The sequence below is a fragment of the Fluviibacter sp. genome (genome assembly GCF_057744235.1).
The window spans coordinates 1-101,439 of sequence record NZ_JBIJFP010000004.1; the positions used below are offsets into that span (position 1 = coordinate 1).

General features: G+C 56.8%; 100 protein-coding genes and 5 tRNA genes. 69 read left to right on the forward strand and 36 right to left on the reverse strand.

The genetic code is table 11. The annotated features are described in order from the left end of the window. Nucleotides 1–130: 130 nt before the first annotated feature. Both AC3GOJ_RS03735 and lgt read right to left on the reverse strand, forming a co-directional pair. Nucleotides 131–604 (reverse strand): VOC family protein, encoded by a 474-nt coding sequence (locus tag AC3GOJ_RS03735; RefSeq protein ID WP_488236128.1) that lies wholly within the window; start codon nt 602–604, stop codon nt 131–133. Between the two features lie 18 nt (nt 605–622). Next, on the reverse strand, nt 623–1,411 hold the full coding sequence (gene lgt / locus AC3GOJ_RS03740; RefSeq protein WP_488236129.1) for a prolipoprotein diacylglyceryl transferase: 789 nt from the start codon (nt 1,409–1,411) through the stop codon (nt 623–625). 117 nt (nt 1,412–1,528) lie between these two features. Between lgt and ilvD the strand changes: the two genes are divergently transcribed. Beyond that, on the forward strand, nt 1,529–3,385 hold the full coding sequence (gene ilvD / locus AC3GOJ_RS03745; protein ID WP_488236130.1) for a dihydroxy-acid dehydratase: 1,857 nt from the start codon (nt 1,529–1,531) through the stop codon (nt 3,383–3,385). A 96-nt stretch (nt 3,386–3,481) separates the two neighbouring features. Here the strand turns inward: ilvD and AC3GOJ_RS03750 are convergent, their stop codons facing one another. From AC3GOJ_RS03750 to AC3GOJ_RS03795, 10 genes are all read right to left on the reverse strand, one after another. Further along, nucleotides 3,482–3,760, reverse strand: coding sequence for a YMGG-like glycine zipper-containing protein (locus tag AC3GOJ_RS03750; protein WP_488236131.1), 279 nt, complete (start codon nt 3,758–3,760; stop codon nt 3,482–3,484). A 21-nt stretch (nt 3,761–3,781) separates the two neighbouring features. Beyond that, nucleotides 3,782–4,171, reverse strand: a complete 390-nt coding sequence (locus AC3GOJ_RS03755; RefSeq protein ID WP_488236132.1) for a Rap1a/Tai family immunity protein — start codon at nt 4,169–4,171, stop codon at nt 3,782–3,784. A gap of 87 nt (nt 4,172–4,258) precedes the next feature. Then, nucleotides 4,259–6,544: an NADP-dependent malic enzyme gene (locus AC3GOJ_RS03760; protein ID WP_488236133.1), complete on the reverse strand. Its 2,286-nt coding sequence runs from the start codon at nt 6,542–6,544 to the stop codon at nt 4,259–4,261. A 181-nt stretch (nt 6,545–6,725) separates the two neighbouring features. Then, entirely contained in the window at nt 6,726–7,007 is a 282-nt protein-coding gene (locus AC3GOJ_RS03765; protein ID WP_488236134.1) for an HU family DNA-binding protein, read from the reverse strand. Between the two features lie 257 nt (nt 7,008–7,264). Beyond that, entirely contained in the window at nt 7,265–8,110 is an 846-nt protein-coding gene (locus tag AC3GOJ_RS03770) for a TatD family hydrolase (RefSeq protein WP_488236135.1), read from the reverse strand. A gap of 12 nt (nt 8,111–8,122) precedes the next feature. Then, nucleotides 8,123–9,373, reverse strand: coding sequence for a D-amino acid dehydrogenase (locus AC3GOJ_RS03775; RefSeq protein WP_488236136.1), 1,251 nt, complete (start codon nt 9,371–9,373; stop codon nt 8,123–8,125). Further along, nucleotides 9,370–11,571 (reverse strand): RelA/SpoT family protein, encoded by a 2,202-nt coding sequence (locus AC3GOJ_RS03780; RefSeq protein ID WP_488236137.1) that lies wholly within the window; start codon nt 11,569–11,571, stop codon nt 9,370–9,372. The genes AC3GOJ_RS03775 and AC3GOJ_RS03780 overlap by 4 nt, the downstream gene beginning before the upstream one ends. 34 nt (nt 11,572–11,605) lie before the next feature. Next, on the reverse strand, nt 11,606–11,812 hold the full coding sequence (rpoZ, locus tag AC3GOJ_RS03785; protein ID WP_488236138.1) for a DNA-directed RNA polymerase subunit omega: 207 nt from the start codon (nt 11,810–11,812) through the stop codon (nt 11,606–11,608). Between the two features lie 16 nt (nt 11,813–11,828). Next, nucleotides 11,829–12,464: a guanylate kinase gene (gene gmk / locus AC3GOJ_RS03790; RefSeq protein WP_488236139.1), complete on the reverse strand. Its 636-nt coding sequence runs from the start codon at nt 12,462–12,464 to the stop codon at nt 11,829–11,831. A 49-nt stretch (nt 12,465–12,513) separates the two neighbouring features. Continuing rightward, a complete protein-coding gene (locus tag AC3GOJ_RS03795) occupies nt 12,514–13,377 on the reverse strand; it encodes a YicC/YloC family endoribonuclease (protein WP_488236140.1) in 864 nt (287 codons plus the stop codon). Between the two features lie 64 nt (nt 13,378–13,441). Between AC3GOJ_RS03795 and rph the strand changes: the two genes are divergently transcribed. Genes rph through hemW form a run of 3 tightly spaced genes read left to right on the forward strand, consistent with a single transcriptional unit; the run spans nt 13,442 to nt 15,969 of the window. Further along, nucleotides 13,442–14,158 carry a ribonuclease PH gene (gene rph / locus AC3GOJ_RS03800; protein WP_488236141.1) on the forward strand — a complete coding sequence of 239 codons (717 nt, stop codon included), beginning with the start codon at nt 13,442–13,444 and terminating at the stop codon, nt 14,156–14,158. 5 nt (nt 14,159–14,163) lie between these two features. Next, on the forward strand, nt 14,164–14,751 hold the full coding sequence (gene rdgB, locus AC3GOJ_RS03805) for an RdgB/HAM1 family non-canonical purine NTP pyrophosphatase (protein ID WP_488236142.1): 588 nt from the start codon (nt 14,164–14,166) through the stop codon (nt 14,749–14,751). Nucleotides 14,752–14,754: 3 nt separating this feature from the next. Then, entirely contained in the window at nt 14,755–15,969 is a 1,215-nt protein-coding gene (gene hemW, locus AC3GOJ_RS03810; RefSeq protein ID WP_488236143.1) for a radical SAM family heme chaperone HemW, read from the forward strand. A 1-nt stretch (nt 15,970) separates the two neighbouring features. Here the strand turns inward: hemW and trmB are convergent, their stop codons facing one another. The 6 genes from trmB to AC3GOJ_RS03840 all read right to left on the reverse strand — a co-directional run bounded on the left by trmB (nt 15,971) and on the right by AC3GOJ_RS03840 (nt 20,062). Further along, the gene (gene trmB / locus AC3GOJ_RS03815; RefSeq protein WP_488236144.1) at nt 15,971–16,678 is read right to left on the reverse strand and encodes a tRNA (guanosine(46)-N7)-methyltransferase TrmB; all 708 of its coding nucleotides are present in this window, start codon (nt 16,676–16,678) and stop codon (nt 15,971–15,973) included. Further along, on the reverse strand, nt 16,675–17,250 hold the full coding sequence (locus tag AC3GOJ_RS03820) for a hypothetical protein (protein WP_488236145.1): 576 nt from the start codon (nt 17,248–17,250) through the stop codon (nt 16,675–16,677). The genes trmB and AC3GOJ_RS03820 overlap by 4 nt, the downstream gene beginning before the upstream one ends. A gap of 12 nt (nt 17,251–17,262) precedes the next feature. Further along, complete coding sequence (locus AC3GOJ_RS03825; protein ID WP_488236218.1) at nt 17,263–18,048, reverse strand: thiazole synthase; 786 nt, start codon at nt 18,046–18,048, stop codon at nt 17,263–17,265. Nucleotides 18,049–18,068: 20 nt separating this feature from the next. Further along, nucleotides 18,069–18,269 (reverse strand): sulfur carrier protein ThiS, encoded by a 201-nt coding sequence (thiS, locus tag AC3GOJ_RS03830; protein ID WP_488236146.1) that lies wholly within the window; start codon nt 18,267–18,269, stop codon nt 18,069–18,071. Nucleotides 18,270–18,320: 51 nt separating this feature from the next. Beyond that, on the reverse strand, nt 18,321–19,832 hold the full coding sequence (gene scpC / locus AC3GOJ_RS03835) for a succinyl-CoA:acetate CoA-transferase ScpC (protein WP_488236147.1): 1,512 nt from the start codon (nt 19,830–19,832) through the stop codon (nt 18,321–18,323). Between the two features lie 156 nt (nt 19,833–19,988). Next, nucleotides 19,989–20,062 (reverse strand) — tRNA-Gly (locus AC3GOJ_RS03840). Between the two features lie 88 nt (nt 20,063–20,150). Between AC3GOJ_RS03840 and AC3GOJ_RS03845 the strand changes: the two genes are divergently transcribed. After that, nucleotides 20,151–20,750: a hypothetical protein gene (locus tag AC3GOJ_RS03845; protein WP_488236148.1), complete on the forward strand. Its 600-nt coding sequence runs from the start codon at nt 20,151–20,153 to the stop codon at nt 20,748–20,750. Between the two features lie 13 nt (nt 20,751–20,763). Here the strand turns inward: AC3GOJ_RS03845 and AC3GOJ_RS03850 are convergent, their stop codons facing one another. Genes AC3GOJ_RS03850 through AC3GOJ_RS03870 form a run of 5 tightly spaced genes read right to left on the reverse strand, consistent with a single transcriptional unit; the run spans nt 20,764 to nt 24,396 of the window. After that, nucleotides 20,764–22,134 (reverse strand): ATP-binding protein, encoded by a 1,371-nt coding sequence (locus AC3GOJ_RS03850; RefSeq protein ID WP_488236149.1) that lies wholly within the window; start codon nt 22,132–22,134, stop codon nt 20,764–20,766. Beyond that, nucleotides 22,131–22,787, reverse strand: coding sequence for a response regulator transcription factor (locus AC3GOJ_RS03855; RefSeq protein ID WP_488236150.1), 657 nt, complete (start codon nt 22,785–22,787; stop codon nt 22,131–22,133). The genes AC3GOJ_RS03850 and AC3GOJ_RS03855 overlap by 4 nt, the downstream gene beginning before the upstream one ends. Before the next feature lie 37 nt (nt 22,788–22,824). After that, nucleotides 22,825–23,475 (reverse strand): cytochrome b/b6 domain-containing protein, encoded by a 651-nt coding sequence (locus tag AC3GOJ_RS03860; RefSeq protein WP_488236151.1) that lies wholly within the window; start codon nt 23,473–23,475, stop codon nt 22,825–22,827. Between the two features lie 7 nt (nt 23,476–23,482). Continuing rightward, nucleotides 23,483–23,953 carry a hypothetical protein gene (locus AC3GOJ_RS03865; RefSeq protein WP_488236152.1) on the reverse strand — a complete coding sequence of 157 codons (471 nt, stop codon included), beginning with the start codon at nt 23,951–23,953 and terminating at the stop codon, nt 23,483–23,485. Between the two features lie 11 nt (nt 23,954–23,964). Then, complete coding sequence (locus AC3GOJ_RS03870) at nt 23,965–24,396, reverse strand: DUF1924 domain-containing protein (protein ID WP_488236153.1); 432 nt, start codon at nt 24,394–24,396, stop codon at nt 23,965–23,967. A gap of 94 nt (nt 24,397–24,490) precedes the next feature. On the opposite strand from AC3GOJ_RS03870, the gene AC3GOJ_RS03875 reads away from it, so the two are divergent. Continuing rightward, on the forward strand, nt 24,491–25,054 hold the full coding sequence (locus AC3GOJ_RS03875; protein ID WP_488236154.1) for a lipocalin family protein: 564 nt from the start codon (nt 24,491–24,493) through the stop codon (nt 25,052–25,054). Between the two features lie 10 nt (nt 25,055–25,064). Here AC3GOJ_RS03875 and AC3GOJ_RS03880 read toward each other — a convergent pair whose 3' ends face one another. Together AC3GOJ_RS03880 and AC3GOJ_RS03885 are read right to left on the reverse strand one after the other, a co-directional pair. Next, complete coding sequence (locus AC3GOJ_RS03880) at nt 25,065–26,630, reverse strand: cryptochrome/photolyase family protein (protein ID WP_488236155.1); 1,566 nt, start codon at nt 26,628–26,630, stop codon at nt 25,065–25,067. A gap of 19 nt (nt 26,631–26,649) precedes the next feature. Then, entirely contained in the window at nt 26,650–27,210 is a 561-nt protein-coding gene (locus AC3GOJ_RS03885) for a flavin reductase family protein (protein ID WP_488236156.1), read from the reverse strand. Nucleotides 27,211–27,282: 72 nt separating this feature from the next. Here AC3GOJ_RS03885 and mutY point away from each other — a divergent pair, with 72 nt between their 5' ends. Further along, nucleotides 27,283–28,323 carry an A/G-specific adenine glycosylase gene (gene mutY / locus AC3GOJ_RS03890; protein WP_488236157.1) on the forward strand — a complete coding sequence of 347 codons (1,041 nt, stop codon included), beginning with the start codon at nt 27,283–27,285 and terminating at the stop codon, nt 28,321–28,323. A 10-nt stretch (nt 28,324–28,333) separates the two neighbouring features. On the opposite strand, the gene AC3GOJ_RS03895 is transcribed toward mutY, so the two are convergent. The 4 genes from AC3GOJ_RS03895 to rapZ are packed head-to-tail and all read right to left on the reverse strand — an operon-like array spanning nt 28,334 to nt 30,771. Beyond that, nucleotides 28,334–28,960 (reverse strand): flavin prenyltransferase UbiX, encoded by a 627-nt coding sequence (locus tag AC3GOJ_RS03895; protein ID WP_488236219.1) that lies wholly within the window; start codon nt 28,958–28,960, stop codon nt 28,334–28,336. Between the two features lie 44 nt (nt 28,961–29,004). Continuing rightward, nucleotides 29,005–29,544, reverse strand: a complete 540-nt coding sequence (locus tag AC3GOJ_RS03900) for a Gx transporter family protein (RefSeq protein WP_488236158.1) — start codon at nt 29,542–29,544, stop codon at nt 29,005–29,007. Next, entirely contained in the window at nt 29,544–29,948 is a 405-nt protein-coding gene (locus tag AC3GOJ_RS03905) for a NusG domain II-containing protein (protein ID WP_488236159.1), read from the reverse strand. Before AC3GOJ_RS03905 ends, AC3GOJ_RS03900 begins: the two co-directional genes overlap by 1 nt. Further along, nucleotides 29,887–30,771, reverse strand: a complete 885-nt coding sequence (rapZ, locus tag AC3GOJ_RS03910; RefSeq protein WP_488236160.1) for an RNase adapter RapZ — start codon at nt 30,769–30,771, stop codon at nt 29,887–29,889. Before rapZ ends, AC3GOJ_RS03905 begins: the two co-directional genes overlap by 62 nt. 78 nt (nt 30,772–30,849) lie before the next feature. On the opposite strand from rapZ, the gene AC3GOJ_RS03915 reads away from it, so the two are divergent. Beyond that, entirely contained in the window at nt 30,850–32,025 is a 1,176-nt protein-coding gene (locus AC3GOJ_RS03915; RefSeq protein ID WP_488236161.1) for a M20 aminoacylase family protein, read from the forward strand. A gap of 9 nt (nt 32,026–32,034) precedes the next feature. Here AC3GOJ_RS03915 and rfaH read toward each other — a convergent pair whose 3' ends face one another. Continuing rightward, entirely contained in the window at nt 32,035–32,526 is a 492-nt protein-coding gene (gene rfaH / locus AC3GOJ_RS03920; protein ID WP_488236162.1) for a transcription/translation regulatory transformer protein RfaH, read from the reverse strand. Nucleotides 32,527–32,751: 225 nt separating this feature from the next. Here rfaH and metH point away from each other — a divergent pair, with 225 nt between their 5' ends. Further along, nucleotides 32,752–36,471: a methionine synthase gene (metH, locus tag AC3GOJ_RS03925; RefSeq protein ID WP_488236163.1), complete on the forward strand. Its 3,720-nt coding sequence runs from the start codon at nt 32,752–32,754 to the stop codon at nt 36,469–36,471. 37 nt (nt 36,472–36,508) lie between these two features. On the opposite strand, the gene AC3GOJ_RS03930 is transcribed toward metH, so the two are convergent. Next, nucleotides 36,509–36,862, reverse strand: a complete 354-nt coding sequence (locus AC3GOJ_RS03930) for a DUF1840 domain-containing protein (protein WP_488236164.1) — start codon at nt 36,860–36,862, stop codon at nt 36,509–36,511. Between the two features lie 119 nt (nt 36,863–36,981). Here AC3GOJ_RS03930 and can point away from each other — a divergent pair, with 119 nt between their 5' ends. The 13 genes from can to AC3GOJ_RS03995 all read left to right on the forward strand — a co-directional run bounded on the left by can (nt 36,982) and on the right by AC3GOJ_RS03995 (nt 52,887). Beyond that, nucleotides 36,982–37,632: a carbonate dehydratase gene (gene can, locus AC3GOJ_RS03935; protein WP_488236165.1), complete on the forward strand. Its 651-nt coding sequence runs from the start codon at nt 36,982–36,984 to the stop codon at nt 37,630–37,632. A gap of 68 nt (nt 37,633–37,700) precedes the next feature. Further along, the gene (locus AC3GOJ_RS03940; protein ID WP_488236166.1) at nt 37,701–38,627 is read left to right on the forward strand and encodes an ROK family protein; all 927 of its coding nucleotides are present in this window, start codon (nt 37,701–37,703) and stop codon (nt 38,625–38,627) included. Nucleotides 38,628–38,703: 76 nt separating this feature from the next. After that, nucleotides 38,704–39,636, forward strand: coding sequence for a type IV pilus biogenesis protein PilM (pilM, locus tag AC3GOJ_RS03945; protein ID WP_488236167.1), 933 nt, complete (start codon nt 38,704–38,706; stop codon nt 39,634–39,636). After that, entirely contained in the window at nt 39,633–40,211 is a 579-nt protein-coding gene (locus AC3GOJ_RS03950; protein ID WP_488236168.1) for a PilN domain-containing protein, read from the forward strand. The genes pilM and AC3GOJ_RS03950 overlap by 4 nt, the downstream gene beginning before the upstream one ends. Nucleotides 40,212–40,249: 38 nt before the next feature. Next, complete coding sequence (locus tag AC3GOJ_RS03955; protein ID WP_488236169.1) at nt 40,250–40,981, forward strand: type IV pilus inner membrane component PilO; 732 nt, start codon at nt 40,250–40,252, stop codon at nt 40,979–40,981. Next, complete coding sequence (locus AC3GOJ_RS03960) at nt 40,978–41,475, forward strand: pilus assembly protein PilP (RefSeq protein WP_488236170.1); 498 nt, start codon at nt 40,978–40,980, stop codon at nt 41,473–41,475. The genes AC3GOJ_RS03955 and AC3GOJ_RS03960 overlap by 4 nt, the downstream gene beginning before the upstream one ends. A 1-nt stretch (nt 41,476) precedes the next feature. Next, nucleotides 41,477–42,931 carry a type IV pilus secretin PilQ gene (locus AC3GOJ_RS03965; protein WP_488236171.1) on the forward strand — a complete coding sequence of 485 codons (1,455 nt, stop codon included), beginning with the start codon at nt 41,477–41,479 and terminating at the stop codon, nt 42,929–42,931. Between the two features lie 24 nt (nt 42,932–42,955). Beyond that, a complete protein-coding gene (locus AC3GOJ_RS03970) occupies nt 42,956–43,486 on the forward strand; it encodes a shikimate kinase (RefSeq protein ID WP_488236172.1) in 531 nt (176 codons plus the stop codon). A gap of 18 nt (nt 43,487–43,504) precedes the next feature. After that, nucleotides 43,505–44,656, forward strand: a complete 1,152-nt coding sequence (gene aroB / locus AC3GOJ_RS03975) for a 3-dehydroquinate synthase (RefSeq protein ID WP_488236173.1) — start codon at nt 43,505–43,507, stop codon at nt 44,654–44,656. Between the two features lie 273 nt (nt 44,657–44,929). Beyond that, nucleotides 44,930–49,606: a glutamate synthase large subunit gene (gene gltB, locus AC3GOJ_RS03980; protein ID WP_488236174.1), complete on the forward strand. Its 4,677-nt coding sequence runs from the start codon at nt 44,930–44,932 to the stop codon at nt 49,604–49,606. Beyond that, a complete protein-coding gene (locus AC3GOJ_RS03985) occupies nt 49,606–51,072 on the forward strand; it encodes a glutamate synthase subunit beta (protein ID WP_488236175.1) in 1,467 nt (488 codons plus the stop codon). Before gltB ends, AC3GOJ_RS03985 begins: the two co-directional genes overlap by 1 nt. A 118-nt stretch (nt 51,073–51,190) precedes the next feature. Next, nucleotides 51,191–52,558 carry a bifunctional UDP-N-acetylglucosamine diphosphorylase/glucosamine-1-phosphate N-acetyltransferase GlmU gene (gene glmU / locus AC3GOJ_RS03990; protein WP_488236220.1) on the forward strand — a complete coding sequence of 456 codons (1,368 nt, stop codon included), beginning with the start codon at nt 51,191–51,193 and terminating at the stop codon, nt 52,556–52,558. A 14-nt stretch (nt 52,559–52,572) separates the two neighbouring features. Then, complete coding sequence (locus AC3GOJ_RS03995) at nt 52,573–52,887, forward strand: hypothetical protein (protein ID WP_488236176.1); 315 nt, start codon at nt 52,573–52,575, stop codon at nt 52,885–52,887. Here the strand turns inward: AC3GOJ_RS03995 and AC3GOJ_RS04000 are convergent, their stop codons facing one another. From AC3GOJ_RS04000 to AC3GOJ_RS04010, 3 genes are read right to left on the reverse strand one after another with little or no spacing between them, the layout of a single operon-like run. Beyond that, complete coding sequence (locus tag AC3GOJ_RS04000; protein ID WP_488236177.1) at nt 52,888–53,487, reverse strand: PhaM family polyhydroxyalkanoate granule multifunctional regulatory protein; 600 nt, start codon at nt 53,485–53,487, stop codon at nt 52,888–52,890. A 32-nt stretch (nt 53,488–53,519) separates the two neighbouring features. Continuing rightward, nucleotides 53,520–53,840, reverse strand: coding sequence for a hypothetical protein (locus tag AC3GOJ_RS04005; protein ID WP_488236178.1), 321 nt, complete (start codon nt 53,838–53,840; stop codon nt 53,520–53,522). Then, on the reverse strand, nt 53,825–54,469 hold the full coding sequence (locus tag AC3GOJ_RS04010; RefSeq protein ID WP_488236179.1) for a malonic semialdehyde reductase: 645 nt from the start codon (nt 54,467–54,469) through the stop codon (nt 53,825–53,827). Before AC3GOJ_RS04010 ends, AC3GOJ_RS04005 begins: the two co-directional genes overlap by 16 nt. A 160-nt stretch (nt 54,470–54,629) precedes the next feature. On the opposite strand from AC3GOJ_RS04010, the gene AC3GOJ_RS04015 reads away from it, so the two are divergent. The 46 genes from AC3GOJ_RS04015 to rplQ all read left to right on the forward strand — a co-directional run bounded on the left by AC3GOJ_RS04015 (nt 54,630) and on the right by rplQ (nt 87,283). Then, a tRNA-Tyr gene (locus tag AC3GOJ_RS04015) sits at nt 54,630–54,714 on the forward strand. Between the two features lie 45 nt (nt 54,715–54,759). Then, nucleotides 54,760–54,833 (forward strand) — tRNA-Gly (locus tag AC3GOJ_RS04020). 24 nt (nt 54,834–54,857) lie between these two features. Then, a tRNA-Thr gene (locus tag AC3GOJ_RS04025) sits at nt 54,858–54,932 on the forward strand. Nucleotides 54,933–55,002: 70 nt separating this feature from the next. After that, complete coding sequence (gene tuf, locus AC3GOJ_RS04030) at nt 55,003–56,193, forward strand: elongation factor Tu (RefSeq protein WP_488236180.1); 1,191 nt, start codon at nt 55,003–55,005, stop codon at nt 56,191–56,193. Nucleotides 56,194–56,277: 84 nt separating this feature from the next. Continuing rightward, nucleotides 56,278–56,353, forward strand: a tRNA-Trp gene (locus AC3GOJ_RS04035). A 42-nt stretch (nt 56,354–56,395) separates the two neighbouring features. After that, nucleotides 56,396–56,746, forward strand: a complete 351-nt coding sequence (secE, locus tag AC3GOJ_RS04040; protein WP_488236181.1) for a preprotein translocase subunit SecE — start codon at nt 56,396–56,398, stop codon at nt 56,744–56,746. Next, nucleotides 56,746–57,279 (forward strand): transcription termination/antitermination protein NusG, encoded by a 534-nt coding sequence (nusG, locus tag AC3GOJ_RS04045; protein WP_488236182.1) that lies wholly within the window; start codon nt 56,746–56,748, stop codon nt 57,277–57,279. Before secE ends, nusG begins: the two co-directional genes overlap by 1 nt. Nucleotides 57,280–57,400: 121 nt before the next feature. Further along, on the forward strand, nt 57,401–57,832 hold the full coding sequence (gene rplK / locus AC3GOJ_RS04050) for a 50S ribosomal protein L11 (RefSeq protein WP_162048924.1): 432 nt from the start codon (nt 57,401–57,403) through the stop codon (nt 57,830–57,832). Nucleotide 57,833: 1 nt separating this feature from the next. Continuing rightward, nucleotides 57,834–58,529 carry a 50S ribosomal protein L1 gene (gene rplA, locus AC3GOJ_RS04055; RefSeq protein ID WP_488236183.1) on the forward strand — a complete coding sequence of 232 codons (696 nt, stop codon included), beginning with the start codon at nt 57,834–57,836 and terminating at the stop codon, nt 58,527–58,529. Between the two features lie 231 nt (nt 58,530–58,760). Further along, nucleotides 58,761–59,264 carry a 50S ribosomal protein L10 gene (gene rplJ, locus AC3GOJ_RS04060; RefSeq protein ID WP_488236184.1) on the forward strand — a complete coding sequence of 168 codons (504 nt, stop codon included), beginning with the start codon at nt 58,761–58,763 and terminating at the stop codon, nt 59,262–59,264. A gap of 56 nt (nt 59,265–59,320) precedes the next feature. Continuing rightward, a complete protein-coding gene (gene rplL, locus AC3GOJ_RS04065) occupies nt 59,321–59,695 on the forward strand; it encodes a 50S ribosomal protein L7/L12 (RefSeq protein WP_488236185.1) in 375 nt (124 codons plus the stop codon). A gap of 268 nt (nt 59,696–59,963) precedes the next feature. After that, nucleotides 59,964–64,271, forward strand: coding sequence for a DNA-directed RNA polymerase subunit beta (rpoB, locus tag AC3GOJ_RS04070; protein WP_488236186.1), 4,308 nt, complete (start codon nt 59,964–59,966; stop codon nt 64,269–64,271). A gap of 86 nt (nt 64,272–64,357) precedes the next feature. Then, nucleotides 64,358–68,596: a DNA-directed RNA polymerase subunit beta' gene (gene rpoC / locus AC3GOJ_RS04075; RefSeq protein ID WP_488236187.1), complete on the forward strand. Its 4,239-nt coding sequence runs from the start codon at nt 64,358–64,360 to the stop codon at nt 68,594–68,596. 247 nt (nt 68,597–68,843) lie between these two features. Further along, nucleotides 68,844–69,221, forward strand: a complete 378-nt coding sequence (gene rpsL / locus AC3GOJ_RS04080; protein ID WP_162048930.1) for a 30S ribosomal protein S12 — start codon at nt 68,844–68,846, stop codon at nt 69,219–69,221. A 50-nt stretch (nt 69,222–69,271) separates the two neighbouring features. Beyond that, nucleotides 69,272–69,742 carry a 30S ribosomal protein S7 gene (rpsG, locus tag AC3GOJ_RS04085; protein WP_488236188.1) on the forward strand — a complete coding sequence of 157 codons (471 nt, stop codon included), beginning with the start codon at nt 69,272–69,274 and terminating at the stop codon, nt 69,740–69,742. Nucleotides 69,743–69,775: 33 nt separating this feature from the next. After that, nucleotides 69,776–71,872: an elongation factor G gene (gene fusA, locus AC3GOJ_RS04090; RefSeq protein WP_488236189.1), complete on the forward strand. Its 2,097-nt coding sequence runs from the start codon at nt 69,776–69,778 to the stop codon at nt 71,870–71,872. 38 nt (nt 71,873–71,910) lie between these two features. Continuing rightward, a complete protein-coding gene (tuf, locus tag AC3GOJ_RS04095; RefSeq protein WP_488236180.1) occupies nt 71,911–73,101 on the forward strand; it encodes an elongation factor Tu in 1,191 nt (396 codons plus the stop codon). Between the two features lie 133 nt (nt 73,102–73,234). Next, nucleotides 73,235–73,546 (forward strand): 30S ribosomal protein S10, encoded by a 312-nt coding sequence (rpsJ, locus tag AC3GOJ_RS04100; RefSeq protein WP_488236190.1) that lies wholly within the window; start codon nt 73,235–73,237, stop codon nt 73,544–73,546. A 143-nt stretch (nt 73,547–73,689) separates the two neighbouring features. Continuing rightward, the gene (rplC, locus tag AC3GOJ_RS04105; protein WP_488236191.1) at nt 73,690–74,328 is read left to right on the forward strand and encodes a 50S ribosomal protein L3; all 639 of its coding nucleotides are present in this window, start codon (nt 73,690–73,692) and stop codon (nt 74,326–74,328) included. Between the two features lie 9 nt (nt 74,329–74,337). Beyond that, entirely contained in the window at nt 74,338–74,958 is a 621-nt protein-coding gene (gene rplD, locus AC3GOJ_RS04110) for a 50S ribosomal protein L4 (protein ID WP_488236192.1), read from the forward strand. Next, nucleotides 74,955–75,257, forward strand: coding sequence for a 50S ribosomal protein L23 (gene rplW / locus AC3GOJ_RS04115; protein ID WP_162048936.1), 303 nt, complete (start codon nt 74,955–74,957; stop codon nt 75,255–75,257). Before rplD ends, rplW begins: the two co-directional genes overlap by 4 nt. After that, nucleotides 75,257–76,084, forward strand: a complete 828-nt coding sequence (gene rplB / locus AC3GOJ_RS04120; RefSeq protein WP_488236193.1) for a 50S ribosomal protein L2 — start codon at nt 75,257–75,259, stop codon at nt 76,082–76,084. The genes rplW and rplB overlap by 1 nt, the downstream gene beginning before the upstream one ends. Nucleotides 76,085–76,094: 10 nt before the next feature. Beyond that, nucleotides 76,095–76,370 carry a 30S ribosomal protein S19 gene (gene rpsS, locus AC3GOJ_RS04125; RefSeq protein ID WP_488236194.1) on the forward strand — a complete coding sequence of 92 codons (276 nt, stop codon included), beginning with the start codon at nt 76,095–76,097 and terminating at the stop codon, nt 76,368–76,370. Between the two features lie 10 nt (nt 76,371–76,380). After that, complete coding sequence (gene rplV / locus AC3GOJ_RS04130; protein WP_488236195.1) at nt 76,381–76,710, forward strand: 50S ribosomal protein L22; 330 nt, start codon at nt 76,381–76,383, stop codon at nt 76,708–76,710. A 9-nt stretch (nt 76,711–76,719) separates the two neighbouring features. Beyond that, the gene (gene rpsC, locus AC3GOJ_RS04135) at nt 76,720–77,466 is read left to right on the forward strand and encodes a 30S ribosomal protein S3 (RefSeq protein ID WP_488236196.1); all 747 of its coding nucleotides are present in this window, start codon (nt 76,720–76,722) and stop codon (nt 77,464–77,466) included. Then, complete coding sequence (rplP, locus tag AC3GOJ_RS04140; protein WP_488236197.1) at nt 77,466–77,879, forward strand: 50S ribosomal protein L16; 414 nt, start codon at nt 77,466–77,468, stop codon at nt 77,877–77,879. The genes rpsC and rplP overlap by 1 nt, the downstream gene beginning before the upstream one ends. 3 nt (nt 77,880–77,882) lie before the next feature. After that, a complete protein-coding gene (gene rpmC / locus AC3GOJ_RS04145) occupies nt 77,883–78,068 on the forward strand; it encodes a 50S ribosomal protein L29 (RefSeq protein ID WP_488236198.1) in 186 nt (61 codons plus the stop codon). 2 nt (nt 78,069–78,070) lie between these two features. Then, a complete protein-coding gene (gene rpsQ / locus AC3GOJ_RS04150) occupies nt 78,071–78,337 on the forward strand; it encodes a 30S ribosomal protein S17 (protein ID WP_488236199.1) in 267 nt (88 codons plus the stop codon). A 180-nt stretch (nt 78,338–78,517) separates the two neighbouring features. Next, nucleotides 78,518–78,886, forward strand: coding sequence for a 50S ribosomal protein L14 (gene rplN, locus AC3GOJ_RS04155; protein ID WP_488236200.1), 369 nt, complete (start codon nt 78,518–78,520; stop codon nt 78,884–78,886). Nucleotides 78,887–78,898: 12 nt separating this feature from the next. After that, a complete protein-coding gene (gene rplX, locus AC3GOJ_RS04160) occupies nt 78,899–79,216 on the forward strand; it encodes a 50S ribosomal protein L24 (protein WP_488236201.1) in 318 nt (105 codons plus the stop codon). Nucleotides 79,217–79,226: 10 nt separating this feature from the next. After that, nucleotides 79,227–79,766 carry a 50S ribosomal protein L5 gene (rplE, locus tag AC3GOJ_RS04165; RefSeq protein ID WP_488236202.1) on the forward strand — a complete coding sequence of 180 codons (540 nt, stop codon included), beginning with the start codon at nt 79,227–79,229 and terminating at the stop codon, nt 79,764–79,766. 7 nt (nt 79,767–79,773) lie between these two features. After that, the gene (gene rpsN / locus AC3GOJ_RS04170; protein WP_488236203.1) at nt 79,774–80,079 is read left to right on the forward strand and encodes a 30S ribosomal protein S14; all 306 of its coding nucleotides are present in this window, start codon (nt 79,774–79,776) and stop codon (nt 80,077–80,079) included. Between the two features lie 15 nt (nt 80,080–80,094). Continuing rightward, nucleotides 80,095–80,490 carry a 30S ribosomal protein S8 gene (rpsH, locus tag AC3GOJ_RS04175; protein ID WP_488236204.1) on the forward strand — a complete coding sequence of 132 codons (396 nt, stop codon included), beginning with the start codon at nt 80,095–80,097 and terminating at the stop codon, nt 80,488–80,490. Nucleotides 80,491–80,503: 13 nt separating this feature from the next. Next, the gene (rplF, locus tag AC3GOJ_RS04180) at nt 80,504–81,037 is read left to right on the forward strand and encodes a 50S ribosomal protein L6 (RefSeq protein WP_488236205.1); all 534 of its coding nucleotides are present in this window, start codon (nt 80,504–80,506) and stop codon (nt 81,035–81,037) included. Between the two features lie 9 nt (nt 81,038–81,046). Continuing rightward, a complete protein-coding gene (gene rplR, locus AC3GOJ_RS04185) occupies nt 81,047–81,403 on the forward strand; it encodes a 50S ribosomal protein L18 (RefSeq protein WP_488236206.1) in 357 nt (118 codons plus the stop codon). A 23-nt stretch (nt 81,404–81,426) separates the two neighbouring features. Continuing rightward, nucleotides 81,427–81,954: a 30S ribosomal protein S5 gene (rpsE, locus tag AC3GOJ_RS04190; protein ID WP_488236207.1), complete on the forward strand. Its 528-nt coding sequence runs from the start codon at nt 81,427–81,429 to the stop codon at nt 81,952–81,954. Nucleotides 81,955–81,957: 3 nt separating this feature from the next. Next, complete coding sequence (rpmD, locus tag AC3GOJ_RS04195; RefSeq protein ID WP_162048952.1) at nt 81,958–82,143, forward strand: 50S ribosomal protein L30; 186 nt, start codon at nt 81,958–81,960, stop codon at nt 82,141–82,143. A gap of 9 nt (nt 82,144–82,152) precedes the next feature. After that, nucleotides 82,153–82,590 (forward strand): 50S ribosomal protein L15, encoded by a 438-nt coding sequence (gene rplO, locus AC3GOJ_RS04200; protein WP_488236208.1) that lies wholly within the window; start codon nt 82,153–82,155, stop codon nt 82,588–82,590. A 21-nt stretch (nt 82,591–82,611) separates the two neighbouring features. Next, nucleotides 82,612–83,928 carry a preprotein translocase subunit SecY gene (gene secY / locus AC3GOJ_RS04205; RefSeq protein ID WP_488236209.1) on the forward strand — a complete coding sequence of 439 codons (1,317 nt, stop codon included), beginning with the start codon at nt 82,612–82,614 and terminating at the stop codon, nt 83,926–83,928. Between the two features lie 4 nt (nt 83,929–83,932). After that, nucleotides 83,933–84,151 carry a translation initiation factor IF-1 gene (gene infA, locus AC3GOJ_RS04210; protein WP_488236210.1) on the forward strand — a complete coding sequence of 73 codons (219 nt, stop codon included), beginning with the start codon at nt 83,933–83,935 and terminating at the stop codon, nt 84,149–84,151. Between the two features lie 91 nt (nt 84,152–84,242). Beyond that, on the forward strand, nt 84,243–84,356 hold the full coding sequence (gene rpmJ / locus AC3GOJ_RS04215; protein ID WP_488236211.1) for a 50S ribosomal protein L36: 114 nt from the start codon (nt 84,243–84,245) through the stop codon (nt 84,354–84,356). 50 nt (nt 84,357–84,406) lie between these two features. Next, a complete protein-coding gene (rpsM, locus tag AC3GOJ_RS04220; RefSeq protein WP_162048956.1) occupies nt 84,407–84,772 on the forward strand; it encodes a 30S ribosomal protein S13 in 366 nt (121 codons plus the stop codon). A 22-nt stretch (nt 84,773–84,794) separates the two neighbouring features. Continuing rightward, a complete protein-coding gene (rpsK, locus tag AC3GOJ_RS04225; RefSeq protein WP_162048957.1) occupies nt 84,795–85,184 on the forward strand; it encodes a 30S ribosomal protein S11 in 390 nt (129 codons plus the stop codon). A 12-nt stretch (nt 85,185–85,196) separates the two neighbouring features. Continuing rightward, nucleotides 85,197–85,826 carry a 30S ribosomal protein S4 gene (rpsD, locus tag AC3GOJ_RS04230; protein ID WP_488236212.1) on the forward strand — a complete coding sequence of 210 codons (630 nt, stop codon included), beginning with the start codon at nt 85,197–85,199 and terminating at the stop codon, nt 85,824–85,826. Between the two features lie 56 nt (nt 85,827–85,882). Then, entirely contained in the window at nt 85,883–86,857 is a 975-nt protein-coding gene (locus AC3GOJ_RS04235) for a DNA-directed RNA polymerase subunit alpha (protein WP_488236213.1), read from the forward strand. Nucleotides 86,858–86,884: 27 nt separating this feature from the next. Next, entirely contained in the window at nt 86,885–87,283 is a 399-nt protein-coding gene (gene rplQ, locus AC3GOJ_RS04240) for a 50S ribosomal protein L17 (protein ID WP_488236214.1), read from the forward strand. Between the two features lie 73 nt (nt 87,284–87,356). Here the strand turns inward: rplQ and AC3GOJ_RS04245 are convergent, their stop codons facing one another. Together AC3GOJ_RS04245 and AC3GOJ_RS04250 are read right to left on the reverse strand one after the other, a co-directional pair. After that, nucleotides 87,357–88,661 (reverse strand): sensor histidine kinase, encoded by a 1,305-nt coding sequence (locus AC3GOJ_RS04245; RefSeq protein ID WP_488236215.1) that lies wholly within the window; start codon nt 88,659–88,661, stop codon nt 87,357–87,359. Then, a complete protein-coding gene (locus AC3GOJ_RS04250; protein WP_488236216.1) occupies nt 88,658–89,377 on the reverse strand; it encodes a response regulator in 720 nt (239 codons plus the stop codon). Before AC3GOJ_RS04250 ends, AC3GOJ_RS04245 begins: the two co-directional genes overlap by 4 nt. Before the next feature lie 415 nt (nt 89,378–89,792). Here AC3GOJ_RS04250 and AC3GOJ_RS04255 point away from each other — a divergent pair. After that, nucleotides 89,793–101,439, forward strand: an 11,647-nt coding sequence (locus tag AC3GOJ_RS04255; RefSeq protein WP_488236217.1) for a hypothetical protein, incomplete at its 3' end; no start/stop codon positions are given.

Genomic DNA, 101,439 nt, shown 5'->3' on the forward strand with positions numbered 1-101,439 from the left:
CGCCTGCTGCTCAAGAAGCTGCAGCTTCTTTGTACCCAAATCTGGCAGCAGATTCTGGCTCATCTATCTCAGCCAACCCCAGCGCTGCAGCCCGCCTGATGAAAATGATGGGTTGTTCAGCGCGGACCAATTAGCCGGCCAGTTTGGCAAACGCATCAATCACTTCCTGCGGTGCCTGTACCAGCTCGATCAGCACGCCTTCGCCCGCGATCGGAAATTCATCATTGGCCTTAGGGTGCATGAACGTAATGTCGTAACCAGCCGCGCCTTTACGGATGCCGCCCGGCGCAAAACGAACGCCGTTGTTGGTGAGCCATTCCACAGCGACAGGCAGATTATCGACCCACAGACCGATATGATTAAGTGGTGTCGCATGAACAGCGGGTTTCTTTTCCGGATCCAGCGGCTGCATCAGATCGACTTCTACCTTGAACGGGCCCTTGCCCATCGCGGTGATGTCTTCATCCACGTTTTCACGCTCGGATACAAAGTTACCGGTAATCTCAAGGCCGAGCATATCGACCCACAGCGTGCGTAGCTTTTCTTTCGAAGGGCCGCCAATGGCAATTTGCTGTACGCCGAGAATCTTGAATGGACGCGTCATACGGATACTCCTTAACGATTAAACAGGTTGGCGCTGGCTATAGCGATACATTACGATGCCAGCAAGAATCATGGGCAAACTCAACCATTGCCCCATCGATAGGTTGCCAAACAGCAACCCGAGAAAATCATCCGGCTCACGGCCAAATTCCGCGACAAAACGCGCGAGGCCGTAGCCCATCAGGAAAACGGCTGAAACCGCAGCTCGTGGTCGCGGCTTGGCGGCATATAACCAGAGCAGCACAAACAGCAGCAAGCCTTCGCAGGCAAACTGATACAGCTGCGATGGGTGCCGCGGAAAATAATCCGTCCGCGGAAAAATCATCGCCCAGGGCACATCGGTCACACGGCCCACCAGCTCACCGTTAATAAAGTTACCCATACGCCCTGCCGCAAGACCCAGCGGCACCAACGGGGCAATAAAGTCAGTGACTTCAAAAAAACTGCGCCCATGCTTGCGGCCATAAAGCCACATCGCCAGCAACACACCCAGCAAACCGCCATGGAACGACATGCCACCCTGCCAGAGAGCAAAGACTTCCAGCGGATGGCTCAGGTAGTACCCGGCCTTGTAGAACAGCACATAACCCAGCCGCCCGCCCAGAACTACACCCAGTGCGCCATAAAAAAGGAGATCGTCGATGGCCTGATTGGTCCAACCCGCCGCGGGCAGCCGCTTGGCATGCACCCGGCCCAGCACCACAAACAGCACGAAGGCCAGCAGATACATCAAGCCGTACCAATGCACTGACAGCGGGCCGACACTTATAGCAACAGGATCAAACTGCGGGTGAATCAGATAAGACATAGCAACCTGTAAAGTTCACAGCAAAACCCTGCTGTGGCGATAGAATAACGAAATTATAGGCCACGATGAGCCCTCGGCTCAGGCAAAGCCCGTCTGTTTGTTCCTAAAGGATCCGTTATGCCGCAATACCGCTCCCGTACCTCGACCCATGGCCGCAATATGGCTGGTGCCCGCTCGCTATGGCGCGCCACCGGCATGAAAGACGGCGATTTCGGTAAACCGATCATTGCGGTGGTCAATTCATTTACGCAATTCGTGCCGGGCCACGTGCATCTTAAAGATCTGGGCCAACTGGTCGCACGTGAAATTGAAGCGGCGGGCGGCGTTGCCAAAGAGTTCAACACCATTGCGGTTGATGATGGCATTGCCATGGGCCACGGCGGTATGCTGTATTCCCTGCCATCACGCGAACTGATCGCAGACTCGGTGGAATACATGGCCAATGCCCACTGCGCCGATGCGCTGGTCTGCATTTCTAACTGCGACAAGATCACCCCGGGCATGCTGATGGCAGCCCTGCGCCTGAATATCCCGGCGATTTTTGTGTCGGGTGGCCCCATGGAAGCCGGCAAAGTCAAAATTGGTGGCAAGGTGATTTCACTCGATCTGGTCGATGCCATGGTGAAAGCGGCTGATTCGAAATGCTCCGATGAAGAAGTCGAAGCGGTTGAGCGCTCGGCCTGCCCAACCTGCGGTTCATGCTCCGGCATGTTTACCGCAAACTCGATGAACTGCCTGACCGAAGCCCTGGGTCTGTCGTTGCCAGGCAATGGCACCCTGGTCGCTACCCACGCCGATCGCAAGTCGCTATTCCTCGGTGCTGGTCAGCGCATTGTCGAACTCTGCAAGCGCTACTACGAGCAGGATGATGCGTCGGTGTTGCCGCGCAATGTCGCGAACAAGAAGGCCTTTGAAAACGCCATGGCACTCGATGTCGCAATGGGCGGCTCCACCAATACCGTGCTGCACATTCTTGCCGCCGCGCAAGAAGCGGGTGTTGATTTCACCATGCAGGATATCGACCGCATTTCGCGGCATGTGCCCTGCCTGTGCAAAGTCGCTCCCATGACAGACAAATATCATATTGAAGACGTGCATCGTGCCGGCGGCATTCTCGGCCTGCTGGCTGAACTGGATCGCGCTGGTGTGATTCATCGCGACACCCCCACCGTGCACGCACCAACGCTGGGTGCTGCCATGGATCAATACGATGTCACACGCAGCACCGATGAACGTGTGCAAACCCTGTTCCGTGCTTCACCCGGTGGCATACCGACACAAACCGCGTTCTCGCAAGACCGTCGCTACGATGATCTGGACACCGACCGTACCAACGGCTGTATCCGTGATCGTGCCCACGCCTACTCGCAGGATGGCGGCCTGGCCGTGCTCCACGGCAACCTGGCGTTGAATGGTTGTATCGTTAAAACAGCAGGTGTGGATGAATCCATTCTACAGTTCACGGGCAAGGCTCGCGTTTACGAAAGCCAGGAAGATGCCGTTGAAGGCATTCTTTCGGGTGAAGTGGTCGAGAACGATGTAGTCGTGATTCGCTACGAAGGCCCGCAAGGTGGCCCTGGCATGCAGGAAATGCTGTACCCCACCTCCTATCTGAAATCACGCGGCCTAGGCAAAGCCTGTGCGTTGCTGACGGATGGCCGCTTCTCCGGTGGCACATCGGGTCTATCCATAGGCCACGTTTCTCCGGAAGCCGCGGATGGTGGTCTAATTGGTCTGGTGGAAACCGGTGACACGATTGAAATTGATATCCCGAACCGCCGGATTCACCTGGCCGTTAGCGAAGACGATCTGGCAGCACGTACCGCTGCGATGAACGCCCGTGGCGAAAAAGCCTGGAAGCCCGTAGCACGTGAACGTCTGGTTAGTCAGGCACTGAAGGCTTACGCGTTGTTTGCGACGTCCGCTGATCGTGGTGCTGTGCGTGACATCAGCCAGGTTGTACGCAAAAGCTAAGAAAAAACCAGTCGTTAAAAACAACGAAGGGTGCCATGGCACCCTTCGTTGTTTGAGGCTCCCGAATGCGAATTCAGGACACATTTTTGAAGTGTCTTAGTTGCTGCCAGAGGCTTTGCCCGCCTGATAGCCCTTGTTGTACTGTTGCTGCTTCGACTTTTCATAAGAGTCATAAGCGTAGCCACCGATCGCGCCGACGGCAGCACCACCCACGGCACCCCAGATCGGATTACCGCCAGCAATCGCGGTAATACCCGCACCGGCAGCGGCACCAATGGCACCACCCGACAGGGTGCGCTGCTGGGTATCACTCATGCCCGAGCAACCCGTGAGGACGGCGGCAACCACCGGAACAATGATCAACGTTTTTTTCATGGTGTGTACTCCGTATTCAGATTACTTGCCAGCTTTGCTGCTTGCACAGGGAAAGCGCTCGGTCAGGAAGCGCAGTGCCGATTCGGCGGCCGGCATATCCTTGATTTCCGGCTTGTTGCCGGCCCAGGTCACATACTCATCCAGTACTTGCTGACGCTGCGGTGCCGGTTGCGAAACACAGATCTTGTTCTGGGCAAACTTCGGGTGGCGGGTTACTAGATACGTGTCATACACGCCCTGACCAAAGCCATTACAGTAGGCCTGTACCGGTGCGTTGGCTTTGTCTTTGCAAAGGGCGACCATTTCAGCTGTACTGGTGGCCCGATGGGTGGGCTGTTGCGCAGCGGGTGCGGCAGCAAAAGCAGAAGCCGACAGCAATGCCGTGCTGGCAATCAGAATCGTTTTTTTCACGAACATCTCCTTGGGTTATTCTAATCCCCGCGGTTGGCAGGGTACTAAATGACTCTAGTCTCTTTAATCGTTAACGGCAAGCCGGTTTCAGGAACGTTTGGCTTGAAGCGCATCCATCACGGCCATGGCCGTCATGTTGACTACGCGGCGTACCGTCGATGATGAGGTCAGGATGTGCACCGGATGCGCCGCGCCGAGCAGGATTGGCCCGATGGTCACTCCCGAACCACCGATCATTTTGATCAGGTTGTACGAGATGTTGGCAGCATCCAGATTCGGCATAACGAGCACGTTGGCCTCGCCCTTGAGCGCGGAGTCCGGATAGGCGCTTAGGCGGATTTCTTCTGACAGGGCGGAGTCACCATGCATTTCGCCATCGACATCCATTTCGCCGGAAGACAGTGCGGGCAGCAATGCCGCTGCACGGCTCATCTTGAGAGCCGACTCTGACGAGGATGAACCAAAGTTGGAATGCGATAGCAGCGCCACTTTCGGATGAACACCAAAACGTTTCACTTCATCGGCAGCCAGCATGGCAATCTCGGCCACTTGTTCGGCGTTCGGATTCTCGTTCACGTGCGTGTCAGCAATGAACAGTGACCGACCGGGCAGCATCAGATAGTTCATGGCGGCAAAGACGTTAACGCCTGAGCGTTTGCCGATTACCTCGTTGACCACCTGCAGGTGGTCGCTGTACTGACCGAGGACGCCACAGATCATGCCGTCGGCGAAGCCCAGCTTCATCAGCATGGCACCCATCAGTGTGGTATCGCGACGCATGGCGGATTTAGCCACTGCCGGGGTCACACCCCGGCGAGCCATCAGCTTGTGATAAGCCATCCAGCAGTCGCGATAGCGAGGGTCATTTTCCGGATTGACCAGTTCGAAATCCACACCCGGCCTGATGCGCAGACCGGCCCGCTGCAGACGCTTCTCAACAACCGCCGGGCGGCCGATCAGCACCGGTGTGGCCAGCTGCTCTTCGAGAATGATCTGTGTGGCGCGCAGGACACGTTCATCTTCGCCCTCGGCAAAGATAATGCGCTGGCGAGGGCCTTCCTTGCAGGCGACGAATACGGCGCGCATGCCGAGGCCGGTGTGATAAACGAACTCTTTCAGACGTTCGATGTAGGCATTCATGTCGGCGATTGGTCGCCGCGCTACGCCCGAACTGACGGCAGCTTTGGCAACGGCCGGCGCAATCCGTGTAATCAGACGCGGATCGAAGGGTTTCGGAATCAGATATTCCGGGCCAAAGTGCAGGTTGTGGCCGGCGTAGGCCATGGCCACTTCATCGGAGACTTCCACTTCGGCCAGTTCAGCGATGGCGTAGACGCAAGCCAGTTTCATTTCTTCCGTAATCGTGGTCGCGCCAACATCAAGTGCTCCACGGAAAATAAACGGAAAGCAGAGCACGTTATTGACTTGGTTCGGATAATCCGAACGACCGGTCGCGATGATGGCATCCGGCCGCACCTTGCGGGCTTCTTCCGGCATGATTTCAGGCGTGGGGTTGGCCAGCGCGAAGATCAACGGGTTTTCATTCATCGGCGGCAGCCATTCGGCTTTCAGTGCGCCAGCGGCCGACAGGCCGAGGAACACATCCGCACCGACCAGCGCATCTTTCAGTGTGCGTGCCTCGGTCTGCTGAGCATACTTGGCTTTGGTTGGCTCCATGTTTTCTTCACGGCCGACGTAGATCACGCCTTTGGAGTCGCAGACGGTAATGTGTTCTCGCATGACACCGATTTCACACCAAAGATCCAGACAGGCAATCGCGGCTGCACCGGCACCCGACACCACGACGCGGACTTCGGCGATATGTTTCTTAATGACCTTGAGGCCGTTGATCAGTGCCGAAGCGGAAATAATCGCGGTGCCATGCTGATCGTCGTGGAAGACAGGGATCTTCATCCGCTTCTTGAGTTCGCGCTCAATGTAGAAACACTCCGGCGCTTTGATGTCTTCCAGATTGATGCCGCCGAGCGTGGGCTCCAGCGCCGCAATCATCTCGATCAGCTTGTCCGGGTCATTCTCGGCCAGCTCGATGTCGAAGACATCGATGCCTGCGAATTTCTTGAATAGGCAGCCTTTACCCTCCATGACGGGCTTCGAGGCCAGCGGGCCGATATTGCCCAGGCCGAGTACCGCCGTACCGTTGGTGACCACGCCGACCAGATTGCCGCGTGCAGTCAGCGTATCGGCTTCATCGGGATTGTTTTCGATTTCTTCACAGGCGAAGGCAACGCCTGGCGAATAGGCCAGTGCCAGGTCGCGCTGGTTGGTTAACCCTTTGGTCGGGGTGACAGAGATTTTTCCGTGAGTCGGAAAACGGTGGTACTCCAGCGCGGCTTCGCGCAGGTCCTTCTGCATGGCAGACTCCAACTTCACCCGATGGGCTCTCGTCTTTCGGGTGGATTGATCAGACAGTTGCGTTTCGGTCAGAGAAACGCAAACGAAATGATGATTTTCCTCTTTTGCGCCGTGAAAGGCAAAGTGCGGCGCAATAAAAAACGGCTCGCCGAAGCGAGCCGTTCTAGCATGACAGGCGCGATTACTTGCGCTTGTTCACGGCGTCCTTGAATGCCTTGCCAGCCGAGAACTTCACAGTCTTGGCGGCCGGGATCTTGATAGTTTCGCCAGTTTGCGGGTTGCGACCGGTACGGGCAGCGCGCTTGCCGCTCGAGAACGAACCAAAACCAACCAGGCTCACCGAGTCACCCTTGGTCACAGCCTTAACAACGGCGGCAACCGTGGCATCCAGAGCAGCTTGTGCAGCGGCTTTGCTCAGCTTGGCATCTTTAGCAATCACTTCAATCAGTTCAGCTTTATTCATAAGGGTGTCTCCCAATGGTTTGTACAAAATCTTTAGAACCAGCTACACATGAGCTGATCGCGTGAAACCATTATGCCCTGATTTCTGAGGGTTTTTACAAGAGTTTTCATGAATTTTTTCTGGGTAAGCCCGCTGTAAGCCTTGTCAGGTGGCGCTTTCAGCGGGGCGGTGTGTTGGGCCGTGCACCAAAACCGTTTTTGATGATCGCGACGAACACGCAAAAAACCCTGTTTCAACAAGGTATTGGCGAGTTCTCTTCACAAACCGACTAATTGTGTGCGTGCACCATCATGGTCTGTAAAGAAAATGCAACGGACATTTTCAGTTGTTGATTTTGCCAACGCACTCAAAGACTCTTCGCGCAACGACGCAACCGTCTCGGCAATGCGTTGTAATTGTGAAGACTCGTTTCGTTGACCGTGTAACCAGGCGGGTGCCATATCGGGCGCATCGGTTTCCAGTACAAAAGCCGAGGGGGGCAGTGACTGCAACACAGCACGAATCCGTGTTGAGCCTTCGTAAGTGCAACTGCCGCCGAAGCCGAGCAGGAAGCCCATGCGCGTCAGTTGATCCGCTTGTTCCCGGCTGCCATTAAATGCATGCGCGATACCGCCGGGAATTTTTTTGGAGCGCCCCTGGATACGTTTCAAGGACTGGATCACATCTTCCACGGCATGGCGAACGTGCAGGATCACCGGTAACGCATGGGTCGCCGCCAGTGCCAGTTGTGCCTCAAACCAGTATTGTTGTGTTGTAAAATCGGGGGCACCGCGAAAACGGTCGAGCCCGATTTCACCAACGGCGACGGCGTGCGTTGAGCGTAGCTGCGTTTCAAGCTGTGCCAGATCGTCTGGCTGGGCCTGCATGACATAGAGTGGATGTATACCGTAGGCCGGGAGAATGCGCGGCCAATCCGGACGCTGTGCGGAGGTCTCGGCTAAGGTCTGGAGTGCCTTAAAGCCGGTGGCTGTGACCGCAGGATTAATGCAGTGCGTGATACCGGCGTTGCGCGCCCGAATCAAAGCCGCGTCGCGGTCGGCATCAAACTCCGGCGCGTCCCAGTGAACGTGGGTATCAATCCAGGTCAGGGGTGGTTCTGACATGGGGCATCACGATCAATAGCGATAGAGAAACGGAAAATCCGTTTCCGGACGGATGCCGGAAATCATGTCGGCCAACGCTTTGCCGGAACCACAGGCCATCGTCCAGCCCAGCGTGCCATGCCCCGTATTGAGAAAGAGGTTGCCGGGTTGTGCGCGGCCGATAAGCGGCACGTTGGAGGGCGTTGCCGGCCGTAGGCCGGTCCAGTACTCCGGTACGCCAACGGTGCGCAGGTGCGGAAAAATCTGTTGTGTGCGTTCGGCAATAGCGGCACAGCGCACAGCATTGAGCCCCATGTTGTAGCCGTTCATTTCTGCGGTACCAGCAATACGTAAGCGATTGCCCAGGCGAGAGAATACGATCTTGTGGCCGTCATCCGTCAGGCTAACCGATGGTGCAAAATTTTCGCCCTCGGCCAGCGTGAACGTGGCTGAATAGCCTTTGGCTGGATAGATCGGTACCGACAAGCCGAGTGGTGCCAGCAAATGGTTGCTGAAACTGCCGCAGGCCACAACATAAGCATCCGCCTGAAGGCGCTCGCCGTTATACCGTTCAATACTATCAATGTGCGTCGCGTCACCGCGTAAACGAACGATGGGTGTCCCCATCAGAAACTGAACACCTTGAGCCTGGGCCAGCTCAGCGAGGCGTCGTGTAAACAGATGCGCATCACCGGATTCATCCGAGGGGGTGAAGTGCCCACCCACGATGAGGTGGCGGGCATCGTCGAGGGCGGGTTCAATCTGCACACAGGTGGCGGCATCCACGGCGCGCCGATCGAGTCCGTAATCACGCATGAGTTCAGCCGCCATGGCGGCATGCTCATATTCGCGTTCGTCCGTGTAAAAATGCAAAATGCCACGGGTCAGCTGATCATATTGAATCCCGGTCTGGTCACGCAGTTGCTGCAGACAGGCCCGACTGTAGATTGCCAGATTGACGATGGCCCGGATGTTGGCCCGGGTGCGTGGGGCTCGACACTCACCGAGAAAACGGAGACCCCAGCGAAATAGTTCCGGGTCCAGTCGCCAGCGAAACAGCAGTGGGGCATTTTCCCGGCCTATCCAGCGCAAAATTTTTCCGATCGCGCCGGGGTTGGCCCAAGGCTCGGCGTGCGAGACGGAAATCTGTCCACCATTCGCGAAACTGGTTTCCTGGCCGGCACCCGGTTGACGATCAATAACCGTGACTTCGTGCCCGGCCTGCGACAGATACCACGCCGTCGTTGTCCCGACTACGCCGGCACCGATCACGATAATTTTCATGAAGCGCGCTCTTCGCTCTCCCGAACCCGGGCAATGCGTGATACTTCAGGAATGTGTCGGACCCCACGCATGACGCGGGCGAGGTGTTTGCGATCCCGCACCTGCAGGGTAAAGAACAGGGTGGTATACATGCCGCCGGCGTCATCCATGCTGATATGGACGATGTTGGAATCAGCCTCGGCGATCGCGGCAGAAATCTTGGCGAGTACACCACGCTGGTTACGGATTTCGACACGAATTCGTACGTCGAACTGACTGTTGATTTCCGGTGCCCATTCCACATCCACCCATTTCTGGGCGTCCTGCCCGAGATGCCGGCGAATCTTCAGGCAATCATGCGTATGCACAACCAGGCCGCGGTTGGCATCGAGCGAACCCACAATCGGGTCGCCGGGGATTGGTTGGCAACAGGTCGAGAGATGCACTGCGACACCATCCGCGCCGTTGATCATCACGGGTGCGCTCGCCGCCTTAGGGAGTGCCTTGGCTGGATCGAGACCAAGCAATTCGACGACCACATCGCCCGCCGGACGCTGACCTGTGCCAATTTGACTGAGTATGTGGCCTTCGGCCTGAGCGCCCGAGCGATCCAGCACCCGACCCCAGCCGGCAACGGGCACATCTTGCAAGCGCTGACCATAACGGGCCAGTTCGCTTGACAACATGCGCTTACCCAGTGCGGCAGAGGATTCGTGATGTGCAGAACGCAGGAAGTGGCGGATTTTGCTACGGGTGCGACCGGATTTGACGAACTTCAACCAGGCGGGATTCGGGTTCGGAATCACCGCAGTCACAATCTCAATCTGATCGCCATTCTGCAGCTCGGTGCGCAGGGGCGCAAATTCGCGATTGATTCTGGCCGCCACGCAACGGTTGCCAATGTCGGTGTGAACGGCATAGGCAAAATCCACGGCCGTGGCACCACGCGGCAGCGTCAGGATTTTGCCGTTGGGTGTAAAGACGAAAACCTCATCCGGGAAGAGATCCACCTTGGCATGTTCATAGAATTCGGAGGAGTCACCGCTCATTGATTGCATTTCGACCAGGGACTCCAGCCACTTGGTCGTTTTGTGATGCAGATCATCCGAGAACTTGCCAGATTCCTTGTACAGCCAGTGAGAGGCGACGCCTTCCTGGGCCAGGCGATGCATGTTCCGTGTGCGGATCTGGATTTCGATGGGCGTGCCGTAGGGGCCGATTAGCGTGGTGTGCAACGACTGATAGCCATTCACTTTGGGAATGGCCAGATAATCCTTGAATTTTCCCGGCAGCGGTTTGTACAGGGCATGCAGCGCGCCCAGCGCCAGGTAGCAGCTGGCATCATCATCAACGACGACACGAAAACCATAGAGATCCAGCACCTGGGAAAACGACAGATGTTTCTCGATCATCTTGCGGTAGATCGAGTAGAGCGTTTTCTGTCGACCGAACACTTCGGCCCTGACCCCGGCTTGCGCCAATTTATCGGACAGACTGGTCAGAATCCGTTGCACCATCTCCTTGCGATTGCCGCGTACGGATTTAACGGCGCGGACCAGCACTTCGTAGCGGTGCGGATAGATGTTCTGGAAGGCCAGATCCTGCAACTCACGGAACAGGGTATTCAACCCCAGGCGGTTGGCAATCGGGGCGTAAATTTCCAAGGTTTCGCGGGCGATGCGCCGCCGCTTGTCCGGGCGCATTGAGCCCAGCGTCTGCATGTTGTGCAGACGATCTGTCAGCTTGATGAGAATAACGCGGATATCGCGCGCCATGGCCAGCAGCATTTTGCGGAAATTTTCCGCCTGTGCTTCGTGCTGGCTGGCAAATTCCAGGCGGTCCAGCTTGGAAAGGCCTTCGACGAGATCGGCAACCGGTTTGCCGAATCGTTGCGTCAGGTCTTCCTTGGTGGCACCGGTATCTTCAATCGTATCGTGGAGTAATGCCGCCATGATGGCGACGGCATCCATTTTCCATTCGGCCAAGGCACCAGCCACCGCTAGGGGGTGTGTAATGTAAGGTTCGCCGGAGGTGCGATTCTGCCCCCGATGGCACCGTTCACTAAAGACAAAGGCCTCTTCTACCCGTGCCAGATCGGCAGCGGGGAGGTAATCCAGACTATCAATAAAAACCCGGTAAGCCGGGTCATCCGGCCCTAGGGCCGGTGGCAAATCAGGCGGAATGTCGGGGTTCACCGGGGCACGGGCTTCCGTGTTCATGATGTACCCTCAATCTTCCGCCTAAGCCATTAACTCAGGCCTGAGGGCGATTCAGAATCTCGGCACCGACCAAGCCTTCGCCGATTTCGCGCAGCGCGATGACGGTCGGCTTATCCATATCGGGCTCAACGTGCGCCGTAGCACCGTTGGCCAGCTGACGGGCGCGGTAAGTGGCTGCCAGCGTCATTTGGAAGCGGTTGGGGATGCGATTCAGGCAATCTTCGACAGTGATACGTGCCATGGTGTTTTCCGTTCAATTAGCGATGGAGGTAGGAAGCCATCAGGGCTGAATGGCGTTGCGACTGATTGGTCAGTCGCGTCCGGGCCGCAGCAAACACGGCCAGCAATTCAGCCAGCGCTTCTTCCAGATTTTCGTTAATTATAACGTAGGGAAACTCGTTGAGATGCGCCAATTCCTCACGGGCATTGGCAACCCGACGGGCAATGATCTCGGGCGAATCCTGGCCGCGGCCCTGTAATCGGGTTTCCAGCACATCAAATGACGGCGGCACAATAAAGACACCGACCGACGCCGGGTAAACCTTGCGCACTTGTTGAGCACCCTGCCAGTCGATCTCCAAAATCACGTCCCGATCAGCCTGTAACAGGGTCTCAATGCCCTGACGGCTGGTGCCATAAAAGTTACCGTGAACTTCGGCCGATTCCAGAAAGTCGCCTGTCGCCTGCATCTGGCGAAAGGTTTCTACTGACACAAAGTGATAATGCACCCCGTTCTCTTCACCGGGGCGCGGCGTGCGGGTCGTTGTCGAAATCGACAGTGCCAGACGAGGATTTTGCGCCAGCGCCATGCGGGTCAATGTGGTTTTGCCGGCGCCAGAGGGGGCGGCAATCACAAATAGACTGCCGGGGCCAATGGAGGTGTTCTGCGTCATGTGTGCTCTGCCTTTTTTGCCAAGTTACCCATAGGGTGCAAGCGGCGGGTTATTCGATATTCTGCACCTGTTCGCGAATTTGTTCGATCAGCAGCTTCAGCTCCATGGCGATAGCCGAGACTTCGCTGCTTACGGATTTGGAGCCCAGTGTATTGGCTTCACGGTTCAGCTCCTGCATCAGGAAATCCAGTCGCTTGCCGGCTTGACCCGGTGTGGCAACCACGCGATCCACTTCTTCCAGATGGACTTTGAGACGACCTAATTCTTCAGCGACATCCGTGCGTACGGCGTACAGCGTGAGCTCCTGACGGATGCGCTCGTCTTCCGCATTACCCATCACTTCCAGCAGTTTAGCCCGGGCTTTGTCAGCATAGGCCTGCTGAGCAGCAGGAATCAGCGGATCAGCTTTGGCCACCAGCGCGCGCATGGCGGCGGTGCGCTCCTTGATCAGTTCGGCCAGGCGCTGGCCTTCGCGCTGTCGTACGGCTTTCAGATTCGTAATGGCTTCGGCGGCCATGGCCTGGTACTCGGGTAGCAGTGCACTCCAATCTAGCGCCGCCGTGCGCACCACGCCGGGCCAGCGCAGTACATCAGCGGTACTCAGATCGCGGCTGTCCTTGAAGATCGATTGCACTTCCTGAGCCAGTCCTAAAAGTGCCTGCATCCGTTCCGGATCCAATGTTTCCGTCGTGTCGCCAGCCGCCAGCGCCCAACCGGCACGGCACTCGACCTTACCGCGGGCCAGTTGTTTGGCCAGTAACTCACGCAAGGGCATTTCTAGTTCGCGCAGCTCTTCCGGAAAGCGGAAGGCCAGGTCGAGAAAACGGGAGTTGACGCTTTTGATGTCAAAGGTCAAGGTACCACCGGCGATGGGGCGGGTGATAGCGGCAAAGCCGGTCATGCTGGCAATCATGCGGACATCCTGAATTCGGGTAAAAATCGTACAATGCCGACGAGTTTAAACGATAGGAACCCTCATGCGTCCGAGCCAACGTCAATCTGATGAATTACGCCCGCTGTCCCTGACCCGTGGTTACACGGCTCACGCCGAAGGCTCGGTGCTGATTCAGGTGGGACAGACCCGCGTGCTTTGCACGGCCAGCGTGGAAACCAACCTGCCGCCCTGGCTGCGCGGTAAGGGCCAAGGCTGGGTCACGGCCGAATATGGCATGCTGCCGCGCGCGACGCATACACGCTCCGCGCGCGAAGCAGCCAAAGGCAAACAGACCGGACGTACCCAGGAGATCCAACGCCTCATCGGGCGCAGCCTGCGGGCGGTGACAGATCTGGTCGCCCTGGGTGAACGCCAAATCACGCTGGATTGCGATGTGCTGCAAGCGGATGGGGGCACGCGCTGTGCAGCCATTACCGGGGCCTGGGTAGCACTGCATGATGCCTGCGCCAAACTGGTGGCCGAAGGCACGCTGGCAACCAACCCGATTCGCGATCATGTGGCGGCGATTTCGGTGGGAATCTTTGAGGGTCAGCCAGTCCTCGATCTGGACTATGCCGAAGACGCCAACTGCGATACCGACATGAACGTCATCATGACTGGCGGTGGCGGTATCGTCGAGATTCAGGGCACCGCCGAAGGGACCCCGTTCAGTCGTGACGAACTGACGCAGCTGGTGGATCTGGCTGATGCCGGTATTCGCCAACTGATTGCCGCACAAACCCAGGCCGTGAAGGTTTGAACGTCATGAAGCAGCTGGTCCTGGCTTCGAACAATGCCAAAAAGCTCAAAGAGCTCGGTGAGCTGCTCATCCCGCTGGGCATCGAACTGATTCCACAAGGGCAGCTTGACATTCCCGAAGCCGAAGAACCCTTTCCGACCTTTGTCGAAAACGCACTGGCCAAAGCGCGCCACGCCGCCCGTTTGAGTGGGCTACCGGCGCTGGCCGATGATTCGGGGCTTTGTGTCCGTGCGCTGGCGGGCGCGCCCGGTGTCCTGTCGGCACGTTATGCCGGTGAACCCAAGTCAGACGCGCGGAACAATGCTCACTTGCTCACAGCACTGGCAGGCCAAGTGGATCGGGCAGCGCATTTTGTCAGCGTCCTGGTGTTGGTCCGTCACTCAGACGACCCGCAGCCCATCATGGCCGAAGGCAATTGGCATGGCGAAATTCTGACGGAGGCTCGGGGGGCCGATGGGTTTGGTTACGATCCGCTCTTCTGGATTCCCACAGTAGGCAAATCGGCTGCCGAGATGGCTCCTCAGGAAAAAAACGCCTGTTCGCATCGCGGTATCGCCATGCACAAATTGCTGATGCAGTTGCCCGATCTATAAGCCGTGCAAACCATCACATTCGTCCCTAAGCCCGGGTCGCGTGCAGCGGCTGCAGGCGTCTTGAAACCCAACTTTACGCAGGCCGTGCCGTTATCACTCTATGTGCACATCCCCTGGTGTGTCCGTAAGTGCCCCTACTGTGATTTCAATTCGCACGCGGCACCCGAGCATCTGCCGGAAGCCGCGTTGGTTGATGCGTTGCTACAGGATCTGACCGCCGCATTACCCGGTATCTGGGGACGCCGTATCGAGACGGTGTTCTTTGGCGGGGGGACGCCCAGCCTGTTATCGCCGGCCGCCATTGATCGATTGATCACCGGATTTCGCATGCTGCTGCCACTGTCGCCGCAGGCCGAAATCACGCTGGAGGCCAACCCCGGCACGGTTGATGCCGGGCGCTTCGCCGGTTTCAAGGCGGCGGGCGTTAATCGCCTCTCCCTCGGTATTCAGAGCTTCAACGATGCCAGCCTGCAGGCGCTGGGCCGCATTCACGACCAGCAACAGGCCATCGCGGCGATTGAAGCTGCCGCCCGCACCTTCGATACCTTTAACCTTGATCTGATGGTCGGTCTACCGCTGCAAGACACAGCTGCTGCACTGACCGATATCAACCAAGCACTGGCCTTTAACCCGCCACACTTTTCCTGTTATCAGCTGACGCTGGAGCCGCACACCCCCTTTGCAGCGATGCCGCCTACCGGATTGCCCGATGACGATACCTGTGCCGAGATCCAGGATGGGCTGGAAAACCGCCTGGCCGAAGCGGGCTATACGCACTATGAAACTTCGGCCTTTGCCCGCCCGGGTCATCAATGCCGGCATAACCTGAATTACTGGACCTTCGGCGATTATCTGGGCATCGGCCCGGGGGCGCACAGCAAGCTGACGAATCACGAGGGTGCGCGTCGTCAGATGCGCCATAAATCGCCCCGGGCCTATCTGGCCGCTATTGAAAACGGGGATTTTATTCAGACTGACGACCCGATTCTGCCCGCCGATCTGACCGGTGAATTCATGATGAATGCGCTGCGCCTCAACCAGGGCTTCGGCATCGATCTCTATGAACGCTATACCGGATTACCCTGGCTGCTGGTCGGCCGCCAGGTAGATGCCGCTGTCCGCGATGGGTTTCTGGAATGGGTGACGCCGGGTCAGCATCTGCGCCCCACCCTGAAAGGCCGGCGCTTTCTGAACGTGCTGCTCCAGCGTTTTCTCTAACTCATTTCCGCCGGAATACCAGATCCCACACACCGTGGCCTAGCCGCAGGCCGCGTGCCTCAAACTTGGTGAGCGGGCGGTAGGCAGGTCGCTCGGCGTAATCTGTTGCCGTGTTTTCCAGTTGCGGATCGGCGCTCAGCACTTCCAGCATCTGCTCGGCATAGTTTTCCCAGTCGGTCGCACAGTGGATCGACCCGCCAGGTTTAAGGCGGGAGACTAGCGTACGCACAAATTCCGGCTGAATCAGACGTCGTTTGTGGTGGCGTGCTTTGTGCCATGGGTCGGGGAAGAACACCAGAATGCCATCCAGCGAGTCCGGCGCAATCATCTGGTTAACGACATCTACGGCATCGTGCGTCATCAAGCGCAGGTTCGTCAAACCCGCCTGCTCGATGAGTTTCAGCAGATTGCCCACACCGGGGCGATGCACTTCAATACCCAGGTAATCATGTTGCGGATGATTTTTGGCGATTTCCGCCGTTGCACCGCCCATGCCGAAACCAATCTCCAGAAAGCGAGGAGCCTGACGGCCGAAACGTTCGTTCCAATCCTGAATGGCCGGTGTGTAATCGACGCCCCACTGTGGCCAACCCTGGGTGATTGCTGTGCTCTGCGCATCGGTCAGCCGCCCTTCACGACGCACAAAGCTACGTATACGACGCAGATGCGCCGGGAGATCGCTGAGGACCTGTGTGCGTTTTTCATTCATGGTGTCTGTTCCATTGCTGTTTCCGCGTCCGGGGTGGTCACTTTCACCTCTGTGGCGCTCGCCGGTCGGGCCGGCTTGTTTTTAAGCTTCAGATAATTCGGATCGCTCACCTCGGCCAGGGTATCCCGGTAGCGCTGCTGCAGATTCATCTGCGGCAGCACCAGCGTGTCCGCCAGTGTCGGGCATGCCTCATCCAGAGCGGCGGGCGAGAGATCCAGTGATGTCTTCAGATGCATGGCCTGTGCCACACGCGCTTGCTGATTCGGGGTGTCTAGTGCAATCCGGTAATGCACGGCTAACGTTGCCGTCAGTGTCTGCATGGTCGACTGGTTCTCCGTCAGCCATGCTTCATAAGCTGCGGTTGCGGCCGGGAATGCATGGCACGCAGTCCCCAGCATGACCGTGGCGTTAGCGACACCGAAAACCCGTTGGATGCTTACCAGTTCTGGCTGATTAAACACATACGTATGGGGTCGCTGTGGTTCGGTCGTGTCTGCTGCAAAAAGCAACGTGGGCCCACTGCCGAGCAGTAGACCCAGGCTGACTGTGCAACACCGCAGGCGCAGCTTCAAAATGGTTTCGATTTAGTTGCGCCCAATCAGGCCTGTGGTGGGCGAGCTGGGGTCGGCACTATAAAACTTGCGCGGCATACGTCCGGCCATATAGGCGGCTCGGCCGGATTCAACGGCCAGCTTCATGGCGGTTGCCATCAGCACCGGATCCTGGGCGTGAGCGATTGCCGTGTTCATCAGCACACCGGCACAGCCAAGCTCCATGGCAATGGTGGCATCGGAAGCGGTGCCGACGCCGGCATCCACAATGACCGGCACCTTGGCCTGATCAAGGATCAGGCGCAGATTCCAGGGGTTCAGAATACCCATGCCTGAACCAATCAATGAAGCCAGCGGCATGATGGCGACGCAACCGATGTCTTCAAGCATTTTGGCCTGAATCGGGTCGTCCGAGCAGTAAACCATGACTTCGAAACCTTCTTTTACCAGCACTTCAGCGGCCTTGAGGGTTTCCGGCATGTTCGGAAACAGGCTGGTCTGATCGCCCAGCACCTCCAGTTTGCACAACGGGTGTCCATCTAGGAGTTCGCGGGCCAGGCGCAGTGTGCGGATCGCATCATCGGCGGTATAACAACCAGCGGTGTTGGGCAGAATGGTGTAGCGATCCGGTGTGATGACATCCAGCAGATTCGGGGCGCCGGCATCCTGGCCGATGTTGGTGCGCCGGATGGCCACCGTAACGATTTCAGCACCTGAAGCGGCGATTGCCCGGCCGGTCTCGTCGAAATCTTTGTATTTGCCGGTGCCGACCAGCAAGCGGGAACGATAGGTTTTACTGCCAATCGTGACAGTATTCAAAGCATCCTGGTGTTGCACGGTTAACCTCCGCCGACGGCGACAACAATTTCGATCTGATCACCCGGTTGCAGCATCACCGATGTATGCAGGCTACGCGGTACGATTTCGCCGTTGCGCTCAACGGCAACGCGTCGTCCGACGAGCTCAAGCTCGGCCAATAGATCGCTGACCAGCGCTGTATCGGCGCACGCATGTTCTTTACCGTTGACGGTGATTTTCATGCGCCGATTCTAGCATCCGGAACCTCCTCTCGGCAGCTCCCAGCGGCTGGTTTACATGTGACCGGTCTGCAAATAGCGCAGGTGCCAGCTAAAGGCATCTTCGAGCAGGTGCGGCGTTTGCTTGCCCGGTGCGTAATGCACGCCACGGCGGAAGTATTCCTTAAGCGCCGGACGGAAATCCGGATGCGCACAGCGATCAATAATGACCTTGGCCCGTTGCTTGGGCGAGAGTCCGCGTAAATCGGCCAATCCCTGTTCGGTGACAATGACCTGGACATCGTGTTCGGTGTGGTCGGTATGTGACACCATCGGTACGATGGCAGAGATCGCCCCTCCCTTGGCGGTCGACGGTGTCATGAAAATCGACAGGAAGGCGTTGCGGGCAAAATCGCCCGAGCCGCCAATCCCATTCATGATGCCACTGCCCATGATGTGCGTGGAGTTCACGTTGCCGAAAATATCGGCTTCGATCAGACCGTTCATGGCGATCACGCCGAGGCGACGAATCACTTCCGGATGGTTGCTGATTTCCTGCGGACGCAGGATGATGCGGCTCTTGTACTGGGGCAGATCGGCCATCAGCGTTTCCAACGCATCCGGGCTCAAAGAGAAGGCAGTTGCTGAGACCATGTCCAGCTTGCCTTCCTGAATCATCTTAAGCATACCGTCCTGCAGGACCTCGGTGTAAGAGGTTAACCCTTCAAAGCGGCTATTACTCAACTCATCCAGTACGGCATTCGCGATATTGCCGACGCCGGATTGCAGCGGCAGCAGATTCGCTGGCAAGCGGCCTTTTTTGACCTCGTGCTCCAGAAATTCCATGATGTGACCAGCAATGGCGCGTGAGCTGGCATCGGGTGGTGAGAAAGGCGAGTTACGATCCGGGGCATCGGTTTCGACCACCGCCACCACTTTGTTCGGATCACAGCGCAAGTATTGCTCACCAATACGGTCACCCACCTGCACCAGCGGAATCGGTTGGCGGTTGGGAGGCAGCTCGGTACCGTAATAGATGTCGTGCATCCCTTCCAGTTCCGGGCTTTGCCATGAATTCACTTCCAGAATGACCTGATCCGCGAGATCAATCCAGGTTTTGTTATTACCGACGGAGGAAGAAGGAATCAGGCTACCGTCTTCCCGGATGCCGGCCACTTCGATCACCGCAGTATTCAGTTTGCCCAGGAAGCCAAACCAGACCAGCTGTGCGACATGCGACAGATGCATGTCGATATATTCCATTTCGCCAGCATTGATCCGCTTACGCGAGATCGGGTCCGACTGATAGGGTAAACGCAGATCCACCGCATCGACCATGGCCAAGGCCCCATCCAGCTCGGGCGCCGTCGAGGCCCCGGTCCAGAGGCCGACCTTGAAGTCGTCACCCATCAGGTGGGCGTCCATAATCCGTTTGGCCAGCGCGGCAGGCACCTGCTTCGGATAACCTGAACCGGTAAAACCGCTCATCCCGATGTTGGCGTGGTTGGGAATCAGCTTGGCAGCCTCTTCGGCAGACATGATTTTGCTGCGCAGCTGCGCGTTTTTGATACGGCTTGAATCGGGCATTACAGTCTCAGGCTATTGGCATAATTAATGCGATGCAATATCGCATTTTTTCCGAGCAATGTCAGCCTTAATATTTGTTTTTGCTGGTTTATTTTAGTGCAACACTTTCACAATTCGTACATTGTGCTGCACCATGTCATATCGTCGCCTTGATTTTGGAGCGGGCAAAGGGAATCGAACCCTCCTCATAAGCTTGGGAAGCTTAGGTAATGCCACTATACGATGCCCGCTTATTCCAAACGCTTCTATTGTAATCGATATCGGTTATGTCGACGTACCCATGGTCTGACATAAAATGAGGTCTGTTTAAGGGTGCCGATGGATTCAATCAGATCACTGCAGAAGATTGTCAACGCCAGCTTGATGCCCTATCTATTCGGGTTTGTCGGCTGGCTGTTGATGTGGCATCTGCAAACACAAATGCCCGGACTCGATTACGCGCTGGGTGTATCGCTGATATTCCTTCCAGCGGGTATCCGGACATTGGCGGTTCTGATTTTTGGCTTACGCGGTGCAGTTGGGGTATTTGTCGGTGCCGTGTTCTCAACCATTGAGTATCTTGGCCATATACCGACGATGGATCTAGCCAATGTTGTACTTATTGCGGCCATTTCGGCGTTCTCCGCCTATCTGATGATGCAGGTCGTGTGCTGGTGGCGTCAAATCGGTATCGATCTCGAGGAGCTGACCTTCGGAGATGTGATGACAATCGTGTTCAGCCAGGGACTCCTGTCGGCAACGCTGCACCAGCTCGTCTACAGAAATCATGAGATAGATGGCATTTATGCAGATCACAGCTGGGCAGAGAGCTTTCGTCTCTGGGCGGCAATGGCGGTGGGCGATATCATTGGGTCGATGATCCTCATGCTGAGTGCGGTTACACTCGTCAACCTTGTACGACGCACAGTCCGTATGTGAGGCGGTTTGAGGATCAAATGGCAGGTGCCGCAGGTAAATCCAAGCGGACGCAGAGCCCATAGCCACCGGCCCCATCGGTGAGTGTGAGCGTGGCCCGATGCAGTTCGGCGATCCGCAAGGCAATCGATAAGCCCAGGCCCGAACCCGGTGCCTCGCTGCCGGCCAGACGGGTAAATCGCCCCAGAACACGATCACGCTCATGTGCCGGAATGCCCGGCCCCTGATCGGTGACTTGCAGACAGACCTCTTTGCCGTGCTGTCGGATCGTGACGGCTACGACGGTGCCGGCGGGCGAATAACGTACGGCGTTATCCACCAGATTGCGTAAGAGCACGGCCAGTAGCGTGGGGTCGCCCTTGATCCAGGCAGTCGCGCCTTCGTCGAGCATGCACTCGACATTTTTATCCAGTGCTTGCGGCGTGATCTCGGCGATCACATCCACGGCAATTCGCCGCAAGTCGCACACGACAAAGCCTCCCGCCAGGCTGACGCTATCCAGACGGGCCAATGTCAGTAATTGACCCAGCAGGTGCGTGGCCCGGTCACTGGCGCGCATCACGAGTGCCAAGGCATGTTCGCGTTCAGCGATGTCCGTAGCGGCAATGGCTACTTGTGCATGTGTGCGGATCGCGGCGAGCGGTGTCCGGATTTCATGCGCGGCATCGGCAGTAAAGCGGCGTTCCTGTTCAATCGAAGCGGCAACCCGGTGTAATAGCCGATTGGTCTGCTCGATAATCGGGTGCAGCTCACTGGGAACTTCGCCAAGATCAATCGGATCCAGTCGCTCCGGGGAGCGTTGGCCGATAAACATGGCCAGGCGACGCAGGGGCAGAAAGCGGTGCCGCATCAGGATGACCAGACCCATCGCCAGCAACGGTAAGGCGACAGCGAGCGGGGTTAGTAAATGCTTGGCCAGTTCTGAGCCGATGGCATGGCGCGCCTCGAGCGTTTCAGCCACCAGAATCAGGTGGTGATGTCGGGCATCACGCAGGCTGTAGACGCGCCAACTCCGGTTATCGATCCGGCGATCGGAAAATCCTTTGACTTGTTCAGTCAGAAGATTTTGGGGGGCGCTGGTTGAACGTGCTATTAGTTTGCCCTTGTCCGTCCAGATCTGAAAGGCCACCTTACGGGCATAGCGGTGCGATGGCAATTCTTCCGGGATTTCAGTGGATCCATCGCTACTCAGGACTGCAAGCAGCGCAGCCGTTTGAGCAAGGTGCGCATCAAAAAGTTCATCGCCTTCGGAGACGGCCTCACGCCATGCCACAACACTGAGCCCGATCCAGATCACCGCAACCAGACTGAGCGTGCCACCCAGTAGCTGCAGTTGCAGGCTACCGGATCGAGCGTGAGCGCGTTGCCACCAGCGTTTCAAGGTCATTTGGGCATCAGGTAGCCGACACCACGCACGGTTTTGATGACCTCGGTCGCAGTTTTCTTGCGAAGGTGATGAACGTGGACTTCCAGTGCGTTGGATTCCACTTCTTCACCCCAAGGGTAAATTTTCGACTCCAGTTGCGCGCGGGTTAGTACTTTGCCGGCATTGAGCATCAACTCATGCAGGAGATCAAATTCGCGTGGAGAAAGCTCGACAACCCTGCTGTCATACCGTACTTCACGCGAAGCAGGATCCAGCGACAATAGACCAATCTGAATAATGGGTGCGGCAGCACCGGCGGCGCGGCGAATCAGCGCACGCAAGCGTGCGGCCAGCTCACCCAGGTCGCAGGGCTTGATCATGTAGTCATCGGCACCGGAATCGAGGCCGGCAATCACGTCCTGGGCCGTGTCGCGTGCGGTTAAAACCAGTACGGGTAGCTTCTGCTCATTGGCGCGGACACGGCGTAAGACTTCAATACCGTCGAGTCGGGGTAAGCCGAGATCCAGCACAACGGCGTTAAAGGATTCGTGGGCCAGGGTCTGCCAGGCGGCTTCGCCATCTTTCACCCACTCCGGATGAAAGCCTGCCTGTCGCAGGCCTGTCTGCAGCCCTTCGCCCAGCATCGGGTCGTCTTCAACAATCAGAATGCGCATGTGCTGCTCCTGTTATTCGGAGGTGTGATTCGTCTGCTTATGGCAACAGACCGGGCAAGCGTCCGGTGAGCAGGACCCACAGAAAAGCGGCGAGCACCAGAATCAGTAGCATACCAATGATCCACTGCGGATAGCGGATCGCATCGGCCGGCTGGCCTTGTTTGCGACCATTGACCATGGCGCGTACCAGGTTCTCGCGGTGTAGCAGGCTGGATGCCAGTACACCGAGCACATGCATGCCAATGACCACAAGCAGGCCGTTGACGATACCTTCATGGACTTCCCCAATCCAGTCCCCGTAGTCATTAAAGCTGGCCCAGCCGGTGAATACTGTGAGGCCCCCGAGGCTGAGGATGGCGATGATTGCCCAGGCCCCGGCGGGGTTGTGGCCGACATAATGCGAGGGATGGCGTGTTAGAAGCGTACGTAGGTAATGCATGACTGCTTTGGGGCCACGGACAAAGTCCGTAAACCGCGCGTGTCGGGTGCCGATGATGCCCCAGCAGAGTCGGAACAGCAGCAGAAAACCGAAGGCATAGCCTGCCGACACATGCCAAAGCTGCCAGCGCTCTGATTCGCTGGTCAGATACGCCACGACAAAACAAAAAACCAGCAGCCAGTGAAATAATCGGGTGGGGATATCCCAGACCAGAATGGGTGACAGAGGCTTCTGATTCGTTTCTACCATCTGGGCGTCACTGGGCACGACGCCACCCAACCGGTGTTTTCAGGGTGCGCTCACTATAGTTACCGCCGGCGGCTTGGGTGTGGCACTGGGTACAGTCGCTGAATTTCTTGCCTTTGGGAGGCACACTGCCGTGCTCCTTTACAAACCAGCGGGTCAGCGTCAGACGTGCTGTCGGATCAGTGGGTGCCAGCTTGTCTTTCCAGGCAGCATTGTTAACGAGATAAGACAGAATCGTCCGGCTGGCCGGTGCATCGATGCTGGCATCGGTGCCGTAATGCTGTTTGAGTCCGTTAATCTGGGTTTCCCATCCGGCCTGTGTCATGCGTTGCGCCGGATAGGGCACGTGACAGCTGCCGCATTCTTCGCTGTAATAAGCCGGATAAGGGCCGTAGTCATGGTCTCCAGCGAACGAACCCGTCGGTACGCCGGAGAATAGTCCTGCCGCAAAAATCATACTGAATAGGCTTTTGAAGTTCATGAGTGAGTCTTTCAGGGTTTAGTGCTTAACAGATAGGTCAGCAGATTACCTTTTTCTTCCGGCGTACATTCACGTTTAAGCACATCATTGCAATTACGCTTGAACCATTTGTTAACCTTCGCGGCATCAGTAAAGCGTTCCGGATTGGTATTCGGCGATAAGGGCTGGATCAGCTTGCTCGTGACGGCATGCTTACCGATAGCCGTCGGGTTATCCGTATGGCAACTGGAGCAGCTCCAGTCACCACCGTGTGTCTGTTTGTAGAAACTTTCACCGGCTTTAACCGAAAAGCCTTTGAACGCCGGATTCTGCGCTTTGGCTTCCTGGGTATACCCCTCCAGAAAGCTTTGCGGGGTGGCGGCATGGCTTGTGGCGCTCAAAACCGTTAACAATACCGCGCCGCTCAGTATGCCAATAGACTTCAAGAAATTTGGTATCTGCATGCGAGTCACTCCATAATGAATGAATACATTTTGCCTGATGCACATTATGGATTACTTAATTGTCCGCATCGTTAACAGGGATATAGACCGCCCCATGAGACACGAACACCGTTACCTATTCGCGCTACTCGGCCTCTACTTCTGGATGGCGTCATCCGTGCAGGCGCAAGCCTCGTCGTCGGCATTGCCCACCGTCAGCAACGTGGTTCTGGATCGCTATGCTGGCCGCTGGTACGAGGTCGCCCGCTTGCCGATGTGGTTCGAGCGCAAGTGCATCGGTGATGTGAGTGCGACCTACACGGTGCGGGCCGACCAACGGATAGATGTCCTGAATCGTTGCCGCACTGAGACAGGTGTTATCTCTGCACAGGGGATTGCCGAGATACCGGACCCCGCATACCCCGGCCAGCTCCGGGTTCGCTTTGCGCCGGACTGGCTGAGCTGGTTGCCGGTAGTCTGGGGGGATTACTGGATCATTGATCTTGATCCCCAATACCGTTGGGTGCTGGTGGGCGCACCGAGTCGTGATTACCTGTGGATTCTCTCCCGCACGCCGCGTCTGGATGTGCAGGTGGTCACTGCCCTGAAGCAGAAAGCGGCAACGCTAGGGTTTTCGGTGGATACCATGATTGCAGTTGAAAACACGGAAACCGAGTAATGAATGGGCGCTAGATGGCGTCGAGTTGTTCCAAACGCACCGCAGCCCACTCGCGGATCGCCGCTTTCTCGTTATCGGCCATTCGATCAAGGTTTTTGTACGGCATGGCCATGCGCGCGTTTTGACGCAGTAGCACCTCGTGACGCATCAGAAAATCCCAGTACAGCGTGGTGAAAGGGCAGGCCTGTGGGCCGGTACGAATCTCCGGCCGATAAATACACCCTTTGCAGTAGTTGCTCATGCGTTTAATGTACGCGCCCGACGCAATATAGGGCTTGCTAGTCATACGCCCGCCCAGAGCGAACAATGCCATGCCCAGCGTGTTGGGTTCTTCCACCCAGGCAACGGCATCTACATAAACGGCCAGATACCAGTCGCCGACCGCGCGCGGTGTCAGTCCAGCCAGCAGCGCAAAGTTACCGGTGACCATCAGGCGCTGAATATGATGCGCGTAACCATGTGCCAGGGTTTGCCCAATCGCCGCTTTCAGGCAGTTTGCGTGCGTATGACCAGACCAGAACCACTTTGGTAAGGGGCGTTGCGCATCCAGCGCATTAAAGGTCGGCCACTGTGCCGGGTAACGCCAATAAATGCCGCGCACAAATTCGCGCCAACCCAGAATCTGACGGATAAAGCCTTCGACCGCGGCCAGCGGTGCTTGGCCGTTGTGATAGGCGGCCTCGGCACGTTCAATCACCGTGCGCGGATCCAGCAACTTCAGATTCATCGCGGCTGAAAGCAGCGAGTGCCAGAGAAAAGGCTCGCCCTGCCACATGGCATCCTGCCATTGTCCGAACAGAGGAAGCCGATGCGCAATGAAATCATCCAATGCATGCAACGCATCCTCTGGTGTAACGGGCCAGTTGAAATGATCGAGCGATCCCGGATGGTCTGGAAAAAAAGCGGCGACATCCGCACAGGCTTGTTGTGTCAGCTCGTCAGGCGAAAAAAGCCCGGGGCTTGGCACCGGTGGTGGTCCGCCGGCACCAAAACCGGCGCGGTTTTCGGCATCGAAGTTCCATTGACCACCTACGGGTTGGCCATCCTGCATCAGATAACCCGTGCGCTGACGCATCCAGCGATAAAAAAACTCCATGCGCAGACAATCTCGCCCTGCCTTGTCGCTACGCGCGGCCCAGGCCTCGAAATCCGGAATGGTGCAAAGGAAATGCGTATCGGGCCAGATTTCCAGCCGCCGTTTCAGGTGTCGCGCACAATCCCGCAATGCGTCGGCCACGCGGACATCGCCAGGCTCTAGGAGGCATAAGCACTCAATCTCGGGATGCTCAGTCAAGAACGTGCTGATGGCCTCTGACAATGATCGGGCGGCATGTTCACCGATCCGTCGGTAGGCCAGCCGTCGGCCTGCGGCCTGCTGGCGCTGCGCAAAATGACGCATCGCCGAAAAAAAGAGCGCGGTACGGGCTTTATGGCTCCAGACATGCGTGGCTTCGTCCGGTGCCTCGACCATTAAGACCCAATCTTCAGGAGTTGCTTGAGACAGAAGGGGATGTGGGTCTGGGTGTAGCTGATCGCCGAGGACCAGAAATAGACGTGCTTTGGCGGCCTGTGTCATATGTGCACAGACCCAGTGCTTATAGCCCTGAGATTGCCGTCAGCGCAGCATAGTCGCCATCATGAAACACCAGCGGTCGTGGAAGAGGATCGGCCGCAAAGCGTCGCACTTTGGCCAGGTAGAGCCGGTGGTCGCCGCCATCCAGCTGCTGGAAGTTATCCACTTCAAACCAGGCGCAACAACCGGCCAGTAAAGGCACCCCCGCCAGGCCAGGTGCCCAGGTCACCTGATCAAAAGGCCGCTCCAGCGATGCCGCGAACAAATTAGATACGTCAGCCTGTGATTGCGACAGCACGTTGATGGCGTAAGCGCTTGTCGTATCGAAAATGCCCAGATGTCGGGAACTCAGTTGCAGGCTCCAGACCACCAGTGCCGGATCCAGCGACACGGTGTTGAAAGAGCTGATCGTTAGTCCGATCGCCAGACCATCCGCGTCCAATGCCGTGACGACGGCAACGCCGGTCGGGAATCGCCCAAGCGCGGTGCGCAGATCGCGCTGCGCATCACCTGTCGAGGACATCGGCTCGAAAGGAAAGGGTTCGGGGTTGTCAGTCACAGGGGACCGCGTGAGTCGGGTCATGCCGATTTGGATGCAATACGTTAGGATGGGCGCAGATTATACCGCTCACCCTGTTCTCTACGGCATCACCTCATGACCACTGCCACCGGCCTCAAAAAATTTGCGCCCACCCTCATTCGCTGGCAGAAGCAGCACGGTCGGCACGACCTGCCCTGGCAAAACACGACAGATCCCTACCGGATATGGCTGTCGGAAATTATGTTGCAGCAAACGCAAGTGCAAACAGTCATTCCCTATTACACCCGATTTCTGCAACGTTTTCCGACGGTATCGGATCTGGCGGCAGCATCGCTCGAGACAGTGCTCGAACTCTGGGCTGGCCTGGGGTATTACGCCCGGGCCCGCAATCTGCATGCCTGTGCCCGTACGGTCGTTGCTGAGCGTCAGGGGCGGTTTCCCGAGACCGCAACAGCGCTTGCCTCGCTGCCCGGCATCGGACGTTCTACCGCGGCCGCCATCAGCGCTTTTGCCTTTGGGCAGCGCGCGGCGATTCTGGATGGAAACGTCAAGCGGGTATTCTGCCGGGTGTTCGGCATTGAGGGGGTGCCAACGACGACCACCGTGGATCGGCAGCTGTGGGAACTGGCCGATACACTGTTGCCGAAAAAGGAGGTAGCCGCCTACACACAAGGCTTGATGGATCTCGGTGCCACCTGTTGTACTCGTGCTAAGGCGCAATGTTCGATTTGCCCGATGCGCACCTTCTGTATCGCATTACAGACGGATCGGGTGCAAGCCCTACCCCATCGTAAAACGCGACCAACGCTGCCTGTGCGTACCTCGCACGTCTGGCTCATTCGTGACGATACACACGTCTGGCTGGAGCGCCGTCAGGCCTGTGGCATCTGGGGGGGATTGCTCAGCCTGCCGGACGCCGAGAGCGTCGCGCTCCCGCGTAACGCCGAACAACGGGGTACGGTTCAGGTTCGTCACAAGTTCACGCATTTTGAACTGCAGGCCGAGGTGACGCGTTATCAAATCGCGTCTACAGCATCACCCACCGCTCAAAACCGGCATCGCGCACTTGAGCCCTACCCGTTGGCTGAAGCAGAAACACTGGCCCTGCCCACGCCCTGGCGAAAACTACTGGCAACAGAACCGACAACAAGCTGATCGATGGTGTTTAAACCTCACCGCCCCAGCGCTTCGCGAGGCTATGAGTTATCCGTAGCTGGTCCAGAATACGGGCCACCACAAAGTCCACCATGTCAGCCACGCTTTGTGGATGTTCATAGAAACCCGGTGACGGCGGTACGATCACGGCACCGGCTTTTGCCAGGCGCAGCATGTTCTCAAGATGAATCACCGAAAAAGGTGTTTCGCGCGGCACCATGATCAGGGTACGCCGCTCCTTCAGCACGACATCAGCAGCCCGCTCAATCAGGTTGTCGGCCAGGCCGGCGGCAATACTGGCCAGGGTACCCATCGAACAAGGGCAGACCACCATCGCATCGGGCGGGTTGGATCCGGAAGCTACGGGCGAGAACCAGGCGTCCCGACCGTAAACGCGCAAGTTTCCCGGCCGGCCGGGAAACTGGGCAAGCAGCAAGGCATTGGCCTCGTCGGGTGATGACGGCAAACGCAACGACAATTCCTGCTGCGCGACAACTTGTGCTGCTTGCGAATAGATCAGCTCCACGGTGACACCCGCACTCAACAGGCAGTCCAGGAGGCGTAGGCCATAGGGTAAGCCGGAGGCACCCGTCCAGGCCAGGCAAACGCGGCGAGGTCGGGGAGGTGTGCTGGGCATCGTTTCAGGAAGATTCATCGAATCAGTCATGTTGCGCTTGGGTTTCATTGGGGATCCGGGTATGGATCATTATTCGTTGCAGGCTGCATCAGCCAGGCAACGATCAGTCCGTTCAGCGTACCAAAAAACAAGGCGGCGCCCAAGAACACGGGTGCCAGAGCCCAGACACCGGGGCTGGGTACCAGCCAGAGACGGACTATGCCGAGCTGGGCCAGCATGTGTGCGAGCGCAGCCAGAATCGATAGCGTTACCGGCCCAAACCCGCTTGAGGGACTGTGGACCAAGGGGCGTAAGGCCCACAGCACAGCGAGTGAAGCGACGGCCCCGCCCAGCGACAGGATAAAGCCCGGCGCCAGAAACTGGCCGACCAGCAGACTCACCGCCAGCACACGGAGTATGGTCACCCAGGCAGCGGTTGCCCAGTCATAACGCAATAACACCAGTAGGGTGATGATGTTGGCCAAGCCGGGTTTTACACCGGGGAGTGGGCTGGGAACGGCCGATTCCACCAGGGCAATGGCAATCGCCGCTGCCGTCAGGCGGGCGATGCGGTGATCATCGGCTGTGAGCGTTAAGGTGCGCATCAGTAAGCCATCGACTCATAGGTCGGCTGACCGCCGGTGAGCGTCAGACTGATGTGATTGGGGGCGCACAGCGCCATTTCGCCGGGCCGGGTTAGCCATCCTTGTTTCACACAGTATTGACGGGGCCCGGGATCGCTCATGACACGAGCCCGACCTGATTCAATACGAATCACGGTCGGCCCAAGGGCGCCGTCAACCGACACCGTGCGAGGTTCATTTAATGCATAGGCGGCAATCAGCTGCCCATCCCGGCGCACCTGCGCCTGCGCTGCAGGTCCTGATTGCCATAACGACACCGAGAGGGTGATCCAGCCGACAATACCGACCAGCAACACCAGCACATCACCGGGCCGCAGCAGATTTCTCAGTAGCAGCGGGTGTGGGTGTCTGCGGAGACTGTTCACGATGGCGTACCAGAACATCGGGCCGGTCGGCGAATTGCGTTGCCAGCCACTCGGTCATCCAGACTGAGCGGTGCTGGCCACCGGTACAACCGATGGCAACCGTGAGGTAGGAGCGATTATCGTGGCCGTACTTGGGCAACCAGTCCTTAACAAAGCGGGCGATATCTTCGCGTAACTTCAGTGCATCCGGTTGCGATTCGAGAAAAGCGGCGACAGGGACATCACGACCGGTTAATGGCCGTAATGCAGGGTCGTAATGCGGATTTGGCAAACAGCGAACGTCAAACATCAGATCGGCATCGCGTGGTACCCCATGTTTAAAGCCAAAAGATTCAAACACCAGTGTCAGCCCATCCTGGCTGTCGACTTTGAGAAAGTCCCGGATCCAGGCGCGCAGGATCGCTGGTTTTAAATGGCTTGTATCTAGCCGGTGGCCCCTTTCGGCAATGGGCTCGAGTAGCGCCCTTTCGTGGCGGAGTGCCTCAGCAAGCGTTAGGGTCTCGCTAGTGAGTGGGTGGGCCCGCCGTGTTTCGGAAAAGCGCTGTAATAGTGTTTCATCATCGGCATCCAGGAAGAGCACGCTGACATGAGCGTCACGGCGCAGATCTTCCAGTGCTTTGGGCAGTGCTTCCAGCGACGGGCCGCTGCGCACATCGACAGCAACGCCGACACGCGTATAACCATCCCGTTGCAAATGGCCCACCAGTACCGGCAGCATATCGGCCGGCAGATTGTCGACACAGTAATACCCGGCGTCTTCCAAGACAGCCAGCGCGATGGATTTTCCGGAGCCCGATAGGCCGCTGATGACGACAAGTTCCATGATGGTTTCAGTATAGCTGGGGAATGCGCCATAATGGTGACAGACGATTAAACACAGAGGCCATGCCTCAGGTGCGCTATGACATTGCATGTAACTTTGCTTGACCTGCCTTTCCTGGCGGAAATTACCGCCATCCGTCGCGACATCCACGCCCATCCGGAACTGGCCTTTGAAGAAAGCCGTACGGCTGATGTGGTTGCCCGGACACTGGAAAGCTACGGGGTCGAGGTGCATCGCGGCCTGGCCGGTACCGGCGTCGTGGGTGTCATCAAAGGCACACGTGGCAACAGCGACCGCATGATCGGCCTGCGTGCCGACATGGATGCATTGCCCATGCCGGAACTTAATGAGTTTCCGCATCGTTCACGGCATGCCGGCAAAATGCATGCCTGTGGCCACGATGGTCATACCGCCATGTTGCTAGGGGCGGCACGCTATTTGTCCGAACACCGAGATTTCGATGGCACAGCCGTCCTGATTTTCCAGCCGGCCGAAGAGGGTGAAGGCGGTGCACGTGTCATGATCGAGCAGGGGCTCTTCAGGCAGTTTCCGGTTGAAGCGGTGTTCGGGCTGCACAACTGGCCTGGTCTGCCGGTGGGGCAAATGGCCATCATGCCTGGCCCGGTTATGGCGGGCACCTGTGGCCTGGAAATTCTGATCCGCGGTCATGGTTGTCATGCCGCCATGCCGCACCAGGGCGTGGACACTATTCTGGTCGGTACCCAGATCATTCAGGCGTTGCAAACTATCGTTTCACGCAATCTGCATCCCTGTGATGCCGGTGTGGTTTCGGTCACCCAGTTTCATGCGGGTGACGCCTGGAACGTGATTCCGGAAGATGCCGTGCTGCGTGGCACGATCCGGACCTTCAAACCGGAAGTCCAGCAACTGGCGGAGCGTCGCATCCAGGAAATCTGCACGGGCATTGCCGCGACCTTCGGTGCCCAGGTCGAAGTCCGTTTCGAGCAGCGTTACCCGCCGACTGTTAATAGCCCCGCGGAAGCACGTTTCTGTCAAGAAACTGCTGCGACGCTGATTGGGGAAACCCAGGTCATCACCGACGAGCTGCCCTCGATGGGCGCCGAGGACTTTGCCTACATGCTGCTGGAAAAACCCGGCTGTTATGTGTGGCTGGGCAATGGTCCGGGCGAAGGCGGTTGCACACTGCATAATCCGCACTACGACTTCAATGATGACATTACGGCGCTGGGGATTTCCTATTGGGTGGCGCTGACCCGCCGTTTCCTGGGGTAAAACTCAAGTCTAGTAGCGGGCTGTCCGTAGATCCGCCGTTGACACGGATACTCGCTGCTGCTTTTGCATAAACTCCAGCAGGACGAAGCTGCGTTGCTCGCCATCGGCGATCTCAAAGACGCCCTCCAAGCCAACCAGGGGCCCGCTCACTACCTGCACGCTGTCGCCAGTCTCGAACAGGGTTTTCTTCACTTCTTGCGTACGCTCCCGGATACCTTCGATCACGGCCTCGGAGACCGTGGCATAGGCCAGCCCGAAGCGCACCATACCGGCAATGCCGAGGGTGGAACGGATCGGCCCCCAGTTGTCGTTACCTTCTTCCAGGTGCAGGAACAGGTATCGCGGAAAGAGGGGCTCTAGTTTCTTGAGCAATTTGCCGCGTTGCAGGCGTTCCACCTCCATGAGCGGCAAATAGGTCTCATAGCCCTGGCGCAATAGATTCTCTAACGCCCGCGCTTCATTACGGGGTTTACTCTGAACCAGGTACCAGGTGCGTGCCATAGTGATGCATTTTAACCATAGTTGTTTTTAACGCGCCAAGCCATTGATTTACTTGACGCACAAGCCTCAGACCCGTATTGTCACGGCTTGGATATTTCCACGCGCCGATTTGAGCTCCTCAGCTTGCGGGCGCGCTACCAAATACTGCTAAAGCGATGGGATATCGAACACCCGCCGCTTGCAGCCCCGCTGACCGGCGGGTTTGTTTTTTTAAGATGAATGGCCATGACTGCACCACAATCCGCACCACAGCCCGATCGCACTGAAGAGATTCTGTCCCACCTGAAAGAGCGCGTCCTCGTGCTGGATGGCGCCATGGGGACCATGATTCAGCGGCATAGCCTGACCGAAGCCGACTTCCGTGGCGCGCGTTTTGCGGATCATCCGCATGATCTCAAGGGTAATAATGATTTGCTGCTTTTAACCCGGCCAGATGTGATTCAGGGCATTCATGAGCAATATCTGGCGGCAGGCGCCGATATTATTGAAACCAACACCTTCAACGCCACACGCCTATCGCAATCCGACTACAAGCTTGAAGACATTGTCTACGAGCTCAACGTGGCTGGCGCCGCCTTGGCGCGCGCTGCATGTGACAAATACACCGCCCAGAACCCCGCGAAGCCACGTCTGGTCGCCGGCGTCATCGGCCCGACCTCGCGCACGGGTTCGATCTCACCCGATGTGAATGATCCAGGGGCTCGGAATGTCACCTTTGATGAACTGGTCAGCAACTACGTCGAGGCAACGAATGGCCTGATCGATGGGGGCGCCGACATCATACTCATCGAGACCGTGTTCGATACGCTGAATGCCAAAGCCGCCGTGATGGCGGTTGAGCAGGTTTTCACCGCACGCGGCCGCCGCTGGCCGATCATGATTTCGGGCACCATCACCGACGCCTCCGGTCGTACGCTCTCCGGGCAAACGGCGGAAGCCTTCTGGACATCGCTGGCGCATGCACGCCCGATCTCGATGGGCTTGAACTGCGCACTGGGCGCCAAGGAACTCCGTCCACACGTTGAAACACTTGCCCGCATCTGCCCGACGTACACCTCGGCACACCCGAACGCCGGCCTACCGAATGCCTTTGGCGGCTACGATGAAACACCGGCGATGCTGGCCGAAGACATCCGCGAATGGGCCGTTCACGGCCTGGTCAATATCGTGGGCGGTTGCTGTGGCACCACGCCGGATCATATCTGCGCGATCGCCAATGCAGTCGCCGGTATCAAACCCCGCCAGCCGGCCGTTGTCCCACATCGTCTACGTCTATCTGGACTAGAACTCTGCGAAATCGGTCCGGAGTCTTTCTTTGTGAACGTGGGGGAACGCACCAATGTGACGGGTTCGCGTGCCTTCGCCAAGATGATTCTCGAAAGTCGTTTTGATGACGCGCTGGCAGTCGCCCGTCAGCAGGTTGAAAACGGCGCCCAGATCATCGACATCAACATGGATGAAGCCATGTTGGATTCGGAAGCCGCCATGGTGCGCTTCCTGAATTTGATTGCCTCCGAGCCGGATATCTCGCGCGTGCCGCTCATGATCGATTCGTCGAAGTGGTCAGTGATTGAAGCTGGTCTGAAGTGCATTCAGGGCAAAGGAATCGTTAACTCGATTTCCATGAAGGAAGGCGAAGCCGAATTTCTACGCCAGGCCAATCTAGCACGCCAGTATGGCGCAGCTGTGATCGTGATGGCCTTTGACGAAAAGGGTCAGGCCGACACCTTTGCGCGCAAGGTCGAGATCTGCGAACGCGCCTACAAGCTGCTCGTCGCCAACGGCTTCCCACCTGAAGACATCATCTTCGATCCGAACATCTTTGCCATTGCCACGGGTATTCCCGAGCATGATGGCTACGCGGTCGACTTCATCGAGGCCGTGCGCTGGATCAAAGCACATCTGCCGCATGCCCACATCTCGGGCGGCGTTTCCAACGTCTCGTTCTCGTTCCGCGGTAACGATCCGGTACGCGAAGCGATTCACACGGTATTTCTCTATCACGCCATCCAGGCGGGCATGACGATGGGCATCGTCAACGCCGGTCAGCTCGGGGTCTATGATGAGATTGAGCCCGACTTGCGTGCCAAGGTTGAAGACGTGGTGCTCAATAAACACGCCGGCGCCGGCGATGCGCTGGTGGAGTTTGCCCAGAGTGTGAAGGGTACCGCCAAGGAAAAGGTCGAAGATCTGGCCTGGCGCAGCTGGCCGGTTGATGAGCGCCTGAGCCATGCCATGGTCAAGGGCATTACCGACTACGTCGTAGCCGATACCGAAGAATGCCGTGCCGCACTGGCTGCCGATGGTAAGCCGCCACTGGCCGTGATCGAGGGCCCCCTCATGGCGGGCATGAACACCGTCGGCGATCTGTTTGGCGCCGGCAAGATGTTCCTACCGCAGGTGGTGAAATCTGCCCGCGTCATGAAGCAGGCTGTTGCGCACCTGGTGCCGTTTATTGAAGAAGAGAAAGCACGTACCGGTGCCGCCGCCAAGGGCAAGATCGTCATCGCCACGGTTAAGGGCGATGTGCACGACATCGGCAAAAACATTGTGGCTGTCGTACTCGGTTGTAATGGCTATGAAGTGGTTGATCTCGGCGTCATGGTGCCGTGTGACCAGATTCTGAAAGCAGCGATTGAACACGAAGCCCAAGTCATTGGTCTTTCCGGTCTGATTACCCCCTCGCTGGAAGAAATGACCCATATCGCCCATGAGATGACGCGTCAGGGTTTCGACATTCCGCTGATGATCGGTGGTGCGACTACCAGCCGGGCGCATACCGCGATCAAGATTGCACCGAACTACGACCACCCGGTGGTCTACGTGCCGGATGCCTCGCGCGCTGTGGGCGTGGTGTCAAATCTGCTGTCTTCGGATCTTGAGAAATCGGCCAACTATCGCGCCGAGCTTGCCGCTGACTATGAAAAAGTACGCCAGCAGCATGCCAACAAGAAGGGCGTGACGCTCGTTCCGATTGAAACCGCGCAGGCCAACGCTTTTGATGCTTTCGCCGGTGAATACGCCGACTACCAACCGGTTGCACCTCAATATACCGGTGTTCAGGTGGTAACACCGGCACTGGATGCGCTGGTGCCGTATATCGATTGGAGCCCTTTCTTCCAGACCTGGGATCTGACGGGTTCATTCCCGGCCATTCTGGATGACAAGGTGGTCGGCGAAACCGCCCGACAGGTCTACGCCGATGCGCAAATGATGCTCGCGCAGATTGTGGCCGAAAAATGGCTTCAACCACGAGGCGTATTCGGCCTGTTTCCGGCCAATCGCGTTGGAGACGACATCGAAATCTATACCGATGAATCGCGTCAGCACACCGGGATGATCTGGCACAACCTGCGTCAGCAGCAGGAGCGACCGGCGGGCAAACCCAACTGGTGCCTTGCAGATTTCATTGCCGAGAAAAAACCAAGTGGCACCACGGCTGACTGGATTGGGGGTTTTGCGGTTTCCTGTGGCGAAGGCATTGAGTCTCACGTAAAGCGCTTTGAAGCCGCGCACGATGATTACCGCAGCATCATGCTCAAGTCTCTGGCCGATCGCCTGGCCGAAGCCTTTGCCGAATGGTTGCACCGTGAGGTGCGCATGAGGTATTGGGGCTATGCCGCCGATGAGCAACTGGATAATGCCGCGTTGATCAAAGAAGCTTATCGAGGCATCCGTCCGGCACCCGGTTACCCGGCTTGCCCGGATCATCTGGCCAAACGGGGTCTGTTTGAACTGCTGGAAGTGCCCAAACTTACTGGCATGACGCTGACCGAATCCTGCGCCATGTGGCCAGCCGCATCCGTGTCCGGATTCTACCTGGCACACCCTGCGGCACGTTATTTTGCGGTAGGCAAAATTGATACCGATCAGCTGGAAGACTGGGCACGGCGCAACGGCCTGGCCGTCAGTGAAGCACAGCGCTGGCTGGCACCCAATCTATAGCATTTGCGATGAGTGAAGCCACCTGCGGGTGGCTTCGTCATTTTTGCGCGGGGAAATCCTTAGGCGCTTCCCACACGATCTCTTTCTTTTCTCGCTGTGCCTGCGCCAGCATCTTGATAAAGGGCTGTGCGCGGACTGAGAGTCCGATTAGTTCATGGGGTTCAATGCCGATATCCGGTATGGGGAGCGATTCCTGAGCACTCCGACCTTCCTTGTGGTGTTTCTCCTGTTCCGTCATGGCCAGAAGATGGGAGAGGGCCGGTGCCATTTCTGCAACCGTAATGACGCCGCGCTGGGTGGGTGATTTCCCCACCACTTTAAGCAGGGCGCGAGCCACATCGTCAAACATGAGCAAATTCGCAGTGGCCTGCGAGGTAAAGCGAACGAGCATGATGCCTCCCGGTGACTCAGCGTCTTGTTCTAGGTTGATATCGGGTTATTCCCGATTTCTTGTGCTCCTTTATAATACGCTTACACCCCTATTGTGAATAAAAACAGAGAATTAACATCATGCACGTTTTAGAACCTCTTTTTGAACAGAACCGGATCTGGTCGGAAAAAGTCCAGGCGGAATCTCCCGAGTTTTTCAGCGACCTTGCCAAATTGCAGCAACCCGAATATCTATGGATCGGTTGCTCGGATTCCCGTGTGCCGGCTAACCAGATCATGGGGCTGCAACCCGGTGAGGTCTTTGTGCACCGTAACATTGCCAACGTGGTGGTGCACAGTGACCTCAACTGTCTCTCTGTGGTGCAGTATGCCGTGCAGGTTCTACGCGTCAAACACATCCTGGTGGTTGGCCACTATGGCTGCGGTGGCGTCAAAGCAGCCTTGGATGGTGTCCGTATCGGACTGGCAGACAACTGGCTGCGCCATATCCATGATGTCCGGCAAAAGCACCAGGCTATTCTGGATGCTGCGCCCGAGCCCGAACGTCACGATAAATTGTGCGAGTTGAATGTCATCGAACAGGTGCTGAACCTGGCGCAATCCACGGTGATGTATGACGCCTGGTCACGTGGTCAGGAAATTACGGTCCACGGTATGGTCTACGGCCTCAAGGATGGCATTGTCCGCAATCTGAACATCTCTATTCACAGTCTCAATGCCATCTGCCCGGCGTATAACCACGCGCTGAGTACCTATCTGAACGAAGGCTGAGATGAATAGCGCCACAATACGGCACGTCTTCCCGAAGACAATTTACCGGCCATCGTGACCCACTGATCATGCACATCGGCATTGATCTCGGTGGGACCAAAGTCGAGGCTGCCGTGCTGGATGCTGCGGGTTTGTTCCGCTTTCGGGAACGCCTGCCGACGCCACAAGGGGATTATCCGGCAACGCTGGCACAGATCGGCGCATTGATTTACCAGGCCGAGCATGCGCTCGGGGAACGCTGTACTGCGGTCGGTGTGGGCCACCCTGGGTCGGCAAGTCCAGCCGATAGCCGGATTCGTAATGCCAATTCCACCTGTCTGAATGGGCAAGCGCTGCAGGCTGATTTGCTTGCGATCCTGAAGCGCCCTGTCCGATTAGCCAATGATGCCGATTGTCTGGCACTTTCCGAAGCAATCGATGGCGCAGCACGCGGTTACGATTCAGTATTCGGCGTGATTCTTGGCACCGGCGTTGGCGGTGGGTGGGTCATCCGTGGCCAGTTACTGCAGGGGCCTAATGGCCTGGCCGGGGAATGGGGGCACAACCCGCTGCCAGTTGCTGGCCCCGAAGAGTTGCCCGGCCCAGGCTGTTATTGCGGCAAACACGGCTGCATCGAGGCCTGGCTTTCGGGCCCGGCTCTGATGGCCGACTATCGCCGGCGATCTGCAGACACCGCCTGCCCTGATGTTCGTGCTCTGGTCGCGGCGGCGACTCAAGGGCAGGCTCCTGCGCAGCGGAGCCTTGATCTGCATACCCAACGATTGGCCCGGGCATTGGCGGTCATTATTAACGCCTGCGACCCGGCAGCCATGGTGCTGGGGGGTGGGGTGGCTCAACGCCCGGGGTTGATCACAGGGCTTGAAGCCGAATTGCCGCGCCATGTGTTTCTGCCAGAAGGGACGCCGTTGCGTACCAAATTGCTACTGCCGCAGTTTGGCGATAGTTCCGGGGTGCGGGGTGCGGCGCGGCTGCTTGAAAGCGGTCTGAGACAGTAAGAGATTTATAAATTAGCGTTTTATTATAAAAAACGCATAAATGATTGGTAAACTCGCAAAAAACCACGGGTTAAACATGCGAGTCCAACCTCTGCGATGGCTGCTTGGTGTTCCCCACGCGATTGTGGGTGCGTGGTGGGGAGGTGATGCCATTTGTCTGGCGCGGATCGGCCGCGATCCACAGGGTAACTTGCAGGTTGAGTGTGCTTATGAAGTTTTATCTGGTGAACTGACTGCTGATGAAGGCTCGCAGGATCAGGATCAGGCTCATGCAAATACCCTGAGGTCTTTACTCGAACGCTGGGGTGGCAGCATTCGGCGGCTTGCGTTGGGTATCCCCGTGGGAGATGTGTTCATAAAAAAGATTGAGGTGCCGGTTGGACTGGAAGACCGCGATCTGATGAAGCTGGCTATCGTGGAAGCCGTGTCTAATCTGCCGGTACCGCCGGAAGAAGTGTGTGCTGATTACCTGCGTGTAGGGCTGGCATCGAAGTCCGGACAGGAGCAGATCAGAATTGCGTTCTGTCGGCGAGAGCTCATTGATGAACTGACATTAGTGGCCGAAGATGCGGGTGTCCAGCTGGCGATCATTGATCGCAATGTCCAGGCGCTGCATGATGCAGCACGATGGTTGATGACCAGGCATGCTCCTGAAGTGCAGATCGAATATCCGCTCATACTATTGTGGACAACAGATTCGCCCGTGCTGCTCATCGCTAGGGATGAATTGGATCTGATTCAGTATTCGTTACAAACAGCGGATTTGCTCGAACAGATTCAGGCCAGTTGCAGGCGATCAGGTATTTCGGATGATGCAGGTCCTTATGACCTGTGGGTATTTGAGACATCGAATGCGGACGAAAACCTGGGGCATTTGTTATCTATGAGGCCAGGGCCGGTATATTTTCTGAAGCCGGAAAAGCTTTTGCCCATCATCAGCATGTCACCGCTAATGCCCTTAGTGCCTATGATGTGCGCACTGGGTATGGCATTGCGTGAAACGACATGAATAAGCGGTTTAATCTGCTGCCGCATCAAACAATGCGCCGTCATTGGGGCATACGAATTCTGGGCCGCCAACTGGTCGTGACGTCCGTGTTGGCGTGCATATTGATTCTGATGGCATTTCAAATCCAGTCGCATCGAATAGATGACGTTGAAGCGTTCAACAAAACCTTGACGGATGGAATTCACGCTCAGATGTCCGACCATAAGAAAGCGCAGGCAGTCTTGGCGGAACATAGATCGCTCCTTGAAAAGAAAGCCGTGCTTGAACGAGTAGATGCACGACGAACGACTAGTGTGCTGATCATGGCCGATCTTGTGGGTAGTCGACCGGACGGCCTGTACTTCACAAAACTCGAAGAGAACGGGGAAAGCTTCCGGATTGAAGGCCGTTCTAGCGGCAGTGAAGCCGTTGCCCACTTTTTTGAACGGTTGACCGCGTCACGTCATATTTATGACCTAGTGCTGGAAGAGTTGCAGATCGTTGAACATGATGCCATGCAACTCTTCGGCTTTGTCATGCATGGCCGGGTCAATCTACAGGGTGCACAGCCCGCGTTGTCAAAGGATGCTGAGTGATCAAGCCTGGCAAACTCCGTGTCAGGTTGAGCGGTTGGTTGAACGGGTGGCTCCAAGATCGTCGCGCCTATGCCGGGCGATTCATGGGCGATTGGCGAAAAACGGTCAAATCAGGCAAACCCTGGTGGCGTTACGATATTCGAGAGTGTTTCTTGCTGCTTCAGGGGTTTCGCCAGAAACGGTCCGAGTATTTGACGTTCGATGTGCTGTTAGACCCGGCCAGTTGGCCTACTATTTTACGCGCAGGGGTCTTGTTCGGGATGTTTCTGCTGGTCTTGGGTATCGCTGATCTCTTGTTGCTATCGGATTCAACACGAAAACTCCGCGCCCTGGAACATGATCGGCAACTGCTGGAAGCGAAGTACCTGCGTCAGAAACAGATGATTGATGCCGTGCCGGCTTATCAGAGTCAGGTGGATTTAATCCTTGATCAATTCGGTGTGTTGCTCGATACCGTGCCGGAATCTCTGGAGCCGGTACATGTGCTGACGCTACTGAGCCAGGCGGCAAAGGTTTCCGGCGTGAGCTTAGAGCTGTTCCGGCCAATGCGAGAAGAGTCACAAGCCTATTATGCCGTGCTACCTATTGAAATACGGTTGAGAGGCGATTATCACGCGCTGGCGAGGTTTATGGAGCAGGTGTCGCGTATGAAACACCTGATTACGGTGGATCTGGCAATCGTGCCCGCCGCTCAGCATGAACATCAACTCGTTTTGGCCTCACTGCTCAAGGCATATCGTTATACCGCATCCCCAGGGACCAATCCATGAAAAAATTGGGACAAAGGGCCGTAGGTTTCTGCATGATTGCGCTGCTCATTGGATGTTGGGACTCTGGCGATCACGCGGCACGGGCATGGATTGAAATCCAGAGGCTGACGCCGGGTTTGGCTGTGTCGATCCCGGTGTTAAACAATGTGATTGATACTGAACCGGTTGCCTACAACGCTACGGGTGCGGCGGATCCTTTTTCACCCAAGACTGCTCTGCAAAGCCGAAACGACGCAGTGACGTCAAACCATGGTGCGCAGCCTGTGCGCTTTCCGGAGGCGTCTATCGAATCTCTGCGTCTTATCGTGCTTTTAAGAAAGCAGGGCCGAAGCGTTGCTTTGATCTCGGATGGTGTGCGGTATGTCGATCTGCATATGGGTGATTTTCTAGGAAGTGAGCGGTTCGAGGTGCTGTCGATCTCCGGGGAAGGCATCCTGCTTCGGCAAGACGATGGTCGAGAACAGCGGATGAAATTCAATCAACGGAGTTTGTAAGATGAAACGTTTGTGTGATGGCCGGCGGTTAGCTCGCCGAGTCGGCATCGGCCTGCTCTCTCTGCTATGCGGTTCCGTACTCTGGGCGCAGGCCCCGGCAAAACTGCTCGGGCAGAAAATCAGCGTAGATATCCAGAACGGTGATGTGCGGCAGGTGCTTTCATTTATCGGACGTGAACTTGGTATCAACATTGTGGCGAGCGATGCGGTCAAAGGGCAGGTGACCATTGTCATGAATCAGGTGCCTGCTGCCGAAGTCTTTCAGGCCATTCTGCAACAGCGTGGGCTGATTGCCAAGCAGGAAGATGGCATCATGATTGTGCGGCCCAAAGCCGAAGCAGCAGAACAGGAACGTCTTCAGATGGAGATGCAGCAACAGACGCAAACCATCGGCCCGTTGCGCCAGGAGGCCTTCAAATTGCGCTTTGCGCAGGCGATTGATCTGGAAAAGCTGGTCCGGGAACAATTAACGGTGCGCGGCAAAGCCAGTACCGATTCGCGTACCAATACCCTGTTTGTGAATGACACGGCACTCAAGCTGGGCGAGATCGCGAAATTAATCCATACGGTGGACCAACCGATTCGCCAGGTGCTTATAGAGGCGCGCATCGTTGAAGCCAACGAAACCTTCAATGAAGAACTGGGTGTGCGTCTCGGCGCATTGGATACCGTCCGTATGGGCGGGGGTGGCTTGCAGATCGGTGGCGGACAATATGTGCCGCCAACACAGGCCGGCCAGGCTTTAAATTACAATCGTTTGGTTCCGGGCAGTGGCACAACCCCAACCTATCAGACGCTGAATAGCGTCAATGGACAACCCTTCTCGGTGAATCAGACTCTTGGCGCGGTCAATCTGCCGACGACTCGAGCTGCGGCGGGCACGATGGCCTTTGCGCTGTTGAGCCCAACCGGGTCCCGTATTTTGAATGTGGAGATCTCGGCGCTGGAATCCGATGGGCGGGGCAAGATTATTTCCAGCCCCAAAGTGGTGACGGGAGATAACGTCAAAGCCGTGATCGAGGATGGTACGGAAATTCCCTATCTGTCGACCGCGCAAACGGGCGGTACGACCATTCCGACAGTAGAGTTCAAGAAGGCCGTCCTGTCGCTGGAAGTGACGCCGCAAATTACGCCGGATGGCAAGATCCGTCTCAAGTTGGTGGTGCGCAAGGAAGAGCCGGACTACGCCGCGATGCAATTGATCCCGGGGTCAACCAATCCGCCGATCAAAAGTACCGTCGTGACCACCGATGTCCTGGTGGAGGATGGTGGCATTGTGTCGATTGGCGGCGTTTTCATCAAGAAAGTGGATAATCTCGTTACCCAGGTTCCCTTTCTCGGAGACCTCCCTTTTATTGGTTCCTTTTTCAAGTACCGGTCAACAACAGAGCAGCGGCGTGAGCTGCTGGTGTTTATCTCGCCACAAATTGTTGCGGGCGGTTCGACCGGGCCTTGATGTCGCTGGTTTGAGCGTTGACGTATGACTATTGCAATGCCTGAGAATATCTACCTGGTTGGCCTGATGGGCGCGGGTAAGTCCACGGTTGGCCGGCTGCTGGCACGCCGCCTGAGCAAGCGCTTTGTTGATACCGATCACGAGATCGAAAAGCGCAATGGCGTGACAATTCCCGTGATTTTCGAGATTGAGGGTGAAGATGGTTTTCGCCGTCGTGAACAGGAAGTACTGACCGATCTGACGCAGGAGCAGGGCCTGGTGTTAAGCACGGGCGGCGGCATTGTGCTGCGCCCGGAAAATCGGGAAGCGCTGCGAAACCATGGTTTTGTGGTGTACCTTAATGCACGTCCCGAGCTGCTGGCCGAACGCACCAAGCATGACCGAAGTCGCCCGTTGCTGAATGTGGAAGACCCGCTAACCCGCCTCCGGCAGTTACATGCCGTTAGGGACCCACTCTATCGAGAGGTGGCGCACGCTATTGTAGAAACCGGCCGTGGTGCCCCGCAGCAGGTGGTTCAGGCCATTCTTGCGGAAATCACACGTATTGACCGCTAGCGCACATAAAATACGATCATGACGACACATCAGACACTGACGGTTGCACTCGACGAGCGCAGCTACCCCATTCACATCGGTTGCGGCCTGTTGGGCAATGCCGAGCTGTGGCGCCCACATCTGAACCCGAAAACCGGCGCTGTCGTCATTACCAATACGACGGTGGCACCGTTATACCTAGACAAGGTGATGGCGATGCTGGCCGAGTTGGGCTGTCCGGCCTTCTCCGTTGTTCTACCGGATGGCGAAGAATACAAATCGTGGGAAACGCTAAACACGGTTTTCGACGCGTTACTGGAAAACCGTTGCGAGCGTGGCACCACGCTGATCGCGTTGGGTGGTGGTGTGATCGGGGATCTCGTGGGTTTTGCAGCGGCTTGCTATCAGCGTGGCGCGCCGTTTATCCAGGTGCCGACGACACTGCTCTCGCAGGTGGATTCATCGGTCGGCGGTAAAACCGCCATCAATCACCCGCTGGGTAAGAACATGATCGGCGCTTTTTACCAGCCCAAGCTGGTGCTGGCCGATCTGGATACGCTGGATACCTTGCCGCCGCGTGAAATGGCGGCCGGTATGTCGGAAGTGATCAAATATGGTCTGATTCGTGACGCCGCGTTTTTCAGCTGGCTGGAACAGCATGCCGAAGGGTTAATGCACCGCGATAAGGCGCTGCTGGCTCAGGCGGTGTATCAATCGTGTGCGCACAAGGCGGAGGTGGTTGCTCGCGACGAGCGCGAAGCTGGCGAACGGGCACTGTTGAACCTGGGGCATACCTTTGGTCACGCCATTGAAACGGGTATGGGCTACGGCAGTTGGCTGCATGGTGAGGCTGTTGCAGCAGGCACCATGATGGCGGCCTGGTTGTCGCAGGCGCTGGGCTGGCTCGATGCTGTCGCCATCGAGCGGATGCGGGCGCTGTTTGTTCGTGTGGGTTTGCCGGTCGCTGGTCCGTGGCTGGGTGATTCGCCCGAGGCTTCTGCTGAACGCTATCTGGAGCTGATGCGCCACGACAAGAAAGTCAGCGCCGGCGTGTTGCGTCTGGTGTTGTTACAGGCGATCGGCCAGGCGGTGATGTCGGCGGATGCCGATGATAATGCCATTCTGGCGGCGATCCGTGCCGGCCTGGCATCGGACCCGAACGCGATGGACGTACCGCCCACCTGCCAGTAATCCCGTTCTGGGGGGCAGAGGGGTAAGAAATTGCGCTAAGGCACATTTTGGCACGGTCATTGCGTATCACCGTGTGGCTTTTGTGCGTCTTTGGAACGTTTCCTCCTAAAAAATTCCGGAAATTGCCGGTTTTTGCGCTGCAGCGTCTTGAATTGGAAGGGGGTTTGGGCGTATATTGGCCGGTTCATTTTGGTGCATTGCGCCCAAATAAAGATCACTTTTGTGCGTCGCCGGTTTGCCGGCGGGTTCATGGATTGATAGAAGGATAAGTACATGGGAGTACCTGAGCGTCAGGGTTTATATAACCCGGTGAACGAACGCGATGCCTGCGGCGTCGGTTTTGTTGCGCACATTAAGAATGAGAAGAGTCACGATATCGTCGAGAAGGGTCTGCTGATCCTGGAAAACCTCGAACATCGTGGCGCTACAGGTTATGACCCCATGCTCGGCGATGGCGCCGGGATTCTGATTCAGTTGCCGGATGCCTTCCTGCGCGCAGAACGCGCCAAGCAGGGTCTGCGTCTGCCACCGGTTGGTCACTATGCGGTGGGCAATGTGTTTCTGCCGCAATCGGTCACTGGCCGCAAGGCTTGTGAATCTGTGCTGGCCCGCATTATTCATGAAGAAGGTCTGGAATTCCTCGGCTGGCGCGATGTGCCGGTGGACACCTCGATTCTGGCGCAAGCAGCCCGTGATCTGGAGCCAGTGACCCGTCAGGTCTTTATTGGTCGTCCGGAATCGCTGAAAGATCAGGATGCTTTCGAACGTAAGCTGTTTGTGGTGCGTAAGCGCGCCGAACATGCGGTACGCAAACTGAAGCTCGAAGATGGCAAGCAGTTCTATCTACCGTCGCTATCGTCGCGCACCATGGTTTACAAGGGCATGCTGCTGGCTAATCAGGTTGGCGCCTACTTCCTGGATCTGCAGGATCCGGGTCTGGTTTCGGCCATTGCACTGGTTCATCAGCGTTTCTCGACCAATACCTTCCCAACCTGGGATCTGGCACACCCGTTCCGCATGATCGCCCATAACGGCGAAATCAACACCGTGCGCGGCAACGTCAACTGGATGCGCGCCCGCCAGAAGGCCATGGCCTCTGATTGGCTGGCTGAAGATCTGGACAAGCTGTGGCCACTGATCGTTGAAGGTCAGTCTGACTCGGCCTGTTTCGATAACGCCCTCGAACTGCTGGTCATGGGTGGCTACTCGATGCCGCAAGCCATGATGATGCTGATTCCGGAAGCCTGGGCTGAAAACCCGCTGATGGACGAAGAGCGCCGTGCCTTCTACGAATACAACGCTGCCATGATGGAGCCGTGGGACGGCCCTGCCGCCGTGGCTTTCACCGATGGTCGCATGATCGGCGCCACGCTGGACCGTAATGGTCTGCGTCCGGCTCGTTATCAGATCACCGATGATGGCATCGTCATGCTCGCCTCTGAAATGGGCGTGCTGACCTTCCCGCAGGAAGAAGTGAACAAGAAATGGCGTCTGCAACCGGGCAAGATGTTCCTCATCGACCTGGAGCAAGGCCGCATCGTTGATGATGAAGAACTGAAGAAGAGCATCTCGACCGCACGTCCGTATCGTCAGTGGATCGAGAAGAGCCGTCAGCATCTGCATACGCTGCCGGAAGTGGAAGATAGCGAAGGTCTGCGTGAGTCGCTGCTGCATACGCAACAGGCATTCGGCTATACCCAGGAAGACATCAAGTTCATTCTGGCGCCTATGGCCAGCAATGCAGAAGAAGCCACCGGCTCCATGGGTAATGACAGCCCGTTGCCAGTGCTGTCGGACAAGAATAAGCCGCTCTACAACTACTTCAAGCAGTTGTTTGCCCAGGTGACCAACCCGCCGATCGACCCGATCCGTGAAGAAATCGTCATGTCGACGATGTCGTTCATTGGTCCGCGTCCGAATCTGCTGGGTATCGAGGTCAAGGCCGGTGAAGAGCCGCCGCTGCGTCTGGAAGTCGAGCAGCCTGTGCTGTCGTCGGCTGATCTGGCCAAACTGCGTCAGATCGACAAACTCACCAATGGCAAGTTCCGTGCGCTGGTGCTGGACATCACCTTCCCGGCGAGCGAAGGTACCGATGGTTGTCAGGCTGCGCTAGACGCGCTGTGTGCCCGTGCCGAAGCCAGTGTGGGTGAAGGTTATAACGTGTTGATCCTGTCGGATCGCAATGTTGATCGTCAGCGTGCGCCAATTCCAGCCCTGCTGGCTACCAGCGCGGTCCATCAGCATCTGGTCAAGACCGGCCTGCGCACATCGACTGGTCTGGTCGTGGATTCCGGTTCGGTGCGTGAAGTGCACCACTTTGCACTGCTCGCCGGTTACGGCGCAGAAGCCGTATGTCCATGGCTGGCTTTTGACACCATTGCAGCGGTTGCCGGCGATCTGCCGGGCGAACTATCGGCCTACGAGGCGGGTAAGCGTTACATCAAGGCCGTGAACAAGGGTCTGCGTAAGGTGATGTCGAAGATGGGTATTTCAACGTACCAATCGTATAACGGCGCCCAGATTTTTGAAGCCATCGGCCTGTCGTCACAATTTGTCGGCGACTACTTTGCAGGTACCGCCACTCAGGTGGAAGGTATCGGTCTGGAACAAGTGGCGGATGAAGCGCTGCGCGTTCATCAGAGTGCCTTCGAGCACGATCCTGTTCTGGCGAATCTGCTGGAAACCGGTGGTGAATATGCTTACCGTGTCCGTGGCGAAGAGCACATGTGGACACCGGATGCCATTGCCAAGCTGCAGCATTCGACACGTTCGGGTAAGTTCGAAACCTACGAAGAATACGCTAAGATCATTAATGATCAGACCAAGCGTCACATGACGCTGCGTGGTCTGTTCGAGATCAAGCCAGCGGGTCCGTCGATCAGCATCGACGAAGTAGAGCCTGCGAGCGAAATCGTTAAGCGCTTTGCTACGGGTGCCATGTCGCTGGGTTCGATTTCGACTGAAGCGCACACCACGCTGGCTGTCGCCATGAACCGTATCGGCGGTAAGTCGAATACGGGTGAAGGCGGTGAAGATGCAAACCGTTTCCGCAAGGTTAAGGCGGGCGAAAAGCTGTCCGATATTATCGGCAAGGGACGTATTGAAGCCGATCTGGAACTGAAGGCGGGCGATTCGCTGCGCTCTTCGATCAAGCAGGTCGCTTCGGGCCGTTTCGGTGTCACGGCTGAATACCTGGCCAACTCGGATCAGATCCAGATCAAGATGGCACAAGGTGCCAAGCCGGGTGAAGGCGGCCAACTGCCAGGTCACAAGGTCAGCGAATACATCGGCTTCTTACGTCACTCGGTGCCGGGCGTTGGTCTGATTTCGCCACCACCCCATCACGACATTTACTCGATCGAAGATCTGGCACAACTGATTCACGATCTGAAGAACACCAATCCGGTGGCTTCGGTGTCTGTGAAACTGGTGGCAGAAGTGGGTGTGGGTACAGTTGCTGCCGGTGTCGCCAAAGCCAAGGCTGATCACATTGTGGTTGCTGGCCATGACGGCGGTACCGGTGCATCTCCGATTTCGTCGGTGAAGCATTGTGGTGCCCCATGGGAACTCGGTTTGGCCGAAGCCCAGCAAACGCTGGTCCTCAACCGCCTGCGCGGCCGTGTCCGCCTGCAAACGGATGGTCAACTGAAGACCGGTCGTGACGTCGTTATCGGCGCGCTGCTGGGTGCTGATGAATTCGGTTTCGCAACAGCGCCGCTGGTGGTGACCGGTTGCATCATGATGCGTAAGTGTCACCTGAACACCTGTCCGGTAGGTGTGGCAACGCAAGACCCTGAACTGCGCAAGCGCTTTAGCGGTCAGCCAGAACACGTGGTCAACTTCTTCTTCTTTATCGCGGAAGAAGTGCGCAAGCTGATGGCCACGATGGGTATTAGCCGCTTTGATGATCTGGTGGGTCGTGCAGATCTGCTCGATACCCGTGCCGGTATTGAACACTGGAAGGCCAAGGGTCTGGATTTCTCCAAGATTTTCCACATGCCGGCAGTTCCGGAAGAAGTGGCGATCCGTCACGCTGAAACACAAGACCATGGCCTGGAGCGCGCGCTTGATCACGAACTGATTCGTGCCGCGCAACCGGCCATCGGTCGCAAAGAAAAGCAAACGCTGGACTTCCCGATCCGCAACCTGAACCGCAGTGCGGGCGCCATGTTGTCGGGCGAGATCGCCAAGCGTCATGGCGGTGCAGGCTTGCCTGATGGTACGTTAACGATTCGTCTGCACGGTACCGCAGGCCAGAGTTTTGGTGCCTTCCTGGCCAAGGGCGTGAACTTTGTCCTCGAAGGCGAAGGTAACGACTATGTCGGTAAGGGTCTCTCGGGCGGTCGTATTGTGGTTCGTCCGCCAGCGGCTTTCCGTGGCGAAACGCAAGACAACATCATCGTTGGCAACACCGTGCTCTATGGTGCTACCGATGGTGAAGCCTATTTCAGTGGTGTGGGTGGCGAACGCTTTGCCGTTCGTAACTCCGGTGCAACGGCTGTTGTCGAAGGCGTGGGTGACCATGGTTGTGAGTACATGACCGGTGGTACGGTGGTTGTGCTGGGTGAGACAGGCCGCAACTTCGGTGCGGGTATGTCGGGCGGTTTTGCTTACGTCTATGACGTCGATGGCAAATTCGCCAGCCGTTGTAATATGGCGCAAGTCGCACTTGAGCCGCTGCCCGCTGAGCGTGCTGCAGCCGATGCATCAGAGTTCGGTGAAGATACCGAGTACGGCGCCGTGGATCTGCGCCACCTCACGATGCGCGATGAAGATCTGCTCAAAGAGCTGATTGCCAAGCACGTCGAGTGGACTGGTTCGCAACACGCCAAGAGCATGCTTGATCAGTGGGACAAGCATCGCGCCAAGTTCATCAAGGTGATGCCGCACGAGTATCGTCGCGCCCTGGATGACATCAAGAAAAACGCTAAGGTGAAGGAGGCTGTGTAATGGGAAAGCCGACTGGATTCCTCGAGTTCGAGCGACTGAGTGAGACTTACGAAAAACCGGACGCCCGTAAAAAACATTACCGTGAGTTTGTGGCTGCGCTAGATGATGCATCGGCAAAGCAACAGGGCGCACGTTGTATGGATTGCGGCATTCCATTCTGTAATAACGGTTGCCCGGTCAACAACATCATTCCGGATTGGAATGATCTGGTATACCACGGCAAATGGCGCGAAGCGATTGATGTCCTGCACTCGACCAACAACTTCCCGGAGTTTACCGGTCGTATTTGCCCTGCACCGTGCGAAGCGGCCTGTACGCTGGGCATCAATGTGCTGCCGGTAGGCATTAAGTCTATTGAGCGTGCCATCATCGACAAGGCCTGGGCATCGGGTTGGGTTGTGCCACAACCGGCAACTACCAAAACCGGCAAGCGTGTGGCCATCATTGGCTCGGGCCCGGCTGGTCTGGCTGCTGCTCAGCAGCTGGCGCGCGTGGGCCACGACGTAACCGTGTTCGAGAAGAGCGATCGCATTGGTGGTTTGCTGGGTTATGGCATTCCTGACTTCAAGATGGAAAAAGCGATGATTGATCGTCGCGTGACCCAGCTTGAAGCCGAAGGCGTGACCTTCAAGACCAAAGTGCTAGTGGGTTCAAGAGAACTGCCGGCCGGCATCAACAATGATGCTGAAAGCTTTGTATCTGCCGAGCAGTTGCAAAAAGATTTTGATGCGGTGATTTTGGCCGCGGGTTCGGAAGTGCCGCGTGATCTGCCGGTTCCGGGTCGTGAACTCACGGGTGTTTATGCTGCACTGGAATTCCTGATTCCGCAAAACAAGGAAGTTCAGCAAGGCAAAGCGAATCCGATCAACGTTAAGGGTAAGCACGTGATCGTGATCGGTGGTGGCGATACGGGTTCTGACTGTGTGGGTACGTCGAATCGTCACGGCGCTGCGTCGGTGACCCAGTTCGAACTGATGCCGATGCCGCCAGAGCAAGAACATAAGCCGTTGGTCTGGCCGTACTGGCCGATCAAGCTGCGCACGTCGACTTCGCATGATGAAGGCTGTAGCCGTGACTTTGCTGTTGCGACTAAAGAGTTTGTAACCGATGGCAAGGGTAACGTCAAGGCGCTGAAGGCAGTCCGTCTGGATTGGCAAGGCGGCAAGATGACCGAAGTAGCCGGTTCGGAATTCGAACTCCCGTGTGATGCTGCATTCCTGGCCATGGGCTTTACCAATCCGGTGGGTGGCCTGCTTGATGCATTTGGTGTGGAGAAAGATGCACGCCAGAATGCCAAGGCAACCACGGATGGCGAAGGTTGTTACAAGACCAATGTCGCCAAGGTGTTTGCTGCAGGCGATGTGCGTCGTGGCCAGTCGCTGGTGGTCTGGGCGATCCGCGAAGGCCGTCAGTGTGCGCGTGAAGTGGATCAGTTCCTGATGGGCTCGTCACTGCTGCCACGCTAAGGCGTCAAGGCACATGCAAAAGGGCGGCTTAGGCCGCCCTTTTGCATGGGGCTTCCGGTATCCTCTAGGTATTGTCGAAAACGAATTAACGGAGATCGTGTTGAATCACACACGTCCATTGCAAGTAGTGATTCTTGCTGCGGGTCAGGGCACCCGCATGCGTTCCGGTTTGCCCAAAGTGCTGCATCCGATTGCTGGCCAATCTATGGTGCAGCATGTGATTGCCGCCGCGGCAACGCTGAACCCACAAAAAACTGTCGCCGTTGTTGGTCACGGCGCGCCGGTCGTTGAAAGTGCTTTAGCGGATGCTGGGGTGTCGTTTGCGCTGCAGTCGCCGCAACTGGGCACGGGCCACGCTGTTCAGATGGCGCTGCCGGCCTTGGAGCCATTACCGAGCGATGGCCAGGTGCTGATTCTATACGGCGATGTGCCGCTGATTCAGCCGGCCACCCTGCAGGCATTGCTGCAGGCCGCTGGCGATGGCGTGGGCTTGATTACGCAGCAACTGGAAAACCCGAAGGGTTATGGACGTATCGTCCGTGATGCGGCGGGCAAAGTCCTGTGCAATGTTGAAGAAAAAGATGCGTCCGACGAGCAGCGCAAGATTACCGAAGTCAACACAGGTATCCTCTGTTTGCCATCGCGCCATCTGACAGCCTGGCTGGGCGCGTTATCGAACAAGAATGCACAAGGTGAGTACTATCTAACGGATCTGCTGGCCATGGCAGTGCAGCAGGGCGTGCCGGTGCATACGGTATCGCCTGGCCACGATTGGGAAGTTGCCGGTGTCAATTCCAAAGCCCAATTAGCAGCGCTGGAGCGCGCCTGGCAGTTGCATCTGGCAGAGGGTTTGCTGGAGTCGGGCGTGCGCCTGGCGGATCCGGCACGGATTGATATTCGCGGCACCTTGCATTGCGGGCGTGATGTCAGTATCGATGTGGGCTGTGTCTTTGAAGGTAAGGTTGTTCTGGAAGAAGGTGTACAGATCGGGCCTTATTGTGTGCTGCGCAATGTCACGATTCGTGCCGGCGCACGCATCGATGCCTTTAGTCATCTGGATCAATCAGAGGTCGGGCCGGATGCGGTGGTTGGACCGTATGCCCGTTTGCGTCCCGGCTCTACCCTGGGCGCGGGTGCGCACGTGGGTAATTTTGTCGAGTTGAAAAATACCCAACTGGGCAACGGCTCGAAAGCCAATCATCTTGCCTATGTGGGTGATGCCACCGTCGGCGAGCGCGTTAACATCGGTGCGGGTACGATCACCTGTAACTACGATGGCGCGAATAAATTCCGCACGGTGATCGAGGACGATGCTTTTATCGGTTCGGATACGCAGCTGGTAGCGCCGGTGACCGTTGGTCGTGGTGCAACGCTAGGTGCTGGTACAACGCTTACCAAAGACGCGCCCGCTGACACGTTGACAGTTTCGCGCGCCAAACAGTTATCGTTGCCGGGTTGGCAGCGTCCGATTAAACAGAAAAAGTAACAGAAAGTTCCAGAATGGATGTCGCGTTTTTTGCGTTTGTACTAGCTATTGCCCTGATGACAGCCGTAGGCGCTGTGATGCTGCTCGTGGGCTATATCGTCGCCATCCCGGCCAGCATTACCCGTGGCTGGGGCTGGGCGGCGCTGGTGATTTTTGTACCAATACTCGGTCCGATCTTCTTTTGCCGCGCCTTCCCCGAAGGCTTGCGTAAGACGCGATTGCAAATTTTATTCGGCACGTTGCTGCTAATGGGCGCAGCTGCCCTCCTGTATGGCGGCGGCCCCTGGATTGCCGAGCGGCTGGTTGATGCCGCTAAAGCGGCGGGATGATCAGGCGGGTTTCTTTGCGCGTGGTTTCGCTGAAGTTTTTTTGGCCGCAGGCTGGCGGGCGGATACCGCTGCCGGAGCAGGTTTTGCGCCTGCCTTTTTTGCAACTTTGGCGGTTGCTGAGTTTTTGGTGGCTTCGGCCAGCTGTTCCTGCATCTTGGCGTTGATGTCGTTCATCATTTCCCAGGGCCACATGGCGGCCTTGGCGAGGGCTGCTTCGTCACCCGCCGAGTCGTTGTTTGCGTTGACTGGTGTTGCGGCAGGCTCAGGCTCCGGTTGCGGTGGCTGTGCTGCTTGAGCCGCCTGAAAGAATGCGCTGAAGGGGTTTTCAGGGGGGGCGGCAGGCGCGTCATGCTGAGTGAAGTGGCTGCTCATGGTACGGAAGGTGCCCAGCGCGGATTTCTGCATTTCCAGATTCTGAATCGTCATCTGCAACATCGACAGATTCATACGCAACCAGTTTTCGACGGACTTCAGATCCTTGATCTGTTTGTCCAGTTCGCCTTCGTCGAGCGTGGGTGTCACCATGCCCGGTAGTTGAAAGCCCATCTGGTTCCACATACCTTGTAGAAAGTGGAGCGGGTTAGTTGACTGGTCACTCATGATCGTCTCCGTTAATGGCTTGGGTTACAACCCTAGATACGCCCCGACAGATGCAGAATCAGCCAGGTTGCAGGTGCCACCAGCGCCTCGATGATACGATAACGCCAAGGGTAGCTCGAAAGATACGTCAGGAAGAATGCGACAGCACCAATCACCAGCGACATCTCCATCCATGGAATTGGCTGTTTGAACAAAGCATAACTCGGGACACCCAGAGCTAGTACGCCCAGCGTGGGCAGGCCTTGCAGCACCAGAAGATAGGTCAGTGTCACGGGCCGTACCTTGAATTCCGGTGGTGACATGGGTTGCGTATGGTGTGTGGCTTGCGCCACGTCATTCAGATGATCCGACATGCGTCCTCAAATTCCAGCCTCGGGGAACGGGGATGCAGTGTTTGCGGATCACCGTGCCCGAGGTTGCAGATAAAATTGATCTTGAACCGGCCATCCGGGAAGAAGGTCTGGTTCAGGCGTTCCGCATCAAACCCTGACATTGGGCCGCAGTCAAGTCCCAGGGAACGCGCGGCCATCATAAAATAGGCGGCTTGCAGGCTACTGTTGCGATCGGCGGTGGCATCCGCCAACGGTTTCAACGCATCGCCAGCAAACCAGCTGCGGGCATCCGCGTGCGGATAAAGACGAGGCAGATGGTCGTAAAACCGGGTATCCGCCGCAAACAGCGCGGTGACGGGGGCGTCCATCGTTTTATCAATGTTGCCCGGTGCAAGGCACGCTTTCAGTTGCGCTTTTGCCTCTGGGGAGCGGACAAAAAGAATCCGCAAAGGCTGACAGTTGGCAGATGTCGGGCCCAGTCGTGCCAGATTCCAGGCACGCATCAGTAATGCATCATCTACCGGACGGGGGAGCCAGTGGCTGAAGGTGCGCCCATGCGTAAAGAGGCGGTTTAAGAGTTCTGGGTCTGCCGGATGTGCGCAGTCCGGCGACAGATGGTGGTGATTGGGGTGGGCAGCATTTTCTGGCATGACCGTAACTCCCGTGTGGGGTCTGCATGGCGTGAGTCTCACTCTATCACCCTCCGCGGTGTTTGCCGTGCTGCAATGCGAGAGCCGTCCGCGAAAAAATTTACAAATGCTGCTTGACAGCATTGGCGGTTTTCGTGAATAATCCTCGGTTCTGGTTCGCGGAGGGATTCCCGAGCGGTCAAAGGGAACAGACTGTAAATCTGTCGGCTCTGCCTTCGAAGGTTCGAATCCTTCTCCCTCCACCAACAACCAGAATGAACAGCGGTTTCTCCGTGCTGCGGTTTGGCCGGGCGGGTGTAGCTCAATGGTAGAGCAGAAGCCTTCCAAGCTTAAGACGAGGGTTCGATCCCCTTCACCCGCTCCACGGTGTTTCGACTGTTCGGAATTGGCCCATGTAGCTCAGTGGCAGAGCACTCCCTTGGTAAGGGAGAGGTCGGCAGTTCAATCCTGCCCATGGGCACCAGAATTCTGGTGATTCCGGCTGTCGTATCGTCTTTTTGTGTCTTTTATTTTTTCGACTTGAGGGTCTAAAAATGGCAAAGGGTAAGTTTGAACGTACAAAGCCGCACGTAAACGTGGGCACGATTGGTCACGTTGACCATGGTAAGACGACACTGACGGCAGCGATCGCTACTGTGCTGGCATCGAAGTTTGGTGGCGAAGCGAAGGCTTACGACCAGATTGACGCAGCGCCGGAAGAAAAGGCCCGCGGCATTACGATTAACACCGCGCACGTTGAATACGAGACCGAAGGTCGCCACTACGCCCACGTTGATTGCCCGGGCCACGCCGACTACGTCAAGAACATGATTACCGGTGCTGCCCAGATGGACGGCGCCATTCTGGTGTGCTCGGCCGCTGACGGCCCCATGCCGCAGACCCGTGAACACATCCTGCTGGCCCGCCAGGTTGGCGTGCCATACATCATCGTCTTCCTGAACAAGTGCGACATGGTGGATGATGCTGAGCTGCTCGAACTGGTTGAAATGGAAGTTCGCGAACTTCTGTCGAAGTACGACTTCCCGGGTGACGACGTGCCCATCATCAAGGGTTCGGCACTGAAGGCCCTCGAAGGCGACCAGAGCCCGATCGGCGAACCGGCCATCATGGAACTGGCAGCAGCTCTGGATAGCTACATTCCGACACCGGAACGCGCCGTTGATCTGCCGTTCCTGCTGCCCATCGAAGACGTCTTCTCGATCTCGGGTCGCGGTACCGTCGTCACCGGTCGTGTTGAGCGCGGTATCGTCAAAGTTGGCGAAGAACTCGAAATCGTCGGCATCAAGCCGACCACCAAGACCACCTGTACCGGTGTTGAAATGTTCCGCAAGCTGCTCGACCAAGGTCAAGCCGGTGACAACGTCGGCGTCCTGCTGCGCGGCACCAAGCGCGAAGAAGTCGAGCGTGGCCAAGTGCTGTGTAAGCCGGGCTCGATCAAGCCGCACACCCACTTTGAATCGGAAGTGTACGTCCTGTCGAAAGACGAAGGCGGCCGCCACACCCCGTTCTTCAACAACTACCGTCCGCAGTTCTACTTCCGTACGACAGACGTGACCGGTGCGATCCAGCTGCCGGAAGGCACCGAGATGGTGATGCCGGGCGACAACGTCCGCATGACCGTCAAGCTGATCAACCCGATCGCCATGGAAGAAGGTCTGCGCTTCGCCATCCGCGAAGGCGGCCGTACTGTCGGCGCCGGCGTCGTCTCGAAAATTATCGAGTAATTCTCGATTGTGCCAGGGCCCGCCAAAAGCGGGCACCTCACCTGAGGCGTCTCCCCAACCTAGGAGGCGCCTTAAGCGTTTTGCAGGGGTATAGCTCAACTGGCAGAGCGTCGGTCTCCAAAACCGAAGGTTGGGGGTTCGATTCCCTCTGCCCCTGCCACTTTTAAGCCATGGACTGCTTCGACAGTCCTGATTGTGTCTGATGGTCGATAAAATCAAATTCATACTGGCGGCGTTAGCGGTGGTCGCTGGAATCGCCGGGTTTTACCTGCTGGCTGCTGATGCTGGGCTGTTGCGCCTGGTGTCTGTGCTAGGTGGTATCGCTGTGGCCGTCGCGCTGGTGTGGACGACAGCTCAGGGTCGTCGCCTGGCCGGATTTGTGCGTGAATCGATCGTTGAAGCCCGTAAAGTTGTCTGGCCGACCCGCAAGGAAACGATGCAGACAACCGCCATGGTGTTTGTATTTGTGCTGATCATGGCCATTTTTCTGTGGCTGACTGATAAAACCCTCGAATGGGTCATGTATGACCTGATCTTGGGGTGGAAGAAATAATGAGCAAACGTTGGTACGTCGTACACGCCTATTCAGGCTTCGAAAAGAGTGTCATGCGCGCTCTGACGGAGCGCATCCAGCGCGCCGGTATGGAAGACCTGTTTGGTCAGATTCTAGTGCCGGTTGAAGAGGTTGTGGAAATGCGCGGCGGCCAGAAAGCCATTTCCGAGCGCAAATTCTTTCCGGGTTATGTTCTTGTCGAAATGGACATGAACGATGACACCTGGCACCTGGTGAAGAGTACTCCGAAAGTGACAGGGTTTGTCGGTGGCACTGCCACCAAGCCGACCCCGATTTCCCAGAAGGAAGTCGACAAGATCATGCAGCAGATGCAGGAAGGTGTTGAAAAGCCCCGTCCGAAGATTCTGTTTGAAGTGGGCGAGATGGTTCGTGTCAAGGAGGGTCCGTTTACGGACTTCAATGGCAATGTCGAGGATGTGAACTACGACAAGAGCAAGCTCCGTGTCTCCGTCACCATCTTCGGGCGCGCCACGCCAGTTGAGCTGGATTTCGGCCAGGTTGAGAAGGCCTGATCGAGGTCGTGAAGATTCAAGGGTGCCAACCCCGGTTGTATTGTTGGCAGGTAGCAAAAAGAGGAGCGTGAGTCGTCACTTGTGACAAAAGCGCGCTAAAACTCACTATAAGGAGCCTTTCATGGCAAAGAAGATCGTCGGCTATATCAAGCTGCAAATCCCGGCGGGTAAAGCCAACCCGTCGCCCCCGGTTGGTCCGGCACTCGGCCAGCGCGGCCTGAACATCATGGAATTCTGCAAGGCCTTTAACGCGGCTACGCAGGGTATGGAGCCTGGTCTCCCGACGCCGGTGGTGATCACCGCCTACGCGGATAAGTCCTTCACCTTCGTGATGAAGAGCCCGCCCGCCACCATTCTGATCAAGAAGGCTGCCGGTATTCAGAAGGGTAGCCCGCGTCCGCACACCGATAAGGTTGGCAAAATTACGCGTGCCCAGGCTGAAGCCATCGTCAAGACCAAGCAAGCCGATCTGACGGCTGCCGATCTGGACGCTGCTGTGCGCACCATCGCTGGTAGCGCCCGTAGCATGGGTATCACCGTGGAGGGCCTCTAATATGGCAAAACTGACTAAGCGTCAACAGGCCCTGCAAGGCAAGGTTGACCGTAACAAGCTGTACCCGCTCACCGAAGCGCTCACCCTGGCCAAAGATCTGGCCACGGCCAAGTTCGACGAGTCGATCGATGTTGCCCTGAATCTGGGCGTTGATCCGCGTAAATCGGATCAGGTGGTCCGTGGTTCGGTTGTGCTGCCGGCTGGTACCGGTAAGACCATGCGCGTTGCCGTGTTCGCCCAGGGCGACAAGGCTGAAGCCGCCACCGCGGCCGGAGCAGACATTGTCGGTTTCGAAGATCTGGCGGACCAGGTCAAGGCCGGCAACATGGATTTCGACATCGTCATCGCTACACCGGATGCCATGCGTATCGTGGGTCAGCTGGGTCAGATCCTCGGCCCGCGCGGCCTGATGCCGAACCCGAAGGTCGGTACCGTGACCATGGATGTCACAACGGCCGTGAAAAACGCCAAGGCGGGCCAGGTCCAATACCGTACCGACAAGGGCGGCATCGTGCACAGCACGATCGGTCGCGCGTCGTTTGGCGTTGATGCCCTCGAGCAGAATCTGCGCGCGTTAGTAGATGCGCTGGTGAAAGCCCGTCCGGCATCGGCCAAGGGTCAGTACCTGAAGAAGATTGCTGTCTCCAGCACCATGGGTCCTGGCGTTCACGTCGATCAGGCTTCAGTACAGGCATAACGCTTTTATAGAACTTTGGGCTGGTCGCCTAAACCCCGAAAAGGGTTGAGCGGCCAGATCGTCAAAGACCGCAGGTGCGTGCAAACGTTTAATAGCTCTACGGAGCGTCCTGCGCAGATGGTGGTCCCAGAACAGGATTTCGCGGCAGCGTCCGCGAGTCTCTGATTTCGGTCACCGTAATGGGGGTAACTGGTTCGCCGGTTACATGTTGACTTGAATGGAGAAAGACGAATGAGTCTGAATCTGAACGACAAGAAGGCCGTAGTTGCCGAAGTGTCGAGCCAGGTTGCCAAAGCGCAAAGCGTGGTGCTCGCAGAGTACCGCGGCATTGAAGTAGGTGATCTCACCAAACTGCGCGCCAAGGCACGTGAATCGGGTGTCTACCTGCGCGTTCTGAAGAACACGCTGGTGCGTCGCGCGGTTGAAGGCACGACCTTTGCTGATCTATCGTCGCACATGGTCGGTCCGCTGATCTACGGTATTTCCGAAGATCCGATCGCCGCAGCCAAGGTGCTGAACGATTTTGCCAAGTCGAACGACAAGCTGATTCTCAAAGCAGGTAGCTATGCTGGTGAAACCCTGGATGCCGCTGGCGTCAAGGCACTGGCAAGCATCCCGAGCCGCGAGGAACTGCTGGCCAAGCTGCTGGGTGTCATGATGGCACCGCTGAGTGGCATGGCAGTCTGCTTGGGCGCTCTGGCGAAAAAACGCGAAGAAGAAGGCGCTGCTGCCTAAGCAGACCGGCGACTTCCGACCTTTTTTAACGAATAGAACTTACTGGAGTAACAATCATGGCAATTACCAAGGACGATATCCTGGAAGCCGTTGGTAACCTGACCGTTCTCGAACTGAACGATCTGGTTAAGGCATTTGAAGAGAAGTTTGGTGTGTCGGCTGCCGCTATGGCCGTCGCCGCTCCTGGCGCTGCAGCTGGCGCTGCGGCTGTTGAAGAGCAGACTGAATTCACCGTCATCCTGGCTGCTGCCGGCGACAAGAAGGTTGAAGTCATTAAGGTGGTTCGTGCCGCTACCGGCCTGGGCCTGAAGGAAGCCAAGGACGTCGTTGACGGCGCTCCGAAGGCTGTGAAGGAAGGCGTCTCCAAGGCTGATGCTGAAGCCCTGAAGAAGCAACTGGAAGAAGCTGGCGCCAAGGTCGAGATCAAGTAAGACCTTGTTGTCCGTGCACGTCAGGCTGGGGCGCTTGCCCCGGCCTTACGTGCTTTTGGCGTTTCTGCAGCGTACGCTGCGCAGCAGCGAAACTACGGCCTTGTGCTCATGTAGTTTGGCCGGCAAAGCCAAGTGTCCTGATCTACTGAAGATCCCGCGGATATTTGGCTTTGCCGACAGGCAGGATGGTCCACCATTTTTATCCATTGTTACGACGATGATGTCGTGATTCCACTGACTTTCTGATTGATCAAATACCGGAGCGACGATGACCTACTCATTTACCGAGAAAAAGCGCATCCGCAAGAGCTTTGCGAAGCGTGACACGGTGCTCGAGGTACCTTACCTTCTGGCTACCCAGCTCGACTCCTTCCGTGATTTCCTGCAGCAAGGAATCACACCGGCCCAGCGTCGCCCTCAGGGTCTGCAGGCAGCCTTCTCGACGATCTTCCCGATCACGTCGCATTCGGGCAATGCCCGTCTGGAATTCGTCAGCTATAACCTGGCCGAGCCCGCATTTGATGTGCGCGAGTGTCAGCAGCGTGGTTTGACCTTTGCGTCTGCCCTGCGCGCCCGTGTGCGCCTGGTGATTCTCGATCGCGACACTGGCGACATTAAGGAAGTTAAGGAACAGGAAGTCTACATGGGCGAAATTCCGCTAATGACAGACACGGGCTCCTTTGTGATCAATGGTACCGAGCGAGTGATCGTCAGCCAGCTGCATCGTTCGCCGGGCGTCTTCTTCGAGCACGATCGCGGCAAGACGCACTCATCAGGCAAGTTGCTCTTCTCGGCCCGCGTCATTCCTTACCGCGGCTCTTGGGTGGATTTCGAATTTGACCCGAAAGACACGCTGTTTTTCCGTGTCGACCGCCGCCGCAAGATGCCGGTCACAACGCTGCTGCGCGCACTGGGTATGAGCGACGAAGAAATTCTTGGTCGTTTCTTTGAGTTCGACCAGTTCTCGCTAGGCAAGAAAATTGAATTTGCGCTGGTGCCGGAACGCCTGCGTGGCGAAGTCGCTCGTTTTGATATCTGCGATAAGGCCGGCAAGGTCATTGTTCCGAAAGATAAGCGCATTACGGCGCGACATATCCGTGAGCTGGATGCGGCTGGTCTGAAGAGCATTGTCGTACCGGAAGAGTTTCTGGTTGAACGCATCCTGGCCAAGGACGTGATCAATCCGGAAACTGGTGAAATCATTGCTAAAGCCAATGAAGAAATCGATGGCACGCTGCTAGCCAAACTGCAGGAAGCGGGTGTGGAAACTATCCAGACCCTCTACATTAATGATTTGGATCGCGGCGCCTTCATTGCCAACACGCTGCGCGCCGATGAAACCCGTGATCGCACGGCTGCACGTGTCGCCATCTACCGCATGATGCGTCCGGGGGAGCCGCCCACTGAAGAAGCGGTCGAGATTCTCTTCAATGCTTTGTTCTACTCGGATGATCGCTACGATCTGTCGGGCGTTGGTCGTATGAAGTTCAATCGTCGTATGGGGCGGACTGACATCACTGAATCCAAGGTGATGATGACTTCGCTGCCGTCAAAGACAGACGAGATCGTGGCCTATCTGGCTGAGCGTAATGGCGTCCGTGTGTCGCTGGTTGCTGATCAGCTGGCGGAAATGCAGTTTGGTCCGCGTGCTGCTGCCGAAAACCTCACTGAAGCTGAAGCCCAGGAAGTGGCCGCTAAACTGAATGGTATGGGTGTCAAGACCGAGATCCGCGAACAGCTCACACTGTCGCCGCGCGACCTCATCGATGCGATCGACATTCTGGTTGAGCTACGCAATGGCCGCGGTGAAATCGATGATATCGATCACTTGGGTAATCGTCGCGTGCGTTCGGTCGGTGAGCTGGCCGAAAACCAGTTCCGTGCCGGCCTGGCCCGTGTGGAACGTGCCGTTAAAGAACGTCTGAATCAGGCCGAATCCGACAACCTGATGCCGCATGACCTCATCAATGCAAAGCCGATCTCGGCTGCGATCAAGGAGTTCTTCGGCTCTAGCCAGTTGTCGCAGTTCATGGACCAGACGAACCCGCTATCGGAAATTACCCACAAGCGCCGTGTATCAGCTCTGGGCCCGGGCGGTCTGACCCGTGAGCGTGCTGGCTTTGAAGTCCGTGACGTCCACCCGACGCACTATGGCCGTGTGTGCCCGATCGAAACGCCGGAAGGTCCGAATATTGGTCTGATCAACTCGCTGGCACTGTATGCCCGCGTTAACGAGTACGGCTTTATTGAAACACCGTATCGCAAGGTGGTTGATGGCCATGTCACCGCCGAAATCAACTACCTGTCGGCGATTGAAGAAGGCCAGTACGTCATCGCCCAGGCGAATGCCGAAGTCGATGCTGCTGGCAAGCTGACTGATGAACTGGTCACCTGCCGCCACAAGGGCGAAGCCCTGCTCGAACCGGCATCGGCCGTTCAGTATATGGACGTGGCGCCGTCGCAGATCGTTTCAGTTGCTGCCTCGCTGGTGCCGTTCCTCGAGCACGATGACGCCAACCGCGCACTGATGGGTGCCAACATGCAACGTCAGGCCGTGCCTTGCCTGAGCCCCGAAAAACCGGTGGTCGGCACAGGTATCGAGCGCACCGTTGCCGTTGACTCGGGTACGGCAATCGTTGCTCGCCGTGGCGGTGTGGTCGATTACGTCGATGCCGGTCGTATCGTGATTCGCGTCAACGATAACGAAGCGCTGGCCGGTGAGGTCGGTGTCGACATCTACAACCTCGTCAAGTACACCCGATCCAACCAGAACACCAACATCAACCAGCGTCCGATCGTTCGCGTCGGTGACAAGCTGGCCAAGGGTGACGTGGTTGCCGACGGCGCATCGACCGACCTGGGCGAACTCGCCCTGGGTCAGAACATGCTCATCGCGTTCATGCCCTGGAATGGCTACAACTACGAAGACTCGATCCTCATCTCCGAGCGTGTGGTGGCTGAAGACCGCTTCACGTCGGTGCACATCGAAGAGCTGACGGTGGTTGCCCGTGACACCAAGCTGGGACCGGAAGAAATCAGCCGTGATATCCCGTCGCTCGGCGAATCGCAACTATCGCGTCTGGATGAGTCGGGTATCGTTTACATTGGCGCCGAAGTCGAAGCCGGTGACGTGCTCGTCGGCAAGGTAACCCCGAAGGGTGAAACCCAGCTGACGCCGGAAGAAAAACTCCTGCGCGCCATCTTCGGTGAAAAAGCCTCGGATGTGAAAGACACCAGTCTGCGCGTGTCGTCGGGTATTGCCGGCACCGTGATCGACGTCCAGGTCTTTACCCGTGAAGGCATCGAGCGCGATAAGCGTGCGCAGTCGATCATCGACGATCAGCTGCGTCACTACAAACTGGATCTGGCCGATCAGCTGCGCATTGTTGAACGTGATGCCTTCGAGCGTGTGGCCCGTCTGATCATTGGCAAGGTTGCCAACGGCGGCCCGAAAAAGCTGGCCAAGGGCAGCGCCATTGATCGTGCCTATCTGGATACCGTTGATCCACATCAGTGGTTCGATATCCGTGTTGCGGATGATGAAGTCGCCACCCAGCTGGAAGCGCTGCGCGAAGGTATCGAGCAGACCCGCAAGGGCTTTGATGCCGCGTTCGAAGAGAAGCGCAAGAAACTGACGCAGGGCGACGAACTGCCGCCGGGTGTGCAGAAAATGGTTAAGGTCTACCTGGCCGTTAAGCGTCGTCTGCAGCCGGGTGACAAGATGGCCGGTCGTCACGGTAACAAAGGGGTGGTATCACGCATTGTGCCGGTGGAAGACATGCCGCACATGGCGGATGGTCGCCCCGTGGATATCGTGCTGAACCCGCTGGGTGTGCCGTCCCGTATGAACGTGGGACAGGTACTCGAAACCCACCTGGGCTGGGCTGCCATGGGCCTGGGGCGTCGCATTGACGAAATGCTGCGCGCCGAGCGCAACATCCAGGAAGTGCGCCAGTTCCTCGACAAGATCTACAACCAGAGTGGCCGTGCTGCCGAGCTGAACACGCTGTCGGATGACGAAGTCATGAAGTTGGCACAGAACCTGCGCCGCGGTGTGCCGTTCGCTACCCCGGTGTTTGATGGTGCTGCCGAAGCCGAGCTGAACGCCATGCTTGATCTGGCTTACCCGGATCAGGTTGCCCGCGACTTGAAACTGACGTCGACCCGCACTCAGATCGAACTGGTCGATGGTCGCACCGGCGAAACCTTCGAACGTCCGGTCACGGTCGGCTACATGCACATCCTCAAGCTGCATCACCTGGTGGATGACAAGATGCATGCCCGCTCGACCGGTCCGTACTCCCTCGTCACCCAGCAGCCGCTGGGTGGTAAGGCGCAGTTCGGTGGTCAGCGTTTCGGTGAAATGGAGGTCTGGGCATTGGAAGCCTACGGTGCATCGCATGTACTGCAGGAAATGCTCACGGTGAAGTCGGATGACGTCTCCGGCCGTACCAAGATGTATGAAAACATCGTTAAGGGTGATCACAAGATCGAAGCCGCTATGCCGGAATCGTTCAACGTGCTCGTTAAGGAAATCCGCTCGCTGGGTATCGACATCGACCTCGAGCGTCACTGAGACATCACTGCAACACCGGCGATGCGCTGCCGCGATAGCGGCGGCGCATCAAAAGAATCTGGATTTACTCCGTCTGGGAGAAAAGCATGAAAGCGTTACTGGATCTGTTCAAGCAGGTAGGACCGGAAGAAGAATTTGATGCGATCACCATCGGGCTGGCATCGCCCGAGAAGATTCGCTCGTGGTCCTATGGCGAGGTCAAGAAGCCTGAAACCATCAATTACCGCACGTTCAAGCCCGAGCGTGACGGCCTGTTCTGTGCCAAGATCTTTGGCCCGGTCAAGGATTACGAATGCCTGTGTGGCAAGTACAAGCGCCTCAAGCATCGTGGTGTGATCTGTGAGAAGTGTGGCGTTGAAGTTACGCTGGCCAAAGTGCGTCGTGAGCGCATGGCGCACATCGAACTGGCCAGCCCGGTTGCCCACATCTGGTTCCTGAAGTCGCTGCCGTCGCGTCTGGGGATGGTGCTCGACATGTCGCTGCGCGACATCGAACGCGTGCTCTATTTCGAAGCCTTTGTGGTCGTCAACCCGGGCATGACCCCGCTGCAACGCGGCCAGATCATGACCGAAGACGATTACAACGCCAAGGTTGAAGAGTTCGGTGACGAATTCGACGCCATGATGGGCGCTGAAGGTATCCGTGAAATGCTGCGCACGCTCAACCTCGACCGGGAAGTCGAGCGTCTGCGTGAAGAGCTGGCCGCTTCCGGTTCGGAAGCCAAGAGCAAGAAGCTGACCAAGCGCCTGAAGGTGCTGGAAGCATTCCAGCGTTCCGGTATCAAGCCGGAATGGATGATCCTCGAAGTCCTGCCGGTGCTGCCGCCAGATCTGCGCCCCCTGGTGCCGCTGGACGGTGGCCGTTTCGCCACCTCCGATCTGAACGATCTGTATCGTCGCGTCATCAACCGTAACAACCGCCTCAAGCGCCTGCTCGAACTGCGTGCACCAGACATCATCGTCCGTAACGAAAAGCGCATGCTGCAGGAATCCGTGGATTCGCTGCTCGACAACGGTCGCCGTGGCAAGGCCATGACCGGTGCCAACAAACGTCCGCTGAAATCGCTGGCTGACATGATCAAGGGTAAGGGCGGTCGCTTCCGTCAGAACCTGCTGGGTAAGCGCGTCGACTACTCGGGCCGTTCGGTCATCGTGGTCGGCCCGCAGCTCAAGCTGCATCAGTGTGGTCTGCCCAAGCTGATGGCGCTGGAACTGTTCAAGCCCTTCATCTTCAACCGCCTGGAAAACATGGGTCTCTCGACCACCATCAAGCAGGCCAAGAAGATGGTAGAAAACGAAGAGCCGATCGTCTGGGATATCCTCGAAGAAGTCATTCGCGAGCACCCGGTCATGCTGAACCGTGCCCCGACCCTGCACCGCCTGGGTATCCAGGCGTTCGAGCCGGTACTGATCGAAGGCAAAGCCATTCAGCTGCACCCGCTGGTCTGTGCCGCCTTTAACGCCGACTTCGATGGTGACCAGATGGCCGTTCACGTGCCGCTGTCGCTCGAAGCCCAGATGGAGGCACGCACCCTGATGCTGGCCTCGAACAACGTGCTGTCGCCCGCTAACGGCCAGCCGATCATCGTGCCATCCCAGGATATTGTGCTGGGTCTGTACTACGCCACCCGTGAGCGCATCAATGCCAAGGGCGAAGGCATGTTGTTTGCCGACGTCGCTGAAGTCGAACGCGCCCTGGCGCTGAAAGAACTGGATCTGCACGCCAAGATCACGGTACGCCTGAACGAATGGCAGCCGAAGGAATCGGGTGAGGGTTGGGTTGAAGTCACCAACCGTTACAACACCACGGCTGGTCGTGCGCTACTGTCGCAGATTCTGCCGAAGGGTCTGCCGTTCAAGGCCATCGATAAGGCGCTGAAGAAGAAAGAAATCTCGAAGCTGATCGATGAATCCTTCCGCCGTTGCGGCCTGAAGGAAACGGTCGTGTTCGCCGACAAGCTGATGCAGAACGGTTTTAAACTGGCCACGCGTGCCGGGATCTCGTTTGCCTCCTGCGATATGCAAGTGCCGGCCGAGAAAGTCGACATCCTTAATGCTGCCCGCGAAGAGATCAAGGAGATCGAATCGCAGTACACCAACGGTCTGGTGACCGTCGGCGAACGCTACAACAAGGTCGTCGATATCTGGGGTCGCGCTGGTGACCAGGTCGCCAAGGTCATGATGGAGCGTCTGGGTAAAGAAGATGTGGTCGATGCCGAAGGCAAGACCGTCAAGCAGGAATCCTTCAACTCCATCTACATGATGGCGGACTCCGGCGCTCGTGGTTCGGCAGCCCAGATCAAGCAGCTGGCCGGTATGCGTGGTCTGATGGCCAAGCCGGACGGTTCGATTATCGAAACACCGATCTACTCGAACTTCCGTGAAGGTCTGAACGTTCTCGAGTACTTCATCTCGACGCACGGTGCCCGTAAGGGTTTGGCCGATACGGCGCTGAAGACTGCGAACTCGGGTTACCTGACCCGTCGTCTGGTCGATGTGACGCAGGATCTGGTGATCATTGAAGATGATTGTGGCACTGAAAACGGTTTCGTTGTGCGTGCCCTGATCGAAGGGGGTGAAGTCATCGAGCCGCTGCGTGACCGCATCCTTGGCCGCGTGACCGCCGCTGACGTGATCCATCCTGAAACCCAGGAAACCATGGTCGAAACCGGCACCATGCTCGATGAAGATCTGTGCGATCTGATCGATCAGGCCGGTGTGGATGAAGTTAAAGTCCGTACACCGCTGACCTGTGACACCCGCTACGGTCTGTGCGCCAAGTGCTATGGCCGAGATCTGGGTCGCGGCTCGATGGTGAACGCCGGCGAGGCCGTGGGCGTGATCGCGGCGCAGTCGATCGGTGAGCCAGGTACCCAGCTGACCATGCGTACCTTCCACGTCGGTGGTGCCGCATCGCGCGCTGCCGTCGCCTCGACTGTAGAAAACAAGAGTGCGGGTGTGGTCCGTTTCTCGGCACTCATGCGCTATGTGACCAACGCCCGCGGCGAAAAGATCGTCATTACGCGTTCGGGCGAAGTGCTCATCACCACCGAACACGGCCAGGAGCGCGAGCGTCACAAGGTGCCGTACGGGGCCACCCTGATGGTGTCCGATGGTGATGTCATCAAGGCCGGTACCAAGTTGGCCAACTGGGACCCGCATACCCGTCCGATCATTACCGAGTACGCCGGTACTGTCCGCTTCGAACACGTTGAAGAGGGTGTGACCGTCGCCAAGCAAATGGATGATGTGACCGGCCTGGCAACGCTGGTCGCCATCGATCCGAAGCGCGGTGGCAAGGCCCAGAACAAGGGTCTGCGTCCGCAGGTCAAACTGCTTGACGCCAACGGCAATGAAGTCCGTATTGCCGGCTCCGAACACCCGGTGGCCATCGCCTTCCAGGTCGGTTCGATTATCAGCGTCACTGATGGTCAGCAGGTCGGTGTGGGTGATGTGCTGGCCCGTATGCCGCAGGAATCAGCCAAGACCCGTGATATTACCGGTGGTCTGCCGCGGGTGGCCGAGTTGTTTGAAGCCCGTACCCCGAAAGACGCCGGCATGCTGGCGGAAGTCACTGGTACCGTCTCGTTCGGTAAGGACACCAAGGGCAAGCAGCGCCTGGTGTTGACGGATCTCGAGGGTAATGACCACGAGTTCCTGATCCTGAAGGATAAGCACGTGCTGGTGCACGATGGTCAGGTCGTCAACAAGGGCGAACTGATTGTCGACGGTGAACCGGATCCGCAGGACATCCTGCGCCTGAAGGGAATCGAAGAGCTGGCCCGTTACATCACGGACGAAGTGCAGGACGTTTACCGTCTGCAGGGCGTGAAGATTAACGACAAGCACATCGAAGTGATCGTTCGCCAGATGTTGCGCCGGGTCCAGATCACCGATCCGGCGGATTCGTCGTACATCAAGGGTGAACAGGTCGAGCGTTCGGAAGTCTTCATCACCAACGACGCCCTGCGTGCCGAAGGCAAGCGTGAAGCCGAATTCGAACCGGTGCTGCTGGGTATCACCAAGGCCTCGCTGTCGACCGATTCGTTCATCTCGGCCGCGTCCTTCCAGGAAACCACCCGTGTTCTGACCGAAGCCGCCATCATGGGCAAGCGCGACGATCTGCGTGGTCTTAAGGAAAACGTCATTGTGGGTCGCCTCATCCCGGCAGGTACGGGTCTGGCCTACCACGCTTCACGTCGCAACCAGTCGGCCGCCGCCGCGCTGGACGATGTATTCGAGCCGGTCGAAGCAGTGGCCGTCGAAGAAAGCCTTGTGGCAGAAACTCCGGCAGCCGATGTTGCCGAAGGCGACGCCGCCAACTGATTCAGGGGTGGCAACCGGCTGGTCCGGTTGCCTTGCCCCGGGTCAACCCGGGCTCTAGGTTGACGGAATGCCCCGCGCTGGTTTATCATTGCGGGTTTCTCCGGCCAAACCGCTCGGTTTTCGTGCGGCACGCTGGTTTTGATACGGCGTGACCGTGGTTTGCTGGGCCATCCCGCTGGGATGTGACCGCAATTTATTGTAGGAACAAGGGTGGTTTTGCCGCCCGGATTTATTGGGGATTTTAGATATGCCAACCATTAATCAGCTCGTGCGTAAGCCGCGCGTCAAGGTTGAGGCCAAGAACAAGGTTCCGGCCCTCGAAGCTTGTCCGCAAAAGCGTGGTGTCTGCACTCGCGTGTACACCACGACGCCGAAAAAGCCGAACTCTGCGCTGCGTAAAGTGTGCAAGGTTCGTCTGACCAACGGTTTCGAAGTGATTTCGTACATCGGTGGTGAAGGCCACAACCTGCAGGAACACTCGGTTGTTCTGATTCGCGGTGGTCGTGTGAAGGATTTGCCGGGTGTGCGTTACCACACCGTCCGTGGCTCGCTGGATACCCAGGGCGTCAAGGATCGTAAGCAGTCCCGTTCGAAGTACGGCGCCAAGCGCCCCAAAGCTGCTTAAGACCCGCGGTCTAAGCCAGCTGCCTTACTGTTTACTGAAAGGTCGTAACCATGCCTCGTCGTCGCGAAGTACCCAAGCGTGACATTCTGCCGGATCCGAAGTTCGGCAATGTTGACGTTTCCAAGTTTGTTAACGTTCTGATGATCTCCGGCAAGAAGTCGGTCGCTGAGCGCACCATCTATGGCGCCTTTGACCAGATCACCAACAAAGGTGGCCGTGATCCGCTGGAAGTCTTTTCCCAGGCGCTGAACAACGCCAAGCCGATGGTGGAAGTCAAGTCCCGCCGCGTTGGTGGTGCCAACTATCAGGTGCCGGTTGAAATCCGTCCGTCGCGTCGTATGGCGCTGGCCATGCGCTGGATCCGTGACGCTGCCCGCAAGCGCTCGGAAAAGTCGATGGGTGCCCGTCTGGCTGCAGAACTGGTTGAAGCTGCGGAAAACCGTGGCGGTGCCGTCAAGAAGCGTGATGAAGTCCACCGTATGGCAGAAGCCAACAAGGCCTTCTCGCATTTCCGCTTCTAAGCTCATTGTTTCTTATTTTGTAAAGGTTGTATCGTGGCTCGCAAGACACCCATCGAACGCTATCGCAATATTGGTATTAGTGCCCACATCGACGCCGGTAAGACGACGACGACCGAGCGGATCCTTTTCTACACCGGTGTGAACCACAAAATCGGCGAAGTGCACGATGGTGCCGCGACGATGGACTGGATGGAGCAGGAGCAGGAGCGCGGTATTACCATTACCTCGGCTGCGACCACCTGTTTCTGGAAGGGCATGGATGCATCGCGTCCGGAACACCGTATCAACATTATTGATACCCCGGGACACGTCGACTTCACGATTGAAGTCGAGCGCTCGATGCGCGTTCTGGATGGTGCGGTCATGGTTTACTGTGCCGTCGGTGGCGTGCAGCCGCAGTCGGAAACCGTGTGGCGTCAGGCCAACAAGTACCAGGTGCCGCGTCTGGCCTTCGTGAACAAGATGGACCGCTCCGGTGCCAACTTCTTCAAGGTCGTTGAGCAGATGAAGACCCGTCTCAAGGCGAACCCAGTGCCGATCGTGATCCCCATCGGCGCTGAAGACACCTTCGAAGGCGTCGTTGACCTCATCAAGATGAAAGCCATCTACTGGGACGAAGCCTCCCAGGGTATGAAGTTCGACTACCGCGACATCCCGGCTGAGCTGGCTGATGAAGCCGCCACCTGGCGCGAACAGATGCTCGAAGCTGCGGCAGAGGCCTCGGAAGATCTGATGAATGCCTATTTGGAAAATGGCGACCTGACTGAAGCGGAAATCATGCTGGGTCTGCGTACCCGTACGATCGCCAGCGAAATCCAGCCGATGCTGTGTGGTACTGCGTTCAAGAACAAGGGCGTGCAGCGCATGCTCGACGCTGTTCTGGATCTGATGCCGTCGCCAATCGACATTCCGCCGGTGGAAGGCGAACTGGAAAACGGTCAGCCGGCTACCCGTAAGGCCGATGACAGCGAGAAGTTCTCGGCGCTGGCATTCAAACTGATGACCGACCCGTTCGTGGGTCAGCTCACGTTCGTGCGCGTTTACTCGGGTATTCTGAACTCAGGCGACACCATCTACAACCCAGTCAAGCAGCGTAAAGAGCGTATTGGCCGTATTCTGCAGATGCACGCTAACGAGCGTGAGGAAATCAAGGAACTGCGCGCCGGCGATATCGCCGCTTGCGTGGGCATGAAGGAAGTCACCACGGGCGAAACCCTGTGTGATCCGGATGCCGTCATCACCCTGGAGCGCATGGAGTTCCCGGAGCCGGTGATTCACGTTGCCGTCGAACCGAAGACCAAGGCCGACCAGGAAAAAATGGGTATCGCCCTGTCGCGTCTGGCCCAGGAAGATCCGTCGTTCCGTGTTCGTACCGATGAAGAATCGGGTCAGACCATTATCTCGGGTATGGGCGAACTGCACCTCGAGATCATCGTTGACCGTATGAAGCGCGAGTTCGGTGTGGAAGCCAACGTCGGTGCACCGCAGGTGGCCTACCGTGAAACCATCCGCAAAACCATTGACGATGCCGAAGGCAAGTTCGTCAAGCAGTCGGGCGGTCGTGGTCAGTACGGTCACGTGGTCCTCAAGATCGAGCCGAACGAACCGGGCAAGGGCTATGAGTTCGTTGACGCTATCAAGGGTGGTGTGGTGCCGCGCGAATACATTCCGGCGGTTGACAAGGGTCTGCAGGACACCATGCCGAACGGCGTGCTGGCCGGCTTCCCGATTGTTGACGTCAAGTGTACCCTGCACTTCGGTTCGTACCACGATGTGGACTCGAACGAAAACGCCTTCAAGATGGCCGCATCGATGGCCTTTAAGGAAGGTATGCGTCGCGCCAGCCCGGTTCTTCTTGAGCCGATGATGGCCGTTGAAGTTGAAACGCCGGAAGACTACATGGGTAACGTCATGGGTGACCTGTCGGGTCGCCGTGGCATTGTCCAGGGTATGGATGACATTCCGGGCGGCATGAAGGCCATTAAGGCTGAGGTGCCCCTGGCCGAAATGTTCGGTTACTCGACGCAGCTGCGTTCGCTGACTCAGGGTCGTGCGACGTACTCGATGGAGTTCAAGCACTACAACGAAGCGCCGAAGAATGTGGCTGACGCCATCATCAACAAGAAGTAATCTCGAATTCTGAAACTCTGAACTTTTAAGGAAATAACATGGCAAAGGGTAAGTTTGAACGTACAAAGCCGCACGTAAACGTGGGCACGATTGGTCACGTTGACCATGGTAAGACGACACTGACGGCAGCGATCGCTACTGTGCTGGCATCGAAGTTTGGTGGCGAAGCGAAGGCTTACGACCAGATTGACGCAGCGCCGGAAGAAAAGGCCCGCGGCATTACGATTAACACCGCGCACGTTGAATACGAGACCGAAGGTCGCCACTACGCCCACGTTGATTGCCCGGGCCACGCCGACTACGTCAAGAACATGATTACCGGTGCTGCCCAGATGGACGGCGCCATTCTGGTGTGCTCGGCCGCTGACGGCCCCATGCCGCAGACCCGTGAACACATCCTGCTGGCCCGCCAGGTTGGCGTGCCATACATCATCGTCTTCCTGAACAAGTGCGACATGGTGGATGATGCTGAGCTGCTCGAACTGGTTGAAATGGAAGTTCGCGAACTTCTGTCGAAGTACGACTTCCCGGGTGACGACGTGCCCATCATCAAGGGTTCGGCACTGAAGGCCCTCGAAGGCGACCAGAGCCCGATCGGCGAACCGGCCATCATGGAACTGGCAGCAGCTCTGGATAGCTACATTCCGACACCGGAACGCGCCGTTGATCTGCCGTTCCTGCTGCCCATCGAAGACGTCTTCTCGATCTCGGGTCGCGGTACCGTCGTCACCGGTCGTGTTGAGCGCGGTATCGTCAAAGTTGGCGAAGAACTCGAAATCGTCGGCATCAAGCCGACCACCAAGACCACCTGTACCGGTGTTGAAATGTTCCGCAAGCTGCTCGACCAAGGTCAAGCCGGTGACAACGTCGGCGTCCTGCTGCGCGGCACCAAGCGCGAAGAAGTCGAGCGTGGCCAAGTGCTGTGTAAGCCGGGCTCGATCAAGCCGCACACCCACTTTGAATCGGAAGTGTACGTCCTGTCGAAAGACGAAGGCGGCCGCCACACCCCGTTCTTCAACAACTACCGTCCGCAGTTCTACTTCCGTACGACAGACGTGACCGGTGCGATCCAGCTGCCGGAAGGCACCGAGATGGTGATGCCGGGCGACAACGTCCGCATGACCGTCAAGCTGATCAACCCGATCGCCATGGAAGAAGGTCTGCGCTTCGCCATCCGCGAAGGCGGCCGTACTGTCGGCGCCGGCGTCGTCTCGAAAATTATCGAGTAACTTTTGCTGCCCATCGGAAGCCCGTTCCCTGGGTTCGGGTTTCTGAGTGGGGCTTTGCAGAAAACGTTGATTTCTGTATAGTGCGCCACTCGCTGCTCTTTGATTGTTCTTTTACTGCTCTTTGGATGTCACCATGCAAAACCAAAAGATTCGTATCCGCCTGAAGGCCTATGACTACCGTTTGATCGACCAGTCGGCCCAGGAAATCGTTGAAACCGCCAAGCGCACGGGTGCCGTGGTTCGTGGCCCGGTGCCTCTGCCGACCCGCAAGCAGCGTTTTGATATTCTGCGTTCGCCACACGTCAACAAGGCGTCGCGTGACCAGCTCGAAATCCGTACGCACCTGCGTCTGATGGACATCATCGACCCGACCGACAAAACGGTTGACGCCCTGATGAAGCTCGATCTGCCCGCTGGCGTCGACGTCGAAATCAAGTTGCAGTAATACCGGGTTCGTAGTATAGTTCTGGGCTTTCCCGGCTCCGCGTTTGCGGGGCCGCAGCAGTTTTGTTGTATCGCTTGCAGTACCTTTTGTAGTACCTATAACCGACGCCAGCCAATCGCAGCTGGTGATTAGGAGAATAACAGATGAGTCTAGGCCTTGTAGGACGCAAGGTCGGCATGACGCGCATCTTTGCTGAGGATGGTGTTTCCATCCCTGTCACAGTGCTCGATGTGTCGAACAATCGCGTCGCACAAATCAAGACGCCCGAAACGGACGGCTACGCCGCTGTTCAGGTTGCATTCGGCCAACGTCGTGCCACGCGCATGACCAAGGCGCTGAGTGGTCACCTGGCAAAAGCTGGTGTTGAGTCCTCGCGCGTTCTCAAAGAATTCACGGTTGCAGCGGATGCGCTCGACGGCTTCAAGCCGGGCGACGCGATTGCTGCGACAATTTTTGAAGCTGGTCAGAAGGTTGACGTCACGGGCGTCACGATCGGTAAGGGCTTTGCTGGCGGCATCAAACGTCACCACTTCAGCTCGAACCGTGCATCGCACGGTAACTCGGTGTCGCACAATGCGCCGGGTTCGATCGGTATGGCGCAGGATCCGGGTCGCGTTTTCCCGGGTAAGCGCATGGCCGGCCACCTCGGTGATGTTCAGCGCACTACGCAGAATCTGGAAGTGGTTCGCGTTGATGCCGAGCGTCAGCTTCTCCTCGTCAAGGGTGCCGTTCCGGGCGCCCGCGGTTCGGACGTGATCGTGCGTCCTGCCGTCAAGGCCTAAGGGGATCGTATGGAACTGAAGATTGTTAACGATCAGGGTCAGGAAGCCAGCCGTCTGCAGGCCTCCGATGCGCTGTTCGCTCGTGAATACAACGAGAATCTGGTGCACCAGCTGGTTGTGGCTTATCAGGCCAATGCCCGCAGCGCCAACTCGAAGCAGAAGGGTCGTGACGACGTTGCTCACACCACCCACAAGCCGTGGCGTCAGAAGGGTACGGGTAATGCCCGTTCCGGTATGACATCGAGCCCGATCTGGCGTGGAGGCGGTCGCGCTTTCCCGAACTCGCCGGAACAGAATTACGCTCAGAAGATCAATCGTAAGATGTACCGTGCCGGTATGGCGACGATTCTGTCGCAGCTAGTGCGTGAAGATCGTCTGGCGGTTGTTGATGCCTTCGCCGTTGAAGCCCCGAAGACCAAGCTGGTTGCCCAGAAGGTCAAGAACATGGGTCTCGATCAGGTGTTGGTGATTACGGACAACCTGGATGAAAACCTGTGGCTGTCGGCACGTAACCTGCCGAATGTCCTGGTGCTCGAAGCCAAGGAAGCCGATCCGGTTTCGCTCGTTCGCTACGCCAAAGTGCTGGTAACGCGCAACGCCGTGGCTAAGTTTGAGGAGATGTGGGGATGAACCAGGAACGACTGTTACAGGTATTGCTGGCACCCCAGGTATCCGAAAAGGCTACCTATGTTGCCGACAAGAACAACCAAGTGGTCTTCAAGGTAGCCGCTGATGCGACTAAGCCGGAGATCAAGGCGGCTGTTGAGCTGCTCTTCAAGGTCGAAGTCGATGCTGTCCAGGTCCTGAATGTCAAGGGCAAGGTCAAGCGTCGCGGTGCGATCACGGGTCGTCGTAAGGGCTGGAAGAAGGCGTTCGTCTGCCTGAAGCCGGGTCAAGAGATCCAGTTTGCTGAAGGAGGGGTGGCATAATGGCACTCGTCAAAGTCAAACCGACATCGCCCGGTCGTCGTGGCGTCGTCAAGGTTGTTAACGACAAACTGCACAAGGGTCGCCCTTTTGCTGGTTTGGTCGAAAAGCAATCGAAGAATTCCGGTCGCAATAACAATGGCCGTATTACGGTGCGTCACCAGGGTGGTGGCTCGAAGCAGCACTACCGTCTGATCGACTTCAAGCGGAACAAGGATGGTATTCCGGGCAAGATTGAACGCCTCGAGTACGACCCGAACCGTACGTCGAACATCGCCCTCGTGCTGTATGCCGATGGCGAGCGCCGCTACATCATTGCCCCGCGTGGTCTTGAAGTGGGTGCAACGATTATCAGTGGTTCGGAAGCGCCGATCAAGCCAGGCAATGCTCTGCCGATCCGTAACATTCCGGTGGGTACCACCATCCACTGTATCGAAATGATTCCGGGTAAGGGTGCTCAGATGGCCCGTTCTGCCGGTGCGTCGGTTCAGCTGATGGCCCGCGAAGGTGTCTACGCTCAGGTACGTCTGCGTTCGGGCGAAGTCCGTCGTGTGCACATCGAGTGTCGTGCCACCATCGGTGAAGTCGGTAACGAAGAACACAACCTGCGTAAGCTGGGTAAAGCCGGTGCTACGCGTTGGCGCGGTATTCGCCCAACCGTTCGCGGCGTCGCCATGAACCCGATCGATCACCCGCACGGTGGTGGCGAAGGTCGTACCGGCGAAGGTCGTGTCCCGGTCTCGCCGTGGGGTACTCCGGCTAAGGGTTATCGTACCCGTAGCAACAAGCGTACGACCAGCATGATCGTGCAGCGTCGTCACAAGAAATAAGGAATAGACCATGACTCGTTCAATGAAAAAAGGTCCGTTCGTAGACGCGCACCTCATCAAGAAGGTCGAGGCAGCGATTGCCAGCAATGACAAGCGCCCCATCAAGACCTGGTCTCGTCGTTCGACAGTGCTGCCCGAGTTCCTCGGTCTGACACTGGCGGTTCATAACGGTCGTCAGCACGTTCCCGTGTTTGTGACTGAAAACATGGTTGGCCACAAGCTTGGCGAGTTCTCCCTGACCCGTACGTTCAAGGGTCACGTGAACGCCAAGAAGGCCAAGAAGTAAGGAGCCGATGATGGAAACTCGTGCTGTACTGCGCGGCGTGCGCCTCTCGGCGCAAAAAGGCCGTCTCGTTGCAGACCTCGTTCGCGGTAAATCCGTGGGCCAGGCGCTGAACATCCTGGCGTACTCCCCGAAAAAGGGTGCCCTGATCGTCAAGAAGGTCATCGAATCAGCGATCGCCAATGCCGAGCACAATGATGGTGCCGACATTGACGAACTGATCGTTAAGACCATCTACGTTGAAAAGGGTATGGTGCTCAAGCGCTTCACTGCGCGCGCCAAGGGCCGTGGTAACCGTATCACTAAGCCGACCTGTCACGTTTTTGTGACCGTGGGCAACTAAGGAATCGCTATGGGACAGAAAATTCACCCAACTGGCTTCCGCCTCAGCGTTACCCGCGACTGGAACTCGCGCTGGTATGCCAACGATAAGGATTTCGCTGGCATGCTGGCCGAGGACAATAAAGTCCGCGTCTACCTGAAGAAGAAGCTCGCTCACGCCTCCGTGGGCAAGGTTCTGATCGAGCGTCCTGCCAAGAACGCCCGTGTAACCGTATTCTCGGCGCGTCCGGGTGTGGTTATCGGCAAGAAAGGCGAAGAAATTGATCAGCTGCGTTCGGATCTGCAAAAGATCATGGGCGTACCGGTTCACGTTTCGATCGAAGAAATCCGCAAGCCGGAAACGGATGCTCAGCTGATCGCCGACTCGATCGCGCAACAGCTGGAAAAGCGCATCATGTTCCGTCGCGCCATGAAGCGTGCAATGCAGAACGCCATGCGTCTGGGTGCCCAGGGCATCAAGATCATGAGCTCGGGTCGTCTGAATGGTGCTGAAATTGCCCGTACCGAATGGTACCGTGAAGGTCGTGTGCCCCTGCACACCCTGCGCGCCAACATCGACTACGCAACCTCGGAAGCCATGACGACCTACGGTCTGATCGGTATCAAGGTGTGGGTCTACAAGGGCGAGCATCTGGCTCCGGGCGAGCAGCCTGCTGTGGTTGAAGAACCGAAGCGTGCACCGCGTCGTCCGCGTGAAGATGATGGCAAGTCGGACCGTAAGCCGGCCGCCAAGCGTGTTAGAAAGGCAGGTGCATAATGCTGCAACCCGCACGTCGTAAATACCGTAAGGAACAGAAAGGTCGTAACACCGGCCTGGCAACTCGCGGTGCTACCGTTGCTTTTGGCGAATTCGGCCTGAAGTCAACCGATCGCGGCCGTCTGACGGCGCGCCAGATCGAAGCCGCGCGTCGCGCCATGACCCGTCACATCAAGCGTGGCGGTCGTATCTGGATCCGCGTATTCCCGGACAAACCGATCTCCAAGAAGCCTGCTGAAGTCCGTATGGGTAACGGTAAGGGCAACCCGGAGTACTACGTTGCTGAAATTCAGCCGGGTAAGGTTCTGTACGAAATGGATGGCGTCAATGAGGCGCTGGCCCGTGAAGCATTCAAGCTGGCTGCTGCCAAGCTGCCGCTGCGCACGGTCTTCGTGACTCGCCACCTGGGGTAAGAAATGAAAGCAACTGAACTCAGAAATAAATCGAACGACGAGCTCAAGCAGGAACTGCTTGAGCTGCTGAAGGCCCAGTTTTCTCTGCGCATGCAGAAGGGCACGCAGCAGCTGAGCAATACCAGCCAGCTCGGCAAGGTACGTCGCGACATCGCTCGCGTGCGCACCATTCTCCGTGAAAGGGTCTAATCATGACTGAGAAGACTGGTATGAACCGCACGCTCGTCGGCCGCGTCGTCAGCGACAAGATGCAAGAAACAGCCACCGTGCTGGTTGAGCGTCGTGTCAAGCACCCGATGTACGGCAAGATCATCGTGCGTTCGAAGAAGTATCATGCTCACAACGCCAACAACGATGCCAAGATGGGAGACCTCGTCCAGATCGTTGAATGCCGCCCAATGTCCCGCACCAAGACCTGGCAGATCGCCAAGTTGCTGGAGCGTGCAGAGGTCGTGTAAGAAAAAAAGAGGTGTAATGATGTTGCACCTCTTGCAAAGGCCGGATTTCTTCGTTATAATCCGGCCTCTTTCGCTGTAACTTTGCATCGCACAACTGTGTGGTGCGCTGTTCGGTAAGTTTTTGAAACCCAAGACTGCCCGTGCGCCATTTGCTGGTAGCGGGACAAGTTGGAGTTAATGATGATTCAGATGCAGTCGATTCTGGACGTCGCCGATAACACCGGTGCGCGTTCTGTAATGTGTATCAAAGTGCTGGGCGGCTCCAAGCGCCGTTATGCCGGCATTGGCGACATCATCAAGGTGTCGATCAAAGATGCAGCCCCCCGTGGCCGCGTGAAGAAAGGTGACGTCTACAATGCCGTCGTCGTTCGCACTGCCAAGGGTGTTCGTCGTACCGATGGTTCGCTGGTGAAGTTCGATGGCAACGCCGCCGTCCTGCTGAACAACAAGCTTGAACCGATTGGTACCCGTATCTTCGGCCCGGTGACCCGGGAGTTGCGCTCGGAGCGTTTCATGAAGATCGTTTCGCTCGCTCCTGAAGTCCTATAAGGAAGCCGCCAAATGGATAAGATTCGTAAAGGCGACGAAGTCATCGTCACCACCGGTAAGGACAAGGGCCGTCGTGGCACTGTTGTTCTCCGTGTCGATGCAGACCGCGTTGTTGTAGAAGGCATTAACCGTGTCAAGAAGGCTACCAAGCCGAACCCAATGCTGGGTACGCCAGGTGGTCTGGTCGATAAGGATATGCCGATTCAGGTTTCCAACCTGGCTCTGTGGAATGCCAAAGCAGGCAAGGGTGACCGCGTCGGCTTCAAGGTGCTCGACGATGGTCGCAAGGTTCGCGTGTTCAAGTCGAACGGCGAACAGGTTGAGGCATAAGGGGATCCGCATGTCACGTTTGCAAGATTTTTACAAGAGCTCGGTCGCCCCGGCGCTGATGAAGGAATTCGGCTTCAAGTCGCCGATGGAAGTGCCGCGCATCACCAAAATCACCCTGAACATGGGTGTGGGTGAGGCTGTTGCTGACAAGAAGGTTCTGGAACACGCAGTGTCCGACCTGACCAAGATTGCTGGCCAGAAGCCGGTGGTTACCAAGGCTCGTAAGTCGATCGCCGGCTTCAAGATCCGTGATAACTACCCGCTGGGCTGCATGGTGACCCTACGCGGTCCGCGCATGTTTGAATTCCTGGATCGTCTGGTCACCGTGGCTCTGCCGCGCGTCCGTGATTTCCGTGGTATTCAAGGCAAGGGTTTTGACGGCCGTGGTAACTACAACATGGGCGTTAAAGAGCAGATCATTTTCCCGGAAATCGAGTACGACAAGATCGATGCTCTGCGCGGGATGAATATCAGCATCACGACCACCGCGAAGAATGACAGCGAAGCCAAGGCTCTGCTGACTGCATTCAAGTTCCCTTTCAAGAATTGAGGCGATTATGGCCAAAACAGCCCTGATCAATCGTGAAGCGAAGCGTCGCGCTCTTGTCGCGAAGTTCGCCAAAAAGCGTGAAGCCCTCCAGGCAATCATCAGCGACCAGTCGCAAAGCGAAGAAGTGCGCTATGAAGCGCGCCTCAAGTTGCAGCAACTGCCGCGTAACGCTAACCCCACCCGTACCCGCAACCGCTGTCAGTTGACGGGCCGTCCCCGTGGCACCTTCCGTAAGTTCGGTCTGTGCCGTCACAAGATCCGTGAGCTCGCCTTCAAGGGAGAAATCCCGGGCGTGATCAAGGCCAGCTGGTAAGCAGGAGGATTTGATATGGCAATGAGTGATCCGATCGCCGATATGCTGACCCGCATCCGCAATGCGCAAATGGCACAAAAGCTGGTGGTGCGTATGCCCTCCTCCAAGCTGAAAGTGGCTATTGCAAAAGTGCTCAAGGATGAAGGTTACGTTGAGGATTTTGCCGTGCGTGGCGAAGCAGCCAAGCCGGAACTTGAAATTGGTCTGAAGTACTACGCTGGCCGCCCGGTTATCGAACGCGTTGAGCGCGTTTCGCGTCCTGGCCTGCGTGTCTACAAACCGTCTGCTGAGATTCCCCGCGTCATGAATGGCCTGGGCATTGCAATCGTCTCGACCCCGCAGGGTGTCATGACTGATCGTAGGGCCCGTGCAGCCAATGTCGGCGGCGAAGTGCTCTGCTACGTCGCGTAAGGGAGGGTTCGATATGTCTCGCGTAGCTAAGAATCCAGTCGCCCTACCGCAAGGTGTAGAAGTGAACGTTGCTGGTGCGCAGATCAGTATCAAGGGCCCGCTGGGCACCATGACGCTGGCGCGCAATCCGGCAGTTGACGTTGTGCTGGAAGGTTCAGAACTGAAGGTTAAAGCTGTTGCCGGTGCTGAAAATGCAGCCGCAATGTCGGGTACCACCCGTGCACTGCTGGCCAATCTGGTTAATGGCGTTTCGAAGGGTTTCGAAAAGAAACTGACCCTGGTTGGCGTGGGTTACCGCGCCCAGGCTCAGGGCGACACCCTGAATCTCTCGCTCGGTTTCTCGCACCCGGTTGCTCACAAGATGCCCGCTGGCGTCAAAGTGGAAACCCCGTCGCAAACCGAAATCCTGATCAAGGGGATCGACAAGCAACAGGTAGGTCAGGTTGCTGCCGAAATTCGTGCCTATCGCAAGCCGGAGCCATACAAAGGCAAGGGTGTGCGTTATGCCGATGAGGTCGTCATCCTCAAGGAAACCAAGAAGAAGTAAGGGTGCCTCATGAAAGATAAGAAACAGTCGCGTCTGCGCCGTGCCCGTCAGGCACGCGCTCGCATCGCCGAACTGAAGGCCGTTCGCCTGAGCGTGTTCCGCACCAACCAGCACATCTACGCCCAGGTCATCTCGGCCTGTGGTGGCAAGGTACTGGCTGCTGCTTCCACTGTTGAAACCGAACTCCGCAAGGATGTGCCGAACGGCGGTAACGTCGCTGCTGCACAAACGGTTGGCAAGCTGGTCGCTGAGCGTGCGCTCAAGGCCGGCGTTGAACAGGTTGCTTTTGACCGCTCGGGTTTCAAGTACCACGGCCGCGTTAAGGCTCTGGCTGAAGCTGCCCGTGAAAACGGTCTCAAGTTCTAAGCCGTTAGGAATCGAGGATAACTATGGCGAAAGCACAAAGTCGCAAACCGCAGCAGGCTGAAGATCGTGAAGATTCTGGCCTGCGCGAGAAGATGGTAGCCATCAATCGCGTTAGCAAGACCGTGAAGGGTGGCCGCATCATGAGCTTTGCCGCACTGACCGTGGTCGGTGACGGCGATGGTGGTGTGGGTATGGGTAAGGGCAAGGCCCGTGAAGTGCCGCTGGCAGTTCAGAAGGCCATGGAAGAAGCCCGCCGCCGCCTGTTCAAGGTATCGCTGAAGAACGGTACCGTTCAGCACACGCTGATCGGCCGTCACGGCGCAGCCAAGGTGATCATTCAGCCGGCACCGGAAGGTACTGGGATCATCGCCGGCGGTGCTGTCCGTAACGTGTTTGAAGTTGTCGGTATTACCAACGTCGTTGCCAAGTGCCTTGGCTCGACAAACCCGTACAACGTCATTCGCGCCACCCTGAACGGTCTCAAGGCCATGAACACGCCGGCAGAAGTTGCCGCCAAGCGTGGCAAGACCATCGAAGAAATTCTGGGGTAAGTCATGTCGAACAAAAAACTCAAGGTTACGCTCGTCAAGAGCGTTATCGGTACCAAGCAGGATCACCGCGCCACCGTGCGTGGTCTGGGTCTGGGCCGTGTTAACTCGACCGCTGTGCTGGAAGACACCCCGGCCGTCCGCGGCATGATTCACAAGGTTCAATACCTCGTGAAGAGCGAAAGCGTCTAAGGGGAAGTTATGGAACTCAATACCATCAAACCCGGCGCCGGTGCCAAGCACGCTGCTAAGCGTGTTGGTCGTGGCATCGGTAGCGGCCTGGGCAAAACCTCGGGCCGTGGTCACAAGGGTCAGAAGTCGCGCACGGGTGGCTATCATAAGGTTGGTTTCGAAGGCGGTCAGATGCCGCTGCATCGTCGCCTGCCGAAGCGTGGTTTCGTGTCGCTGACACGTGCCCGCGTTGCTGAAATCCGCCTGAGCGATCTGCAGAACATTCCGGTCGATGAAATCGATCTGGCGGTTTTGAAGCAGTGTGGCGTTGTTTCGACGCTGGCATTGGCTGCCAAGGTTGTCCTGTCCGGTGAACTCAGCCGCAAGGTTGTGCTCAAAGGCATCGGTGCGACCAAGGGTGCCAAGGCTGCCATCGAAGCCGCCGGTGGCAGCATCGACGCCGCGTAATAAGACAGGAACAGATCAGACATGCAGCAAAATGCACTCACGCAGGGTAGCAAGCACGGAGAACTCAAGCGTCGCTTGATGTTTCTGCTGGGCGCACTCATCGTGTATCGCATCGGCGCTCATATCCCGGTACCGGGCATTGATCCGTCGGTGCTGTCTGATCTTTTTTCGCGTCAAAAGGACGGCATCCTCGGCATGTTTAACATGTTCTCCGGGGGTGCGCTGTCCCGCTTTACCGTATTTGCCCTAGGCATCATGCCCTACATTTCGGCATCAATCATCATGCAGTTGATGACCGTCGCCAGTCCTGCATTGGAAGCCCTGAAAAAAGAAGGCCAGGCAGGTCAGCATAAGATTTCGCAGTACACCCGCTATGGCACCGTCGTTCTGGCGTTCTTCCAGGCGCTGGGTATTGCCGTTGCGCTGGAAGCGCAACCAGGCCTGGTGCTTGACCCCGGCATGGGATTCCGCCTGGAAACCGTGATTACCCTTGTGACGGGCACCATGTTCCTGATGTGGGTGGGCGAGCAGATCACGGAACGTGGTCTGGGTAATGGCATCTCCATTATTATCTTTGCAGGTATCGCCGCAGGACTGCCGGGTTCGCTGGGTGGCATTCTGGAACTGGTAAACACCGGTGCCATGAACCCACTGACCGCCATCGTGATTGTAGCGATTGTGATCGTAGTGACTGCATTCGTTGTCTTTGTTGAACGTGGCCAGCGTCGTATTCTGGTCAACTACGCCAAGCGCCAGGTTGGCAACAAGCTGTACGGTGGTCAGTCGTCATTCTTGCCGCTCAAGCTCAACATGGCCGGCGTCATCCCCCCGATTTTTGCTTCCTCGATCATCCTGTTCCCAGCAACGCTGGCCGGCTGGTTTGGTTCAGGTGAGAATATGGTCTGGCTCAAGGATATCGCAACCGGTCTGTCACCTGGTCAGCCGCTCTACATCCTGTTTTATGCTGCCGCCATCATCTTCTTCTGTTTTTTCTACACTGCCCTGGTATTTAATACCCGTGAAACCTCGGATAACCTGAAGAAGAGCGGTGCATTCATTCCCGGGATCCGTCCGGGCGAACAAACCTCGCGTTACATTGAAAAAATTCTGACCCGCCTGACCCTGATTGGTGCCATGTACATCACCATCGTGTGTCTGCTGCCGGAGTTCCTGATTCTTAAGTGGAACGTCCCGTTCTACTTTGGCGGCACCTCGCTGCTCATTATCGTAGTCGTCACCATGGACTTCATGTCCCAGGTGCAGGCGTTTGCAATGTCGCATCAATACGAAAATCTGCTCAAGAAGGCAAACTTCAAAGGCGGTTTAGGCGGTCGGTAAGAAGATGGCAAAGGAAGACCTGATCGAGATGCAGGGGGAGGTCCTAGAAAACCTTCCGAATGCAACTTTCAAGGTAAAACTGGAAAACGGATACGTGATCCACGCCTTCATCTCCGGTAAAATGCGCATGCATTACATTCGGATTCTGCCCGGTGACAAAGTCACCGTGCAATTGACCCCCTACGATCTGACCAAAGCCCGGATCACTTTCCGGTCTAAGTGAGATCTGGGGACGTTTTTTTGTTTTAAATCTCTACGCAAGAACCCGACGGAAAGCCACGGCTGGGCGGAACGTCGACATAAAGGAGTAGGTAATGAAAGTTTTGGCTTCGGTACGGCGCATTTGCCGGAACTGCAAGATCATCCGCCGCAAAGGTGTGGTGCGTGTGATTTGCACCGATCCGCGCCACAAGCAGCGTCAGGGTTAATTGCGTCGTCGACGCAATTGTTCAAGTTCAGTAGAGACTGAGGATACTCAATGGCTCGTATTGCTGGGGTAAACATTCCCAACCATCAACATGCCGAAATCGCACTGACTGCCATTTTTGGCATCGGTCGTACCCGTGCACAGAAAATCTGTGACGCTGCCGGTGTTACGCGTTCGGTCAAGATCAAAGATCTGACCGATGCTGACATGGAGCGTCTGCGTGACGAAGTCGCCAAGTTCACCGTCGAAGGTGATCTGCGCCGCGAAGTCACCATGAACATCAAGCGCCTCATGGATCTTGGCTGCTACCGTGGCTTCCGCCATCGTAAGGGTCTGCCTTGCCGTGGTCAGCGTACGCGTACCAATGCCCGTACCCGCAAGGGTCCGCGCAAGGCCGCGATCGCTGGTAAGAAGTAATCGATAAGGAAAGGCACCAGACATGGCCAAGACATCGACTAAAGTCCGTAAAAAGATTAAGAAGAACATTGCTGACGGGATCGTTCACGTTCACGCATCGTTCAACAACACCATCATCACGATCACCGATCGCCAGGGCAACGCACTGTCATGGGCGACTTCGGGCGGCGCCGGCTTCAAGGGCTCCCGTAAGTCAACCCCGTTCGCTGCTCAGGTTGCTGCCGAAGCTGCCGGTAAAGTTGCCCAGGAATGCGGCATCAAAAACCTGGAAGTCCGCATCAAGGGCCCGGGTCCGGGTCGCGAATCGGCCGTGCGTGCACTGAACGCACTGGGTATCAAGATCACTGCAATTTCGGATGTGACTCCGGTGCCGCACAACGGCTGCCGTCCTCCGAAAAAGCGCCGTATTTAAGGAGAACCTGACATGGCTCGTAATCTCGATCCGAAATGCCGTCAGTGCCGCCGCGAAGGCGAAAAGCTGTTCCTCAAGGCTGAGAAATGTTTCAGCGACAAGTGCGCCATCGAGCGCCGTGCCTACGCACCTGGCCAACACGGTCAGCGTTCGGGTGCCCGTCTGTCTGACTACGGTGTCCACCTGCGTGCCAAGCAGAAGATCCGTCGCATCTACGGCGTGCTCGAAGGCCAGTTCCGCAAGATTTTCTTCGAAGCTGATCGCCGCAAAGGTCAGACCGGTGAAAACCTGCTGCAACTGCTGGAAGCCCGTCTGGACGCTACCACCTACCGCATGGGCTTTGCCGGTTCGCGTGCCGAAGCACGTCAGCTGGTTCGCCACAACGGTATCCTCGTCAATGGCAAGCGCGTCAACATCCCGTCGTACACCCTGAAAGCCGGTGACGTCGTTGAGCTGACCGAAGCTTCGCGGGGTCAACTGCGCGTTAAGGCCGCTCTGGAAGCTGCTGAAGGCCGTGGTTTCCCCGAGTGGTTGGCGGTGGATGTCAAGGCTGGCAAGGGTACCTTCAAGGCCATGCCGCAGCGCTCTGAGCTGTCGCCGACCCTCAACGAAGGCCTCGTCATCGAACTGTATTCGAAGTAAGCCCAAAGGCTCACTGAGTTTTCAGCTTACTTTTGAATCAATAACAGGAATCGCTCATGCAAGGAAATGCACTATTAAAGCCGCGCAGCATCGATGTCCAGACCATCTCTCCGGTTCACGCCAAGGTGGTCATGGAGCCGTTCGAGCGTGGTTATGGTCATACGCTGGGTAATGCCCTGCGTCGCATCCTGCTGTCGTCGATGGATGGCTATGCGCCGACCGAAGTCAAGATCGATGGCGTTGTCCACGAATACTCGACGATCGATGGCGTGCAGGAAGATGTTGTTGACCTGATGCTCAATCTGAAGGGCGTTGTGTTCAAGCTGCACAGCCGCAACGAAGTGGTGCTCAAGGTCAGCAAATCGGGTGAAGGCATCGTGCGTGCTTCGGATATCGAAGTGCCGCATGACGTTGAGATCATCAATCCGGATCACGTGCTTGCCCACCTGCAAGGTGGCAAGCTGGATATGGAAATCAAGGTCGAAAAGGGCCGTGGTTACGTGCCTGCCAACCAGCGCAAGCAAGCCGAAGAGCACAAGGTCATTGGTCATCTGATGCTGGATGCCAGCTTCAGCCCGCTCCGTCGTGTTGCTTATTCGGTTGAAGCCGCCCGTGTGGAACAGCGCACCGATCTCGATAAGCTGGTCATGGACATTGAAACCAACGGTGTCATTGATCCAGAAGAAGCCGTGCGCATTGCCGCCCGCATCCTCATCGACCAGATGTCACTGTTTGCTGACCTCGAAGGCACTTCCAACGGTGCTGATGGTGGTAAGGCAACGCAGATTGATCCGGTCCTGCTCAAGCCGGTCGATGATCTGGAGCTGACTGTGCGTTCGGCAAACTGCCTGAAGGCCGAGAACATCTACTACATCGGCGATCTCATTCAGCGTACTGAAAACGAGCTGCTGAAGACCCCGAATCTGGGTCGCAAGTCGCTTAACGAAATCAAGGATGTGCTCGCTTCGCGCGGTCTCACCCTAGGTATGCGTCTCGACAACTGGCCGCCAGCCGGTCTCGAGCGTAACTGATCGCCGGATTAACGAAAGGAACTCACCATGCGTCACCGTCACGGTCTTCGCAAACTGAACCGCACCAGCAGCCACCGTCTGGCCATGCTGCGCAACCTGACTAACGCCCTGCTGCGTCACGAAGCTATCCGCACGACTGTGCCGAAGGCCAAGGAACTGCGTCGCGTTGTCGAACCGATCATCACTCTGGCCAAAGTCCCGACGGTTGCCAATCGTCGTCTGGCTTTTGCCCGTCTACGTGATCGTGAAATGGTGGTCAAGCTCTTCAATGAGCTCGGCCCACGCTACCTGGCTCGCAACGGTGGTTACACCCGTATCCTCAAAGCCGGCTTCCGTCCGGGCGACAATGCACCGATCGCCTACATGGAATTGGTTGACCGTCCGGAAGTGACTGAAGCGGTTGAAACTGAACAGGCTGCTGCCTAACCAAAAGTTAAGTCGCCACCTAATAAAAAACCCAGCTTAGGCTGGGTTTTTTATTGGTGCATAGCAAAGAAATTCAAAGTTTACGATTAAAAGTTACTCTGTAGATTTGTGCCTGGTCATTGCTCGATTCTGAAATCGTTGCATTGTGAACCTTAGCGAATTGGTGGATGATTTTTAGACCCAGCCCTGATGAGTAAGTCCCTTCTGCTGGACCAACCGCCTGTATCTGGCTAGCAGGTCTGTGAGAAAAAGCGCTAAGCGTATTTTCAACATAAAGCAATACGTGCTCGTCTTGAATTGTAATCCCGAGTTTGATGGTGCCGGCGCCGTGCCGAATTGCATTGTCAATCAGGTTATATATAAGTCTTGTTAATGCCACCGGCTTGTACATAATGATTGCTGGCGTATGATCAGTCTGCAAATCAATTGTTACGCCGGCACGAGCATAATTATTATGAATCTCCGTGATGAGTGAGTTTACATTTCCTTCTATCCAGGGCTCGATTACCTCACGGTTAAGTTTTGAAAGCTCGATAAACTGGTTCAAAAAAAGACCCATTTCAGAAACATCTTCTAGAAGAGATTCAACCGCAGCGGGGCTTTTGCTTTTAATGAGTTCTAATCCAATGCCAAGTCGACTTAATGGGGTGCGTAAATCATGGGCAATCGACTCAAGAATTTGTTCTCTGTCCGAAATCATTGCATCAAGCGCGACCCTCATATCATTGAGCGTGTTTGAAAGCACCCGGATTTCTGGCGAGGAATTTTCATCGACTTCTATACGATGTAATTCATCTCCAAGTGCGAGCAGCGTTGCCTGATCGGAAAGATTCTGTAGTGGAGTCGTAATTCGCGTGGCAATCCAATAGGCGGCAATAGCGCTTTGCAACAAGAGCGAAATGAATAACAAACTCAGGATGAATGAGAAGTGATATTTGCCGACACCTTGAAAAAAAACGGTCGGCGAGTTATTTTCGGCCGAAGTAACGCTGATGGTCGGGGTGGTTTGATTTGAGAATGACGCGGTTAAATGTCCTGCTGAAATCTCATTGATACTGTTGACGATGGCGCGAAACCCCGGGTATTGGAGCGTATCCACATGTTCAAGCGGCTTGTCAATTATGCCTATGTTAGGGAGTTGAGCGATAGCAGCTTGGTATCTCAACAACCCTTTGGTGCCTGTCTCTGCACTAATTTGTTGAATAGCTTTTGTTATGCCAATCATAACGCTGGCGAAGTTGTAACCGAATGTTTGTTGTGCAGCAAATGCAACTAATCCTATGAGGATAATCTGGTTGATAAATAAAGCCCCTGCAAACCAGAGCCAGAAACTGCTGAAAATTTTGAGACGGCGCTTTAAACTTATTCTTGCCATCATGACTCTGTATGACGCGGATACTCGAGGAACATATACCCTTTATTCCTGATTGTCTGAATATACGGCAGACCATCTGACCTCAGGCCTAACTGTTTACGAATTCTTGAGACAAAGACATCGATGGTGCGTTCATCGGGAAAGGCTTCTCGGTCATGTAGCTCTTGAGTTATCGTCGTTCGATCGACGGTTTGTGCTCGCTGTTCTATCAGAATTTTGAGAATAGCTAACTCCGTTGGACTCAAACGCACTGTTTGATTGCGGTATGTCAGTCGCGGCAGCCGCCCATCAAAAATGAAATCATCAAATGCGAGTACTGAAGGCGGTGGCTTAGGTTTAGTTATTGGTACATGAGCATGCCGCCGAAGAACAGCCCTTATGCGGGCCAGCAATTCCAAGGCATTAAAAGGCTTGGGTACATAATCGTCAGCGCCAAACTCCAGACCCTGAATTCGATCCACATCTTCTGAGCGCGCAGTAAGCATAATAATCGGGGTGAAGTCGTCGGCGTTGCGGAGCCGCTGGCAAATTTCTAGGCCAGACTCTCCGGGCATATTGACGTCGAGAATCAGAAGACTGAAAGAGCGGCTTTGTAGGGCTTCATCGAGCGCTTTGCCGCCGTTAACGCTAAGAGTTTCATAGCCATGTCTGGCTAAAAACTCGACCATCAAAGCGCGCAATCTTGCATCGTCATCGACAACTAAAATCGAGCTTTGCATGAGTTCTCCTGATTACGACAGAAATCATATCAGCCGGATAGCCGAGGTGCGCTTGGTATTTACAAAAATTTACAAACGCCACCTCTTTTGTTTGGTGTAATTACGTACAAGAAACTTAACTCGACCGATCATGACTCTTCATAAGTGCATTAAACGCGCATTACTTCTATGCTTTTTAGGGCATGCCTGTTTCGCATCGACTACCTTGAGCGCACAAACTCTTGCACCTGCTATTGCATGGTCTCCAGCGTACATGTATGAGGATCAGTCTTATGGCAAAGATGGTAATTTAGGAGGGCAAACAACATACTCGGTAAGTTATGAAGACTATGTCATCCCCGTATACACCTGCACATCATACCCTGGCGGTACCAATACCACGGGGGGTGCAAATCTTAATAAGACCGGTTCAGCCTTGAGCGGCAACTATGGGACCGCTGTTCTGTATACATCTTACGGCGGCAATGGTGGCGGGGGGGGGTCTAACGATAACATCGATTGTCCGCAGACCATGGCAGGTAATGGTTCGCCAGGCATGCCTGGCGGTAGCGTAATTTTTCAGTTGAACAAGGGGGATGTTAGTGCTTCAACGCTGAACATCTCCGGTATTGTTGCTATATCCAAGGGCGGAAATGGCGGTAACGGTGGCAGTAATAGCGAAAGTGGTAACGCCGGTAATGGGGCTTATGGCGGTGCGGGTGGCGCTGTACAGGTTACTAACTATGTGGGTATAACGACTACCAATAATGGTGGAGGTTATGGCATTTTTGCCCAAAGCGCAGGGGGCTATGGTGGCAGCGGTGGGTCTCAGACGCCCAACAGTATTTGGTACGTTAACGTGAGTGGTAGTGGTGGTAATGGAGGGGTCGGTTCTTCTGGTAGTAGCGTAAGCGTCACAAATTATGCTGACATTTCTACGCCGCCAGCCGTCCCGATTTTTGCACAAAGCATTGGTGGACAAGGTGGTAGCGGCGGTAGTTCGAGCGCAATTTTCAGTGGATCTGGCGGCAGTGGGGGTTATGGCGGTCCTGCTTTAACAGTTACCGTTCAGAACTCAGGCAATTTGTATGCCGCAACGGATGGTGGGTTCGGTATTTTTGCGCAATCCATGGGAGGCAGTGGCGGCAATGCAGGGGCCAAAGCTGGGTTGTATGGGTTAGGAGCCTCTGGCGGTCCGGCGGCATCGGGTGATACGGTAACCGTGACCAATAGTGGTTTAATTAATGTTAAGGCCGCCTCTTCTATCGGCGTTTTTGCCCAATCGATGGGGGGTGGTGGGGGAGCTGGTGGTTTAGCTATTGGTATGGCATCGTTGGGTGGTACGGGGGGTGGCGGTGGCGACGGTGGAAGTGTTTTTGCTGCAAACACCGGAAACATCTTCACGGGTAAAGCATGTACAGCATCAGCCCCCGGTGCTTGCTCCGGCTTAACTTACAGCGCGGCGACCTACACCAGTAATGGTGGCGGTGTCGGGCTGCTGGCACAGTCCATCGGTGGTGGTGGCGGTATCGGCGGCATGGGTATTACCGCCAGTACCAGCACCCCGGTCTCTCAGGTCAGTATGGCGTTGGGGGGTTCCGGAGGTGGCGGCGGCGATGGCAACACCGTACAAGCAATGAACACGGGCACGATAGTGACGGTAGAGGCGAATTCTCAGGGGGTATTAGCCCAGTCCATCGGCGGCGGTGGTGGCTCCGGAGGTGGTGCTGTTGATGTGGCGGTTGGATTTTCGCACGCGTTTGGGTACGCAGGTGGGAGCACGGGCGGCACGGGTGGTAACGCTAATTTGGTGGGCGTGAATTGCCCCTCTACTTCAGTTATGTGGGCATGCTCTTCTGCAACAACCAGCACGCTGGCGACTAGTGTACCCGCTGCTGGTGCTCTAATAAGCACAGCAGGTGTTGGATCTGCCGGGATTCTGGCGCAATCAATCGGCGGTGGCGGCGGAAGTGGTGGCTATGCTTTAGCCTTTTCAGCATCGGTAGGAGCCAGTGTTAATGCTTCTTATGGTGGTTCGGGTGGTTCGGGTGGTTCTGGCAACATGGTTTATGCCGCCACAGGAGGTGTAAGCATTAATACCACCGGTTCAGATTCGCCCGGCATGGTAGCGGCATCGATTGGCGGTGGCGGTGGCAATGGCGGTAATGCAGTTTCGGGATCAATGTCCGCCGGTCTCTCTTTGGGTCTGGCCATGGGTGGCACAGGTGCGACGGGTGGAGCTGGTGCCAGCGTGCAAGCGCAAAACCTGACGTCAACGATCAATGGAGTCTCTGTACCGGCAGCCCAGATCACCACCACAGGCGATCGCTCTTTCGGTATTTTGGCGCAATCCATTGGCGGCGGCGGTGGTAGCGGGGGTTCTAGTATCAGCGCCGTAGTTTCCGGCGGTGCCAGCGGTGCCGCTATCGGCCTCAGTATCGGTGGTTCTGGTGGTTCGGGTCAATCCTCGCAGTTCGCAGTACTGGATAATGACGGTGTCATTAATACATCAGGGAGTGGCTCCAGCGCACTTGTGTCGCAGACCATTGGTGGTGGGGGTGGTAACGGTGGCTTCTCTCTCTCCGCAGCGGCGACTATGTCGTTGGCGGCGAACGTTGCCATTGGCGGTTCTGGCGGTGCGGGTGGTGGTAATAGCAACGCTCAGGCCTCGGTGACTAATAGCGGTAACCTGACGACAACCGGCGGCGGTGCGGCGGCGATTGTTGCGCAATCCATTGCAGGCGGTGGTGGTAATGGTGGTTTTTCTGCGACGGGTTCCTTGGGTATGGCGGGCCTCGGTTTTTCTATAGGCGGTACCGGTGGTACGGGTGCGAATGCAGGTTCAGTGAATGTCAATAACAGTGGAACGATTATTACCAACAATACAAGTGCGGCTACCAATGGCACGGCCGCTGGTAATAACCCTGGTATTCTTGCGCAATCGATTGGCGGCGGCGGCGGTAATGGTGGCTTCGCGGCATCAACTGCAGCAACAGCTTCTGCGGCCAGTAGCCTTAGTCTTGGTGGTTCTGGCGCTCCGGGTGGCACTGCATCGACGGTGACTGTAACCTCGACTGGAAGCATTAATACCGCAGGCCAATCGTCCGCCGGTATTATTGCTCAGAGCCTGGGTGGTGCCGGTGGTAATGGTGGGTTTTCTGTTGCTGGTGCTTTGTCAGGCGATGCCAATTTATCGACCAGCATTGGTGGTAATAGTGGTGCTGGTGGAACTGCAGGCGCTACCAATGTCACCAATTCTGCAACAATCACTACTAATGGTGCTCTTTCTGCCGGGGTCCTGGCACAGAGCGTGGGCGGGTCTGGAGGCAGCGGCGGGATGGCATTCTCCAGCGCAGCCTCATTTGGTGCTTCATTAGGTGTCAGCATTGGAGGCAGCGGAGCCGGTGCTGGTTCTTCAAATCTGGTGACTGTCACTAATAGTGGAAATGTAATCACGCAGGCAGATCAGTCGGCCGGTTTGATAGCTCAATCGATTGGTGGATCAGGGGGTAATGGCGGCATTGCCATTAGTGGGGATGCAGCATCTGCGGCAGGCAGTCTTTCCCTCGGTGGTGGAGGAGGTACAGGAGGCTCATCCGGCCTTGAATCGATGACGCAGACGGGTGCTATCGACAGTATTACTGCGGTCAATGTTTCAAACTTAGCCGTAATTAATACAATGGGTGTGCAGTCATCAGCGATTCTGGCTCAGTCTATCGGTGGTAACGGCGGAAACGGTGGTAACAGTTTTGGCGGTTCGGTTTCGGATAGCGCTAGCCTGTCAATGAATGTCGGCGGTGGCGGTGGTACGGGTGGTACTGCTGGTTCTGTCGTCGTCTCAAACAGTAACAGCATCACGACTGCTTCTACGCAATCAAGTGGCATCGTGGCTCAGAGCATTGGCGGTCATGGTGGGAATGGGGGTACGAGTGCAGGGGGTGCGGCATCCACTGACAGTGGCTCTTTAGCGATTACCCTCAACGTGGGTGGTAGTGGTGCAGCCGGTGGGCAGTCATGGGGTGTGGGTGTGAACAACTCAGGGGCCATTAACGTGGCCGGCGCTCAGTCAAGCGGCATTCTTGCGCAAAGCATCGGTGGGTCTGGTGGTAACGGTGGCAGTAGCTATGGTGGTTCGATTTCGAATGGGGCGGGCTTTACTGCGGACATTGGTGGAGGCGGAAGCGGCGGTGGTACGGCCGGTGTCAGCCCAACTGGTTCAAATACCGTGCCTACGGCGGTCAGTGTGACCAATAGCAATGCCATCACCACATTGGGTGATCAGGCTGGTGCGATTGTGGCTCAAGCAATCGGCGGCAGTGGTGGCAATGGGGGTAACGCGATTTCGGGCAGTATTGGGTCAGATGTAGCTGGATCGGTGTCATTGGGTGGTGGCGGCGGCAGCGGCGGCACCGCCTATAACGTGAGCGTGGCTCTCAATGATCCGACGTCTGGTGGTTATTTCGTGACGACAAACGGTCAGCAATCGACGGCTGTGCTGGCGCAATCGATCGGTGGTAACGGGGGTAACGGTGGTTTTACAGCAGCGTTCTCCGCCGCTCAGGAAGTGGGTACCGTGAGTGTTGCGCTTGGTGGTTCGGGCGGCTCGGGAGGTACGTCGGGGGGCGTTTCTCTGACGACGGCTTCTGCAGTGTCTATTTCCTCATCCGGTAATAACTCCAGTGGTCTGGTCGCTCAATCGATAGCTGGTAAAGGCGGTAATGGCGGCTCGGCTATTACGGATGCTTTTGCCTCAGGATCATCCTCGGTGCCGGTGAGCGTTGCTGTGGGCGCCAGTGGCGGTGGTGGCGGTACAGCCGGTGATGTGAGCGTTTCCAGTAATTCAAAGATCAACACGGCAGGTTTAAATGCGATAGGCATTATCGCCCAATCGGTTGGTGGCGATGGTGGTAACGGGGGCTCGAGCCAGAGTCTGGCGATCGGTGATCCACTCAGCACCAAATCCTTTGCTGCATCCGTTGCTGTTGGCGGTCCAGGTGGTGCTGGCGGTGTGGGTTCGAATGTCACGGTCAGCCAAGTGGGTAGCATCAACACGGCAGCAATATTGAACACAACAAGTAATGGGGTTACGACCGCATCAGCGGCAGATGGCTCCGTTGGCATCCTTGCCCAATCGATTGGTGGCAACGGTGGGAATGGTGGTAATGCCACTTCGAATGCGATTGCTGGCAAGGGCACGGTATCTATGGCAATTGGTGGATCTGGCGGCACCGGAGGAAATACCGGGGGTGTCGTGCTGGTTAATGCCAATAAAGGTGTAACAAGTGGAACGATCTCGACAAACGGGATGAATGCATCGGCCATTCTTGCCCAGTCAATTGGCGGAGGGGGTGGTAACGGTGGCTGGTCGCAGAGTTCGTCCTCAAGTAACCAATATGCCGCAGGAATGTCCCTGGGCGGTTGGGGTGGCGAGGGTGGTAATGGCGCGATGGTCACGGTTAATGCCGGCGGCACCATCAGCACGAGCGGTCAGCAATCCTACGGTATTGCCGCTCAGTCCATCGGTGGTGGTGGTGGTAATGGTGGCGCCAGCGCTTCTATGGTTTCATCCACCCCAGGTAGTGCAGAAAGTGGCCTAACCTCGGTGATTGGTGCGCAAATCTCGCAAACGATGACGCAAAACGGGGTCCCTACAAGCATCGGTAATCAGGCATCCAGCTATCTGGCGACAAACCTGGTGCATTCGACGACTCAATCATCGAACCCGACCAGTAATTCTGCTACGCCACCCGATAGCGGTGTATCTGCTTCGATGTCAGTCGGTGGGATTGGTGGCTCCGGTGGCACGAGTGATTCGGTTACCGCCAACAGCATAGCCAATATTAGTACTGCTGGTGACTTGGCGCATGCCATCATTGCGCAGTCGATTGGTGGCGGTGGTGGTAATGGGGGCTCTAGCAGTTCAAAGGCTGACGGTGGTAAATATTCTGCAGCACTCTCCGTGGGTGGTTTTGGCGGGACGGGTGGTACCTCCGATCTGGTGACCGTCTCGAGCTCAGGAGCATTGGCGACCTCGGGTAATAATGCGATTGGGATCTTCGCCCAGTCGATTGGCGGTGGTGGTGGTAACGGGGGATCAAGCACCACGTCATCGACGACTAACCCGGGTGGTATCGCTGCCGTGACTATGGGGCTTGGCGGTTGGGGCGGTAGTGGCGGCAGCTCAGGCGTCTATGCCTCAGGCTCTCAGGTGCCATTGACCATTGTCGACGTAACGAATAGTGGACAGATCACAACGAGCGGTGCAAACTCGGCGGGTATTTACGCGCAGTCGATTGGCGGCGGCGGGGGCAATGGCGGCTCTAGTAGCGCCTCATCTACCGTGGCAGCTGGCGCACAAGGATCTAGCAAAGCTAGTACCGGTGGGTCTAGTACACCGTCAACATCGGGTAGCGCGAACTCTTCGACCGCAGGCAATACCGCAACTGGCCAGAATAGCAGTCAGGCAGGCGCCGACAGCGGCACGGCCGTTGGCATGAGCGTCGGCGGTTTCGGTGGTTCGGGTGGTTATGCGAACAACGTGGTGGTGAGTAATAGTGGTCTGATAGCCACAGGCTATGTGGCGGGGACGAGTAACCAGACGTGGCAGCAGGCTTCTCAGGCTTCTGCTGCGCTGGGGCTGGCGGATAGTTCGGTCGGTATTTTTGCGCAGTCGATCGGCGGCGGTGGTGGTAACGGCGGCTCGAGCAGCAGCAATGCAGACGGCAGCAAGAACAGCGTGTCGCTCGCGATGGGCGGTAACGGCGGCACGGGTGGCGATGCGGGTCAATCATCGGTGACCAACACGGGCAGTGTTTACACATTTGGTAACAATGCCAGCGCGATATTTGCCCAATCGGTGGGCGGTGGTGGTGGTAATGCCGGTTCATCGACCGTGACCAGCGGTAGTGGGGGCAGTAACGCCATTGCCTTTGGTTTAGGTGGTATGGGTGGTGCGGCAGGTGAGGGCTCATCGGTTACAGTGAGCAACACGGGTGCCGGAGCGCTTATCAGCACCTATGGTGCTAACTCCTACGGTATCTTTGCGCAATCGGTCGGTGGCGGTGGTGGTAACGGTGGCGCAGCGTCGGTATCGGCTACGGCCCCGACTTCGTCGAACAACGACAGCAGCAACGGCACCACAAACAGTGCAAGCACCGGTTCGGGGACTACCTCAGCTCAGGCAAACAGCGGCGTAGCGCTAGCGGCCAGCCTGGGTGGCAGTGGTGGCGCAGGTGGTAACGCAGGCGAAGTTAATATCACAAACGCAGCACAAGTGGTCACAGCCGGTGCCAGTAGCACGGCGATCTTTGCTCAATCCGTAGGTGGTGGGGGTGGTAATTCCGGTTCATCGACATCGAATAGCAACGGTGGTGCTTATAACGCCAATCTGGCCCTGGGTATGAATGGTGGGAGCGGTGGCACAGGTGATCTGGTTTCAGTCAGTTCAACCGGTTCGGTACAAACCACCGGCGCCAATGCCATGGGCATCATGGCGCAGTCGATTGGCGGCGGTGGCGGTAATGCGGGTTCGACCAGCTCGACCAGTAGCGGCAGCAGTGGTGATGCTGCAATTACGATGGCCATGGGTGCCAATGGCGGTAGCGGCAACACGGCGGGAAATGTGACAGTACAGCAGACCGGCACCGTGGCGACTCAGGGTGATGGTGCAGTAGGTGTTTTTGCGCAGTCGGTTGGCGGTGGTGGCGGTAACGGCGGATCGAGTCAGACAAGCACTGCGGGTGGCAAGAACGCAGTTACATTGTCTCTGGGGGGTAGTGCTGGCGAGGGTGCCACTAGTGGTGTCGTATCGGTAACCTCGTCGATGAGCATCTCGACGCTGGGTGATAATGCTCAGGGTATTTTTGCGCAGTCAGTCGGCGGTGGTGGCGGCAATGGTGGTTCAAGTACGGGTGTTTCAACGGGAAATCAAAATAGCCTTTCCTTGACAATGGGCGGCTCCGGTGGGAGTGGCGGTGGCTCTGGTGCTTACTACGGCATAAATACGGATACGCCTCTCACTGTTGTTAAGGTTACCAACAGCGGTCAGATTATGACGAGCGGCACCAATTCTGCGGCAATTTACGCCCAATCAGTGGGTGGTGGCGGAGGTAACGGTGGCTCTAGTAGTTCAGCTGCTTCAGCGGCTTCAGGCACTCAGAGTACTAGTGCGGCGGGCACGGGTAGCGGTTCGAGCTCCAGCTCTGGAGGTATTTCGGTTGGTCTTTCCATGGGCGGTTTCGGTGGTTCGGGTGGTTATGCGAACAACGTGGTGGTGAGTAATAGTGGTCTGATAGCCACAGGCTATGTGGCGGGGACGAGTAATCAGACGTGGCAGCAGGCTTCTCAGGCTTCTGCTGCGCTGGGACTGGCGGATAGTTCGGTCGGTATTTTTGCGCAGTCGATCGGCGGCGGTGGTGGTAACGGCGGCTCGAGCAGCAGCAATGCAGACGGCAGCAAGAACAGCGTGTCGCTCGCGATGGGCGGTAGCGGCGGCACGGGTGGTGATGCGGGTCAATCATCGGTGACCAACACGGGCAGTGTTTACACCTTTGGTAACAATGCCAGCGCGATATTTGCCCAATCTGTTGGTGGTGGTGGTGGTAATGCCGGTTCATCGACCGTGACCAGCGGTAGTGGGGGCAGTAACGCCGTTGCCTTTGGTTTAGGTGGTATGGGTGGTGCGGCAGGTGAGGGCTCATCGGTTACGGTGAGCAACACGGGTGCCGGAGCACTTATCAGCACCTATGGTGCTAACTCGTACGGTATCTTTGCGCAATCGGTTGGTGGCGGTGGTGGTAACGGTGGCGCAGCGTCGGTATCGGCTACGGCCCCGACTTCGTCGAACAACGACAGCAGCAACGGCACCACCAATGGTGCCAGCGCAGGCGGTTCTTGCACGGCATCTTCAACACAAACCTGCGACGCTGGTACAACACAAGGGACAACATCTGCGCAGGCCAATAGTGGCGTTGCACTGGCGGCGAGCCTGGGTGGTAGCGGGGGTGCTGGTGGTAATGCCGGGGAAGTGAGCGTGACCAATACGGCACAGATCATCACAGCCGGTGCCAGTAGCACGGCTATTCTTGCCCAATCCGTTGGTGGTGGGGGTGGTAACTCCGGCTCATCGACCTCAAACAGCAATGGCGGTGCCTATAACGCCAACATGGCTTTGGGCCTGAATGGTGGCAATGGTGGCGCAGGTGGTCTGGTTTCAGTTAGCTCCAACGGTTCGGTACAAACCACCGGCGCCAACGCCATGGGCATCATGGCGCAGTCGATTGGGGGCGGTGGCGGTAATGCTGGCTCATCCAGTTCTACGAGCAGCGGCAGCAGTGGCGATGCAGCGATCACAATGGCCATGGGTGCCAATGGTGGCGCTGGCAACATTGCGGATAATGTCACGGTTGAATTGAACGGGACCGTTACGACCACAGGCGATAGTGCAGTCGGTGTATTTGCGCAATCGGTTGGCGGTGGTGGCGGTAACGGGGGCGCCAGCCAATCAAGCACATCGGGCGGTAAGACGGCTGTTAGTCTCTCTCTAGGTGGCAGTGGCGGTACAGGTGCAACGGGTGGTAGCGTCAACGTCTATGCCATCCAGAATATCTACACGAGCGGGAGTAATGCGCAGGGTGTCTTTGCCCAGTCGATTGGCGGCGGTGGTGGTAATGGCGGTTCGTCGAGCAGCACCAGCGGCAATGGGGGCGATCTAAACGCCATGCTGAGCCTTGGAGGCTCAGGTTCAGGTGGTGGCAGTGCGAACAATGTTTATGTCTCATCTGCTTATCAGGACTACAACACGGCGACAGGCAATTCAGTTTCTGCGCCGGTTAATGGCATTTCCTTAAGCACGAGCGGTAGCAATGCACAGGGTGTGCTGGCCCAGTCGATTGGTGGCGGCGGTGGTAATGGTGGTTCCAGCGCATCGCAAACCAATAATTCGTCTTCGAACAACAATACCAAGACGGTAGGCCTGGCGCTTGGCGGCTCGTCAGGCAATGGCGGTGACGGTGGTCTGGTCACTGTGCGCAATGCGTTCATTGTGCAAACAACGGGGGATGGTGCCCAGGGTCTTCTTGCCCAGTCGATTGGCGGTGGCGGTGGCAATGGCGGCAGTAGCTCTTCAGGGCCTGCAAGTAATCTATCCACCTTCAACCTTGCGCTTGGTGCCACGGGGGGGAATGGTGGCGCAGCCAACGCAGTTGATGTCACAACTTGGTCAACAATAAATACGGTGGGTAATAACGCCGGGGCTCTGGTTGCTCAATCAATCGGTGGGGGTGGTGGCAGTGGCGGCGCTAGCGACAACAACTCCTTCGGCCTCGCCTCGAACTTTATCAGTCATCAGCTCGGCGCTAGCGGCGGTAGTGGTGGTGTGAGCAATACGGTCAGCGTCAATACCTCGGGTAATCCGCTATTTACACAAGGTAACAACTCGATGGCGATCATTGCCCAGTCGATTAGTGGCGGTGGTGGTATCTCCAATACATACACCGACTCTGGTACTACAGGTAGCAACACTTACCAGCTTACCCTGGGCGGTGTCGGCGCTAATGCCATAGGAACACCGGCCAGCACGGACGTGAGCTGCCCAACCGGTGTTGCATCTCCCTGTGTCACCGTAGTTGCTGCCAGCCCCATTACCACGAAGGGTGCCAATAATGTCGGCATCATGGCGCAGTCTGTCGCCGGTGGTGGCGGTATTAGCGCGACGACCGTTTCCGGTGGCTCGTTGACGCTCAATAGCAGCCAGATCGGCGGATCCTCATCCAGTTCGGGCAACGGACTGGCAGTAAACGTGAATCATACGGGTGCTATTAGCACCACGGGTCCGGCCGCGATCGGTATCGTTGCCCAGTCGGTTGGTGGCGGCGGTGGTTACGCAGGTCTGGTCAGCCAGTCGGCAACGACGGCAACCAACGGTGGCAACATGAGCATCGGTGGTTCAAGCAACAGCTCGGGTAACGGTGGCAACGTCGATGTCACTGTTGGAGCAGCGATTAACACGACTGGTGCGAGCTCGGTTGGGGTATTGGCTCAGTCCGTTGGCGGTGGTGGTGGTGCGTTGGTGACTGCCGGAGTCAGTGGTATGACGCCGACGTTCACGGGTGGGTCAGGATCGGGGGGCAATGTGACGGTGAACGTAAATGCGCCGATTACTGTGACGGGTCAGGGTGCCATCGGTGTTGTTGCGCAATCAGTCGGTGGCGGTGGCGGCCTGTATCTCAACGAAAATGGTTATACGCCGATGTCCGGCGGTGGCTCGGGAACGGCCGGTACGGTATCTGTGTCTGTTAATAACGTGATTCAGGCGAATAATGGCACCGGCATCTATGCAGGAGCAGCAAAAGGAGCAAATGATCCAAGTATTACGATCAGCGCGAAGGGTGCGGTACTCGCATCCGGTGGTGGTTCGGCTCTGGTGTTGGATGGTCTAGTCAACAATGTCCATAATGAGGGTGTGATTGCTGTCGCCAATATGAATACAGATAACGCATTTGATATTCGTGGGGCAGGTGGTACGACGCAGATAACGAATAACGCGATCATTTCTGGCCGTCTGTTGAACTCGGGAAGCACCATCAATGTGACGAATAACCAGGGGGCACAACTGGCTCTGCCGGACGTGCCGAACCTGGGCGCTGGTGTATTGACGAACAGTGGTTATGTTCAGTATTTCGGTCCAGCGGATCGTACGCCGACAACGATTTCCCACACGGAGTCCTTCATCCAGACGGCAACAGGAAGTCTTGGCGCACGTTTGGATTTTGCAGCGGCGCTATCTGATATTCATGATTTCAGTCCAAGTCCTCAGTTTGTTCTGGAGGGTAAGATTCGTCCGATTCTGATCAATGCAGGCTTGATTCGTCCTGGTACGGTTGAGGCAACGGTGCTGGCATCGAGTGAACCGGTTGGTCTATCAACGGTTTCCAATGTCCTGGGCATCGATGAGAACAGTGCGATCATGAGTTATGGTCTGAATCGGGTGGGCAATAGCATCAACATGAGCTCAACCGCCAACTTTGCTCCTGCAGGCTTATCGCAGTTTGGCAGCCAGGTGGGTCAGGCGATCGGTCAGTATC

What these genes read in the sequence shown, in the direction of transcription:
- AC3GOJ_RS03735 (WP_488236128.1), bottom strand. Translation starts at nt 604, where the DNA reads ATGACGCGTCCATTCAAGATTCTCGGCGTACAGCAAATTGCCATTGGC.
- lgt (WP_488236129.1), bottom strand. Translation starts at nt 1,411, where the DNA reads ATGTCTTATCTGATTCACCCGCAGTTTGATCCTGTTGCTATAAGTGTC.
- ilvD (WP_488236130.1), top strand. Translation starts at nt 1,529, where the DNA reads ATGCCGCAATACCGCTCCCGTACCTCGACCCATGGCCGCAATATGGCT.
- AC3GOJ_RS03750 (WP_488236131.1), bottom strand. Translation starts at nt 3,760, where the DNA reads ATGAAAAAAACGTTGATCATTGTTCCGGTGGTTGCCGCCGTCCTCACG.
- AC3GOJ_RS03760 (WP_488236133.1), bottom strand. Translation starts at nt 6,544, where the DNA reads ATGCAGAAGGACCTGCGCGAAGCCGCGCTGGAGTACCACCGTTTTCCG.
- AC3GOJ_RS03765 (WP_488236134.1), bottom strand. Translation starts at nt 7,007, where the DNA reads ATGAATAAAGCTGAACTGATTGAAGTGATTGCTAAAGATGCCAAGCTG.
- AC3GOJ_RS03770 (WP_488236135.1), bottom strand. Translation starts at nt 8,110, where the DNA reads ATGTCAGAACCACCCCTGACCTGGATTGATACCCACGTTCACTGGGAC.
- AC3GOJ_RS03775 (WP_488236136.1), bottom strand. Translation starts at nt 9,373, where the DNA reads ATGAAAATTATCGTGATCGGTGCCGGCGTAGTCGGGACAACGACGGCG.
- AC3GOJ_RS03780 (WP_488236137.1), bottom strand. Translation starts at nt 11,571, where the DNA reads ATGAACACGGAAGCCCGTGCCCCGGTGAACCCCGACATTCCGCCTGAT.
- rpoZ (WP_488236138.1), bottom strand. Translation starts at nt 11,812, where the DNA reads ATGGCACGTATCACTGTCGAAGATTGCCTGAATCGCATCCCCAACCGC.
- gmk (WP_488236139.1), bottom strand. Translation starts at nt 12,464, where the DNA reads ATGACGCAGAACACCTCCATTGGCCCCGGCAGTCTATTTGTGATTGCC.
- AC3GOJ_RS03795 (WP_488236140.1), bottom strand. Translation starts at nt 13,377, where the DNA reads ATGATTGCCAGCATGACCGGCTTTGCCGCTATCACCCGCCCCATCGCC.
- rph (WP_488236141.1), top strand. Translation starts at nt 13,442, where the DNA reads ATGCGTCCGAGCCAACGTCAATCTGATGAATTACGCCCGCTGTCCCTG.
- rdgB (WP_488236142.1), top strand. Translation starts at nt 14,164, where the DNA reads ATGAAGCAGCTGGTCCTGGCTTCGAACAATGCCAAAAAGCTCAAAGAG.
- trmB (WP_488236144.1), bottom strand. Translation starts at nt 16,678, where the DNA reads ATGAATGAAAAACGCACACAGGTCCTCAGCGATCTCCCGGCGCATCTG.
- thiS (WP_488236146.1), bottom strand. Translation starts at nt 18,269, where the DNA reads ATGAAAATCACCGTCAACGGTAAAGAACATGCGTGCGCCGATACAGCG.
- scpC (WP_488236147.1), bottom strand. Translation starts at nt 19,832, where the DNA reads ATGCCCGATTCAAGCCGTATCAAAAACGCGCAGCTGCGCAGCAAAATC.
- AC3GOJ_RS03845 (WP_488236148.1), top strand. Translation starts at nt 20,151, where the DNA reads ATGGATTCAATCAGATCACTGCAGAAGATTGTCAACGCCAGCTTGATG.
- AC3GOJ_RS03850 (WP_488236149.1), bottom strand. Translation starts at nt 22,134, where the DNA reads ATGACCTTGAAACGCTGGTGGCAACGCGCTCACGCTCGATCCGGTAGC.
- AC3GOJ_RS03855 (WP_488236150.1), bottom strand. Translation starts at nt 22,787, where the DNA reads ATGCGCATTCTGATTGTTGAAGACGACCCGATGCTGGGCGAAGGGCTG.
- AC3GOJ_RS03860 (WP_488236151.1), bottom strand. Translation starts at nt 23,475, where the DNA reads ATGGTAGAAACGAATCAGAAGCCTCTGTCACCCATTCTGGTCTGGGAT.
- AC3GOJ_RS03865 (WP_488236152.1), bottom strand. Translation starts at nt 23,953, where the DNA reads ATGAACTTCAAAAGCCTATTCAGTATGATTTTTGCGGCAGGACTATTC.
- AC3GOJ_RS03870 (WP_488236153.1), bottom strand. Translation starts at nt 24,396, where the DNA reads ATGCAGATACCAAATTTCTTGAAGTCTATTGGCATACTGAGCGGCGCG.
- AC3GOJ_RS03875 (WP_488236154.1), top strand. Translation starts at nt 24,491, where the DNA reads ATGAGACACGAACACCGTTACCTATTCGCGCTACTCGGCCTCTACTTC.
- AC3GOJ_RS03880 (WP_488236155.1), bottom strand. Translation starts at nt 26,630, where the DNA reads ATGACACAGGCCGCCAAAGCACGTCTATTTCTGGTCCTCGGCGATCAG.
- AC3GOJ_RS03885 (WP_488236156.1), bottom strand. Translation starts at nt 27,210, where the DNA reads ATGACCCGACTCACGCGGTCCCCTGTGACTGACAACCCCGAACCCTTT.
- mutY (WP_488236157.1), top strand. Translation starts at nt 27,283, where the DNA reads ATGACCACTGCCACCGGCCTCAAAAAATTTGCGCCCACCCTCATTCGC.
- AC3GOJ_RS03895 (WP_488236219.1), bottom strand. Translation starts at nt 28,960, where the DNA reads ATGCCCAGCACACCTCCCCGACCTCGCCGCGTTTGCCTGGCCTGGACG.
- AC3GOJ_RS03900 (WP_488236158.1), bottom strand. Translation starts at nt 29,544, where the DNA reads ATGCGCACCTTAACGCTCACAGCCGATGATCACCGCATCGCCCGCCTG.
- rapZ (WP_488236160.1), bottom strand. Translation starts at nt 30,771, where the DNA reads ATGGAACTTGTCGTCATCAGCGGCCTATCGGGCTCCGGAAAATCCATC.
- AC3GOJ_RS03915 (WP_488236161.1), top strand. Translation starts at nt 30,850, where the DNA reads ATGACATTGCATGTAACTTTGCTTGACCTGCCTTTCCTGGCGGAAATT.
- rfaH (WP_488236162.1), bottom strand. Translation starts at nt 32,526, where the DNA reads ATGGCACGCACCTGGTACCTGGTTCAGAGTAAACCCCGTAATGAAGCG.
- metH (WP_488236163.1), top strand. Translation starts at nt 32,752, where the DNA reads ATGACTGCACCACAATCCGCACCACAGCCCGATCGCACTGAAGAGATT.
- AC3GOJ_RS03930 (WP_488236164.1), bottom strand. Translation starts at nt 36,862, where the DNA reads ATGCTCGTTCGCTTTACCTCGCAGGCCACTGCGAATTTGCTCATGTTT.
- can (WP_488236165.1), top strand. Translation starts at nt 36,982, where the DNA reads ATGCACGTTTTAGAACCTCTTTTTGAACAGAACCGGATCTGGTCGGAA.
- AC3GOJ_RS03940 (WP_488236166.1), top strand. Translation starts at nt 37,701, where the DNA reads ATGCACATCGGCATTGATCTCGGTGGGACCAAAGTCGAGGCTGCCGTG.
- pilM (WP_488236167.1), top strand. Translation starts at nt 38,704, where the DNA reads ATGCGAGTCCAACCTCTGCGATGGCTGCTTGGTGTTCCCCACGCGATT.
- AC3GOJ_RS03950 (WP_488236168.1), top strand. Translation starts at nt 39,633, where the DNA reads ATGAATAAGCGGTTTAATCTGCTGCCGCATCAAACAATGCGCCGTCAT.
- AC3GOJ_RS03960 (WP_488236170.1), top strand. Translation starts at nt 40,978, where the DNA reads ATGAAAAAATTGGGACAAAGGGCCGTAGGTTTCTGCATGATTGCGCTG.
- AC3GOJ_RS03965 (WP_488236171.1), top strand. Translation starts at nt 41,477, where the DNA reads ATGAAACGTTTGTGTGATGGCCGGCGGTTAGCTCGCCGAGTCGGCATC.
- AC3GOJ_RS03970 (WP_488236172.1), top strand. Translation starts at nt 42,956, where the DNA reads ATGACTATTGCAATGCCTGAGAATATCTACCTGGTTGGCCTGATGGGC.
- aroB (WP_488236173.1), top strand. Translation starts at nt 43,505, where the DNA reads ATGACGACACATCAGACACTGACGGTTGCACTCGACGAGCGCAGCTAC.
- gltB (WP_488236174.1), top strand. Translation starts at nt 44,930, where the DNA reads ATGGGAGTACCTGAGCGTCAGGGTTTATATAACCCGGTGAACGAACGC.
- AC3GOJ_RS03985 (WP_488236175.1), top strand. Translation starts at nt 49,606, where the DNA reads ATGGGAAAGCCGACTGGATTCCTCGAGTTCGAGCGACTGAGTGAGACT.
- AC3GOJ_RS03995 (WP_488236176.1), top strand. Translation starts at nt 52,573, where the DNA reads ATGGATGTCGCGTTTTTTGCGTTTGTACTAGCTATTGCCCTGATGACA.
- AC3GOJ_RS04000 (WP_488236177.1), bottom strand. Translation starts at nt 53,487, where the DNA reads ATGAGTGACCAGTCAACTAACCCGCTCCACTTTCTACAAGGTATGTGG.
- AC3GOJ_RS04005 (WP_488236178.1), bottom strand. Translation starts at nt 53,840, where the DNA reads ATGTCGGATCATCTGAATGACGTGGCGCAAGCCACACACCATACGCAA.
- AC3GOJ_RS04010 (WP_488236179.1), bottom strand. Translation starts at nt 54,469, where the DNA reads ATGCCAGAAAATGCTGCCCACCCCAATCACCACCATCTGTCGCCGGAC.
- tuf (WP_488236180.1), top strand. Translation starts at nt 55,003, where the DNA reads ATGGCAAAGGGTAAGTTTGAACGTACAAAGCCGCACGTAAACGTGGGC.
- secE (WP_488236181.1), top strand. Translation starts at nt 56,396, where the DNA reads ATGGTCGATAAAATCAAATTCATACTGGCGGCGTTAGCGGTGGTCGCT.
- nusG (WP_488236182.1), top strand. Translation starts at nt 56,746, where the DNA reads ATGAGCAAACGTTGGTACGTCGTACACGCCTATTCAGGCTTCGAAAAG.
- rplK (WP_162048924.1), top strand. Translation starts at nt 57,401, where the DNA reads ATGGCAAAGAAGATCGTCGGCTATATCAAGCTGCAAATCCCGGCGGGT.
- rplA (WP_488236183.1), top strand. Translation starts at nt 57,834, where the DNA reads ATGGCAAAACTGACTAAGCGTCAACAGGCCCTGCAAGGCAAGGTTGAC.
- rplJ (WP_488236184.1), top strand. Translation starts at nt 58,761, where the DNA reads ATGAGTCTGAATCTGAACGACAAGAAGGCCGTAGTTGCCGAAGTGTCG.
- rplL (WP_488236185.1), top strand. Translation starts at nt 59,321, where the DNA reads ATGGCAATTACCAAGGACGATATCCTGGAAGCCGTTGGTAACCTGACC.
- rpoB (WP_488236186.1), top strand. Translation starts at nt 59,964, where the DNA reads ATGACCTACTCATTTACCGAGAAAAAGCGCATCCGCAAGAGCTTTGCG.
- rpoC (WP_488236187.1), top strand. Translation starts at nt 64,358, where the DNA reads ATGAAAGCGTTACTGGATCTGTTCAAGCAGGTAGGACCGGAAGAAGAA.
- rpsL (WP_162048930.1), top strand. Translation starts at nt 68,844, where the DNA reads ATGCCAACCATTAATCAGCTCGTGCGTAAGCCGCGCGTCAAGGTTGAG.
- rpsG (WP_488236188.1), top strand. Translation starts at nt 69,272, where the DNA reads ATGCCTCGTCGTCGCGAAGTACCCAAGCGTGACATTCTGCCGGATCCG.
- tuf (WP_488236180.1), top strand. Translation starts at nt 71,911, where the DNA reads ATGGCAAAGGGTAAGTTTGAACGTACAAAGCCGCACGTAAACGTGGGC.
- rpsJ (WP_488236190.1), top strand. Translation starts at nt 73,235, where the DNA reads ATGCAAAACCAAAAGATTCGTATCCGCCTGAAGGCCTATGACTACCGT.
- rplC (WP_488236191.1), top strand. Translation starts at nt 73,690, where the DNA reads ATGAGTCTAGGCCTTGTAGGACGCAAGGTCGGCATGACGCGCATCTTT.
- rplD (WP_488236192.1), top strand. Translation starts at nt 74,338, where the DNA reads ATGGAACTGAAGATTGTTAACGATCAGGGTCAGGAAGCCAGCCGTCTG.
- rplW (WP_162048936.1), top strand. Translation starts at nt 74,955, where the DNA reads ATGAACCAGGAACGACTGTTACAGGTATTGCTGGCACCCCAGGTATCC.
- rplB (WP_488236193.1), top strand. Translation starts at nt 75,257, where the DNA reads ATGGCACTCGTCAAAGTCAAACCGACATCGCCCGGTCGTCGTGGCGTC.
- rpsS (WP_488236194.1), top strand. Translation starts at nt 76,095, where the DNA reads ATGACTCGTTCAATGAAAAAAGGTCCGTTCGTAGACGCGCACCTCATC.
- rplV (WP_488236195.1), top strand. Translation starts at nt 76,381, where the DNA reads ATGGAAACTCGTGCTGTACTGCGCGGCGTGCGCCTCTCGGCGCAAAAA.
- rpsC (WP_488236196.1), top strand. Translation starts at nt 76,720, where the DNA reads ATGGGACAGAAAATTCACCCAACTGGCTTCCGCCTCAGCGTTACCCGC.
- rplP (WP_488236197.1), top strand. Translation starts at nt 77,466, where the DNA reads ATGCTGCAACCCGCACGTCGTAAATACCGTAAGGAACAGAAAGGTCGT.
- rpmC (WP_488236198.1), top strand. Translation starts at nt 77,883, where the DNA reads ATGAAAGCAACTGAACTCAGAAATAAATCGAACGACGAGCTCAAGCAG.
- rpsQ (WP_488236199.1), top strand. Translation starts at nt 78,071, where the DNA reads ATGACTGAGAAGACTGGTATGAACCGCACGCTCGTCGGCCGCGTCGTC.
- rplN (WP_488236200.1), top strand. Translation starts at nt 78,518, where the DNA reads ATGATTCAGATGCAGTCGATTCTGGACGTCGCCGATAACACCGGTGCG.
- rplX (WP_488236201.1), top strand. Translation starts at nt 78,899, where the DNA reads ATGGATAAGATTCGTAAAGGCGACGAAGTCATCGTCACCACCGGTAAG.
- rplE (WP_488236202.1), top strand. Translation starts at nt 79,227, where the DNA reads ATGTCACGTTTGCAAGATTTTTACAAGAGCTCGGTCGCCCCGGCGCTG.
- rpsN (WP_488236203.1), top strand. Translation starts at nt 79,774, where the DNA reads ATGGCCAAAACAGCCCTGATCAATCGTGAAGCGAAGCGTCGCGCTCTT.
- rpsH (WP_488236204.1), top strand. Translation starts at nt 80,095, where the DNA reads ATGGCAATGAGTGATCCGATCGCCGATATGCTGACCCGCATCCGCAAT.
- rplF (WP_488236205.1), top strand. Translation starts at nt 80,504, where the DNA reads ATGTCTCGCGTAGCTAAGAATCCAGTCGCCCTACCGCAAGGTGTAGAA.
- rplR (WP_488236206.1), top strand. Translation starts at nt 81,047, where the DNA reads ATGAAAGATAAGAAACAGTCGCGTCTGCGCCGTGCCCGTCAGGCACGC.
- rpsE (WP_488236207.1), top strand. Translation starts at nt 81,427, where the DNA reads ATGGCGAAAGCACAAAGTCGCAAACCGCAGCAGGCTGAAGATCGTGAA.
- rpmD (WP_162048952.1), top strand. Translation starts at nt 81,958, where the DNA reads ATGTCGAACAAAAAACTCAAGGTTACGCTCGTCAAGAGCGTTATCGGT.
- rplO (WP_488236208.1), top strand. Translation starts at nt 82,153, where the DNA reads ATGGAACTCAATACCATCAAACCCGGCGCCGGTGCCAAGCACGCTGCT.
- secY (WP_488236209.1), top strand. Translation starts at nt 82,612, where the DNA reads ATGCAGCAAAATGCACTCACGCAGGGTAGCAAGCACGGAGAACTCAAG.
- infA (WP_488236210.1), top strand. Translation starts at nt 83,933, where the DNA reads ATGGCAAAGGAAGACCTGATCGAGATGCAGGGGGAGGTCCTAGAAAAC.
- rpmJ (WP_488236211.1), top strand. Translation starts at nt 84,243, where the DNA reads ATGAAAGTTTTGGCTTCGGTACGGCGCATTTGCCGGAACTGCAAGATC.
- rpsM (WP_162048956.1), top strand. Translation starts at nt 84,407, where the DNA reads ATGGCTCGTATTGCTGGGGTAAACATTCCCAACCATCAACATGCCGAA.
- rpsK (WP_162048957.1), top strand. Translation starts at nt 84,795, where the DNA reads ATGGCCAAGACATCGACTAAAGTCCGTAAAAAGATTAAGAAGAACATT.
- rpsD (WP_488236212.1), top strand. Translation starts at nt 85,197, where the DNA reads ATGGCTCGTAATCTCGATCCGAAATGCCGTCAGTGCCGCCGCGAAGGC.
- AC3GOJ_RS04235 (WP_488236213.1), top strand. Translation starts at nt 85,883, where the DNA reads ATGCAAGGAAATGCACTATTAAAGCCGCGCAGCATCGATGTCCAGACC.
- rplQ (WP_488236214.1), top strand. Translation starts at nt 86,885, where the DNA reads ATGCGTCACCGTCACGGTCTTCGCAAACTGAACCGCACCAGCAGCCAC.
- AC3GOJ_RS04245 (WP_488236215.1), bottom strand. Translation starts at nt 88,661, where the DNA reads ATGATGGCAAGAATAAGTTTAAAGCGCCGTCTCAAAATTTTCAGCAGT.
- AC3GOJ_RS04250 (WP_488236216.1), bottom strand. Translation starts at nt 89,377, where the DNA reads ATGCAAAGCTCGATTTTAGTTGTCGATGACGATGCAAGATTGCGCGCT.